97 protein-coding genes and 1 pseudogene (1 of these 98 only partly in view) are annotated in these 115,343 nt (G+C 42.7%); 48 read left to right on the forward strand and 50 right to left on the reverse strand.

Features of this window, described 5'->3' with window-relative positions:
- Positions 1–128 precede the first annotated feature (128 nt).
- Positions 129–1,067 (reverse strand): lysylphosphatidylglycerol synthase domain-containing protein, encoded by a 939-nt coding sequence (locus tag V7K31_RS05355; protein WP_335093025.1) that lies wholly within the window; start codon positions 1,065–1,067, stop codon positions 129–131.
- 170 nt (positions 1,068–1,237) lie between these two features.
- On the opposite strand from V7K31_RS05355, the gene V7K31_RS05360 reads away from it, so the two are divergent.
- The 4 genes from V7K31_RS05360 (at position 1,238) to V7K31_RS05375 (ending at position 5,493) form a co-directional block, all read left to right on the forward strand.
- Positions 1,238–2,215: an alpha/beta hydrolase gene (locus V7K31_RS05360; protein ID WP_335093026.1), complete on the forward strand. Its 978-nt coding sequence runs from the start codon at positions 1,238–1,240 to the stop codon at positions 2,213–2,215.
- A 239-nt stretch (positions 2,216–2,454) separates the two neighbouring features.
- Positions 2,455–3,357 carry an alpha/beta hydrolase gene (locus V7K31_RS05365; protein ID WP_335093027.1) on the forward strand — a complete coding sequence of 301 codons (903 nt, stop codon included), beginning with the start codon at positions 2,455–2,457 and terminating at the stop codon, positions 3,355–3,357.
- Positions 3,358–3,573: 216 nt separating this feature from the next.
- Positions 3,574–5,244 carry a phosphatidylglycerol lysyltransferase domain-containing protein gene (locus V7K31_RS05370; protein WP_335093028.1) on the forward strand — a complete coding sequence of 557 codons (1,671 nt, stop codon included), beginning with the start codon at positions 3,574–3,576 and terminating at the stop codon, positions 5,242–5,244.
- A complete protein-coding gene (locus tag V7K31_RS05375) occupies positions 5,245–5,493 on the forward strand; it encodes a class I SAM-dependent methyltransferase (protein WP_335093030.1) in 249 nt (82 codons plus the stop codon).
- A gap of 164 nt (positions 5,494–5,657) precedes the next feature.
- Here the strand turns inward: V7K31_RS05375 and V7K31_RS05380 are convergent, their stop codons facing one another.
- Together V7K31_RS05380 and V7K31_RS05385 are read right to left on the reverse strand one after the other, a co-directional pair.
- A complete protein-coding gene (locus tag V7K31_RS05380) occupies positions 5,658–5,891 on the reverse strand; it encodes a hypothetical protein (protein WP_335093032.1) in 234 nt (77 codons plus the stop codon).
- A gap of 157 nt (positions 5,892–6,048) precedes the next feature.
- Positions 6,049–6,657, reverse strand: a complete 609-nt coding sequence (locus V7K31_RS05385; protein ID WP_335093033.1) for a site-2 protease family protein — start codon at positions 6,655–6,657, stop codon at positions 6,049–6,051.
- 489 nt (positions 6,658–7,146) lie between these two features.
- Here V7K31_RS05385 and V7K31_RS05390 point away from each other — a divergent pair, with 489 nt between their 5' ends.
- Entirely contained in the window at positions 7,147–7,422 is a 276-nt protein-coding gene (locus V7K31_RS05390) for a DUF485 domain-containing protein (protein ID WP_335093035.1), read from the forward strand.
- 195 nt (positions 7,423–7,617) lie between these two features.
- Positions 7,618–9,186: a sodium:solute symporter family transporter gene (locus tag V7K31_RS05395; protein ID WP_335093038.1), complete on the forward strand. Its 1,569-nt coding sequence runs from the start codon at positions 7,618–7,620 to the stop codon at positions 9,184–9,186.
- Positions 9,187–9,384: 198 nt separating this feature from the next.
- Here V7K31_RS05395 and V7K31_RS05400 read toward each other — a convergent pair whose 3' ends face one another.
- The 6 genes from V7K31_RS05400 to V7K31_RS05425 all read right to left on the reverse strand — a co-directional run bounded on the left by V7K31_RS05400 (position 9,385) and on the right by V7K31_RS05425 (position 13,824).
- The gene (locus tag V7K31_RS05400) at positions 9,385–10,170 is read right to left on the reverse strand and encodes a hypothetical protein (RefSeq protein ID WP_335093039.1); all 786 of its coding nucleotides are present in this window, start codon (positions 10,168–10,170) and stop codon (positions 9,385–9,387) included.
- Positions 10,171–10,714: 544 nt separating this feature from the next.
- On the reverse strand, positions 10,715–10,948 hold the full coding sequence (locus tag V7K31_RS05405) for a hypothetical protein (protein WP_335093041.1): 234 nt from the start codon (positions 10,946–10,948) through the stop codon (positions 10,715–10,717).
- 297 nt (positions 10,949–11,245) lie between these two features.
- A complete protein-coding gene (locus V7K31_RS05410) occupies positions 11,246–11,581 on the reverse strand; it encodes a hypothetical protein (protein WP_335093043.1) in 336 nt (111 codons plus the stop codon).
- Positions 11,582–11,651: 70 nt separating this feature from the next.
- Positions 11,652–12,494, reverse strand: a complete 843-nt coding sequence (locus V7K31_RS05415; protein ID WP_335093044.1) for a tetratricopeptide repeat protein — start codon at positions 12,492–12,494, stop codon at positions 11,652–11,654.
- Positions 12,495–12,721: 227 nt separating this feature from the next.
- Positions 12,722–13,642 (reverse strand): ribonuclease D, encoded by a 921-nt coding sequence (locus V7K31_RS05420; RefSeq protein WP_335093045.1) that lies wholly within the window; start codon positions 13,640–13,642, stop codon positions 12,722–12,724.
- Positions 13,643–13,662: 20 nt separating this feature from the next.
- Positions 13,663–13,824, reverse strand: a complete 162-nt coding sequence (locus V7K31_RS05425) for a hypothetical protein (protein WP_335093046.1) — start codon at positions 13,822–13,824, stop codon at positions 13,663–13,665.
- Between the two features lie 289 nt (positions 13,825–14,113).
- Here V7K31_RS05425 and V7K31_RS05430 point away from each other — a divergent pair, with 289 nt between their 5' ends.
- Positions 14,114–14,533, forward strand: a complete 420-nt coding sequence (locus V7K31_RS05430) for a BON domain-containing protein (RefSeq protein ID WP_335093047.1) — start codon at positions 14,114–14,116, stop codon at positions 14,531–14,533.
- Between the two features lie 412 nt (positions 14,534–14,945).
- On the opposite strand, the gene V7K31_RS05435 is transcribed toward V7K31_RS05430, so the two are convergent.
- Positions 14,946–16,319: a cytochrome P450 gene (locus V7K31_RS05435; protein ID WP_335093048.1), complete on the reverse strand. Its 1,374-nt coding sequence runs from the start codon at positions 16,317–16,319 to the stop codon at positions 14,946–14,948.
- A 232-nt stretch (positions 16,320–16,551) separates the two neighbouring features.
- Between V7K31_RS05435 and V7K31_RS05440 the strand changes: the two genes are divergently transcribed.
- Together V7K31_RS05440 and V7K31_RS05445 are read left to right on the forward strand one after the other, a co-directional pair.
- Positions 16,552–17,184: a ParA family protein gene (locus V7K31_RS05440; RefSeq protein ID WP_335093049.1), complete on the forward strand. Its 633-nt coding sequence runs from the start codon at positions 16,552–16,554 to the stop codon at positions 17,182–17,184.
- Positions 17,184–17,924: a hypothetical protein gene (locus tag V7K31_RS05445; protein WP_335093050.1), complete on the forward strand. Its 741-nt coding sequence runs from the start codon at positions 17,184–17,186 to the stop codon at positions 17,922–17,924. The genes V7K31_RS05440 and V7K31_RS05445 overlap by 1 nt, the downstream gene beginning before the upstream one ends.
- A gap of 582 nt (positions 17,925–18,506) precedes the next feature.
- Here V7K31_RS05445 and V7K31_RS05450 read toward each other — a convergent pair.
- Positions 18,507–19,403, reverse strand: a complete 897-nt coding sequence (locus tag V7K31_RS05450) for an alpha/beta fold hydrolase (RefSeq protein ID WP_335093051.1) — start codon at positions 19,401–19,403, stop codon at positions 18,507–18,509.
- Between the two features lie 184 nt (positions 19,404–19,587).
- Between V7K31_RS05450 and V7K31_RS05455 the strand changes: the two genes are divergently transcribed.
- From V7K31_RS05455 to V7K31_RS05480, 6 genes are all read left to right on the forward strand, one after another.
- Positions 19,588–19,899, forward strand: a complete 312-nt coding sequence (locus V7K31_RS05455) for a BMC domain-containing protein (protein ID WP_334947384.1) — start codon at positions 19,588–19,590, stop codon at positions 19,897–19,899.
- An 85-nt stretch (positions 19,900–19,984) separates the two neighbouring features.
- Complete coding sequence (locus tag V7K31_RS05460; protein WP_334947382.1) at positions 19,985–20,335, forward strand: carbon dioxide-concentrating mechanism protein CcmK; 351 nt, start codon at positions 19,985–19,987, stop codon at positions 20,333–20,335.
- Positions 20,336–20,475: 140 nt separating this feature from the next.
- On the forward strand, positions 20,476–20,742 hold the full coding sequence (locus V7K31_RS05465; RefSeq protein WP_335093443.1) for a type II toxin-antitoxin system ParD family antitoxin: 267 nt from the start codon (positions 20,476–20,478) through the stop codon (positions 20,740–20,742).
- A gap of 851 nt (positions 20,743–21,593) precedes the next feature.
- Positions 21,594–22,781, forward strand: coding sequence for a HetZ-related protein 2 (locus V7K31_RS05470; RefSeq protein WP_335093053.1), 1,188 nt, complete (start codon positions 21,594–21,596; stop codon positions 22,779–22,781).
- A 277-nt stretch (positions 22,782–23,058) separates the two neighbouring features.
- Entirely contained in the window at positions 23,059–24,312 is a 1,254-nt protein-coding gene (locus V7K31_RS05475; RefSeq protein WP_335093054.1) for a pilus assembly protein PilB, read from the forward strand.
- A gap of 204 nt (positions 24,313–24,516) precedes the next feature.
- On the forward strand, positions 24,517–25,200 hold the full coding sequence (locus tag V7K31_RS05480; RefSeq protein ID WP_335093055.1) for a Crp/Fnr family transcriptional regulator: 684 nt from the start codon (positions 24,517–24,519) through the stop codon (positions 25,198–25,200).
- A gap of 377 nt (positions 25,201–25,577) precedes the next feature.
- On the opposite strand, the gene bcsA is transcribed toward V7K31_RS05480, so the two are convergent.
- The 5 genes from bcsA to V7K31_RS05505 form a co-directional block, all read right to left on the reverse strand.
- Positions 25,578–28,190: a UDP-forming cellulose synthase catalytic subunit gene (bcsA, locus tag V7K31_RS05485; RefSeq protein ID WP_442941218.1), complete on the reverse strand. Its 2,613-nt coding sequence runs from the start codon at positions 28,188–28,190 to the stop codon at positions 25,578–25,580.
- A 57-nt stretch (positions 28,191–28,247) separates the two neighbouring features.
- A complete protein-coding gene (locus V7K31_RS05490) occupies positions 28,248–30,587 on the reverse strand; it encodes a cellulose biosynthesis cyclic di-GMP-binding regulatory protein BcsB (protein WP_335093056.1) in 2,340 nt (779 codons plus the stop codon).
- A gap of 126 nt (positions 30,588–30,713) precedes the next feature.
- Positions 30,714–31,979: a glycosyl hydrolase family 8 gene (locus V7K31_RS05495; RefSeq protein ID WP_335093057.1), complete on the reverse strand. Its 1,266-nt coding sequence runs from the start codon at positions 31,977–31,979 to the stop codon at positions 30,714–30,716.
- A gap of 79 nt (positions 31,980–32,058) precedes the next feature.
- Entirely contained in the window at positions 32,059–34,416 is a 2,358-nt protein-coding gene (locus tag V7K31_RS05500; protein WP_335093058.1) for a tetratricopeptide repeat protein, read from the reverse strand.
- Positions 34,413–36,356, reverse strand: a complete 1,944-nt coding sequence (locus tag V7K31_RS05505; protein WP_442941219.1) for a carbohydrate porin — start codon at positions 36,354–36,356, stop codon at positions 34,413–34,415. The genes V7K31_RS05500 and V7K31_RS05505 overlap by 4 nt, the downstream gene beginning before the upstream one ends.
- Positions 36,357–36,566: 210 nt before the next feature.
- Between V7K31_RS05505 and V7K31_RS05510 the strand changes: the two genes are divergently transcribed.
- Positions 36,567–37,364, forward strand: coding sequence for a hypothetical protein (locus V7K31_RS05510; RefSeq protein ID WP_335093060.1), 798 nt, complete (start codon positions 36,567–36,569; stop codon positions 37,362–37,364).
- Here V7K31_RS05510 and V7K31_RS05515 read toward each other — a convergent pair.
- Positions 37,357–37,710, reverse strand: a complete 354-nt coding sequence (locus V7K31_RS05515; protein ID WP_335093062.1) for a hypothetical protein — start codon at positions 37,708–37,710, stop codon at positions 37,357–37,359. The genes V7K31_RS05510 and V7K31_RS05515 overlap by 8 nt on opposite strands.
- Positions 37,711–38,372: 662 nt before the next feature.
- Here V7K31_RS05515 and infC point away from each other — a divergent pair.
- The 4 genes from infC to V7K31_RS05535 all read left to right on the forward strand — a co-directional run bounded on the left by infC (position 38,373) and on the right by V7K31_RS05535 (position 44,964).
- The gene (infC, locus tag V7K31_RS05520; protein ID WP_335093063.1) at positions 38,373–38,906 is read left to right on the forward strand and encodes a translation initiation factor IF-3; all 534 of its coding nucleotides are present in this window, start codon (positions 38,373–38,375) and stop codon (positions 38,904–38,906) included.
- A gap of 329 nt (positions 38,907–39,235) precedes the next feature.
- Complete coding sequence (locus V7K31_RS05525) at positions 39,236–42,256, forward strand: MFS transporter (RefSeq protein ID WP_335093064.1); 3,021 nt, start codon at positions 39,236–39,238, stop codon at positions 42,254–42,256.
- A 28-nt stretch (positions 42,257–42,284) separates the two neighbouring features.
- Positions 42,285–44,162 (forward strand): excinuclease ABC subunit UvrC, encoded by a 1,878-nt coding sequence (gene uvrC / locus V7K31_RS05530; RefSeq protein WP_335093065.1) that lies wholly within the window; start codon positions 42,285–42,287, stop codon positions 44,160–44,162.
- Between the two features lie 622 nt (positions 44,163–44,784).
- Positions 44,785–44,964 carry a replication restart DNA helicase PriA gene (locus V7K31_RS05535; protein WP_335093066.1) on the forward strand — a complete coding sequence of 60 codons (180 nt, stop codon included), beginning with the start codon at positions 44,785–44,787 and terminating at the stop codon, positions 44,962–44,964.
- A 104-nt stretch (positions 44,965–45,068) separates the two neighbouring features.
- On the opposite strand, the gene V7K31_RS05540 is transcribed toward V7K31_RS05535, so the two are convergent.
- The 3 genes from V7K31_RS05540 to rlmN all read right to left on the reverse strand — a co-directional run bounded on the left by V7K31_RS05540 (position 45,069) and on the right by rlmN (position 47,884).
- The gene (locus V7K31_RS05540) at positions 45,069–45,590 is read right to left on the reverse strand and encodes a hypothetical protein (protein WP_335093067.1); all 522 of its coding nucleotides are present in this window, start codon (positions 45,588–45,590) and stop codon (positions 45,069–45,071) included.
- 182 nt (positions 45,591–45,772) lie between these two features.
- Entirely contained in the window at positions 45,773–46,660 is an 888-nt protein-coding gene (locus tag V7K31_RS05545) for a class I SAM-dependent methyltransferase (RefSeq protein WP_335093068.1), read from the reverse strand.
- Between the two features lie 126 nt (positions 46,661–46,786).
- Positions 46,787–47,884, reverse strand: a complete 1,098-nt coding sequence (rlmN, locus tag V7K31_RS05550; protein WP_335093069.1) for a 23S rRNA (adenine(2503)-C(2))-methyltransferase RlmN — start codon at positions 47,882–47,884, stop codon at positions 46,787–46,789.
- Between the two features lie 290 nt (positions 47,885–48,174).
- Between rlmN and V7K31_RS31800 the strand changes: the two are divergent.
- The 3 genes and pseudogenes from V7K31_RS31800 to V7K31_RS05560 all read left to right on the forward strand — a co-directional run.
- Positions 48,175–48,243: pseudogene (locus tag V7K31_RS31800) on the forward strand (hypothetical protein); the annotation flags it as partial.
- Between the two features lie 62 nt (positions 48,244–48,305).
- Positions 48,306–48,581, forward strand: a complete 276-nt coding sequence (locus tag V7K31_RS05555) for a ribbon-helix-helix domain-containing protein (RefSeq protein WP_335093071.1) — start codon at positions 48,306–48,308, stop codon at positions 48,579–48,581.
- The gene (locus V7K31_RS05560; protein WP_335093072.1) at positions 48,578–48,952 is read left to right on the forward strand and encodes a type II toxin-antitoxin system PemK/MazF family toxin; all 375 of its coding nucleotides are present in this window, start codon (positions 48,578–48,580) and stop codon (positions 48,950–48,952) included. Before V7K31_RS05555 ends, V7K31_RS05560 begins: the two co-directional genes overlap by 4 nt.
- Before the next feature lie 5 nt (positions 48,953–48,957).
- On the opposite strand, the gene V7K31_RS05565 is transcribed toward V7K31_RS05560, so the two are convergent.
- Positions 48,958–49,734, reverse strand: coding sequence for an ABC transporter permease (locus V7K31_RS05565; protein WP_335093074.1), 777 nt, complete (start codon positions 49,732–49,734; stop codon positions 48,958–48,960).
- A gap of 410 nt (positions 49,735–50,144) precedes the next feature.
- Here V7K31_RS05565 and V7K31_RS05570 point away from each other — a divergent pair, with 410 nt between their 5' ends.
- Entirely contained in the window at positions 50,145–51,299 is a 1,155-nt protein-coding gene (locus tag V7K31_RS05570) for a DegT/DnrJ/EryC1/StrS family aminotransferase (RefSeq protein ID WP_335093075.1), read from the forward strand.
- A gap of 82 nt (positions 51,300–51,381) precedes the next feature.
- On the opposite strand, the gene V7K31_RS05575 is transcribed toward V7K31_RS05570, so the two are convergent.
- A complete protein-coding gene (locus V7K31_RS05575) occupies positions 51,382–52,125 on the reverse strand; it encodes a DUF561 domain-containing protein (protein WP_335093077.1) in 744 nt (247 codons plus the stop codon).
- A 293-nt stretch (positions 52,126–52,418) separates the two neighbouring features.
- Here V7K31_RS05575 and V7K31_RS05580 point away from each other — a divergent pair, with 293 nt between their 5' ends.
- Positions 52,419–52,676, forward strand: a complete 258-nt coding sequence (locus tag V7K31_RS05580; RefSeq protein ID WP_335093467.1) for a hypothetical protein — start codon at positions 52,419–52,421, stop codon at positions 52,674–52,676.
- Here V7K31_RS05580 and cheB read toward each other — a convergent pair whose 3' ends face one another.
- The 7 genes from cheB to V7K31_RS05615 all read right to left on the reverse strand — a co-directional run bounded on the left by cheB (position 52,677) and on the right by V7K31_RS05615 (position 63,670).
- Positions 52,677–53,780: a chemotaxis-specific protein-glutamate methyltransferase CheB gene (gene cheB, locus V7K31_RS05585; RefSeq protein WP_335093079.1), complete on the reverse strand. Its 1,104-nt coding sequence runs from the start codon at positions 53,778–53,780 to the stop codon at positions 52,677–52,679. It lies immediately after the preceding gene.
- 58 nt (positions 53,781–53,838) lie between these two features.
- Positions 53,839–56,127, reverse strand: coding sequence for a hybrid sensor histidine kinase/response regulator (locus V7K31_RS05590; protein ID WP_335093080.1), 2,289 nt, complete (start codon positions 56,125–56,127; stop codon positions 53,839–53,841).
- A gap of 50 nt (positions 56,128–56,177) precedes the next feature.
- Positions 56,178–57,758: a HAMP domain-containing methyl-accepting chemotaxis protein gene (locus V7K31_RS05595; protein WP_335093082.1), complete on the reverse strand. Its 1,581-nt coding sequence runs from the start codon at positions 57,756–57,758 to the stop codon at positions 56,178–56,180.
- A gap of 21 nt (positions 57,759–57,779) precedes the next feature.
- Positions 57,780–59,186 carry a HAMP domain-containing methyl-accepting chemotaxis protein gene (locus V7K31_RS05600; RefSeq protein WP_335093083.1) on the reverse strand — a complete coding sequence of 469 codons (1,407 nt, stop codon included), beginning with the start codon at positions 59,184–59,186 and terminating at the stop codon, positions 57,780–57,782.
- Between the two features lie 239 nt (positions 59,187–59,425).
- A complete protein-coding gene (locus V7K31_RS05605; RefSeq protein ID WP_335093084.1) occupies positions 59,426–60,883 on the reverse strand; it encodes a methyl-accepting chemotaxis protein in 1,458 nt (485 codons plus the stop codon).
- 167 nt (positions 60,884–61,050) lie between these two features.
- Positions 61,051–62,112: a chemotaxis protein CheW gene (locus V7K31_RS05610; protein ID WP_335093085.1), complete on the reverse strand. Its 1,062-nt coding sequence runs from the start codon at positions 62,110–62,112 to the stop codon at positions 61,051–61,053.
- Positions 62,084–63,670 (reverse strand): CheR family methyltransferase, encoded by a 1,587-nt coding sequence (locus tag V7K31_RS05615; RefSeq protein ID WP_335093087.1) that lies wholly within the window; start codon positions 63,668–63,670, stop codon positions 62,084–62,086. The genes V7K31_RS05610 and V7K31_RS05615 overlap by 29 nt, the downstream gene beginning before the upstream one ends.
- A gap of 279 nt (positions 63,671–63,949) precedes the next feature.
- Here V7K31_RS05615 and V7K31_RS05620 point away from each other — a divergent pair, with 279 nt between their 5' ends.
- The gene (locus V7K31_RS05620; protein WP_335093089.1) at positions 63,950–64,303 is read left to right on the forward strand and encodes a phage holin family protein; all 354 of its coding nucleotides are present in this window, start codon (positions 63,950–63,952) and stop codon (positions 64,301–64,303) included.
- 5 nt (positions 64,304–64,308) lie between these two features.
- Here the strand turns inward: V7K31_RS05620 and V7K31_RS05625 are convergent, their stop codons facing one another.
- The 3 genes from V7K31_RS05625 to argS all read right to left on the reverse strand — a co-directional run bounded on the left by V7K31_RS05625 (position 64,309) and on the right by argS (position 67,249).
- A complete protein-coding gene (locus V7K31_RS05625) occupies positions 64,309–64,773 on the reverse strand; it encodes a cobalamin biosynthesis protein (protein WP_335093090.1) in 465 nt (154 codons plus the stop codon).
- Between the two features lie 37 nt (positions 64,774–64,810).
- Entirely contained in the window at positions 64,811–65,374 is a 564-nt protein-coding gene (locus tag V7K31_RS05630; protein WP_335093091.1) for a Uma2 family endonuclease, read from the reverse strand.
- A 63-nt stretch (positions 65,375–65,437) separates the two neighbouring features.
- Complete coding sequence (gene argS, locus V7K31_RS05635) at positions 65,438–67,249, reverse strand: arginine--tRNA ligase (protein WP_335093092.1); 1,812 nt, start codon at positions 67,247–67,249, stop codon at positions 65,438–65,440.
- Positions 67,250–67,871: 622 nt separating this feature from the next.
- On the opposite strand from argS, the gene V7K31_RS05640 reads away from it, so the two are divergent.
- The 4 genes from V7K31_RS05640 (at position 67,872) to V7K31_RS05655 (ending at position 75,061) form a co-directional block, all read left to right on the forward strand.
- Positions 67,872–68,150, forward strand: coding sequence for a GlsB/YeaQ/YmgE family stress response membrane protein (locus V7K31_RS05640; RefSeq protein ID WP_334692088.1), 279 nt, complete (start codon positions 67,872–67,874; stop codon positions 68,148–68,150).
- A gap of 58 nt (positions 68,151–68,208) precedes the next feature.
- On the forward strand, positions 68,209–69,120 hold the full coding sequence (locus V7K31_RS05645; RefSeq protein ID WP_335093094.1) for a hypothetical protein: 912 nt from the start codon (positions 68,209–68,211) through the stop codon (positions 69,118–69,120).
- 541 nt (positions 69,121–69,661) lie between these two features.
- Positions 69,662–73,306 (forward strand): response regulator, encoded by a 3,645-nt coding sequence (locus V7K31_RS05650; RefSeq protein WP_335093096.1) that lies wholly within the window; start codon positions 69,662–69,664, stop codon positions 73,304–73,306.
- Positions 73,307–73,408: 102 nt separating this feature from the next.
- On the forward strand, positions 73,409–75,061 hold the full coding sequence (locus tag V7K31_RS05655) for an S-layer family protein (RefSeq protein ID WP_335093097.1): 1,653 nt from the start codon (positions 73,409–73,411) through the stop codon (positions 75,059–75,061).
- 271 nt (positions 75,062–75,332) lie between these two features.
- On the opposite strand, the gene V7K31_RS05660 is transcribed toward V7K31_RS05655, so the two are convergent.
- Complete coding sequence (locus V7K31_RS05660; protein WP_335093099.1) at positions 75,333–76,349, reverse strand: ribose-phosphate pyrophosphokinase; 1,017 nt, start codon at positions 76,347–76,349, stop codon at positions 75,333–75,335.
- Positions 76,350–76,979: 630 nt separating this feature from the next.
- Between V7K31_RS05660 and V7K31_RS05665 the strand changes: the two genes are divergently transcribed.
- From V7K31_RS05665 to V7K31_RS05705, 9 genes are all read left to right on the forward strand, one after another.
- The gene (locus tag V7K31_RS05665; protein WP_335093100.1) at positions 76,980–77,966 is read left to right on the forward strand and encodes a decaprenyl-phosphate phosphoribosyltransferase; all 987 of its coding nucleotides are present in this window, start codon (positions 76,980–76,982) and stop codon (positions 77,964–77,966) included.
- A 67-nt stretch (positions 77,967–78,033) separates the two neighbouring features.
- A complete protein-coding gene (locus tag V7K31_RS05670) occupies positions 78,034–78,594 on the forward strand; it encodes a YqeG family HAD IIIA-type phosphatase (RefSeq protein ID WP_335093102.1) in 561 nt (186 codons plus the stop codon).
- 52 nt (positions 78,595–78,646) lie between these two features.
- Positions 78,647–78,982, forward strand: coding sequence for an SMR family transporter (locus V7K31_RS05675; RefSeq protein ID WP_335093103.1), 336 nt, complete (start codon positions 78,647–78,649; stop codon positions 78,980–78,982).
- 284 nt (positions 78,983–79,266) lie between these two features.
- Positions 79,267–80,763: a glycosyltransferase family 39 protein gene (locus V7K31_RS05680; protein ID WP_335093105.1), complete on the forward strand. Its 1,497-nt coding sequence runs from the start codon at positions 79,267–79,269 to the stop codon at positions 80,761–80,763.
- A gap of 542 nt (positions 80,764–81,305) precedes the next feature.
- Positions 81,306–83,000, forward strand: coding sequence for a serine/threonine-protein kinase (locus V7K31_RS05685; RefSeq protein WP_335093106.1), 1,695 nt, complete (start codon positions 81,306–81,308; stop codon positions 82,998–83,000).
- Complete coding sequence (bioD, locus tag V7K31_RS05690) at positions 83,000–83,680, forward strand: dethiobiotin synthase (protein ID WP_335093107.1); 681 nt, start codon at positions 83,000–83,002, stop codon at positions 83,678–83,680. Before V7K31_RS05685 ends, bioD begins: the two co-directional genes overlap by 1 nt.
- 625 nt (positions 83,681–84,305) lie before the next feature.
- Complete coding sequence (locus V7K31_RS05695; protein ID WP_335093108.1) at positions 84,306–85,211, forward strand: undecaprenyl-diphosphate phosphatase; 906 nt, start codon at positions 84,306–84,308, stop codon at positions 85,209–85,211.
- 27 nt (positions 85,212–85,238) lie between these two features.
- Positions 85,239–85,931, forward strand: coding sequence for a DUF4337 domain-containing protein (locus tag V7K31_RS05700; protein WP_335093110.1), 693 nt, complete (start codon positions 85,239–85,241; stop codon positions 85,929–85,931).
- Between the two features lie 290 nt (positions 85,932–86,221).
- Positions 86,222–87,454 carry a M20 metallopeptidase family protein gene (locus tag V7K31_RS05705; protein WP_335093111.1) on the forward strand — a complete coding sequence of 411 codons (1,233 nt, stop codon included), beginning with the start codon at positions 86,222–86,224 and terminating at the stop codon, positions 87,452–87,454.
- A gap of 308 nt (positions 87,455–87,762) precedes the next feature.
- Here the strand turns inward: V7K31_RS05705 and V7K31_RS05710 are convergent, their stop codons facing one another.
- Positions 87,763–87,885 carry a hypothetical protein gene (locus V7K31_RS05710; RefSeq protein WP_335093112.1) on the reverse strand — a complete coding sequence of 41 codons (123 nt, stop codon included), beginning with the start codon at positions 87,883–87,885 and terminating at the stop codon, positions 87,763–87,765.
- A 627-nt stretch (positions 87,886–88,512) separates the two neighbouring features.
- Here V7K31_RS05710 and V7K31_RS05715 point away from each other — a divergent pair.
- Positions 88,513–89,832 (forward strand): acetyl ornithine aminotransferase family protein, encoded by a 1,320-nt coding sequence (locus V7K31_RS05715; RefSeq protein WP_335093113.1) that lies wholly within the window; start codon positions 88,513–88,515, stop codon positions 89,830–89,832.
- Positions 89,833–89,936: 104 nt separating this feature from the next.
- Complete coding sequence (locus V7K31_RS05720; protein WP_335093445.1) at positions 89,937–90,851, forward strand: DUF1338 domain-containing protein; 915 nt, start codon at positions 89,937–89,939, stop codon at positions 90,849–90,851.
- Positions 90,852–91,250: 399 nt separating this feature from the next.
- Here V7K31_RS05720 and ureG read toward each other — a convergent pair whose 3' ends face one another.
- The 3 genes from ureG to ureE all read right to left on the reverse strand — a co-directional run bounded on the left by ureG (position 91,251) and on the right by ureE (position 93,131).
- Positions 91,251–91,847, reverse strand: coding sequence for an urease accessory protein UreG (gene ureG, locus V7K31_RS05725; protein ID WP_100901384.1), 597 nt, complete (start codon positions 91,845–91,847; stop codon positions 91,251–91,253).
- Between the two features lie 170 nt (positions 91,848–92,017).
- On the reverse strand, positions 92,018–92,695 hold the full coding sequence (locus V7K31_RS05730; RefSeq protein WP_442941221.1) for an urease accessory protein UreF: 678 nt from the start codon (positions 92,693–92,695) through the stop codon (positions 92,018–92,020).
- Entirely contained in the window at positions 92,685–93,131 is a 447-nt protein-coding gene (gene ureE, locus V7K31_RS05735) for an urease accessory protein UreE (RefSeq protein ID WP_335093115.1), read from the reverse strand. The genes V7K31_RS05730 and ureE overlap by 11 nt, the downstream gene beginning before the upstream one ends.
- A gap of 157 nt (positions 93,132–93,288) precedes the next feature.
- Here ureE and V7K31_RS05740 point away from each other — a divergent pair, with 157 nt between their 5' ends.
- Together V7K31_RS05740 and V7K31_RS05745 are read left to right on the forward strand one after the other, a co-directional pair.
- Positions 93,289–93,858 carry a Uma2 family endonuclease gene (locus V7K31_RS05740; protein WP_335093116.1) on the forward strand — a complete coding sequence of 190 codons (570 nt, stop codon included), beginning with the start codon at positions 93,289–93,291 and terminating at the stop codon, positions 93,856–93,858.
- 339 nt (positions 93,859–94,197) lie between these two features.
- Positions 94,198–95,793 (forward strand): alkaline phosphatase family protein, encoded by a 1,596-nt coding sequence (locus tag V7K31_RS05745; RefSeq protein ID WP_335093117.1) that lies wholly within the window; start codon positions 94,198–94,200, stop codon positions 95,791–95,793.
- Between the two features lie 359 nt (positions 95,794–96,152).
- On the opposite strand, the gene V7K31_RS05750 is transcribed toward V7K31_RS05745, so the two are convergent.
- The 4 genes from V7K31_RS05750 to V7K31_RS05765 all read right to left on the reverse strand — a co-directional run bounded on the left by V7K31_RS05750 (position 96,153) and on the right by V7K31_RS05765 (position 101,197).
- Positions 96,153–96,449: a hypothetical protein gene (locus tag V7K31_RS05750; RefSeq protein ID WP_335093118.1), complete on the reverse strand. Its 297-nt coding sequence runs from the start codon at positions 96,447–96,449 to the stop codon at positions 96,153–96,155.
- 166 nt (positions 96,450–96,615) lie between these two features.
- Positions 96,616–98,355, reverse strand: a complete 1,740-nt coding sequence (locus V7K31_RS05755; RefSeq protein ID WP_335093119.1) for a PAS domain-containing sensor histidine kinase — start codon at positions 98,353–98,355, stop codon at positions 96,616–96,618.
- A gap of 77 nt (positions 98,356–98,432) precedes the next feature.
- Positions 98,433–101,015, reverse strand: coding sequence for a sensor histidine kinase (locus V7K31_RS05760; protein ID WP_335093121.1), 2,583 nt, complete (start codon positions 101,013–101,015; stop codon positions 98,433–98,435).
- 23 nt (positions 101,016–101,038) lie between these two features.
- Entirely contained in the window at positions 101,039–101,197 is a 159-nt protein-coding gene (locus V7K31_RS05765; protein WP_335093123.1) for a hypothetical protein, read from the reverse strand.
- Between the two features lie 109 nt (positions 101,198–101,306).
- On the opposite strand from V7K31_RS05765, the gene V7K31_RS05770 reads away from it, so the two are divergent.
- The 3 genes from V7K31_RS05770 to V7K31_RS05780 all read left to right on the forward strand — a co-directional run bounded on the left by V7K31_RS05770 (position 101,307) and on the right by V7K31_RS05780 (position 103,887).
- Entirely contained in the window at positions 101,307–101,894 is a 588-nt protein-coding gene (locus V7K31_RS05770) for a Uma2 family endonuclease (protein WP_335093447.1), read from the forward strand.
- A gap of 261 nt (positions 101,895–102,155) precedes the next feature.
- Positions 102,156–103,241 (forward strand): bifunctional DNA-binding transcriptional regulator/O6-methylguanine-DNA methyltransferase Ada, encoded by a 1,086-nt coding sequence (ada, locus tag V7K31_RS05775; protein WP_335093125.1) that lies wholly within the window; start codon positions 102,156–102,158, stop codon positions 103,239–103,241.
- The gene (locus V7K31_RS05780; RefSeq protein ID WP_335093126.1) at positions 103,225–103,887 is read left to right on the forward strand and encodes a DNA-3-methyladenine glycosylase family protein; all 663 of its coding nucleotides are present in this window, start codon (positions 103,225–103,227) and stop codon (positions 103,885–103,887) included. The genes ada and V7K31_RS05780 overlap by 17 nt, the downstream gene beginning before the upstream one ends.
- Here V7K31_RS05780 and dapF read toward each other — a convergent pair.
- Positions 103,871–104,710, reverse strand: coding sequence for a diaminopimelate epimerase (gene dapF / locus V7K31_RS05785; RefSeq protein ID WP_335093127.1), 840 nt, complete (start codon positions 104,708–104,710; stop codon positions 103,871–103,873). The two genes, V7K31_RS05780 and dapF, sit on opposite strands and share 17 nt — an antisense overlap.
- A 69-nt stretch (positions 104,711–104,779) precedes the next feature.
- Here dapF and V7K31_RS05790 point away from each other — a divergent pair, with 69 nt between their 5' ends.
- A complete protein-coding gene (locus V7K31_RS05790) occupies positions 104,780–104,995 on the forward strand; it encodes an Hfq-related RNA-binding protein (RefSeq protein ID WP_335093128.1) in 216 nt (71 codons plus the stop codon).
- A 78-nt stretch (positions 104,996–105,073) separates the two neighbouring features.
- Here the strand turns inward: V7K31_RS05790 and V7K31_RS05795 are convergent, their stop codons facing one another.
- From V7K31_RS05795 to V7K31_RS05825, 7 genes are all read right to left on the reverse strand, one after another.
- Positions 105,074–105,475 carry a DUF423 domain-containing protein gene (locus tag V7K31_RS05795; RefSeq protein WP_335093129.1) on the reverse strand — a complete coding sequence of 134 codons (402 nt, stop codon included), beginning with the start codon at positions 105,473–105,475 and terminating at the stop codon, positions 105,074–105,076.
- Between the two features lie 86 nt (positions 105,476–105,561).
- Positions 105,562–106,041 (reverse strand): hypothetical protein, encoded by a 480-nt coding sequence (locus V7K31_RS05800; RefSeq protein ID WP_335093130.1) that lies wholly within the window; start codon positions 106,039–106,041, stop codon positions 105,562–105,564.
- A 161-nt stretch (positions 106,042–106,202) separates the two neighbouring features.
- Entirely contained in the window at positions 106,203–106,889 is a 687-nt protein-coding gene (gene bchM, locus V7K31_RS05805; RefSeq protein ID WP_335093131.1) for a magnesium protoporphyrin IX methyltransferase, read from the reverse strand.
- A gap of 397 nt (positions 106,890–107,286) precedes the next feature.
- A complete protein-coding gene (locus tag V7K31_RS05810; protein ID WP_335093132.1) occupies positions 107,287–107,706 on the reverse strand; it encodes a PIN domain-containing protein in 420 nt (139 codons plus the stop codon).
- Between the two features lie 14 nt (positions 107,707–107,720).
- Entirely contained in the window at positions 107,721–107,939 is a 219-nt protein-coding gene (locus tag V7K31_RS05815) for a hypothetical protein (RefSeq protein ID WP_335093133.1), read from the reverse strand.
- Positions 107,940–108,008: 69 nt separating this feature from the next.
- Complete coding sequence (locus tag V7K31_RS05820) at positions 108,009–110,156, reverse strand: tetratricopeptide repeat protein (RefSeq protein WP_335093134.1); 2,148 nt, start codon at positions 110,154–110,156, stop codon at positions 108,009–108,011.
- A gap of 41 nt (positions 110,157–110,197) precedes the next feature.
- Positions 110,198–110,629, reverse strand: coding sequence for a hypothetical protein (locus V7K31_RS05825; RefSeq protein WP_335093135.1), 432 nt, complete (start codon positions 110,627–110,629; stop codon positions 110,198–110,200).
- A 370-nt stretch (positions 110,630–110,999) separates the two neighbouring features.
- On the opposite strand from V7K31_RS05825, the gene V7K31_RS05830 reads away from it, so the two are divergent.
- A complete protein-coding gene (locus V7K31_RS05830; protein WP_335093136.1) occupies positions 111,000–114,026 on the forward strand; it encodes an SMC family ATPase in 3,027 nt (1,008 codons plus the stop codon).
- On the opposite strand, the gene V7K31_RS05835 is transcribed toward V7K31_RS05830, so the two are convergent.
- Positions 114,023–115,343 carry the 3' portion of a peptidoglycan-binding domain-containing protein gene (locus V7K31_RS05835; RefSeq protein ID WP_335093137.1) on the reverse strand. It continues 128 nt past the right edge of the window, so only the last 1,321 of its 1,449 coding nucleotides appear in the window; the start codon falls outside the window, past its right edge; it ends in the stop codon at positions 114,023–114,025. The two genes, V7K31_RS05830 and V7K31_RS05835, sit on opposite strands and share 4 nt — an antisense overlap.

Raw genomic sequence — 115,343 nt, forward strand, 5'->3', positions numbered from 1 at the left:
AGAGAGAGGTTTTCCAGATACCGTGAAAAGTCAGAGAATACAGCCAGGGCGAATGGAATTTGCGGGAAGTTTTGTGGCAGAGTCTAAATCCACCTTACAAAACTTAATTAGGAATTACGAATTACGAATTATTTTAAACTCCCTGTTCTAAATCTAATTTCATAAAGTCCTAGCAAACCTGCTGCTACTAGCAAAGGTAAGAAATAATAGACTCCCCGATAAGCTAACATTGACCCCAAAATTGCCGCCGCCGAAACTTTTGAGGACAGAATCAGCAAAATTACAGTTTCAAATACTCCCAAACCACCGGGGACATTACTAACAACACCTGCAAACATCGCTAGTAAGTAGATTCCCAAAAAATCCAGATAGGACAAAGATATATTAGTAGGAAGCACAGCATAAAGAACTGCTGCTGCTAAAATCCAATCAAGACCAGAAATTGCTATTTGAACCAGGGATATTTTAAAAGAAGGAAATCGAAATTCTTGTTCACGAATTATTAACGGTTGTTTAATAAAAATACTTCCTAGCAAATAAATAGCTACCAATACCAGAAAAATTACGCCAATGGGACGCACAGTGGCAAAAGGTAAATGTAGTTGAGTGGGAATTTTCAGGGGGTTGACAAGGAACAAGTAACCTGCGACAGCAAACATCCCCAACCAAAAGGTAAAATTGGCGAAAGCAATTACTTGAGCGATCGCTCCTGCTGACACTCCCCAACTAGAGTAAAATCGATAACGGATAGCACTGCCAGTCAGCAAGGCAAAACCTATGGTATTACTAAACGCGGAGCTAATAAAGCTGGTTAGAGCAATCTTGTTCCAACTTAGGGAACGATTAATGTAGCTAAAACCTAAGATATCGTACCCAATCATCACTAGATAGCCCAATGCTGTCAGCCAAATTGCCCAGCTTAAGCGACTTTTGGGAATAGCAGCTAGAGAGTTGAGGATATCACGATAATTATACTCATGTAATTCGTTAGCGATCGCCCATAGGGAAAGCACCAGGAGCGATAAGCCGAACAGCGTACTAAATTTTAGTCGAAACTTTTTAAGCATTTTAAAAGTCCTGAGTACTAAGTGAAGAAACCTATTCTAAGTCTTGACTTTTAACTTCCTAGCAGTCGCCAAATTTCCATCGGTTTGACACAGCATTGACATATCATTTGCATAAGCTTTTGAAGATAAACACCAGATACAATAGTTGTTTTTATAGTGATAACTGATTAATGAACTACAAAAAATCTCAAATTATCTTGCTAGTTTCAGTATTAACTCTAGTTGGCTGTAATTACCGTCAAAGTGTAGCAGCAAAATTATCTCAACAGCAGGATTTACAAACAACGCCTTCTCTTTTTTCAAGCCAGCCCAATACTAGCGATTTAGCTACTCCTCTAACTTACAAGATTGAAACCTATGATAGTCAGGTAATGGGTGCAAGTCGTACCTACGGCGTTTCTTTACCACCGGGCTATAAACAAAACCTAAAACAAAGTTATCCTGTAATCTTTCTCCTGCACGGTGGACATGGTTATCCTACTGATTGGTTTATTCAGAACAAGGGACAAGCTCTCAAAACTGTGGAACAACTTTATACTACAGGTAAGTTGCCACCCAGCATCATCATCACACCAGATGGCAACGACAAACGTGGCTCTAGTCCCTACCGAGATCCCGCATATATCGATGGCCCTTACGGTAAAGTCTCTACAGCCGTAGGGGATGAGTTAGTAAAAGTTGTGCAAAGCCGTTATCGGACACTAACTAATCCAGATTTTTGGGCGATAGGTGGTTTATCTTCAGGTGGTTGGGGAGCAATGAATGTGGGATTACACAACCTAGATCATTTCTCAATTTTATTTAGTCATAGTGGTTATTTTCATGATAAAAGTGGCCCGATAAATAGTCCAATATCTTATATCAAAACCATTCCTTTACAAGCTAAAAAAAGATTACGTATCTACCTAGATTCAGGTAAATCAGATATTGAAGAAATCGACGAAGCCAAAGGATTTACTAAAGTACTAAACGAACTCAAAATTTATAATTCGTTTCGTCAGTTTCCAGGGAGTCACACTTGGCAATACTGGCGTGAACATTTAGCGGATTCTTTGACATTTGTGGGAAAAGAATTTAGAGCTTCTGAGATAGCTCATAGAGATGAGAATTTAGGTTTTAATCGGGGTAAAACTACTCGAAGTTATTAAAACCAGGACTTACGCAAAAAATTTCTGAAGTAGCGGTAATTCATGAATTACCGCTACGACAAATCAGGTTTTTGAGACAATTTTGCGTAAGTCATAAGAACTTTTAGTGAAAATAATGCGATTTTGTCAAAACGTTGACTTCCATTATTGGTGAACGTGGAAAAATTTGGTGCAATTTTTCAGCAGATTAACTATAGTAAGTTCTAATTGAGGTGATTTTTTTTAACCGCCAAAAGAATATGAAGATTTATAAATTTTTAATCAGCTTGGTAGGAGCGATCGCACTCCTGACTACCGCCGGTTATTATTATGTATTCATCTTGGGTGCGCCACAACTAGACCCGCCCCCAGAAGAGGCAGATACTGGGCTAAAGTTTCAATTAGCAACCTTCAACTCCCAAGCAATGGGTGCAGTCCGTAACTACGGTGTGATTTTGCCCCCTAGCTATAACAAAAATCAGCAAAAGCGCTACCCTGTGATATTGTTATTGCACGGTGGTCATGATGATGCTCGTGCTTACGCTGATAAATACGGACTCTTAGAAGTACTGCATGAACTTTATCAAAGTGGAAAATTACCGCCATCGATTGTGATTACACCTGATGGTAATGATAATCGCGGTTCTAGTCCTTTGTATGATCCTGATTATTTTGATGGGCCGAATGGCAAAGTGGGGACTTTGATTGGTTCAGAATTAGTACAAATTGTCAAGTCGCGCTACCGCACTTTAGAAAAACCCCAGTTTTGGGCGCTGGGAGGTCTGTCTTCTGGGGGATGGGGGGCTTTTAATATTGGGTTACGCTATCTCAACAACTTCCAGATTTTGTTTAGCCATAGTGGTTATTTTACCGATAATAGCGGTTCACAAAATAGTCCCCAAGAAATCGTGCAACAGCTACCAGTTCAAGATAGGAAGCAATTGCGTGTTTACCTAGATGCAGGTCTGAATGATACTAGTTTACTGGCTTCTACCAAAACCTTCAACGAAACCTTAAATAAATTAGGCATTGCTCACGTATTTTATGCATTTCCTGGAGGTCATGGTTTGTCTGGTGCGGATATAGGCTGGAACTACTTTCATAAACATCTCAAAGATTCACTATCCTATGTAGGAGAACAGTTTAAAAAAGTTAATAATTAGGAGTTAAAATTTGAAACCTCAGATTCCACCGCTTCCCTTGTGCTACGGCATTAAAATTAAGGTGTTATGGAGAAAATTCAAAACATTAAAGCTTAATCCGTATAATTAACACAGCCGATAAAACTAGTTTGTTTATTATTTTAGTCCAGAAATAGAGTGCTAGAGCCAAAACTTCTAACTCCTAATTTGTAACTCCTAATTAATACTTTTAGACTAATGACCAATAATTTAAAAACTCAGATTGGACTTTGGAGTGTAGCTTTCCTTACAGGTTTAGTCGGAGTAGTAAATTTGTTGTCCGCAGTGACACCTACACTGTACGGGCGAAATCAGTGGTTAAAGGAATTTTTACCATTTGAAATTCGGGCCGGTGGTCATATATTTGCAGCGTTGACTGGGTTTGTTTTACTAGCACTTGCTACTAACTTATTACGCCGAAAAAGAATCGCCTGGTTACTGACGATTACTTTACTAGTGATTTCCATTTTCAGCCACTTGCTGAAGGGATTGGACTATGAAGAAAGTCTACTCTCTGGAGTTTTACTGGTGCAATTAATTTTGATGCGCCATTTTTTCACGGCGCAATCAGACCGTCCTTCCATTGCACGGGGAGTTCGAGCGCTGATAGGTGCTTTACTATTTACCCTGGCATACGGAACTATTGGATTTTACTTGTTAGACGGCAAGTTTTCAGAGAATTTTAATTGGCGTGAAGCAATAGTTCAAACTTTGGCGATGTTCTTCACTGAGGATAATTGGGGACTACAACCAAAGAGCCGATTTGGAGATTTCTTTGCTAATTCTATCTATATTATTGCCGCAGTTACTATTACATATGCAATAGTAATGTTATTGCAACCTGTGTTTTGGCGGAATCTGGCAACTACACATGAGCGGCAAAAAGCTAAAGAAATTGTTGAGCAATATGGATGTTCTTCTTTAGCAGCGATCGCACTCTTAAATGATAAAAGTTATTATTTCAGTCCTTCGGGTAATAGTGTAATTGCTTATGTTCCTAAAGGACGGGGCGCGATCGCCTTAGGAGATCCCATCGGCCCCATTGAAGACCGGAAAGAGACAATTGTTGCTTTCCAGCAGTTTTGCCAGCGCAATGACTGGTATCCTGGATTTTACCAAACTATGCCCAATGATGTTGAGCTTTACAAGTCATTGGGGTTTAAGGTACTCAAGATTGGAGAAGAAGCGATCGTTGACCTAAAAAGTTTTACATTACAAGGTAAAGCCGGTAAAAACTTTAGACCATCAATTAATCGTTTAACTAAGCTAGGATACCAAATCGACTTTTACCAACCACCCATCGCCGATGCTTTGTTGCACCGACTCAAACCTGTGAGTGATGAATGGCTGAAAATGGTACAAGGTTCGGAAAAACACTTTTCTTTGGGTTGGTTTGAGGAAGCTTACCTGCGAGAGTGCGAGATTGCTGTGGTGCATAATCCCGAAGGTGAAATCAGCGCCTTTGCCAACATTCTTCGGGAGTACCAACTCAACGAAGCCACTATTGACATGATGCGACACCGCTCGTCGATTGAAAATGGTACAATGGACTTTCTATTTATTTCTCTGCTCCAACATTTTAAAGAGTCTGGCTACGACAGCTTTAATTTCGGTCTTTCTGCCCTTGCGGGAGTTGGAGAAAACCCAGAATCACGCCGCTTGGAGAAAATATTGCATTATCTTTATGGACATTTGAATCGCTTCTACAATTTCAAGGGACTGCACGCCTACAGAGAGAAGTTCCGCCCCAGTTGGGAACCACGTTATTTGGTTTACCCCAGTTTAACCGCCTTACCCGATGTAGTTGTGGCATTGATTCGCGCCGATTCAGGCGATCGCCTCTTCGATTATTTCAAACCGGGAGCCTAAATGTGGGAAAATAATAATGCGCTGACTCAAAAAATTCGCAATGATTTTGACCAAATTGCTTTGCATGAGCAAGAAGGTTGGAATCACAACAGCCACTATCACAATTTTTTACTCAAACAGTTACCATTCCACTGTGAAAACGTTCTTGATATTGGGTGTGGAACTGCTTTATTCTCGCGTCTTCTAACTAAAGGTGCTGATGTAGTTGTTGCAATAGATTTATCAACCCCAATATCCCCGATTTCTTAGAGAAGTCGGGGATATTGTTTCTGCGCCTTTGATTCAGGATTGCTATAAGCTGTTGCGTATTTAATTTGTATATGCGACGCGGGCAAGATGCCCGCACTACAATAATTTTACGTTTTCGGATTATACAATTTAGCTGCACATCAGTTTAGCAATTCTAATTATTATTATGGTTTTCCTAAAATACAGCTAGAGTTTGGATGTATTGCAGAAGAAATTGGACTAGCAGTTGAAGACATCATTACAATAACACTGCCTATAATTTGTAACGACAGTAACAAAAAAATACTGTAGTAAATTATTTTTAAATCTTTATTAATTATTTGGAAATAGCGTTCTACAAAGGAAGAATAACCTGCAATTCCCACAGAACCAAAGCTGCCAACAATCAATAATCTCATCAATAATTCAATGGAAGACGTAAACGGCGATCGCTCTTGACTCTCCAGATGGCAGAAGTACATCAGCAATGCCCAAGGCAATGCTAGTAACAGCAACCACAAGTTTTTGTTTGATTTTCATTCAAATTGTCCTTTGCCTTTGCCTAAAAGTTGCTCTTTACATCCCCAATCCTGACCGAATAAATAAATCAGCAATCCTACTAAGTCCTGTCCCCAAACCCGGAATTATAAATAGAAGCATCATGGCAAAGAGTCCGAACTGGGTATATTGCAGTGGCTTTAGCTGAGGAAAAATCTCACTGAAAACATGAAAGCCATCGAGTGGTGGAATTGGTAGCAGATTAAACAGAAATAACGTCAAATTAATCCGAGCCGCTAGGTAAAGAAATTCGACACTGAAGAGTCCTGAAAGACTAGGTTTAAAGAAAAGTTTGAGCAGCACAATAAACAGAATGCCTAAAGCCAGATTTGATAATGGCCCAGCTGCTGATACCAAAATATTGCCTAGCTTCCCAGAGCGAAACTTAGATGGGTTGACGGGCATTTGTCCCCAAGCTATACCCATGAGACAGAGAAAAATGAGGGATTCTTTGCCCATGTGAACTACAGGATTAAGCGTGAGATGACCAGTTTGTTGTGGAGTGTTATCTCCCTGACTCATAGCAGCCCAGCCGTGAGCAAGTTCATGCAAAGTGATGGAGAATATCACAATTACAACGATTCTGAAAAAATAAATCGGCTCTGTGATCAGTGTTTGGATAAACATAATTTACTAAATTTTGGTGATGCCCTATCTATGTATTAGCAAGTTATTGATATAAATATTACTAAAGTATTCACTGATGTCGCTACAGCAATTTTCGGTATGTTTTATAACTTAATATGTACTTTTTTTATTAATCTCAGTTGATTTGATAGCTTAAAAAAACATTTCATAAGACTTGAAGGATTTTAAAACCTAGTAGTATTTACGTAATTAATTTTACTTTTAGTATAAAAAATAGTAGTTTATGTAAAAATTCGCAAATCCCAGTATAGACGAGCTTTATTTGGTATAACTGCATCTACAGATAGTTTTATGTTTTTCTGACTCAAAACAGAGCCGCTATTGTCTTGTTATTTTGGTATATTACTTTGCAAAGTTAATTTTATTACCTGAAATAGCAATAAATTTACTAATAATCTTTAAGAAAATTACGCACAAATCAACTTCAATGAGACAATCTGACCTAATCTTCTCAACCTAAAGTAAGACATGAGCGATCGCACAAAGGCTCTCCAGGCTCTCGCGGCTGAACGTTGGCGGGTATCCCTGATTCTCAGTGGAGCCATGATCTTTATTTACTTTGGCTTTATCCTATTAATCGCGTTCAATAAGCCCCTACTGGGGTCATTAGTAGTTCCTGGCCTCAGCTTGGGAATTTTACTAGGGGCGCTGGTAATTGTCGCAGCATGGATATTAATTTTTATCTACGTGCGTTGGGCAAATAGTAGTTATGACGACCAAATCGCCAAGCTGACACGCAAGTGAATTAGCTATTAGCAATTTCTAAAACACCAATTCAGTAATCCTGGAAGAAGCTCTCCCCCAACCCATCTCCGTTGGCGTCAGCCTGCCGTTAGGCAAGCGGAGAGGGGAGTTTGGCTCCCCCTTCCCTTGTAGGGAAGGGGGCTGGGGGGTTAGGTTTTTTCTAGTCCCAAATCCAAAATACTAAACCAAAAAAGCATGAATAGTGTGTGGTTCGATCTGCCACTAGCGGCGGATATTACCAGTCTTGGTCACTTTAACCCGTTAGCGATCGCTTTCTTCTTTCTGTTTGTTACCAGCTCTTTAGGCATTACCTTTTGGGCGGCAAAACTCACCAAAAATACAGCACAGTTCTATACAGCTGGCGGTAAAATTAGCGGTTTCCAAAATGGACTAGCCTTGGCGGGAGACTTCATGAGTGCAGCTAGCTTTTTAGGTATCACTGGGCTGGTAGCACTCAACGGCTTTGACGGCTTAATTTATTCTATCGGCTTCCTGGTGGGCTGGCCGATTGTCATGTTCCTAATTGCCGAACCACTACGCAACTTAGGTAAATACACCTTTGCCGATGTAGTAGCTTATCGTTTGCAGCAAAAACCTGTACGTATCGCATCGGCGATTGGAACGCTGGTAGTGATTAGCTTTTACTTAATTGCCCAGATGGTAGGCGCTGGTGAGCTAATCAAACTATTGTTTGGCTTTGATTATGAATTAGCTGTAGTCATCGTCGGTTGCGTGATGATGGCTTATGTGATTTTTGGCGGGATGATTGCCACCACTTGGGTACAAATTATCAAAGCAGTTCTGTTGCTTGGTGGAACTATTTTGCTAGCTATCTTGGTAGTGGCACGATTTGGCTTTAACCCGATCGCTCTTTTCGCCGCCGCATCACAGAAGTATACAGGTGTATTAGCTCCGGGCAAACTGGTTTCTGACCCCTTAGACGCTATCTCCTTGGGGATGTCGTTGATGTTCGGCACTGCTGGACTACCCCACATCCTGATGCGTTTCTACACAGTACCAGACGCCAAAGCCGCGCGGCTCTCTGTTACTTATGCTACAGCTATTATTGGCGTTTTTTATCTCCTTACCTTCATTCTGGGCTTTGGAGCGATGGTACTAGTAGGTCAAGATGCCATCAAGCAAATTGGGACTGGTGGTAACATGGCTGCACCGATGTTAGCAGAATTTCTCGGTGGTGATGCTTTCTTAGGTTTTATTTCGGCTGTTTCCTTTGCGACGATTTTGGCGGTTGTAGCGGGGTTGACACTCTCAGGTGCAGCTGCATTGTCTCACGATTTGTGGGTGAACGTAGTGCGATCGGGTCATGCTGACGAGTCAGAACAGCTGAAAGTGGCTCGTGGTGCGACAATGGTTTTGGGATTAGTAGCGATCATTCTGGGTATTTTGTTTAAAGGGCAAAACGTGGCTTATATGGTAGGTTTAGCATTTGCGATCGCAGCTAGTGCAAACTTCCCAGCCTTGCTCTTATCAATGCTTTGGCGACGCTTCACTACTAACGGTGCGGTTGCGAGTATGTTAGTCGGTACCGTCTCCTCTTTAGTGCTGATTTATTTATCACCAACTATTCAAGTAACGATTCTCAAGCACGCTTCTGCACCCTTTCCTTTGAAAAATCCTGGATTAATCAGTATCCCACTGGCGTTTATTGTGGCGATCGTCGTTTCACTATTGAGTACTGAACAGGAGGCACTAGAAAAATTTGCGGAAGTTGAGGATCGCATCCACATTGGTTCTGGAATGTGATTTTGTCAACGCACAAACAAGTCTAAGCGGCGAAAGCCGCTCAGAACTATGTGGAAATGCGTAGCATAACAACTGATGAGCATTGGGGGGTTGAAGTTTGAGGACGTTTAACCGGAGAAATTTGGTCAACTAATGGCATCTGCGCCCGATTGGGTGGAATGGATGGTTTGATTTGCTGGGCTAGGTAAACCTAAACAGTTATGAGCGATCTTGTGTCCGTAAAATAGTAGTACCAACAGAACCCGCTAATTCCACATCTTCTAAAAACATTTCATTAACAGTCTTTTGACGATAAATCATCATTTCCCGCACCCAAGAGTCATGACCTTGCTCCATGTACTTACCAATACAGTAACCAGAGTATTCAATATGCTTGGTTTCGTCGAAAATCAACAAATCAGACATTCGAGTTACTTTTGCTAAGTTCTTAGCTGTAGCATATGCTTGCAGTACTGGACGCAACAATAATTGTAGGATCAATGCCCGAATTTCTAAGAGATTGATTTGGATAATCTCATCCATCACCAACTTTTCATCGATTATTTGAGCCGAAGAAATGGGTATTAGGGGCGGATGCTTGTGGTGATAGTATTGCGGAGAAAAGGCTTTCAACTGTGTGCGGAAATCTGCTTCTATTTTCGTCGGAAAAATAATATTCAACAGTGCCACAAACATTAGTGAGTGGCGCGACTCATCAATAGAGTGATTTCTCACCAACTGGGCAAACTCCTGATTTTCGATCTGCTCTGAGAATTGCCAAACTTGTTTAGAACCAGTTCCTTCTTCAACGACGTTACTAATCAGGGAATTAGAGAACCACTCAGCATTACGAGCAAACTGACGATAGGAATTACCGTACCATGCCATACCGTGTGGTGGTGGATGAATTTCGCAAGCCTGTCTCAAAACACTTTGATAATCTTCAAGAATCTGGCAGTTATAACGTTGTAGATAATTGAGCGCCAACTCACTAACATTGTTCATATATTTTATCTTAAAAAAACTAGATTTAGTATAATTCCTACCCTTGATTGGATAATTATTAGTAGCACATAGCTCTTAAAGCATAGGTGTAGATATAAACCTTTAGAGTATATTTGAAAAGTATTGGGCGAATATAATGAGACTGTTGGCCAATTGATAGGGGGTCTAACCCCTCAGCCTGAATCCATCTTAATTTCTTTAATCTTCAGTGCGTTTCAACGCACTTTAGCTATGAGCAATCAATTTATTGCAGGGCGAGAAAGCAATGCCAAACTAAGGTTTTAGGGGTGGGGGGTTTAACAAGAGAGTGAATTCGCCAACAGTCTCATATAATTCGCTATTACACAAACGAAGTCCGCTTTGAAGTTCTGAACGCCGGAAGTCGGCGCTCAGACTTCTCTCTACGCGGACTAATAAAAAATCAAGGGTTTTAAACCCACCTCTGTGGGTAAATTCTCGTGTAGCCGGGATTTCTAGTCGTCAGGGCTAGTAATAAATTAAACTTTTCAAACATCCTCTTAAACTTAATCTTTCAATTTAATGATTAGTCGTTCTTGCATTTGGGTGGTACTGCAACGATTAGAATTGTAAAAGGGCGCTTCGGTGGTACTGCAACGATTAGAATTGTAAAAGGGCGCTTCGGAAGAGATGGACAGTTACTACCATTCGAGATATCTTTTGGCACGCTTGTACCACCTTTTATTGCCTCCATGTCTTCTGGACTTAAATCAAAACTAATTAGTTCGTTATCTAGATTCTCTAGTTTTACATTTTCCATCTGTTTAACCTCCATTTAATTAGTATCAACCGGAAAGAATTTCTAAATACACAAGCTTCTTTCTGAGTTCAAGAACTTAAACAACGCTTTTCAAATAATTCGTTGCTTAATTTATCTTGAAGATTCACTATTATTTTACAAACTAGCATTATTCCTGCACAGTTTGGCAATTCTTACATTATGTAAAAGGGACATAAGTAATTTATTTTTACTCGAATATTAATAGTAGTTAGGTCAAAGGCGAATGGTACGCTTGAAAAACTAAAAGCGATGAAAGAAAAAAAGGATTGCAGCCTTTTAATGCCATTGAGCAGTGGTTGGATGGGTCAGGCGATCGCATTCTTGGTGGACGTGGAAACGCCATCGCTCTCCATTGCAGGTGCTGCGTAAAATAAAAAAGGAGTCGGAATTCAGAATATTCCACCCATGAAGGGATGGAGTATTAAGTATTGAAAAATATTTTAATTTTGTTTCGCCCACAACTCGGCTTGGTTTTAAACCAATATTCAGACGTTCGCGGACTCGCACTCCGCAAGCTATCACCCAGTAGTAGATAAAACATTGCTGAATTCTGACGCCTCGGCGGAGCGTCTTTGGCTTCGCTGCTGACTCCTGAATTCTGTTTGATAACACGAGAAATAAATTGTTCTCCGACAACATAACTCAGTGGTCTGTTCACTTTTAACTAAAACCCTGCTTTTGCCTACTGTCCAAGTTCTTTGATGTTATTCATCACTTGTTGGTATAAATCGTTGTTACCTTGACTTTGAAAAATGCTTGCTGCTTGTTGCAAGTCCTTAAGCGCTCCCTGTTTGTCTCCATTGGTGGCGCGGGCATTTCCCCGGTTATTGTAGGCAGGGGCAAAGTTAGGATTGAGGCGAATGGCTTCATTGTAATCCGCGATCGCTCCCTGTGGATCTCCATTGGCAGCACGAGCATTTCCTCGGTTATTATAAGCTTGAGCATATTTGGGGTTGAGGAGAATCGCTTGATCGAGATCATCCATTGCCCCTTTTTTGTCTCCATTGGTGGCGCGGGCATTCCCCCGGTTATTGTAGGCTTCAGCATAGTTGGGATTAAGGCGAATCGCTTCACTGTAATCTTTGACTGCTTCTCTGTTATTTCCTAGTGAGGCGCGGGCATTCCCCAAGTTATTGTAGGCTTCGGCGTCGTCAGGGTTGATGCGAAGTGCTTGATTGTAATCTGCGATCGCTTTGTCCTTGTCTCCCAAATCAAAGTAGGCTAATCCCCGGCCGTTGTAGGCAGCGCCATATTGAGAATTTTGAGCAATTGCCTTACTATAGGAAGCGATCGCCGCTTGCAAGTCGCCATTTAAATGCTGATTCTTTCCCTGAATATAGAATTTCCCACCAATGGAAGTTGTCGCTGAACGGCGGCTAGGTGGACTGACTCCGATTTCTGTCACCAATAAATTGTCATTCTTACTGCAAGAAACACTACTAATTGCGGTCAATGTAGTAAAAATAGCTATGGTAAATAAAGTATTTACCCTTGTTCGCTTTTGCCTAAATAAACGCCGTCTCATAAGTTAATATAAACTGCCATAACACCTGAACACAATTAGTACCAAAATCTAGATTTTCATTCTTAAACTCAATAATTATTCTAACTTTTTATATAAGTTTAAAGTTAATTTACAAATTAACCTAATATTCAATAGCTTTATTTAATGGTTATTTATCAAAGCAATTATGAACTATCAAGTATAAAATTTGCTAGATAAATTCTGGCATTTGTAGCCTGATGAACAATTTACTCATCCTCCGTTTCATTCTCTTCAGTTTTGGTATTTAGCCGCCAAGACGTGGTTTTTTCAATATCTACAGATAGATGTTCCAGATTTTGCCCTAAATCTTTTTGGAGTTTCTGAGTTAGTGTGATCGGAAAATCTAAATTAATACCTTGAGTTTGTGCTAGCCTTGCCAATTCTGTAAATGCAGCTTTGACTGTAGTACGCTCATAACTAGTCAGCTTATAATCAGAAGTTTCCGATATATTCTGAGCTTGCATAGCTTTTTTCATGCGTTCTTGTAAATGCTCAAATTCAGAATTCAACAACTTCCATTGTTGCTCAAGTTGCGAGTATCTAGTACTTAGTGATATTAAGTCTTCCGTTGCCGAGTTGGGGCTGGCTTTGGCTTGTAATCCTAACAAATTTAAGTGGATTTGAGCAAGATAAATACAATCTAAGTAAGCATACTCTATCTGTTCTTCAGTTAGGGGACGTTTTCCCCAATCGCTTTTTTGTTCTTGTTTGTCGATATTATTAAAGCTACAAAGTGCCGTAGCTATGGTTTTGAGTTGGTAGTTAGGTAATGGTAAAAGATAGTAGGGAATTTTTTTTGCCATTTCCCAAGTGCAAGTAACATTTTTGGCTTTCTTGTTACCGAGAAGCTTTAGATCATAACTGGCCTTGTGAAAAACTTTTTCAATTGTAGAATTTACCATAATTTCATCAATAAATTCAGCTATGATGTTAGGCTGATCTAGGACATCTAAAAGGTAGACGCGATCGCCACTCATATCTTGAGGATTATCTAATACCTGAATCAGCGAGAGTCGGGGATTACGACTTTTATAGTCAGCCACTTCTGTATCTATCCACAGCGTTTTAGCGTTGGTATATTCAGTAACAATGGCACGAATTTCGCCGACGGAAGTAAGGTACGGCATTGGCTAATATTTCCTGATATTTAGGGCATTGTAAGCAAGCCATAGTTTTCTAAAGTAACATTTTGTGGGCACAGTATTGCCAAAATGCTGAAGTTTTGAGTTGCGACGCCGAATAGCCCGTCGTAGACATCGCCAAACTGACTTAAATCTGATAACATCGATTCACTACTGTGGGATGGCATTGTCTACCATTGAGAAAGCTCCTGTGCATCTACATTAAATTCATCGAGAGCTACAGGCTGTATGCAGAGGTATCCTGGTTAGCAGCCGTCAGGAAAATTGAATTGGCATTTCTCAAAACTGGCAGCAAAATCTTAGCTTTAGGAAATCGTCCAAGTTTGAATTTTCAGTAATCTGAGCGCTTGCTTAGGCACTTTTGCTACTTCAAATTTAATCGTTTTTTAACATCTGCTCCTCACCATGACACACACCTCAATTAATCGCTTCAAGTACTCAATTCGGAGATAGATAATGAAAAAGCTGATTCCATTGCTAGTTAGCAGCATTTTGGTAGTTGGTACTTTTGGCTGTCAAGAGGCTCCTAAAACTGGTTCGGAAACTCCTAATACTACTAATGAAGCTGCTCAAGCACCAGCTTCGCCAGCTTCGCAGGTAAATCAAACTACTACCAACGTTCCAGTAAAAGAAACTGCTGAAAAAACGGCAGCAACCAAAGCTAAGGGCGACTTAAAAACCGAAGTTAGTAAAAATTTGAATAAAGGCTTACCAGGTAATAAGTTACAAGTTGAAAACAAAGAGGGTGAAATTATCCTCAAAGGTACAGCAGCTTCTAAACAAGAACTCCAGAAAGCTGAAACCTTAGCTAAAGAAGTTCAAGGTGTGAAAACGGTGAAAGTGGAAGCAAAAGTTGAAGCTACGAAAAAGCCATAAAAGAATAACTGAAGCTCTCAGTTAATATCGGTATGAAAGCCAAAGCAGGGACTTACGCAGATGTAAGTCCTGTTTTTGATTTTCTCAAATCGAGGTAAGCAAATTCGTAGATATAAAACTAGTATTTGATTTTTGAAATACACGTATGGTAGCGATCGCGTACATTCGTGTCAACTTAAGCCCAAACCCCTTTAAAACCTTCTGGCTGGAAATGCTGCTCAATTGCGGCTCTGCCGCCAGCAAAGGAGGCGGAGCCTCCAGAACGGCATTCCCAGTCGGAGACTGGGAACGAGACAATCTAAAAGCTAGTTATAGACTGGCTTTCACGTTAAGTTGACACGTATGGATAGCGTAACGCTCCACAAGCTTGGAATGAATGGTGCGTTACGCTCCGCTAACACACCCTATAAGACTACTGATGTTTTTTCAAAAACAATACTTGAGGTGTCGCAACCATCCGCATTCCTGCGGGTGCAGCAATAGTTAACCCACGGCGCACAGGACGCACAGGACGCTTGTTGGCTAGCGATACTTGGAATTCCGACAAAACAGTTGCCAAGACGATTTTCATTTCATACTGGGCAAATGCCATCCCAATACAGCGACGATTACCACCACCAAAGGGTAAATATTCATAAGGTGAATATTGTCTTTCTAAAAAGCGTTCTGGTTTGAACTGCTTGGATTGTGGGTAGACTTCTTCCCGATGATGTGCTAAATAAATACTGGGGACTATTCTTGTTCCCTCTCGCAGTTCGTAGCCCATAATTTTAATTGGGGTCTTCACAATCCGCACGAAAGCAGTCATTAGGATTGGGTAAATTCGCAATGTTTCTTGACAAACTGCTGTCAAATAGGGCAATTTAGCTACATTACTCAAATCGGGGTTAACTCCAATGGTGTTAAGTTCCTCTAGCAACTTCTCTCGCACCTCTGGTAAATGGTCAATCCAGTAAAAAGCCCATGTCAATGCAGAAGCGGTAGTTTCATGTCCCGCAACTAGCAGCGTCATTAGCTCGTCGTGTAATTCTTCATCTGACATCCCTTGACCATTGTCATAACGAGCAGCCATCATCAAACTCAGGATATCTTGGCGATTTTGATCAGATTCAGCCCGACGTTCTCGAAGCAAAGCATAAATAAGTTGATCAATTTTTTGCCGTTGTTGCAGAATCCAACCCCAGGGACTCCACGCACCGAAATCTTTTTGCATGAACCGGAAAAAGAAGGCGCTAGACATTACGGGCGAACTGATAAAGTCTAGTAAGTCACTTAGCGATCGCCTCAGTGACTCAAAAAGCTCTCCTTCATTCAAACCAAATACAACCCGTAGGATAACACGCAAGGTAATTTCTTGCATCGACTCACGGATATTGAAAGGCTTGCCAATTTGCCATTCATGACTCACCTGTTGGGTTATTTTACAGATATCCTCACCATAAGCCCGCATCCTTTCGCCATGAAAAGGAGGAGCTAATAGTTGCCGTTGGCGCTGGTGGCGATCGCCATCTGATAACATAAAGGAGCGATCGCCAAGCAAAAATCTTAGTCCTATCGCCCTGCCAACCTCAAAATGGCTAGAATCAGCAGTAAAAATCTCTTCCAGCGCTTGGGGTTGACTAAAGTACACACGATGGTTATCAGAGCGACTACTCCTGATCGTAAAGGTGTCACCATAGATTTTCGCAAAATCATCCACATATTTCACTGGCTGACCAATAAACTTGATCATCCGCAACCAGCGCGGCATTTGAGGTCCATCAGGCAGATTGTCAGTTGCTGTCATAGAATTTTCTGGAATTGATGGCTGATGAATTTTATTGTTACGAGTTTTCATGTTCTTGAGAGTCACATAAAGCGGTATATTCTTGTAAGGGAGTCCCAATGAAAAAGTTTCATCACCAGAAACTAAGAACTAGGAACTAGGGACTAGAGATCAGGGGGACAAAAAGGAGAATAATAACTCCTAACTCCTAACTCAGCACTCAGCACTCAAGAGGCAGAATCGGAAGCAAGCAGTGCCAAAAATCATCGCTATTCTCAACGGTAAAGGAGGAGTCGGTAAAACGACTACCGCAGTCAATCTGGCTGCAAACTTTGCGAAGAAAAAAAAGGTGCTTTTGATTGACGCAGATATTCAAGGTTCTGCCAGTTGGTGGTTTGGGCGCAGTCAGCAAGGAATGGGATTTGATTTATCTCAAGAAACCGATCCGACACTTTTAGGTGATTTAGGAAAGATAACAGGTTACGATTTAGTAGTGGTGGATACGCCTCCCGCGCTGCGCTCTGAAGCATTAGTGGCGGTAGTTGCGATCGCAGATTATCTAGTTTTGCCTACACCCCCAGCCGCAATGGATTTAGCTATCCTCGTGGAAACAGTCAAGGAAGCCGTCATCCCCTTGGGAACCCCCCATCGGGTATTGCTTACCAAAGTTGATACGCGCAGTATGGGGGAAGCACTAGAAGCAAAAAACACTCTGACTCGATTAGGTATTCCTACTTGTAATACCTTCATCCGTGCCTATAAAGCTCATGAACGAGCGGCACTTGAGGGTGTAGCGATTAGTCAATGGCGAGGAAGTAATGCACGGGAGGCGGAGTTAGACTACCGCCGTGCAGCTGATGAATTACAGCGTGATTGGAGAAAATAATGGTTAAGAAACAAAGCCTATCTGACTTACTACAAGAAGAGGCGCAAAAATTTACACCCTCAGAAGGTGAACCTGCGATCGAAGTTGCAGCAGAAAAAGTTGTCGAAGAACAGGCTTCATCTGATGAGGAATCCTCAGCACAGCCATCTGAGGCGGCTTCTAATAAACGCACAAGTCCTACTAAAGCTGATTTAGAAGCAACTGTCAAAGAATTAACAAGTAATCTGGAAACAAGCCACAAAAAAGAAGTATCTCTTGGACAGGAAATTGCTGATTTGCAATCAAAATTATCTAAACAAAAAACATTTACATCAGAACAACAATCAGTGATACAACAGCTAACAAAAGAACTTGACGAAACCAAAAAAGCAGCACTGCAACTTGCAGAAGCAAACTCCCATCTGATAGAAGAATTTAATGCTTTAAAACAAACAGCAGAAGATAATTCTAAACTTATTGTAAAAGAAACTACTGCGATAAAACCAGTAAAAGAACACTACAGTCCATATAACTACAAAAAATCACATCGGCCATCGGAAACACTAGCTCAAAATCAACCAAATGAGTATGCTGATAGTGTTGTCAAAGAAACTAGTGCTATAAAACCCGTAAAAGACCATTACAATCCACTTAACTACAAAAAATCACATCGGTCATCGGAAACACTAGCTCAAAATCAACCTCAAAATCAACCAAATGAGTATCCTGATAGTTCTAATGAGATGTGGTTGCTTGACTAGAGTCAGTTAAGGGATTGACAAATAAAAAAATACTCAACTATTTCTTGTGGGGTGGGCAGCCCTCACTCGAACGCTGCCCACCCCACGAGATTGGATAATTTATTTATTGTCAGTCCCTAATCAGTTAGATAGAGATTAATGGCACAAATCAAAATCTCTGATTTGTCACAAAAAACTTCATCAAATGGCCATTTAACTATTAAAGATCATCAGTAAATTCCTAGTGAGCGATTCATCGCTCAAAACAAGGATTATCAGGATTAAAGTCCTTACTACAAACTTTAGTTTATTTACGCCTAGTAGTCTGTCAAGAAATAATTGACGAATAAATTTTCTGTAGAGACGGCGATTTATCGCGTCTCTTCAACCGTCAAAATGGGTTTGACAGACCACTAGTTACAAAGAAAGGTAGGAGGCAGTTCTTGCTGAAGGCAGGAGGTTAGAAATATCAATTAAAACAAAAGTTGCTGGGTTATTGCCCAGTTTAAAGAAAGAATTATACCGAGACGGGCTGCGCGAGGTATAAAGCGTCCTTACTACAATCCCACTATGAGTAAGGGTGGGTTCCTCCTGCCTCCTGAATTAATGTAATTCACCACAAAAGTCTAAAATATGCTCTGCGGTAATTTGTGGTTGTTCCAGGTGTGGGAGATGACCACAATCTTGAATCCAAACGAGAGTACTGTGTGGAATTGCCCTTTTAAACTTTGTGGCATCCCCAATACCCAAAATTTTATCGGAATCGCCCCACAAAATTAGCGTTGGTTGCACAATTTGTGATAGCGTTTCAAATCTAAAAGCATTGTAACCACCGCTTTTGGTAAAAGCAATCACAGCTTGATGCCAACTCGGCATTTGTAAATGTAATGCGCCACAACATAGCGCATCGATAGAGGCAAGACTTTGATTTTTATATCCAATGCGGGAAACGCGATCGCGCACTTTCAGATTACTCAAAAATTGAGTTGCTAAATAATCCAACGGGGGAAACATTAATTTACTTAATGGTGAACCACCCGCTAACCCTGCACTGTCAATTAACACCAGTTTTTTTACCACTTCTGGGAAAGTCAGCGTAAAATCAATCGCCGTCGCACCCCCCATCGAAGCGCCCACTAAAATTACAGGTTGCTTAATCAGGCTTTTCCAAAAATAATAAAGATGGGTTTTAATTGTAGTTGGGCTATAAGCAATTCCTGAGAGTCTATCTGTAAACCCAAAACCCAACAAATCTACTGCCCAAGTTTCATTATCTCCAGAAAGCAGTGGCAAAAGCCGCCGAAATTCTAATACAGAACTGTCAAAGCCGTGAATTAATAAAATAGGAGTTCCACCACTACCTTGCTTGACATAGGTTGTGGTAACTGGTTGATTAGTTAAAGGAGTAGCGATCGCAGAAGTTTGAATATTCCGAGCTAGTGCGATCGAAGTAGGTTCTGTCAGTTGCCCAACAGATGTAGGAAGAAAAGTCGGAAACATACATCAATATCTTAGTCCATAAACTATAGACTACCCTTAGAACAGGGAGTAATGAGTGGTGAATCGGCAAATCCCCACGCCCTCAGAATTCCTGGCATCAAAGAAAGTTTTCTAAAATGTCAAAATTTGCACTAAAGCCACGTACAATTAAAGTCGCCTATCCCTTAATCCAGGAGCTAATGCCATGCCAATGGCCGTTGGCGTAATTGAAACTTTAGGTTTTCCTAGTGTCTTAGCAGCAGCAGATGCAATGGTCAAAGCTGCCACAGTCACAATTGTGTACTATGGTCAAGCGGAAAGCGCTCGCTTGTTAGTCGCCGTCCGGGGACACGTTGCTGAGGTAAAAAGAGCTGTTGAAGCCGGAATCGCAGCTGGAGAGGAAGTTAAGGTTGGTACAGTAATTACCTACTACATCGTTCCCAATCCGCCGGAAAATGTGGAAACCATATTACCAATCCATTTCACTGAAGAATCAGAACCTTTCCGCATATTCTAAGCAATTTTGCTATCAAAATCTGTAGCGAAGCTTCGTACAATTAATTCGTAGCCCCCATATCCTTTATTCATACAGGAGATTAATAATGTCATTACAGGCAGTTGGAGCACTTGAAACGAAAGGTTTTCCGGCGGTGCTAGCAGCAGCAGATGCTATGCTAAAAGCTGGTCGAGTCACCCTCGTTGGTTATATCAGAGTAGGTAGCGCTCGCTTTACAGTTAATATTCGTGGTGATGTTTCTGAAGTAAAAGCTGCTATGGCTGCTGGTATTGAAGCCGCAGAAAATGTTTATGGCGGTACCCTAGAATCTTGGGTGATTATTGCTCGTCCCCATGAAAACGTTGAAGCTGTTCTGCCAATTGGTTACACAGAACAAGTCCAACAGTATCGAGAATCTGTAGAAAATCCCATTGTTAGATCATCTAACAGTAGATAAAGTCAACCCCCCTGCGGGGAAATTTAAAATTCAAACAAGAATCCCTATAAATGAATACTCATTAGAGGAGAGAATAGCAGTTCCGGCGGCGCTCTTGTTAGAACAAAGGTAATGTTGTTTTCTTAACTAGAGTTAAAATCATCAACATCCAACTTAAACCCGAACACGAGCAATTTATTCAAAGCCGAATTGCTAACGGTAGATATGAGAATGCTGATGATGTTATTGCATTAGCATTAAAACTGCTGGAGGAATACGAAAAGGGTTATCAGGAGTGGGAAGAAGAAACCCATAAAAAAATAGCTGTTGGACTTGCTGAAATCGAACGTGGAGAGGTGCTTGATGGTGAAGTGGTAATAGCGCGACTTGAAAAAAAATTGCGTCAAGCGCGTGGTAGTCAAGAGTGATGTAATACGTGATCACTTTCCAAGCTAGCCAAGATTTAGACGAGATTTTGGATTATTTTTTAAGTCGCAATATTAATGCTGAGGAAAGATTTATCCGAGAGTTTAATAATCGAGAGCGATTCCACTAACATTAACCCCCTTGAGATCGATCCTAGTAAAATCCCTTTCCCAAGCAGCGTAACGTTTTCTCAATTTTTCGCCGTCCATAATTTACTTTTATTATTATTCAACACATATAAAATCCTAACCGCTATTTTACGTATATACACTTAATAAAATCAAAATATATTACGATATTTAACTTAATTACGATTCAGTTAGGGCTTGCTTCTCCCTAATCCTCTTTAAAAAAGAGGCAATTAAGCCCATTTATTTTAAGAGGGGTTGGGGGGATCTTCCAGGGCAAAATCTCATTAACACCAAGCAAGCATCTTAAGATTTAACTAAGTATTCTACTACGTAAGGGATTGTAAAGGGTTGAAGTTGAAACTTATACGGCTGAAATAACGTCTAGAGCATTGAGTTAAATTAGATTCGTTCCTCCTATGTGTTACAAAATGTCAGATTTCCCCGATTCCATCTCGTGCAAAGGTGTATCGTCACCACTCTAGGTAAATTTCTGTTCTCAGTTAAATAACATAACTTTACAAAAAGCTAAAATTTACATAATTGGCTGAAACGCTTTATAGGCATGAATTTTGGGGTTTTTAAAATTGAAAACAAAACATCAATGTAGAAATTTATGCATAATTTTAGTGAATTAAGACGTAATAAAAGTGGAATCACTGAGCTATTTTCATGAGACTCATGAAATCCGGGAAAGTTACCAGTTAAAAAATTAGGTGGGACGAATGGGGGTTGTGATGCAAACTTCAAAATTAAGTTTCGAGGAACGCAATCTCACTATGACAAAGGATGTAGAACAACTGGCTCTAGATTGGCGAAAGCGCTTGGCTGCGGAATGTCCAGACCAAAATGAAGCTGCTAGGCAAAGCATTATTCTCTGGCTATTTGGATCTGACTCAGAACGCTTTGATCTGTTTAACCCTAAGGAATTCAATATTGCCAAGCAAGCGATGGAATATCGCTGGAGAATTTTATGTCAACGCTACCTGGGGCTAGGGCGAGAACGTGCTTATCGCAACTTGATAACGCGATTGGGGAGTTTAGTAACATTACGGAATAAGATTCAGACTTGGGTTTCCCTCAGCCGCGATCGCCAGCGCAGTGTGATGGATGTGTTACAAGAAGTACTCCAAGAATTACTGCAAAGCGATAGCCATATGCAACAACAAATGGCTGATATTGCTAAATATACAACTGATAGACGATTAAGGGATGCTCTGCTATTTGCCAGTGTAGAAGAATATTCTCTGCGGCCAGTACGCAATCAACCACTATTAGCTTATCGATTTGTGAATTACTTGCGTCGCACTCAGCGCGGTGGCTTAACCCAAGTGCCGGGCCGTGACTTGATTAGACTGGTGTCGGAAGAAGTTCTCACAGACGACAATGATAATCGAGTTAACTTAGTGGATAATCAGGCGATCGCCGAATATCAAGAAGCACAACAACTAGAAGAACAACAAGCACTGCGCCAGTCAGTACAAAAAGAATTTGAAAATTATTTACAAGAAAATCTGGGAGCAGAGGCTGTAGAATGGCTACAACTGTATCTGCAAGGTAAGTCTCAGGAAGATATTGCCAAGAGACTGAATAAGCCGACTAAGGAAGTATACCGTCTGCGAGAAAAAATTAGTTACCATGCTGTACGTGTTTTTGCCCTGAAAGGTAAACCAGAACTCGTAGACGCTTGGCTCTCAATTTCCTTGCAAGAACATAACTTGGGGTTAACGCCAAACCAATGGCAGCAACTTGAGCAAAAATTGACTACTCTGGGACGGCAGATCCTAGATTTACGGAGAGAGGGTAACTCAATAGAAGCAATAGCCCAACACTTAAAACTCAAAACCCATCAAGTGCTAGGCGAATGGACAAAAGTCTATCTTGCAGCCCAAGCTTTAAGAACTCAGGAGTAAGCTATGAAGCATCTGAGGTCGTGGGGAAGAGTAGGAGATGGAGAAAACAGGGGAGCAGGGGCATATGCATATAGCAAGTTCTTCCCATCTACCTCTTTATCCCCCTCATCCCTAACTCAGTATTATCACTAAACTATAATCCAAAATTGATTATTTACTTACGTCTACTTATGTATAGATAATTAAATTTTTAAGAATTTAACAAAGGATCTTGATTAAATGTTTACTAAATTAGAGGAAAGATAGTATACAAGTAAACACCAAGCAAATCAAACCTATGTTGTCTTCAAAAGGCAAACTAACAGATACCACAGGAAATAGAAAGCAAGTGCTAACTGCTACACAACCCCACTGGGAGCGAGTAGACATTCGTAAGCAAATATTCCAGCTGATGGATAGTCTTTTGTCTTTTGAAGCTTGCCTCTACCACCAGATTCTGCCTTTTGAATTAGAAGACAATAACCTATTGCTAGGTATGGTTCATCTCCAAGACAGGGAGGCACTAGATTACGCTAGTCGCATCTTGTCTTATATCAATTGCACAACGACAACTGAGGCGATCGCAGCTGACGCTCACCGCCGAATACTCTCAGCCTACCTCAACCATAAGAATACATCTCAGCTAGATGCAAAACTTGGGCATCAGCCAACAACGGACTTTCCCCCAAGAAATAGCGCAGTTACAACTACTGACAAACCTATCCCCTCCCTAGATGCCGACTCGGAATTAAATCAGCAACCAATATTGATGGTGTTTCAGACACAAAAGCGTCAACATTCTTGGCAGCGCGTAGACTTGCCTCCGATCCCAGAGCTAGATAAATTATCTCAAACTCCGACGTTCTTGACTCCTATTTCTAGAGGTCAAGAGAGAGAGACATTTGTTACAGCAGCACCAAACAATTTACCTATTTTGTCTACACAAGTTCCCGAACTATTTAGTCCGATTGAAGTGCTACCAACACTACCACCCAAGAAATTACTAGAAGAATTGCTAGGGCGAATTCTGGCTGGGGGAATTGGTCGGCTGTACTTAGAAAGACAAGCTTATGAAGGCAGGATACTGTGGAGTGATAATGGAGTCTTGCAGTCTGCATTAGACAAACTACCGCTCTCTGTTTTCCAAGGAGTACTGAATGAATTAAAGCGGTTTGCTTCTTTGCCTATCACCACGGTTACAGAACCAAAACAGGTAGAAAAGGAATACGTATATCAAAAGAGCCGCTTATTGTTACGCTTGCGAGTCATGCCGGGAAACTACGGCGAAGAAGCAACGCTCCAAGTCTTGCGGGGAGCAGCATTAAAGTTCTATCAACAACAACAGTTGGCCCGTTTGAGCCGCGATGCCTTAGGGATTTCTCAGCAACTAAGCATCAAGTTGCATGAACTACAAGAACGGCTTTTACTGAATCCCAGCCTTGACTCTCAGCAATCAGAGGCTTTGATTACCCTGCATCAACTAGTGAAAAATTTAGAACAACAGATCAAAATACTGGCACTGGAAAGTAATCCACCAACAAACAGCAAATGATCGGTCTGTCAGTGAAACCCCTGATTTCGATCACATACATAATTGTTATGTTTTAATGGAACCCCAGACCGATCAACCTGATTAGGTTCATCTCCAAATAAATACAAATTTTGCGATCGTATTCTGAGTAAGATTACGGTTTAGACAAACTTATAGTAGCAAAGTTAGTTTCCCACTCTTAAATCCATCTCTTGCAAATATTTCATGTTAACTGAGGTTTTTAGTGAACTTTTCCCCTTAATGAGTACAGCCACTCCACAGACTTTGGAATGGCTGCTCAACGTTGCAATTGAACATGAATACCCATCTGGGCGAGCTGTTGTGATGGAAGATGCCTGGGGTAACGCCGTTTACTTCGTGGTTTCTGGTTGGGTTAAAGTCCGGCGAACCGTCGCGGAAGATTCAGTAGCTCTGGCAATTTTTGGCCGGGGCGATTTTTTTGGAGAAATGGCAATTTTGGATGAATCTCCACGTTCAACCGATGTCATTGCCCTTTCACCCGTGAAGTTGCTTAGTATCTCCAGAGAGCGTTTTATTCAAATCTTGTTTAAAGATCCGCAGTTACATCACCGAATGTTGCAACTGATGGTGCGGCGATTGCGGCAAATTAACGTGCGCTTACAAATGCGGTCTTCACCACCAGCAGTCAAACTTGCTCATACCCTAGTGACTTTAGGCGAAAGTTATGGTCAGGAATCAAATTTGGGGAAGGAAATTTTTAACATTCCCTTCAAAGATTTAGCCGAGGTGACAGAAATCGGCGTTGAAGAAACCACCAAAATTATGGAAAAGCTGCATGAGAAAGGGTGGATCAAAATTGACAGCGCCAACAACATCATTTATCTTGTGAACTTCAAACAGTTGATGAACTTAGCTGGCAAACTGTGATTGCTTAAACGTACAAAGGAGTGTTAAATCGATTAACTCAAAGCCGATACTCCCAGTCTTGCAGTTCTATCCCAGAATTTATGGTTAAACATTGGGTACAGGACTCAAGCTACAAAGACTTTTTCTGTAGGGCGATCGCTGATTCCCCGGCTACCTTTCCCAGTGTACTCCAGCACCTAGTTTACCATCGGATAAGGTTGTCTAAATATGCTTTTAAATTAGAAGGTGTCATGGATTTTCGATAAAGGCTCAGGAGATAGAACCCCGACTTCTGGTGAGAAGTCGGGGTTCTGGGTATTATATTTTTTGAGCATTTCCAGATAGAATCTGGAAACTAGATTTTCAAAGTGTTTTGGCTTAAATTGACACCAATGTTGCTACAGAACCTGCAACAGTTGTTTAATTTTAGTATCTTGGCGTTCCTTGAATTTTTCTGGAAAAATTAACTCGATCGCAATCTTGCCATTTGTCTGTTCTTCTATTGCATAAATTTCGGCAACAAATCGGTTAGATGAGAGATTATCGGCATCCTGATTTAACAGTAAACCAACTAGTGGTTTAGCAGTTCGCATCGTATGCAAATCCTGTTGTCCTAGCATTTTGTGAGAAGACACGGCTTTTTTATCTTCTATTTCCAAGCGTAAACCCGTTGTTCCTAGTTCTGTGGCTACTGCAAAGAAGAAGTTACCATCCCAGTAGAGTTGACTATTGGTGTTTACCTGCTTGCGTACATTTTTACGGCTAGTTTGGTTGAGGTCACGCAAAGCCCGAGTCAGACTCGTGGCTAGAAATCCCAGGGAAGCTAGGGGCTGGTCTACGTACTGGGCTTTCTGAGAATACCACTCCCGAACATCAGAATATAAAACTATAGTTAAAGCATCGCGTTGGGTACTGTTGAGTTTCACAAAATCAACACCCAAAAGCGTTTGTGTGTCATTGATAGGAGAGACTCGAACAATCTGCGCCGTTAAACAGGCGCTAGCAGTATAATCTCCCATAACCTCAACTTCCACTTCATCCAGTAAATTAGGCCAGGTTTCCAAAGAAATTAAGGCGCCAGTTTCGGAAATATTCACCGTTTTGCCCATGATTGTTTGACCGTTACTGGTAATTAAGATGGGGAGACGACGCTGTAAACGGTGAGCAGTACGTACTTGCGGTTGTTCAAAGCCAACCAGCAAAGCAGCTGAGAGCAAAACAAGATTAAAAATAGACCACATGGTGTTAACTAAAACCGCTTGCCAATCTTCAGGACGTAGCAGCAGCCAATAGGGAACAGCCAGTAAGGAAGAGACTACAAATCCTGTCACCACCAAAAGACCACGCATTGATTCCCAATCAAAGGTGCGTTTGGCAATAGATGTCCCCTTGTCGGTAACGTTAAATGAACCCAGCTTGGGGTTAAACAGCGCCAACATCGTCACCCACCCAGCCTGGAAAGCCATCGCAAATTCAAAAATTTCGTTCCAGAAGGAGAACCGGACGTTTTTGTAAATGATGTAGTTAGTAAAAAGGGAGAGGAGAATATGGGGTAGGGCATAAGCTAGAGTTTCTAAACCCAAACCTTGAACAGAGTTAACGCCAAATAATAAAAATAGCGGCGGTGCGATCGCATATGTTAGTCGAGGATAGCCATACAAAAAGTGCGAAGTCGCGCTAAAATAACAAATCCTCTGGGCAAATGTCAGGTTCAGTTTCCGATTAAAAACGGGGTTTTCCAATCGCAGAATCTGCGCCATCCCCCTTGCCCAGCGCACTTGTTGCCCCACATAAGAAGAAAACGTTTCTGGTGCTAAACCCGCCACCATAATTTTGTCGTAGTAGATAGACTTGTAACCAAGCGAATGCAATCGCAAGGCGGTGTGACAATCTTCTGTCACTGTTTCCACCGCAATTCCCCCAACTTCTAAAGCGTGGGATTTGCGGATTAATGCTGCCGAACCGCAGAAAAAGGCGGCATTCCAAAAATCGTTACCTTTTTGTAGTACCTTATAAAACAGTTCATTACCTGCGGGTATTCTACCTTTTGTTACCAAATTACGCTCGAAGGGGTCGGGGTTATAGAACCAGTGGGGAGTTTGGACAAAGGATACTTTGGGATCGAAGAAAAAACCCATTGTATGCAGGAGAATTTGCCGCGATGGGATGTGGTCACAGTCCAAAATCAATACTAAATCGCCGTCGGTTTTCTCAAACGCGGTATTGATATTACCAGCTTTAGCGTGGTCATTACTGTCCCGCGTCATGTGTATACAGCCGAGTTCTTGGCACATTTGCCGTAGCTGTTCCCGTCTGGCGCTAAACTGTTCTCGGCGGGGGTCGTTTTCTTTATACTTCTCTGGACGACCATCATCAAGAACATAAACTGTTTTTTTATCGGGAGCATAATCACAGGCTAAGGCTGCCACGGCAGTCTTACGAACAATCTCCACATCTTCGTTGTAAGTGGGGATGTAGATATCGACTTTGAACCATTCCTGTTGAGGAATGTTTGTGAGATTAACTGGTTGGCGTTCTTGAATTTTCAGAGTTTGAAAGTATGCCAATACCAAGGTGAGGATGGCATAGAGTTCGGCGAGGAACAACAATACACAAGCGATGCTGTTGAGCCAACCATCAAAGTTGAGGGTATAACTGGTGCGGTAGAATAAATAACGCAGCGTTGTGATTATACTCAGCCACACCATAAACAAGTGGTAATACTGGCTGATTTCTGGAGAGTCCTCTTGAAACTCTGCATGGATCACCAGTTGACCGAGTAGCAACAGAAATACTGCAACCAATCCTTGCTGCCAAACTTCTATCGGGGTAACAATCAGTGGCACTGATAGCACCAATAGCAGCAAGATCAACCACTTAAAGTGTTTCACACCCACCCTTTTGAGAGTGCGGTCAAAAAATCGGGGGGTAATATCAATCAGCCAATTGCTCAATTTTAAGCGCTGGCGATCGCGTGATTTCCGGGGCAATGTGTCGGGGGAAGAAGACATTTTGGATCTCAATTTGGAAATTTAAATTTAAGGTTGGCGATACCTGACCGAAAGTGTCTACTTTTTATCAGCAGTTAGCCGCTTGAGATACAACTGAACAATTCCGTAAAGAATTAGAGAAACACTCAAAATCCCTACAGGTAGCAATAGCCAATTTTCTTGTAAAAAGCGTGATGCTTTACTCAGGGGAGTGGTATTTTCCCAGCGACGACTATTGGGGGCGCTTTCAAAAAACTGTAGTTGATAGGCATCAGCATTGTCGGCAGCTGAGTCTTTTTGATCGCTACTAATTAGCACCGTATCTTTTTTAAGCTGGAAGAACCACGGATCTTGATTAAGGACTTGTCGCACTCGCTCTAAACCAGTTTCGGTTTGAGATGTTAAAGCTAGAACGACGCGATCGCTATTCCAAGGAGAGATAATTTGCTTAATCATCCCTTGTGTATCCTGCGGAGTCTGAACCGCAGCATCGGCAGAGGATCGGGAAAATGCTTGGTTCAAGTTAAAGCCACTGGAATTAAACACTTCCGGAAAAGGAAACTCTTCCCGCGTACCAATTCCTACCAAATGGTCATTTTTACGGACTTTTGTTGGCAAAGCATCCGGTGTATAAACTTCTAGTTTGACGCTATCTGCTTGACTGAGCCTGCCTAAGCGTTCGCTAAAAGCTAACAAGGTCAAAATATCTGTCTTCGAGGGGATTTGGGGCACGACAATCGCCGTCTGAGACAAATCCTGTGGTGCAGCAAAGGGAAAACCGAATTTCAGCAGGTTCAAGTCTGGTAGTTGTGTAGATATTTCCCGCTTCAGGTCGAAGCTAGTATCAGAATGCACCGTACCTGTGAGTTGTTGATCTGGTGGCTGAAGACAGTTCTGTTTATCAAACGGTTCTCTGGGACTCATCCGAAAGAAAACTTGCAGTTTCGAGTTAGGTTTGATCAAATTTTCCGGTAAATTAACTTTGAGGTTTTTGCGACTTTCTCCCGACTCAGAATCAAGACGTGCCCCACCGATGAAAACTCCATCCAGTAAAACTTCCAGCGCAGAAGTTCGGGGATTAAGCTGCGGTCCATAGCTGTACATCAGATTCATCGAACTACCCCGGAGAAATCTATCATCCGGTAAAGCGCGAAAATCAACTTCAATTGGCGGCGCCCCCATCCCGCGTACAGTCACATCACTAAACGGCTCACCATTTACCTGGGTTTTGATGTCGCCCAGTTTAAAAGAATTTTGCTCTGGCAAATAATGAGGCCACTGGCGGAGTCCTGGTGTCGAGCCTTCTTTGAGGGTATTGACAAAAACTACCTGACCAGTTCCCATTTTCCGTAAGTCTGGCTGTGATAAAAATTGAGTGGCCTTTTCCACAGCTTTTGTGCTGTTGCCAGTGGCAATTAAAACCGGAACCCCGCTCTTTTCAGTTTTAGTGATTATCAACACCCCGGTTTCATCTGGTACGGGGTTGTTATCACGATCCAGAATTTGATTGCTGACGACTTTCAGAGGCAAATTCTTCCAAGTATTTAGGGCTGGTTGCTCGGTGGGAGTACCAATGATCACCAAGCGATCGCTTGCCTTCACATTTGCCACATTAGACACCAAGCTCGTCTGAATCGGGCGAAAATCTGCGATTCTTCCGAATGCCGCTTGTAAGCGAGCTGCTGCTGTCAGCCAGGATTGATCAATTTGACTCGGTTGTAAGTAAGCAATTTGGTTAGTTTCTAAGCCGAGTTCGTCAAAGAAAGGATAAGGATAGCGGCTGAAATTCAGGGGAATCGACTGCTGTTCATAGTTCAAGATTAATTGGGAATCTGGCAGAATCTCTGTCCACAAGTCGGGACTACTGGGGTCGCTACATTCGAGAGTGTTATTCTGCTGTGCCACCAATACGAGTTCGTTGTAGTCTTGAAGCAGCTTTGGTGGGATATTGAACAGTACTTGACCGACTTGGGAATCTTTGCGATTGAGTGGTACGCTACCAACACTGGTGCCATTGACTAGCACGGTCAGGTTGGAGCGATTGGCATAGAGTGCTGGTGAGTGTTGAAAGCGGATTAAGGCTTGTACCTTACCCCGTTCTAGTTTCCAGCCACGGGGACGGGTAAAAGCAAGACGACCTTCTGAGTAAACCCCGCGCAAGCGCATCCGGTTGCCCACAATCGGACTACGATTAAATTCTAGGATGTAACTTGTCAGTTTTTTGGCGCTAGCAGTTTTTAAGTCTGCTTTACTACTATTTTCTGATGTGGTTGCTTGAGCTAATAAAGTTACTTGTTGTTGCAGTTCACCTTTAGTTTGAGCTTGAGCGCTCAATAATGAACTAGGGAACAAAAAAAAGCAAGAAGTAACAATAATTGCTTTTTTACTAATTTGGGAAAGGTGAAATAACTGCTTCATGGTAGAGCGTGATTTTAGTTTGTATTTTCTAAAGGAAATCAATCGGAGTCAGCCTGCCAGGAATAAAAAGCAAATACTCAATCATGAGTTTGGCAAGCCCGGACTCTAATTCAGCGTCGGATAATCTTATTTGCCTGTAAGCAGTCGCTGAGGTATTGTCTTTGGAGGTAGCAATCCTAACCAAGCCAAATTCTGGGTATAATAACCCGACTGATCTCCCCAAACTCCCTGCTTGTATTGAGGTAGTATTTTTTTCACAAGCAGTTCTTTAGCTGTTGCTGGTTCCACCAATTGCATAGCGGCATACAACATAGCGTATTGGGATGTAGCTTCATAATTCACTAATGCTTTTCCTTGGAGATCAATGCGGGCTGGTAGACTCGATTGTTTACTCCATAGTTTTCGCAGGTGCTGAGTGGATGCCACCAGATAGCGCTGCGCTTGGGGTGAATTAAACCAGGCAGCATCTAACGACAAACGCCACCAAACTCGATAGGCATCAAAGCTATACAAACTCTTGAGAGTGCTAGATGCTGGTAGGGTTTGGTATTGTCCTGTTTTGGTATTTAGAGCTACCCAGTCACTGGGTAAACCCACGCTAGAAAGCTTTGCCGAATTTTCTAGCACTTGATAGCCACTGTCTACCAGACTCAACCAATCATGTTGGGGGTCAACTTGTGCAAAGATCCGAAAAGCATAGGGAGCAAAATAAGAGGGATTGAGGTAGAGAGTAGATGCATTCGGGACAAATGCAGCTGCTGGACCTGGTAACAGGTAGCGCTTACCTTGGGATTCTGAGATGGTGGACAGGTTCCATAAATCTTGCAATTTAAGTTTTGCCAATTCCAGGTATTCGGGGCGATTCCAGCGCCGTGATGCCAAAATCAAGGCGGTAATCGCATCTATATCTCCATCACTAGCAAAGTTGGTGTCGATGATACCCCAGTTACCATCTTCCTTTCGCCCCCATTTCCAAGCCCACAGACTATCTGTGCGTTTACCGCTCGCTTGACGATGGAGGTTATTTTCCGACCAGTGTAAAGTTAGAGCAAAAGTTGCCGGATCATTAATCAGTACTGCTCGTAGTAAAGCATAAGCTTGACCTTCGCTAGTTGAGCGATCGCTTGCTTGGTAATCAATCACCCGCCCATCTGACTGAATAAATCTTTGGCGGTAGCTGTCCCAGCTTTTGGCTAGTAATTCCCGGTTAGGGGTGGATTCAGGGAGATCGGCTAAAAATCTAGTGAGATTTTGACTACTAGCTTCAGTGGGGAGGTTTTCCACCGGAATTAGATTATCCGGTGTTTTGGGTTTTGCTGCCGAGTAACTAGAGATACAGGCAGATAAACCAATTAGGCTGGCAATAGCTGCCACTCTTGGGAAATACCACATCCTAAGAACAGTTTGATTTGTAAAACATTAGCCGAGTAGTTGTTGAAAATTAACTTTCATAAAGAAATTTAAGCGATCGCTAATTGCTGTTTCGACGTTGATAGTCTTCCCAAGGGGGTTGAAATCCTCGGCGTTGCAGAAAGTCTGTTTGGATTTCCTGTATTTGCTGAGATGCATCACTATCAATTCCTCCTTCGGCGGCGGCTTCTACTTGCAATTTTTCTAGCTGCGCCAGCGCCGTCAAAGGCTGATCTAAAATCGCATTCAATCCAGCGAGGGCGTGGCGTGCGCCTTTGTCTTCTGGTTTTTGTGCCACCACTTGAGCATAAATCTCCTGTGCCGATTCAAAGCGGCGCTGTTCAAAGCGAATTCCGCCCAAAGCCGCTAGGGCATCGATGTTATCTGGTTGCTGCGCCAAAATATTCTGATATGTACTGCTAGCCAAATTAAAATCACCTACAGATCGAGCCAACTCTGCCTGCAATTGGTATGAGTCAGAAGTCTTGGGAATGCGAGCAATCAACTGCTTCATCCGCGCTTGTGCTTGGGCTGGATTACGTTTTGCGATCACTTGTAATAGTCGCAGTTGTAATGGATAAGAATTCGGGTCAGCTTCTAGCAGGTAACTATATAAAGCTTCTCTTTGCGGATCTGTAGGCAGCGTTCCTAGCAAACTGTATAGTTCTGGAGGAGTATTGGTTGCAGGTTGTGTAGCTAACCAATTGTTTAGAACTGCCTCTGCTTCTGGTTGGGAGATCCGCTTGGCTTGATAGGCGATACTAGCACGCCCTAGTTGAATCGATAAATTTTGAGGATTGCGAGCAATTAGCTGGTCATAAACTGTCACAGCCTCATCAAAACGCTTTTGTTGCAGTCGCACTCCAGCCAGTCCACCCAAGGCAGCATCAATAATATCGCTACTATTTGGCTTACTAGCAAGGACAGCTTGGTAACGCTGGGCACTAGGTTCGAGACTACCCTCACGACGCTCAATTTCTGCTGCTAGTAACTGGGGTGCGAGGTCTTTAGCACCTGCGGGGGTAGCTGTGTAAGCTGCCAACGCTTGCCTTGCGCCATTCAAGTCTTGCCGCTGCACATACATTTGCGCCACCCGGAAATTCAAAAATGGTACGTTGACCCCTGTTTGCAAAATATTTTGGTATACAGGTAAAAATTCTGGGTCGGGAGCATCAATGTTGACTAAGGCATTAGCTAGCTGTTGTAACTGCACGCGATCGCTCGGTAGTGATTGTATTGCAGTCGCCAAGCGCTGTTTCAAGTCATTTTTACCGAGTAAACCTAGCTGATTTTCCAAAGCTAATTGCTGCACCAGCAAACTTTGATCGTTGGGAAATTCTAACGCCACCCGTCGATATAGTTGCAGTGCTGTTTCCCGTCCTTCGGGGAACCCACTAAAGACATCAGCGACTTCGCGCAGCAATTTCGGGGAAGGGTTGGGATCAGTTTGCAGGGCTTGACGATAGAGATTGAAAACTTGCTGGGTGAGGGTGGGGTTATTAGTGTACTTGCGAATTTCATTGAGCGATCGCGCTAAGGGCAAAATCGCATCTGGTCTTCCCTGTAATACATCTAAGACCGCCAATGCTTGGGCTTGTTGTTGATTGACAAGGTATGCCACAGCCAGTTCTTTACGGGTTTCAATTCCGATCTGATTAAGTTTATTGGAGCGCTGCAACTGCGCTTCTAACACCTGTACTGCCCCTGCCGGATTGCCTGTTTCGCGTAAGGTGCGACCGTAGGCTACTGCTGCATACTCTGTAATCGCTTTGCCATTAGAGCGGTAGCGGCTAAACAACTCCAGCGCTTTCGGGAAATCCCCACTGTAACTATAAGTTTGAGCTGCACCAAGGATTGCATCCGGCGTGGGGTTGTTGTTCAGCGCGATTTGGTAGTCTGCCAGGGACTCGCTTAATTGGCCTTGATAGGAGTAGAGTTGAGCGCGGTAAACGCGAGCTTCTGAGTCGTTGGCATTCAAATCTAATAAAGTTGTCAGAGCCTCAATTCCTTTTAAATTCCACTCAGGACGATAAGTTGCCAATAGACCAACCGTTTTTAAAGCTAGTTGGTTGTTGGAGTCTACCGCCAGTACTTGTTGATAAGCACTCCAAGCTTCAGGAATACGTCCGGCTTTGCGATAAGCGATCGCTAATCCTAACCTAACTGGCGAAGATTGCGGTTGACTTTTGAGGGCTTGCTTGAAGGCTGCGATCGCATCATTAACTAAGCCCTTTTTTAACAATGCAAAACCCTTTTGTGCCGACGCAGGTATATTCTGCGCTTGAGCAGGGGCAATGCTACCCAAAGGTGGCACAGTTACCAAGTAAGTAAAAAGCAAAAATGAACAGGTAAAAACAGAACGATATTTAATTCTTTTAGCTTTTACCTTTTGGCTTTTATCTATATTGTTTTGACTCATTGAGCAATTCTCCGTCTTGGAGTCACATCAAAATCTGATTTAATCCTGATACCGAAGACTGTATCGGAGAAATTATCACGTTCCTGAATCGAGAAGCCTAGCCGCAGATTAGGAAGAAATTTAAAATCATAAAACGCTTCTAATACATCGGGACGGTCTCCACGCCGCAGACTATCGTTGGAGAGAGGGGTTCCATAAGCTAGTCCAAGTCGGTCATCTGGGGTAAAGGTGTCTAATAAACTAGCTCCCAAAAGGTAAGTATTTGCACCCACTCCTAAAGTGCTATTTTCGTAATGACCATAGCGCCCAAACAAACCTAATTTCAGATTGGGAATAAAGACTTCGGCGTTGAGGCCATATGATTCTTCGCGATCATTTTTCTGAGTGCCAAATTGATTGTTACCTCTGGGAATGCTGTAGCTTTCAAGGAAGCTATCACCAACACCAGCGTCGCGATCGCTGGCATAAGTACCACGAATAATCGCATTACCGTAACGGATGCCGATTTCTCCAGCAAATCCATCTAAGGAAAAGTCACCGATTTTGTTGGCTGATGAAAACACAGCTGCTTTCGCTTCAATATTGTCGGTAACACTCCAATTGACTAATAAACTAGTGCGTGAACTAATCCCCGTCGCCGCCAGTGCTGGGTTCGTTTGAAACACCGGATTAAAGAATTGACTTGCGCCATCTTTAGCAAAGCTGTTGCGATCGAAGTAAGACGTTAAATCTATTTGACCGATCACAAACCGCAGATTAGGCACTCCTGGCAGAGAAGTCGCCAAATAAAGCTCGTTGACGTTTAAACCGTCGTTTCGAGAGTCATCCAACTTGCTGCCTTGGCTGGTTAAATCCAGGGTTGCCCCAACCAAAGTTTGGGGAGAAAGTGGGTAGACTCCTGTGACTCTCGCCCGTGCTGTAGTGTCACCGCCTTGGTTGATATAAACTCCTTGGAATTGTAAAGAGGGTTCCCTTAAACTATTGCTATTAAGAAGCTGAGGGCGTTGTTGAGTAGTTACTGATTGCGTAACTGGTATTGCTGTGATTGGAGTGGGAATGGTACTAGGGACTGATGGTTTTGTCTGTGGATTGAGTAATTGTTGATTAAAAGTTGCTGCTGCTGGTGCAGTGAATTCTGGTGTTACAGGTAAGTTGGGAAGTGGCGGCAGGGGAGCTACTTGAGAACTGAGTACTTGATTAAAAGTTGCTGCTGCTGTTGATTTTGGCGTTGCAGACGAGTTGTCCGGTGGTGGCGAGGGATCTGCTTGAGAACTGAGTACTTGATTAAAAGTTGCTGCTCCTGGTGCAGTGAATTCTTGCGTTGCAGATGAGTTGGCCGGTGGTGGCGAGGGAACTGCTTGAGAACTGAGTACTTGATTAAAAGTTGCTGCTCCTGGTGCAGTTGATTTTGGCGTTGCAGATGAGTTGTCCAGTGGTGGCAGTGGGGCTACTACTGAGCTAATTGGTGGCTCGGAGCCGTTCATCTGTCCCTGCAATCCTAAATTCAGTCCAGAAGTGTCCCCACCTGCTGCCACTGGTGGTGCAACAGAACGCGGGGCTTTTCCAGTCACCTGCTGCTGGATGAAGACACTCTCCAGTTGTTGGAGATCGTTGGCTGGTTTCTGCCGTACAAGTTTAGGCACTGGATTAGCGATCGGTGCAACTGCTACACCACTCGTCGCGGGTAAAGGAGGCAATGTTTGCCACCCTGACTGCGATTGACTCTTATTGACGAGCAATTGAGGCACTGGTAGCGGTTCTGCTAAACCCAATTGGTAGTCGCTAGTCTTTAGCTGAGATGGATTGACTTGAGCTGAAGACTTTTCGCTCACTGCCAGTACCCAGCAAATCGAAACGGCGACAGTGCAAAGCAGTGGATAAGCCTTGTGGTACTGGTTTGGAAAAGTAAATTTGTAACAATTGAGTACTGTTTGCCTCATCAGCCTAGTTAGGTAACAACTACATATTTTAGGTTAATCAATGTCGCAATTTTAGCAACTGCAATGAGTATTAGCCACTAGATTACATAAACTTTGCAAATTTAAATTAATTAGATTAAGAGTTATACAACTTGTTATTTATAAGAATAAATTGGGCATAATAGGTAAAAACCTGAGTTATTTGGAAATCAGCCAAAAATATTGCCTTTTATGATGAAAAAGCTTGATTTAAAGACTATTATTGCCAAATTTAAAGCTTTAACTACTGCTAATTTCCAGGTAGGCATTTGCCTAATACTTTTAGCTGCCAATTATGGTTGTGTTCAAAAAGCACAAGATAAGGTGGAGATGCAAATTGAAAATGTACAACCTATATCAAGTAAAGGCGTATACAACGTAGTCGGTAGTAGCAATCTGCCTGAGTCTAGTAAGATTACAGTGGCTGCTGTGCGTTATTTGCGTCCAGTATCAGGACAAGCAGAAGCTTTGCTGAACTCAGACACGAATACTAACCGTTCAATTCTGGCTCGTCAAATTGTGGAAGTGAAACAAGGACAATGGCAGGCCGCGCTGAATCTGTGGCAAGTTTCACCCAATGGTAGCTTTCAGGAAGCTTGGCAAGGAAATCCAGCACAAATACAACTGTTTCCAGAAGATGGCGTTACATTTGTAGCTATTTTCGATCCTGCTAGTCAGTGGGAACAATCAGATAATCAAAACCCTCAAAAGTTAAAGTCAGAAAATCAACAGCTTGAAAAGCTTGAAAGCAAGTTGATTCGCTTTACTAACGAAGGTGAAAAGTATTTACAAGTTAGCCAAAGCTTAACAATAGCCCTACCTACGGGGAAAACAATACCACTTCGTCCGCAACCGGAAGACTTAAATGGTGGCTGGGGAAACCGATATCAAATCCCACCGCAATCCATAGCTTCTAAAAGTACCTTACTTCCACCGACTAAAAATAGGCAGACGAATGCCTATATGACTCCTTCAGAGTTTCTTAGGTGAGAATTAAGATAGGCATCAAACCCTTAATAATTCCAAATTCGTCTTGGAAAGTTCTGATTGCTGCGGTGGTCACTGAGCGCGGTTGTTGTGCGGGCTGTGCCAAGAGATAGCGTAGCGTAAAGCCTGCGGCATGGCTTCGCTTAGAGTGAGTCCGCGAGCGTTGGAAACCGAACCTCAGACTTTCCGCAAAATTGAAGACAGTTTCAGAGGGAAAGAAGACGGGGTTCTGTAGCCCTCCATCCCTCTCTGTTTGATAGATAAAAACTGGAATACCAGCCTCAATATGAGCGCTGGCATCCAGATATTGATTACCCAATAACCTTAATTCTCTGATTGGCAAACTCAAAAACCAATGCTGATAATCATAAATAAATTTTATGAATGAGGAGATTACAGAAAAACTTAAACAAGCAATCGCGCTCTAGAAGTTTTGGCATAATACCAGTGTACTTCCTGTTCCAAGCAAAGGCGTGGGTTGCTGTCGGGGGGATTCATACAAAGCTTTGAGCAATAGCACTTAGATTAATCATCTTTTGCGATCGCTGGTATTCTTTTAAAGAGAAGTGTTAACTGCAAACTAATTTTCCACAACCCGTCTAGCTGACACCACCAGTAGCAAGAAACGGCAAGCTTGAAATGGTGCAGTACTTTCAGCTAACACACCCCATAAGACTACTGAGGTTTTTTCAAAAACAATTTACGATTCTTATAAGTCCTAAATTCTGACGCCTCGGCGGAGCGTCTCCGGCTCCGCTCCAGAATTCTGTTTCAATAACTGTAATAATATTTAACATGAGTCTAGGTTCTGTAATTTAGATTAACTCTTGCAGAAAAATTCTTTCAGAGTGAGTAAAATAACAAAAACAACGACGCAACTATTTTATGGATTAGCTACCCTAGAAGTGTAGACTATTTTTCCATATCTTGACTTATTTCAGTATTTTGCCATCTGAGGCATACCAATTTAGACAACACCAAATCCTTCATTAAGAGCTCCCATAAATCATAATGGCTGTGATTGAGAAGAAAAGAACTCGCGATCTGCCCCAAATTAACGAACGAATTCGCTTCCCAAAAATTCGGGTCATCGACACTGACGGCGGCCAGCTGGGAATTATGACCCCACAAGAAGCACTACAACTAGCAGAAGAAAAAGAGCTAGATTTGGTGCTAATCAGTGACAAAGCTGATCCGCCGGTTTGTCGGATTATGAACTACGGGAAATACAAGTTTGAGCAGGAAAAAAAGGCGCGGGAAGCCCGGAAAAAGCAGCACACGGCTGATGTCAAAGAAGTTAAGATGCGCTACAAAATAGAAGAACACGACTATAACGTGCGTGTTAAGCAAGCAGAGCGCTTTTTGAAAGATGGCGATAAAGTCAAAGCTACTGTCATGTTCCGGGGTCGAGAAATTCAACACAGCGACCTAGCAGAAGATTTGCTCAAGCGGATGGCAACAGATTTGGAGCCTTATGGTGAGCTTCAACAAGTGCCAAAAAAAGAAGGGCGAAACATAATGATGCTGATCTCGCCTAAAAAATAATCCTCTAACTCTTTAATAAACTAAGTTTGAAACTCCCCTGACTTCTAGCTAGGGGATTTTTTCGTTTTTCCTTTGGATGCAACATGGGCTTTAGGCGCATATCTGTGCGCCCCTACCTCTGATGTCGTTTAAATTTATCTAAAATCGATAGTCCTGAAGCCTGAATGGGAAACATAGTATTCAGTTGCTCAGGACTTTTGCTATTTCCAGGGATGAGGAAGAAATCAATTCAAAATTCAAACAAAAGACTGGGGAAGATGAGGAAGTAATTTTTCCCTCTGCTCCCCTGCTCCCCTTACACCGTGATACTACCAGAAAATTAAAACTGCATGGAACTGAAAAATCACTGGTTGGCTGCAAATAAAGTTGCTTTACCACGACTACTACAGTGGGTGAATCTCCGACCAGAGGAGAGCGAACGAACTCAGTTGATGTTTCTTTTTTACACAACTGTATCTGTAGGATTGCGGTGGGCAGAGGACAGTACGGTGGCGCTGTTTTTGGATGAATATGGGACTAACCTACTGCCGTGGATGTATATTGCCAGTGCTGCGATGAGTGCAGGACTGGTTTTTTTATACTCTTGGCTGCAAAAGATTTTTCCCTTACGCCGGGTGATTGTAGCGATCGCACCTTGCATGTTAATGCCATTAGTTTTATTAATTTTAGTGCGTTGGGGCTCGCATTTTTCCTACCTGGCAGTGATTTCGGTATTTCTGCTGCGGCTATGGGTAGATGCACTTTATGTAGTCAATGACCTCAACACCTCTATCGTCGCCAACCAACTATTTAACATTCGGGAGATTAAGCGGACTTACCCACTGGTGAGTAGTGGTCTTTTGGTAGCAGATGTAATCAGTGGCTTTAGTTTGCCTTGGCTAGTGCAATACACCTCACTGAATAAGATCATCCTCATCGCCTGTGTAATGATTTTATTAGGATCGGGGATTTTATTCTATTTAACTTATCACTATCGAGCAGCTTTTCCTGAAACCCCACAAAAACTAATTCCTGAAGAACAAGCCTCACGGCAGCGTTTCATCAAAAGTCCACTGAAAAGCTATGTCTTTTCTTTGTTTGCCTTTGTGGGTTTGTTGCAAGTCATTGGGTTGTTAGTAGATTTTCAATATCTGCGCGAACTCCAAGCCAATTTAAGCGACCGAGAACTCGCTAGCTTCTTGGGTCTTTTTGGTGGGATGTTGGGACTGTGTGAGTTGTCGTTGCAGTGGTTTGTTTCCAGCCGACTCATTGAACGGATGGGAGTATTTTTCACAGCCACGCTTTTACCAATCACCATCGGCTTTTCTCTACCAGGAGTGCTGATATTGCTGAATTTAATTCCAGCCATCCAATCGCAAAGCTTTTTCTGGGGTCTGATAATTGTCAAATTCTGCGATGAACTTCTGCGCTACACCTTTGTCATGAGTAGTGGTCCGATGCTGTACCAACCAATTCCAGAGGGAATTCGCAGCCGGATGCAGACTTTATCTGGCGGAACTGCCGAAGCGATCGCTACAGGTTTGACAGGAGCGCTAATTTTTGTCACTCTATTGTTTTGTGGGCGGTTTGTACCAGTACCAATGCAAAAATGGGTGTTGGTATCAGAAACAATGCTGATAGCTGGCACCTGTTTAACAGTAGTTTGGGAATTGCGATCGCGCTATGTCGAACTGTTAGTCTTAAGTGTGGCACGGGGTCAATTAAGTGCAACCAATGTCGGCTTACGATTTTTCAAGCAGGGGGTAGTCAAAGCCTTGGGAGAAAAAGGCAGCGAGGCTGATAAACGCTCTTGCATTGAACTTTTAGCCCAAATTGACTCCCAAGGATCTGCGGAAGTTTTAGCACCTCTACTAATCAAGTTAACCCCAGACTTGCAGCGCCAAAGTTTGGAAGTGATGTTGATGGCAGGTGCAAATCCCACTTATCTATCCGCCATCCGTCCTTTGTTAGAACAATCCCAAGAAACTAACCCCGAGGTTTTTGCCCTAGCACTGCGCTATGTTTGGCTGGCTGAACCAAATCCGAATTTAAGCCTGCTAGAAGAATACCTGAACCCCCGCCAAAACTCACTCATCCGCGCCACCGCCGCCGCTTTAGTCTTGCGCCAGGGAACGCCCATGCAAAAGGTAATAGCTACCCAAACCATGCGCCGGATGTTGACTCATAAGCTAGAACGAGAACGGGTGAATGGAGTCAGAGCGCTCAGAGAAGCAGTTTATTTGCAGGCGTTACGGATTCACATCCCGAATTTATTACAAGATGAGTCTTTACGGGTGCGCTGTGCCGTATTGGAAATGATCGCAGCAACCCATTTAGAAGAGTACTATTCGTCCCTGATTGCAGCACTTTATTACAAATCAACCCGCAGTACAGCAATGTCAGCCCTAGTGCGACTGGAAAATGAAGCTTTAGAAATGCTGTTGCGGTTGGCTACTAATATTTACAAACCCGAAGTAGTGCGGATGTACGCTTGGCGAACCATTGCTCAAATTGGCACTCAGGAAGCATTGGAGGCTTTATGGGAAAACTTGGAAACATCTTGGGGTACTACCAGGGATCATATTCTTCGCAGTTTACTAAAAATACATAAACAACCAGGAATTACAGGTTTAGTAGATCGGCTTTATGAAAGTCGGGTAGAAAATTTAATCAAGCAGGAATTAAAGTTTTTAGGCGAGATTTATGCCGCATACATAGACTTTCAAAGATTATACCAAGAAGAAAATCATCAATTCAGTCAGAGGATTGTGATTGTCTCTGAGTTATTGCAACGCGCCCTTTTAGAATTGGAATTGGATGTCAAAGAGCGGCTGCTACTGCTACTGAAACTGCTTTATTCGCCAGAAAAGATGCAGGCAGCAACATTCAATCTGCGATCGCCTTCAGTGGTAAACTTAGCGCGGGGGTTAGAAATCTTAGAGCATACCATAACTTTATCTTCAAAGTCCTTATTGCTGAATATTTTAGATAACCGACCGCAGTCAGAAAAATTGCAATATCTTGTCGAAGCCAAGATCGGAGAATATGAGAATATGCTAGTTAGCGATCGCCTCCACAGATTGCTGACATTGGGTAACTTACTTTCTGATTGGTGCCTAGCTTGCTGTTTTCATTATGCTCAAGTGACTCGCATCCGGCTGACAAGTTCTGAGATTTTAGTGAGTTTGCGTCATCCAACTGGCTTTGTTAGAGAAGCTGCGATCGCATACTTAAATATGGTTTCACATCGCGTTCTCCTGCAAATTCTACCCCAGTTACAAAAAGATCCACATCCTTTGGTGGCCACTCAAGTTAAAGAGTTGCTCGAAAAATACCAGGTTAAATCGGCACAAAAAAATAATTTTTCTTAAAATAGAAAAAGATTACCTAATTTGGGTTGTGACAATATCTACTGAAATATTACCACTGGTTAAAGAACCAGAACGATTAGAAAACCGTCTAGCTGAAATTCCACCGGAACCGGGGGTGTATTTCATGCGGGATAGGAGCGATCGCATTATATATATAGGTAAATCACGTAAGTTGCGATCGCGTGTCCGTTCCTATTTCCGCGATGGCTACAACAAGAGTGAACGCATCGCTACAATGGTCAAGTTGGTGACAGAAATTGAATTCATTGTCACTGATACTGAAGCCGAAGCTTTAGCGCTAGAAGCCAATTTGATCAAGCAGCATCAGCCATACTTTAACGTGCTGCTCAAAGATGATAAAAAATATCCCTATCTCTGCATCACTTGGTCAGAAGATTATCCGCGAATTTTTATTACCCGTAAACGCCAATTCGGGAAAGAGAAGGATAAATTTTACGGGCCTTATACGGATGCTGGTTTATTACGAGAAATTGTCCGCATCTGCAAGCGCATCTTTCCCCAGCGACAACGACCTCAACCACTTTTTAAAGACCGTCCTTGCTTAAATTATGATTTAGGGCGTTGTCCGGGTGTGTGTCAACAGCTGACTTCACCTGAAGAATATCGCAAAATTGTGCAAAAGGTGGCGATGGTCTTCCAAGGGCGAACTCAGGAACTGATTGATATTTTGACCCAACAGATGAACGCAGCAGCTGAGAACTTGAATTTTGAGTCAGCAGCACGAATTCGCGATCAAATTTCTGGGTTAAAGTCGCTGACAGCCGACCAAAAGGTTTCCTTACCAGATGATACAGTTTCGCGGGATGCGATCGCCCTGGCAGCCGACGAACAGCACGCCTGCATTCAACTATTCCAGATTCGTGCTGGGCAATTGGTAGGACGTTTAGCTTTTGTGGCGGATGCTCACGCGGAACCAGGAGCTATTTTACAACGAGCTTTAGAGGAACATTACCAAACTGCTGACTCAGTGGAAATACCTGTAGAGATTTTGGTACAGCATGATTTACCAGATGGGGAAATATTGGCGGATGTCTTAACTCAACGTAAAGGTAAAAAAGTCACAATTTTGACTCCTTTGCGGCAAACTAAGGCAGAATTAATTGAGATGGTAGAGCGAAATGCTCAGTATGAATTGCAAAGAATGCAGAAATTTGGCGATCGCAATCACCAAGCAATGCAAGATTTAGCCGCCATTCTCGATTTACCAGATGTACCCCACCGCATCGAAGGTTATGACATTTCCCATATTCAAGGGTCAAATGCTGTGGCTTCGCAAGTTGTGTTTATCGATGGATTACCCGCTAAACAGCACTATCGCCACTACAAAATCAAAAATCCCACAGTGACAGCAGGACACTCAGATGATTTTGCCAGTCTTGCTGAAGTTATCCAGCGTCGGTTTCGCAAGTATGGGGAAGATCAGCAATTAGTACGTTTGGGTAATCCCGACTGGCCTGATTTAATCATGATCGATGGTGGTAAAGGTCAATTATCATCGGTTATCGCCATCTTGCAAGAGATGAATTTATTAGAAGACTTGCGAGTTGTGAGTTTAGCAAAGCAGCGAGAAGAGATTTTTTTACCGGGAGAATCTAAACCCTTGACAACTGATGCAGAACAACCGGGAGTACAGTTATTGCGACGGCTGCGGGATGAAGCGCATCGGTTTGCAGTCACTTTCCATCGTCAGCAGCGTAGTGATAAATTGAAGCGATCGCGTTTAGATGAAATTCCTGGTTTGGGACATCATCGACAAAAGCAGCTACTAGGACATTTTCGCTCAGTTGATTATATTCGGCAAGCAACAACCACACAACTAGCTGAAGTCACAGGAATTGGGCCGCGTTTGGCTCAAGAAATTTACGATTATTTTCATCCTGCTTAAAGTCACAACTCTCACTCTCACCTTGAAGACTTGTCGTTACCCACATTTTCGTAACAGTCAAAGTGTCGCATAGACAGGCAATCCAGCCCAGAACTTAAGTTCTGGGCTGATAGCTAAAGTCTACTCAAGTGGACTAAAATTTTTCCTTTTACACACGATAGCCATCTACATGGCTTAAAATCTTGTATTTTTAGCTATTAGCCTCGGAATTTAATCTCATAAATTTTCCCAGCAAATATTAACTAAATATTAAAATAGATATTTTGTTACTAAAGATACAGTATTTAACCGGGTTTAATTTTTAAATACAAGAACGACTTTTTTTGTAGTCATCTGAAATAACTATAAACAAGGCTCTCTCAAGGCATTAATCATAGGGATCAGTAAATTTCTAAGCAGCATTTAATTACAAAAGAATTTATGTATCTAAAGTAGGAGGGTAGAATCACCTAAATTATAGAATAATAGATAGAGATATGGAAAAGTTTTCAAACTTGAAATTTTGTTTAAAATAATCAACCAAATATTACAGCAGTTTGTTAAGTTGGGTCGAATCAGAAATTTTTCTGGTTTAACTTGTAGTCTTACTAAGTAAAAAATAATTAGAACCAGGGGTTTTAAAATGCAGACAGTACAAAAGATTTACTGCCCAAATTGTGGTAGTCACGCCGAGCGTTATTATATTTCTGATAGTCAAATAACTCGGACACAATGCCCAAGTTGTGACTACTTGATGATTACTTGCACTCGTACAGGCAAAGTCATTGAGGCTTATGCCCCTGGCATTTACGCACACCGTTAGATAAGAAATAAAACAGAATAAAGGTGCGAGTCGTCAGAATTCAGAATTCAGCATTATGTATTCTTCTTCAAGAATAAAGTTATTTCTCAAAAATTTTGAGTACTTCACAGGTTGTCGTGCTGTTGTCTGAGTTGTTGCTGTCGCCTCTGTTCTTCTAATCTCAATTCTTGCTGTTGTCTAAGTTCTTGATCTTGTCTGAGTTGTTGCTGTTGTAGGCTAAATTGTTGCTGTTGTGTAAATTGTTGCTGTTGTAGTCTCGTTTCTTCCTGTTGTAATCTTAGTTGTTGCTGGCGTCTGAGTTCTTGCCGTTGTCGTGAAAATTGTTGCTGTTGTATTCTCAGCTGTTGCTGTTGTTGTTGTGGTTGTTGAAAGTGTAGCCGTAGCGATGTTTCCTCAAATTGCTCTTGTGTTTGCTGAGTTTGATCCTCTTGTTGTTGTCTGATTCTTTCTTGAAAGGACTCAGGTTGCTGAGGATTCGTCTGAATTACTTGGTGAGGAATGCTCGGAATTACTTGCTGAGGAATCCTCAGAATTACTTCTCCATAGGCAGGAGAATTCATCGGCCAAGTTTTTGCAATAACAATCACTAGTAGCCAGAATTTAAGCATCAATGATCGATTCAACATACAATTATTTTATCAATCGTTATAGTTTTATAGCCTTAAATACTTCATCTACTTCGATGACTGGAGATATGAACCAGAATTCTTCTTCGTTGCAGCAATTTGGCGTTAACATAGCTAGGCGTCCAGAATTGCGTCACTGAGAGCTTTTGTTGCGAAACCCATAACAACTATGCTTGTTTGTGTCAAACATGGCGTGTGGCAACACACATCAGCGATAATGCTGCTTGTGGAGAATTAGGATTGATACCAGACCATAATTGAGCCAAGCGATACTTCTTGTCAGATTCACCGTAATTGCCTTGTAATACCTCTGCACCAACTGTATGGTTGTGGGGATAAACCTTGACACTAAAGCCAAGTGGCTCCAGAATTTTGTAGTAGAGCTTCGGCGTTACTCCATCCCCAGGTCGGTGATGAACCTCAGTTGCTAATCCCCAAGTTTGCTCTGCTGCTGAGGTATGACCTCCTCGTTTGATTAGCCGATATAGCCCTAAGCGTAAGTTCCATAACCACAAACCTAATCCTTGGAAGTTCCAGGCAGTCAACTGAGGGTCGTGGTCTGTGATTAGGATGCCGCCTGGACGGACTAAACGCGCTGCTTCCGCCAATACGATGTCCATGTAATCACAGTGATGCAGTGTAGCATTAAGTAGTACAAGGTCAGCAAAATTAGAAATGAAAGGAAGTTGGTGGGCATCTGCCTTGACTGGTATATAGCCAATACGTTGAGCCATAGACAATGCCCCATCGCTAACATCTACACCAATTAACAATTGTGGTTTTCCCCCAAGGGTTGCATACAAATTGCCCGGGCCACAACCAATATCTACAACAATTTTATGATCCCAAGTTCCCGTGGCTGCTTCCCAGCAGGACTTGAACACTTGATCACGATGACAGTGCAAAAAATAGTTTTTTGCCCATTCTGGATGCCCAAAGTAATAACTATTCGCCTTGATGGCTGGACTGGGAGTAGGAATAGGAAAATTTAGGATATCTTGTTTATCTAAATCGACTTTAAAATCAGCAGCAATATAAGGTTTGAGAACTGAATATGAAGAAGTTGCCATAGCTATCACCTCTATTAATATCCTGCTTCAGTTCGCTACATCAGCGAACCCTTAAATTTATTAACCGAGCAATATTGCCAGGTATCTGTGAGATCAAAGTAATTAAATCTACTGAGTACAATAAATTTAATTCTTACTTGCTCTTAGTTGCCCACAAGCAGCATCGGCTTCTAAACCACGGGAATAACGGACACTAACAGCAGTATTTTGCTGCTTGAGGACGTTGACAAAGGCTTGAATGCGATCGCGGTTGGGACGTTTATAGTCTACTTCTTGGATGGGATTATAAGGAATCAAATTTACATGACTTTGGAATCCTCGCAGGCATTTTGAAAGTTGCAATGCGTGTTCTGGTAAATCGTTAACACCAGCAAGGAGAACATATTCAAAGGTAAGGCGGCGGCCAGTGATTTCCACATATTCCCGACATTCAGCCAGCAAATCTTCTAGAGGATAGGCGCGGGCGCTGGGAATAAGTTTTTCCCGTAGTGCTTGATTGGGTGCGTGCAGACTAACTGCCAGAGTGATTTGCAAATGGTTTTGCGCGAACTCACGGATGCGATCGCGAATCCCAACTGTAGAAACTGTCAGCGATCGCTGTCCGATACCGATGTCTTGGTTCAGGGTTTTCAGGGCTGCTAGGACATTCTCAGTATTTAACAACGGTTCACCCAGTCCCATAAACACCACATTGCTAACCCGTTGCTGAAAATCTTCTTGTACAGTTAACACCTGATCGATAATTTCATGGTGTGCTAGGTTGCGTTTGTAGCCGCCTTTACCAGTAGCGCAGAAATCACACGCCATTGGACAACCTACTTGAGTAGAAACACAAACTGTTAGACGGGCTTTTGGACCTTCTCCCGCTTCTGCAAAGGTAGGGATACCAACAGTTTCAATAATTTGCCCGTCTGTTAATTGTAAAAGATATTTGACTGTGCCATCGGGTGCCACAGAGCGGTAATGTAAAATTGAGCGCCCAATCGGAATTTCTGCTACTTCTTTCCGCCATTGCTTCGGGAAGACAGAAATATCAGATAGCGATCGCACCCCCTTCTCATAGATCCATTCATGCAGTTGTTTTCCTCTGTAAGCAGGTTGTCCCTGCTGCTGCACCCAAGTGCTTAACTCCGCAAGGGTCGCACCTAGAAGGGGAGGGATTAATTCTGATTTTTCTGGGTTGTTGTGTAAGTCAACCTGAGATATAAGTGGCGTAGCAGACATAAAAAATCACGAATTGATGCTGGATCTCTATCCTACACCGCCAGATTAACTTAACGTGAAATCGACGAGCAAAAAAGCTCAAAACGCTTGCTTAAAAAGGGTTTTGAGAGATTTTTACAAATAGTATTTCCACATTTATTGAGATTGCCTTCAATGTGGACTAGAAGTTATAGCAGTGATCAGACAGCTTAGGACATTGGCAAATCGTAAGAGAGGGGCTGTCAAAGCTATCCATAGCAGACTTGTCCTAACCATTATGGCAGCCGCTATACTTCTGTGGCACTGCTGGAGAGGCATCAAGCGAGACGATTAAAAAATATATTGCCAATCAAAAGACTCATAAAATTAAACTGTTTTGATAAAATATGACTAAAATGATGTTATAAAAGTCATCAAACCAAACATCATTTGCGAGAACGGTATGGAGCAACAGACGGTTCGGACAACGCTGACCCTCCCAAAGGATTTGTTAGAGGCAACGGATAAAGCCGTTCATGCAGGAAAAGCCAGAAGTCGTAACGATTTTGTAACACGGGCATTACGGCGTGAACTAGCTGCTCAAAAACGGGCAGAAATTGATGCAGCCTTAGCAGAAATGGCAAATGATCTAGAGTATCAAAGGGAAGTTTTGCAGATGGAAACAGAATTTGCCCCGGCTCAATGGGAAGCTTTGAAGTTGGAGGAAACTTCCCTTTGAGACGGGGTGAAGTCTACGACGCCCGTCTAGAGCCAACTGAAGGATCAGAACAGGGTGGAACCCGTCCAGTCATTATTGTCAGTCGGGATGCGATTAATGCTGGTAGTCCTGTGGTTCTGGCAGTTCCCTGCACAACCTATCGATCAAGTAAGCGGATCTATCCCACACAAGTGTTGATCCAGCCACCCAATGGTGGGTTGATCCATGATTCGTTGGCAATGACAGATCAAATTCGGGTACTCTCAAAATCGCGTTTATTGCGTTTGCGGGGAACGCTTTCTGAGGAAGCGATCGCCCAACTCAACCGATCGCTATTGATTGCTCTTGATCTACCAGGGCAAGATGATGAAATACTCTTCAATTTAGATTAACCCCTTCACGTCACCAACTGCGCGGCGGAATTGAAAAATTGACGACATAATCCCTTAGTAACTAAAACTGTTGTCAGCAAGTTAGCGAAAGCCACCATGAACATAATCAAAATTTCGTAGGATACAGCATCCAGGGGTTTGACACCAGCTAATAACTGTCCGGTAGTAATTCCTGGTATTGCCACCATCCCGATGAGGATCATTTGATTGAGAGTGGGAATCAATCCGGCTCTGATGGCATCTTTGCGGTACTGACTAACTGCTTGCTCTGGAGTTGCGCCTAAGCTTAAATGGGTTTCTATTTCGAGATGGCTGGAATTAATGGTGCTGACAAGACGATCGCCAGCGATCGCAGCTGCATTAGTAGCATTACCTAAGACTATCCCTGCTAGGGGAATTATATACTGTGGTTCATACCATCTTTGTGGTTGAATGATCAAGAAATTGGTATAAAGCACTGTCAGGGCGGTACTAATTAAAATTGCACCCCACACCAAAGGCAACACATGAGGAATTTTTTGGCTGATGCGATTTCGTGCGACAATCGCCGTAATTGTCAGCATTATTGCTAATAGCGCCAAAACTGCCCAAGCAGTGTCCAAAGCCAAGATGAAATCTAAAATGTATCCCAATACGAGAAGTTGTAAGATGGTTCTCCCAGTAGCAAGGGCTAAGTTCAACTCTAATCCTAATTTTTCCCAGGCAGATAAACCAATGGCGATCGCCATCAATCCTACAGCAATAGCTAAATCCACGAAATCCAGTTTGATCAGATCCTGCATAGGTTTTCTATCTCCTGGTATTTTTTTCTCAAAGCAGCGCACACAAGAGGAACTTTGATCCGATGTGTTGGATCTTGAATGATATATATCACTTTCATCAATTCAAAATGGTACGAACTTAACACGGCAAACACCTAGTACCGCAAGGCGGAATTCAAAATTCAAAATTCAAAATGAATACAGCGTAAGCGTTTTATTGATTTGGAATGAGTGGTTTATTTACGCCGTGCCGTACTAGTATGCCTACTATCTGTAAATTAAATGTACGGTAGTTAACCCCCCCCACAATTTCAGTAAAAACCCTAATAGATGCGTATCCTGGGCGATAGTCTTTTAGTAGCTCCTATTTGATTAAGCAAAAATTGACTGTCGAAGTGCATCCTTTGTATCTCCCGATAAAATGAGAACTCATGATCCAAAGTGTAAATCCCATCCCTGCATTTGATATCAAGCAGCAATACACCACCATCGAAGCAGAAGTAAGTGCAGCCGTCTTAGAGGTTCTGGCTTCTGGCCGCTATATTGGCGGCCCCCTAGTGGAAGGTTTTGAGCAACAGTTTGCTGCTTATAATACTGTTACTGAATGTGTGGCTTGTAATTCTGGTACTGATGCGCTCTACTTGGCGTTACGAGTCTTGGAAATTGGTGCAGGCGATGAAGTGATTACAACGCCTTTTACCTTTATTGCGACATCTGAAGTAATTAGTGCCGTAGGTGCAAAGCCTGTTTTCGTTGATATTGATGCTACTACGTTTAATTTGGATGTGGAGCAAGTCGCGGCGGCGATTACACCCAAAACTAAAGCGATTATCCCGGTTCACCTATTTGGACAACCTGTGGATATGACATCATTGATGGCTCTGGCTCAGTCTCACAATTTGTCAATAGTTGAAGATTGCGCTCAGTCTACAGGCGCAATTTGGGCTGATGAAAAAGTAGGAAGTATTGGACATATTGGTTGCTTTAGTTTCTACCCTACCAAAAATCTTGGTGGTTGCGGCGATGGTGGAGCAATAACGACTAATGATCCAGCGATCGCTACTAAAGTACGAATACTACGGGATCATGGTAGTAAAATTAGATATTTACATGAAGAAATCGGTGTAAATAGCCGTTTGGATGCTCTCCAAGCGGCTATTTTACAGATTAAGCTGCGTTATTTAGATATTTGGAATCATCGCCGACGAGATATCGCCAATTATTACTACCAGTTCCTTAGCCAAATTCCGGGAATCGTCCCACCCCAAGAATTACGTGGGGGTATTGGGGTATGGAATCAATACACTATTCGCATATCAGGCGAAGGGCGAAATGGTTCTAGCGCCAAATATCGAGATTGGATGCGTAGTCAATTGCAAGAACACGGCGTGAGTTCAATGATTTACTATCCCCACCCTTTACATTTGCAGCCAGTTTATCAAAGTCTGGGCTATCAAATTGGAGACTTACCAATAGCAGAGCAAGCTTGCCATGAAGTCATATCCTTGCCCATGTTCCCAGAACTAACACAACAGCAGCAAGAGCAGGTAATTTATGCGTTGAAAGAAGTAATGAGACACGATTAATCGCGTCTGTTCTGTACAGAAGTTAGGAGTTTTGAATGAATAAGTTTCTTCAACTCATCACTCCTAACTCATAACTCAAAACTTATTTCATTACTACATTTGCAGTCGCTAACGCTTCCAACAAGCCACGCACGGCGGCAATCATTGCAACTTCGCTATTGAGTTGGTTGATAGCGGAACCAACACCAACACCAGCAGCACCAGCAGCGATCGCTAATGGTGCGGTAACGCTAGAAATGCCTGAAGCACACAATACTGGCACTGATACCACACGGGAAATCTCAAAAGCTGCTGCCAAAGTGGGAGCAGCTTTTTCAATTAATCCTAGAGTTCCAGGGTGAACTGGGTTACTGCTAGTACCGCCTTCGGTTTGGATAATGTCCGCTCCAGCTTTCACCAGTTCTTCTGCTAACTGTACCTGTTGATCTAGTTCCAGGATGTGAGGAACGGTGACAGATAGGGTGATTTCTGGGAAAAGAGCGCGGGTTTGCTTAGTCAGCGCTAGCACTTCTGGAGCCTCAAAGCGGCGTCCTTGAGCATAGAAGGAATCGAAATTCCCAATTTCAATTAAATCAGCACCAGCTACCACAGCTTGCACAAATTTCTCTGGTTCTACTGCCGATACACAAATTGGTAATTTTGTCAAACTTTTAGCTAACTGTACCAAAGCTGGATCGGCGGCAATATCGACAAAAGTAGCACCGCCAAATTCAGCAGCTTTGACAGTCGCAGCGACGCTAGCGGCGTCGAAGTTATTCAAGCCGCTAATCACTTTCAGAACGCGGCGGTTAGTAAATGCACGTTGGAGTCTGGAATACATCGTCATGGTTGGGCTTTTGAAGCTATGAAAATTAGGTATATTCTACCGTTCCTTAGTTGATGAGGGACTAAATCATTACGGCAGTTGCCAAATTTTGATAGTTTTATTCTTTTTTGGGATTTGCGATCGCTATCTTGTAAAATTTTGCTCTTGGAGTTTACTCTCCCGATTCAGCTAGGTATTAAATACAGCACAACACTACCATAAACCATAAAGTTCAGCAGATATCATATCTATGTGAGAATAATTAAGTTCTGTTAAGTTATTCTTTTCAGGAGAAAGATATTACTGAAGAAATAATGGCAAACTTTGACGAGAAAGAAATACTTGAACTCTGGGATAATAGAGCTAGAGACTGGGATATTCAACCCACATTCCGCACTTCAAAAGTAGCATTAAGCACTACAGAACTATTCTCGCTCAAAATCGGAATAAAAAATCAACTAGGAAAGCTAACGAGTCGTCCCACATTAAGATGGATATTTCAATGTTTTCAAGGAATTCATGTTTTGACTTTAAATGGGGTTAATGAGCATGGGAGGCTTACGGCGAAATAGCTAAATTACCCGAAAACTGGAGATTCGATTCAAGAGCATGGGAGCAATTTCGCTAATTGGCAAAATGTGTTGGACGGCTCCCAGAGCGATCGCTTCTTTGGGCATCCCGAAGACAACGCAGGTTTGTTCATTCTGAGCAATGGTGGTGCCTCCGGCTTGGGCGATCGCTTGTAATCCATCTGCGCCATCCCGTCCCATACCAGTCAGCAAAATGCCAATTGCCGATCGCGGGTAGCAGGTAGCAACGGTTTGAAACAATGCTGTGACAGAGGGACGATGCCCGGAGACGGGAGGGGTGCTGACGGTGATTAATCGCCCTTGAGTGTTGAGTTGCAGGTGGTGTCGTTCGGGAGCAAAGTAGACGGTACCCTGCTTGGGAAATTCTCCCGGTTGGGCGATCGTCACCCGCAGGAAACATTCTCCTTGCAGCCAATCTACCAGTCCTTGCAGAAATCCTTCGCTGATATGCTGAACACACAGAATGGGTACGGGAAAGTTTGCAGGCAGTTGTTTCAGGATCGTGTGCAATGCCTGGGGACCGCCTGTGGAGGCGCCGATCGCCACGACTTTGGCCAGGGAGAACGGCGAATTACCAATGGAGAATTGCGAGTTACTGACAGGTTTGGGGCTAACAGGCTGCGTTCTGGGTTCTACCGTCGCAGTTCTAGAAGCGTGACGAGTAAAGACTGTAACCCCTGCCAAAACTTTGATCCGGTTGATTAATTCGTTCTTGACCTGTTCATAGTCTGAAAGGGAGTCGATACTAGGTTTGGGGAAGACATCTAAAGCACCTGCTTGCAGCAGTTTAAAAACATTGCGGGAATCTTCTTGGGTGTTGACGGAGGTGCTGATCACCAGAATAGGACGGGGATAGTCTGCCATAATCCGCCGGGTTAGTTCCAGTCCATCCATTCTGGGCATGTGTAAATCGGTGCAGATTACTTGGGGCTGTGCGGCTGGAATTCGCTCCAATGCTTCCACGCCATTGGGAGCAGTTCCCACCACATTCATTTCTGAGGAACTCGCCAGAATCCGCTTAAGGATGGTTAAGGCGACGAGGGAATCCTCCACCAGAAAGACGCGAATTGGGGCAGAGTTTTTCATTGATTGAGAGTAAGTTCACATCCTCCGAAAAAATTGTTCTTCATTCATCTGAAAACCACTACACTAACCTTTGGAGAGTTGACAGCAAAGCTTCTTGATTAAAGCTGCCTTTGATAATGTAGGCATTGGCTCCGGCTTCCGCACCGCGACGTTTATCTTCATCGCTGGCAAGGGAAGTAACCAGGATAATTGGTAAATCGCTATATTCCTGATATTGGCGGATTTTGGCAGTTAACCCCAAGCCATCGAGATTTGGCATTTGCACATCGGTGACAACGGCATCAACGGTGTGCGATCGCAGTTTGTTCAACCCATCCAGACCATCCACGGCAGTAATAACTTGATAACCTGCTGTTTCTAAAATTCGCTTTTCTTGAGTGCGTGTGGCAATAGAATCTTCGACTAATAAGATGGTTTGTTTTGTGGGTGCAACTTGACGAACTTGGGTAGAAGAGATGGACTGCGATCGCGATCGGGCTGACTTCACCAAATCCTGGGGATTCAACACCATACACACATCTCCAGTGCCTAAAATTGTTGCCCCAGAAACATTGCGGACTCGTTTAAGCAACTGACTTTGAGGTTTAATTACGACATCTTGCTCATCCACTAAGGCATCTACCACCACACCCAGTTGTTCTTGCCCAACCTGAAGAATAATGCAGGAAAGCGCCGTTTCTTGAGTTAACCCAGATGGCATTGGTGGCAGTTCTAATAGATCAGCCAATTGCACTATCGAAATGGGTTTGCTATCCCGAATTACTGTATCATGCCCCTCCAAGGGAAAAATCTCTTCTGACTTGATCAAGCAGGCGGTTTGCACAAACTCGACTGGGATGCCATAGGGCATTTCGTTCACTTGCACAATCAAGACATGGGCGGTTGCCAAGGTGATACCGAGATTGACGCGCAGGGTACATCCTCGTCCAGGAAAGGATTCCACCTCAATGGTGCCTTTCAATTTCTCGACATTGGTTTGCACCACATCCAGCCCCACACCCCGTCCTGATAATTCTGTCACTAGGGGGGCTGTTGAAAAGCCCGGTGCGAAGATCAACGCCTGGATCTGGCTGGGAGTCATTGTCGCTGATTCTTCCTCCCCGCAAATGCCCCGTTTTACCGCTATTTGTTTGATTTTATCCAGGTCAAGCCCCCGGCCATCATCACTGATTTCCAGCACAATGTTAGTGGGAGTTTGGTAAGCTCTGAGCCGAATTGTTGCCGTTCTTGGTTTTCTTAGCCGTTCCCGTTCCTGTGGTGGCTCAATCCCGTGATCGATCGCATTTCGCAGGATATGCATTAGCGGATCTTTCATTTCTTCCAACAGGCGTTTGTCGGCAAGGGTGTCTTTGCCTTCCAGGATCAACTCCACCAATTTTCCCTGGTGCTGCGCCAGATCGCGCACCATTCGGGGGAAGAGGTTGAAGATGGTTGCAAAGGGCAGCAATCGCAGGGTACGAATCCCCTCTTCTAGATCGCCACTCAGTTGTTCCAGTCGGGTTGTGTCTTCTGAAAGGGAACTTTGCAGGGTTTTCACCAAATGACCCAATTGCTCTAATCGTTCTTCAGAGTGATGATGAAAAGTTTCTAGACGCTTGAGGACGACGTTACCCTCTTGCTCTCGGCTGAACGCAAACCGATTAGTGAACAAATCTCGGTTCCATTCTTCCCACAGATTGGCGATCGCCTCAATTTCTCCCAACCGATGAGCAATCCGAATTTTGGTTACAGTTAACTCCCCTGCTTGTGTCATCAACGTATCCAGTTGGCGAGTGCCAACGCGGATGGTTTCGATGCGGTAGGAGGGATTTTGGATTGATCCGTTTTCCTCTTGATTTCTGTCAAGGGTATTGTTCTTGACTGTATTTGTGAATTCAATACCGTTGGCTTCTGGCTCCTGGCTGTTGAATTCTGTCTCCTGATTTCCACTCTCTTCCCCTTTCACCTGCTTTGCTCCCATCAATTCCGCTAGAGCATAAAAGGTATCAACTCTGGCAGGTTCTCCGGTGACGGCTTCGTGAACTAGTTTGCGGATGGCGGCGATCGCATGAGCGAGGCGTTCATAGGGTGCGTCTGTCGTAACATTATCCAACGAGGATGCAGGGTTTTCTTGCCGCTTGAGTTGAGTCAAAACATGCTCAATCTGATGTGCCAGAGTGCCGACATCTTTAACTCCCAACATATTGGCATCGCCTTTCAGAGAATGCGCCTCCCGCATCAAGGCTTCTAGGACAGCCAGATCATCGGGGTGGTTTTCCAGATGCAGCAATCCATCATCCAGGTTTTGCAGGTGTTCTTCGCTGGCTACTTTAAAAACGTCTCTCAGTTCTTCATCATCGATGATCATAATGTTATGGCAGAGGTTAGGGGAGTGAATTTGGGATTTTACACACGTCGCTAAATGGTTGCCTTGAGTGCTTGCGCTGACTCGTTTAGTTGTTCAGTACCAGAGCGGATCTGGCTAATGCCACTGGCAGTTTCACGCGCCGCAATATTCAGGTCATTCATGGCAGAGACAATTTGCTGAATGGCGATCGCTTGCTGGTTGATATTGAGTGAAATCTGTTGACTGTTGAGGACAATCTTATTCACTGCACCTTCTACACCTGCAAAGGATTCTGACGTTTCCTGGGCAATTCGCGTCCCTTCTTCCACAGTTTTAGTGCCTTCATGGGTGACAATGACAGTGGTGCTGATGGCAGATTCAATGTCCCCTACCAAGGTGTTGATCTTTTCAGTTGATTTTTTGCTCTGGTCTGCTAGTTTGCGAATTTCAGCAGCGACAACGGCAAAGCCTTTACCATGTTCCCCTGCCCGAACTGCTTCCACAGCTGCATTTAACGCCAGCATATTGGTCTGAATTGCCAACTCGCCCACCAGACTAGAGATATTGGCAATCTGTTTAGTTTGCTGATTTAAGCGGGTAATGTGATCGGCAATGGCTCCTACTTTTTGCCGTAGGGTTTCCATACCCTTGAGGGTACGTTTTACAGCTTCAGTACCGTTACTTGCAAGGGTCAACGCTTGTCGTGCCCCTGCTGCCGCAGATTCTGCTTGTTCGGCTGACTGCTGCGATGAGGCTCCTAATTCATCGATGGTGATGGTGGTTTGATTGACGGAAGCTGCCTGTCGGGTAGCAGTCCGTTCTTGCTGCTCAACCGTCGCGGCGATTTCATTAGTGGAGGCAGCCATTGTTTGAACAATTTCAGCAATTTTGCCGGTCAACGGTTTAGCTATTTTGTTGCTCAGAAATATTCCTAGTAAGATTGCCCCCAGAGGACCGACAATGATACCAGTAATCACCCAATTTGTGGTCAAGCGGGCATCATTACTGGCGGCTTTATCTGCATCTTCAGCACTATCCTGATTAATTTTGATCAGTTGCAACAATGAGTCAGTCACAACCGCAAAGGAAACATCATTTTTGGCAACAGCGTTTTCTCTGAGTTTTGTCAGTTGATCGGCAGCAGCGATCGCCGCCTTCATTTCTGGAGAATTCTCTCGCTTCTGAATGGTCAATTCCAGCTGTCTGCGAGTGGGGTTTGCAATACCTAACTGAGCAAAGTTCTGGTAAGCCTGAAGATAGGCGGCATGACCCTGCTTCCACGTCTGCCACTGTTGTTTAAATGTCTGGTAGAGTTTTTCCTCGTCGGGATCGCGGAGCGGGGCATCATATTCTTCAAAGCCTGCGTCAATCTGCTTCCAGGCTGTCTGCATTCGATTTAACTCAGACTGTTTGGTTCCCAAAGGTATTTCGGGGTTGATAATCGTTCGCTCTACCGACTGGATCTGGGTATGCCCTTCACTAATTTTCCACAATCCATCGAGGCTGGGGAGGCTATTATGGCTGAGGGTGTCGATATGGCTGCTTAATTGATGAGTACCCCGCCAGCCGACAGATCCGATCACCAAAACGACACCGCCCATAAGCAAAAATGAACCCATCAATCTTGCGTGCAGAGACATATTTTTCAACATACCTGTAACTCCAATACATTTTTAGACAACGGCTTTTAGTTCCTGAGCGGCATCATTCAGCCGTTGTGTACCAACTTTAATTTGACTGATGCCAGAAGCGGTTTCTCTGGCAGTAATGTTGAGCGAGTTCATGGCTTCTACCACCTGTTGAACGGCGATCGCCTGTTGATTGGAAGTCAGGGAAATTTGCTGACCATTCACCGCGATCGTTTTGATGGCATCTACAATTTTTTCTACGGTTTTAGTACCTTCACCAGTGACTATGACGGTGGAATTGGTCGATTTTTGAATGTCTACGACTAGTACATTAATTTTTTCAGCCGATCGCTTACTTTGGTCTGCCAGTTTGCGAATTTCGGCAGCAACAACCGCAAAACCTTTGCCATGTTCCCCGGCTCGCACCGCTTCCACTGCCGCGTTGAGCGCCAGCATATTGGTTTGACTTGCCAGGTCGCTCACAAGGGCGGAGATCATGCCAATTTGATTGGTTTGTTCGCTCAGGTGGAGAATTTGCGTGGCAATGTCGCCTACTTTTTCTCGTAGGCTCGATTGGCTGGTCTGCCCCTCTTGAGTCCGACCGTCTACCAGCAACAACACCTGCTGCGCCCCTGCGGCTGAGGCTTCTGCTTGTTCGGCAGACTGGCGGGAGGAAGCCCGCAACTGATCCATTGTGGTGGTGGTTTGGTTGACAGAATTGGCTTGTTGGATGGTGGCGCGTTCTTGTTGCTCGATGGTCGTGGCAATTTCAGTGGTGGAAATGGCGATCGCGCTGGCAGAGGCGTTCATCTGGCGGGAAGTGCGGCTAATCACCCAGATGCCAATTAAAATAGATAGCACGAGGGAGAGTCCACTTGCTAACATCACCGTGAGCTTAAGGGCATTGAGCGCCTCTTGCTGCTGTTTTGCGGCAATTGCAAAAGTCTGATCTTCTCGAGTCTGCATTTCTTCAATCATGTCTACGACATCCTGCCCTTGATTGCGGGAATTTCCCTTACTCCAGCTTTCAACGGCTTCTTTGACTTTGCCCTGATCCACCTTTGCCATCAAATTATCGTCAAAAGCAATCTGTTTATTCCGCAGTTCTTCCAGTTTGGTTAAAGACAGTCGTTCCTGTTGCGATCGGGCAAGTGTGATCAGTTTTGCTAGAAATTCCTTGGAATCCTTTTGAGTCTTTTGGTAGCTCTCAAGCGATTGCTGATTTTTTTCTAATAAATAGCCTCGATTTGCCTTAGAATTACTTTGCACACTAACAGAAAGATCATCAAGTATTGAGTTAATGTCATAAGAAGACAATAAATTTTCTGACCGTTGGTTCACCGTGTTGATATTGATGATCGTCATTCCGGCAGAAACTAACAATGCCAGCACGGGAACGGCATACCCGCCAATAATCCAGTATCTTAGTTTCCAATTTTGCTTACTTTCCATCTTGTTATCTCCTATAAGTGGATAAGTTCGAGAATTTGCAGATATTGCTGTCACACAATGAGAGGATTTGAGATTTTAGATTCACCCCATTGACTGAAAAGGGAGGAGGGGGAACTGAGCAAGGGAGAAAGATACTGGAATTCCCCTGTAAAAAGGGTTTCAGAGCAACTAAATTTATTTATGGGGTTTTCCCCCTGCTCCCTATTCCCTGCCCCTTTTCCTCTTCGATGACTCCCTTCTCATACAACACTCTGTAGCTTATAAGCTGCGTTATTGAGTTCGTGAGTGCTAACGCGAGTCTGACTGATGCCGATGGCTGTCTCTCTAGCAGAGTTCTTGAGTGCATTCATTGCCTGTAAAATTTGCTGAACCGCTATTGCTTGCTGATTGGCGTTGAGCGAGATTTGCTGAATATTCAATACCATCCGATTCACGGCATCGGTGACACTGCTGAACACTTCCACTGTCTGCTTAGTCATTACCGCACCCTGTTCGGCAGTTTTTGTGCTTTCATCCGTCATCACAACGGTTGAGTTGATCGCGGATTGAATGTCATTGACTAGCACATTAATTTTTTCAGCCGATTTCTTGCTTTGATCTGCCAGTTTGCGAATTTCGGCGGCGACGACTGCAAAGCCCTTACCCTGTTCCCCTGCCCGCACTGCCTCCACTGCTGCATTTAGCGCCAGCATATTAGTCTGATTTGCTAAGTCACTCACCAACCCGCAAATAGTGCCAATTTGCTTGGTTTGTTCGGTCAGGCGCAGCATTTGGTCTGCTACCGCACTGACTCTGTGGCTCAAGGCTGCCATCCCTTCTAGGGTACGGGTGAGTGATTGATTGCCTTGATCTGCCAAATTTAAGACCTGTTGAGCGCTAGTGGAGGCAGTGGATGCTTGCTTGGCAGACTGTTGGGCAGAGGCGCTGAGTTCGTCCATTGTAGTAGTGGTTTCGCTGACCGAAGCTGCCTGTTGGTTGGCAGTGCGCTCTTGTTGCTCGATGGTGATGGCAATTTCAGCCGTTGAGGTGGCGATCGCACTAGCTGATTCATTTATCCGTCGAGCAGTGCGGCTAATTAGCCAGATACCAATCAAAACTGACAACAGCAAGGAAAGTCCAGTCGCGGACAGGATGGTTAGCTTGAGCGTATCGAGCGCTCCTTGCTGTTGTTTAGCAGCCGTGATCACATTCTGGTCTTCTCGCCGCTGAATTTCATTGATCACACTTGTCAGGTCATCAACCATACTGCGGGCATTTTCCTGACTCCAGGTTTCAATAGCTTCCTGAACTTTGCCCTGATTCACTTTGGCAATCAAATCATCCTCGACAACCATCAAATTATTCAGCAGCCCCTCTAGCCTGGTTAACGACTGTCGCTCTTGCTCCGTTCTGGCAAGCGACATTAACTTTGACAAAAGTTCGTTGAAGCTTTTTTGAGATTTTTGGTATTCGTCAAAGGATGTCTGATTTTTTTCTAACAAATAGCCCCGAACTGACTTAGAACCGCTTTGCACATTTGTGGCAAGGGCATTAATCGCTGAATTAACGTTATATGAAGAAACTAAATTCTGCGCTCGCTGAATCACTAGGTTGATATTGATGAATATCAGCCCCGCAGAAACTAACAATGCCAGCATGGGAACCGCATACCCGCCAAAAATCCAATATCTCAATTTGCAATTTTGCTTACTTTCCATTTTGTTATCTTCTATCAGTGAATGAGTTTGATAATTTCCAGATATTGCCGTTATTACCATTTAGATATAGCTATTTTTTAATTGGACTAAAATTGCTATATCCCTTCTCTGTTAAGAGTTCCCTATTCCCTTTCTGAACTAGATAATTTATTTTTCATTACCACTTATTAAACCTCTTCATTGACAACCAACACCTCTGAAGTCAGCAGTCTAGACAAATTGATGATGCTCATCATCCGGTCTCGATAGGGTGCGACACCCTGGAGATAGTCGTCCTTGACAGAATGCAGAGCAATTGGAGTCGTGGTCATTTGGGAGGGATGAATATACGTCACATCAAAAATGTCATCGACGGCAATGCCTGCCACCCGTTGATCCAGACGAACCACAACGGCATGCTGATGCGATCGCACTGCATTCATGGGCAGATCAACGACATCATTGATATTGATTAATGTGACAATTTCACCCCGCAAATTGATGTTGCCAACAATGTGTGGTGGACAGCAGGGAATCGGGGTAATCTTGTGAATCTCGGTAAACTCATGCACCGTTTCCAAGCTAAATCCGAAGTACTCCCCCGCCAACCCCACAACAGCCAAAGCCAAAAGCCCAGCCGAATTTTCGTCAGCGATCAAACATCGGAGAGTTTCAGTTCGCTGTTGAAAAATCTGTCGCTCCTGGGAATCGAAATGATCATATAAGTTTTGATTTAGGACTGAATCAGATGGGTGTTTTAGTGCATCATCGACTGAGCTATTGTTAAAATCAGAATTGGCATTGAAAGTAGTCTCTATAAGGGCGTATTGCACCAATATTTCTGGATTGAGCAATGTCACAATTCCTTCTTCAACGTTGGCAATGCCCATCACCAATGCATCCGGCAAGCTCTCTTTTGACTGATTGCAGACATTGGCAGTGATTTGATCAGCCGCGATCGCTTGCACACTATCCACTTGACTGACGATGATTCCGATTCTTTGAGTTTCCCACTCTAGGACAATCATGCTGTCAGTTAATTGAAAGGGGGGACGTGCTTGTTTTAAGCGGTGATATAAATCCATCACCGGCAGAAACTTCCCTCGCAGATTAATCACGCCCAAAATTGTGCTAGGACTTTCGGCGATCGCAGTCACTTCTGGCAGAAAAAAGAGTTCTTGCACGGCTGTAGCCGGAATGCCATAGCGTGAGTGATTAAGCTTAAACATTAAGTAGGATTGATCGTTCATAATTGGTTAAATTTAAATGCTTAAGAACATGTGCTTTTAACTCGGCAGTGGTTTGCTGGTTATTGAAATCGATCACTTGCTCTGGGGGTAGACTTTGCAAAATTTCTAAAAGCGATCGCCAGATTTTTTGAGCCTGTTTTGTATTTCCTTCTCGTTCATATATAAAACCCAATTCTATGTGAGCATTAACAGAACTGGGAGCAAGATAAATAATACGTTTTAAGAAGGATTTTGCACTGTCATGATCTCCTTGTTCTTCGGCAATTTGAGCCAATAAATGATAGGGTTCGATCGCCAATGGGCTGATCTGGAGTGCCTGCTGACACGCCTGATTTGCCTGAGAGTAATCGCCAAAATTTGCGTAAGCTTCTGCCATCAAACAATATGCCTGAAAGTGTTGAGGGGCAAGAGCAATCAGTTGTTTCGCTATTTGAGTGACATCGGCATCAGCTTCTGGAATTAGCGATTGCTTGGCTGTATCTAAAAGGGTTTGTTGAGTGTTTGTACTCACGTCGCCGCCCGTTCCCAACCTTGGAACAAAGGGGTTAAAAATTTCGGTTTCCCTGCTCTCAAATTTGGCAGCAGGAGTTAGGGGATGTAGGTCTTTGCTCTTCTCGTTGAGTGCGCTATGCCTCTGATAAGCCGCAGATTGCGGAAAATTTTTGACTTGAAACGGTTCAGTTTTGTGTGTGTGTAATTCTGTGTGACCTGTGAGCAGAAACCCTCCCGGTGCTAGAGAGCAGTAAAACTTATCTATAACTTGTGCGATCGCGTTAAAGTCAAAATAAATAAACACATTGCGACAAAGAATCAAATCAAAATCGTGAATCATGGACGCGTAAGTAGGGTAGTTATCCTGTATCAGGTTTCCAGGTTGAAATGTGACCATTGCTCCAATAGCAGGATCGATTTTCCAACCTTTTTTCTGTGATTGAAAGTAGCGACTTTTGATCTCTGGAGTGATTGTCCGAAAAGACCAATCGCTGTAAATTCCTTGTTGAGCTAGGGCGATCGCGGATTGATTAATGTCTGTGCCTAAAATCAGAATGTCCCATGCCTGATTGTCGGGGATCAGTTCCTTCACCAGAATCGCAAGTGAGTAAGCTTCTTCACCTGTCGAACAGCCTGCACTCCAAAGCCGTAATGTCGGTCGATAAAATTGTCCATTGGCAGGGTTGTAGTGAGTTAAACTCAGATCCCGTTTGCGCTCGATCAACTCTGGGAGCAACTGATTTTTGAGCAGCGACATCTGCCCCTGATCCCGAAAAAAATAAGTTTCAGTGACAGTAAGTAAAGAGATTAGTTCTTGCCACTCTACCGTACTGGGAATTAATTGATTTGTTGCCACCAAGAGCTGATAATAATCATTGAGTGAGGATAATCCCAGCGCCCGAATGCGAGTGAAAAGATTTTTCTTTAATGTATCTTGATACTGTGGTTGGATCTGAATGCCGAATGTATCAGCAATCAGATTAACCATCTCTGACAAACTAAAGTCATCATTGCGTTGAGGATTGGGTTCAAATAAAATGGGGCGATCGCTGATCATCTGATTCATTACTACATGATTTTCTTTTCCGATACCTTTAGGTTTCCCATTTCAATCTCTTGATTCTCATTTGCATGATATATCGCTAACTACTGTTACATCTATTTGATGACATGGGCGTGGAAACAGCTTTTTTTTGTATATTCCCTCAAAAAGTACGGCTGCTTCATTCCCTAAAACAGGTAAAATAGCAAGTATTGGGGGTATATAAAATTATGAGTAGCAATCTGATTGAACACCTCAAGCAGAAATTAATTAAACTTACGGCTAATTCATCTAAAAAAACTTATGCAACACTTTTTATTAACTTGGCTCGGTAGTGCAGTGGCATTATTTATTACTGCTAATATCGTTCCGGGATTCTTTATCAAGAATTTTTTGACTGCCTTGGTTGCTGCTCTTGTTATTGGTCTGGTTAATGCATTTATTAGACCAATTTTGCAGATTTTGACCTTTCCGATTACCTTACTCACCTTTGGTTTATTTACATTAGTGATCAACGCCTTAACCCTTTGGCTGGCAAGTGCCCTAACTCCTGGTTATGGTTTTGAGATTCAGGGCTTTCTACCGGCTTTGTTAGGTTCAATTGTGCTAGCAGTTGTTTCTAGCATAATTAACTATTTGTTAAGAGTTGTTGACTAGAAAAATTAGTAAATTGTAATACTCATATTTGAGGCTTGGGCAACAGCTAGCGTTACCGCTCCTGGTTGCCCTTGTAACTGGAAAATTTGTTTAGGAACTAAGAAGCTCACCCGCAATTCCTCTATGCTTGTAAACGGGAAAACAGTCAACGCTGTGAGTTGAGATGCTGCAAGAATAGCAGCTGCCTCTGCTACGCTAGGTGTACCTACTTTGTGGTCGGTAATTGTGGCAGGGTTGGGGACACAGACAGAGCGAAGGATTTGGGCAGAAAAGGTTTTTAGGGGCAAATTGCGGAGGTTGCAAAGTTCTACTAAACCAACTTCCGAGGCTTTAGTGTCAATGCTAGCAATCCCTGCGATCGCACTTTGAAAAAGTTGATTTTCTCGAAATATTTGCTCAATCGCCCGATCAATCAACTGCCATGAGGTTCCCCGTTTACAACCGATTCCTACCCATAAAACCTGTTGCATTTGCTCTATTTCCTGATTCAATTCGTCAGGGTTTGGTTTACTCCAACAGCCAACCAAATAAATTTCCTACTGTCAACCTCAACTCAGTTGCAAAATCTGGCACAGGAAGTAAAGCTTCTAATTCATCGAACATGACGGGCTGTTGATTGCGGATGTACACAAATACAGTTTGTTCTTCTGGATCAATCAGCCAACCCATTTGTGTTTCATAATTCAGGCAATGTAAAATATTTTTTGTAACTTTCGTTTGTCTTTGATCGGGTGATAGAATCTCGATAGTCCAATCGGGAGATGCTGAAAATAAATTTGCTACCCTGCCATCTTCTTTGCGAGGTATTCTCTCCCAAGTAAATACCGCTACATCCGGGACAATTGATCTGCCACCAAATGTACACCGCAGTTCTGGATATGATCGTGCAACTTTTTGGGGTTTCAAGACAGCATTAATAAAAATAATCAGTTCACCTTGAATTGTACTGTGCTTTCCCTGTGCCATAGGTTTTTGAATAATTTCACCATTGATATACTCACTAGCGGGCTTGGTTTCTGGTAGCATCAGAAACTCCGCCAAAGTTATGTTTTTAGATGATGTCCGTACCATTTGCGATCGCCTCCAATAAAACGCCCTCTTCGAACTCCACCAATTACGAATTACGAATTAGTATTACATCCTCTCCAATACCTGAATTCCCAACAAAGATAATCCTAACTTCAGGGTTCTAGCGGTCAAATCACATAAAATCAAGCGAGATGTTCGCTGTGGTTCCTGGGCTTCCAACACCTGAACTCCCTGATTGCGATCGTAAAACTGATTAAACTTTTTACTCAGTTCATACAAATATTCACATAAACGATTGGGTAGCAAGTCTTGCTCTACACTACTAATAACTTCATCCAGCTGAAGTAAATATTTTGCCAGCGCTAATTCTGTTTCATGCTGCAACAAAATGGCATTATTTCCCAACTCTTTAAAGTTAATATCACCCTTGCGGCTAATCCCCTGAATCCGCGCATAAACATACAACATATAAGGTGCAGTATTACCTTTGAGATCCAGCATTTTGTCGTAGCTGAAAATGTAGTTACTGGTGCGGTTTTGGCTTAAGTCTGCATACTTAACTGCACTGATCCCAACTACCCTAGCAACTTCATTAATAAATTCTTCAGTTTCTTGCCGTTCTTCTTCTTGTAATCTAGTTTTTAGGTCAGCATAGGAACGAGAAACAGCTTCATCTAATAAATCCCGCAACCGCACAGTATCCCCAGAACGAGTTTTGAATTTTTTACCATCTTCTCCTAACACCAACCCGAAGGGAATATGCACTAATTCCACATCATCGGGAATCCATCCGGCTTTGCGTGCAACCTGAAAAAATTGAGCAAAGTGGTTTCCTTGTCCAGCATCTGTTACATAAATTATCCGCTTTGCTTGATCCTGCTGAATCCGGTAGCGGAGTGATGCTAAATCAGTTGTGGCATAGTTATAACCGCCATCTGATTTCTGCACAATTAACGGCAAAGGTTCACCTTCTCTATTTGTAAACCCTTCCAAGAAAACGCATTTTGCACCCTGATTTTCTACCAGTAACCCAGATTTATTTAAATCTTCCACAACTTTTGATAGTAAGGGATTGTAGAAAGATTCACCCCGTTCAGTTAACTTGATATCCAGCAACTCATAAATTACTTTAAATTCTTTTCGAGAAGCTTCACAAAGAAAAAACCAAGCGTGTTTTGCTGGTAACTCATTAGATTGTAGTTCTACTACTGCTTTACGTGATCTTTCTCGAAAATCAGCATCTTCATCAAATTCTTTCTTAGCTTCTCTGTAAAACTGAACCAAGTCTCCTATATTTATAGAGGGAGAGTTAATGAAACCCGGTTGATTGTCCGCCTCATAATATAGACTATTCCAAAAGGAATTATTTTCAGAATCAAATTCACGAAGATGAGTAATTAACATCCCAAACTGCGTACCCCAATCACCCACATGATTTAACCGCAGCACATCGTGTCCTTGAAATTCTAAAATCCGGGCGATGGAATCACCAATAATTGTCGAACGCAAGTGTCCGACGTGCATTTCTTTGGCAATATTCGGACTAGAAAAATCCACAATTTCCCGCTTGGGCGTTTTCGTGGCTGGAACTCCCAGTCTGGGATCAGCTTGAATCCCGTTCAGTTGTGCTTCTAAGTATGCCGTTTTTAGTTTCAGATTGATAAATCCTGGCCCGGCGATTTCTGGTGGTTCGCAGATTTCGGATACATCTAATTTATCAACGATCGCAGCTGCGATCGCTCTTGGTTGCTTTCCTAATTTTTTACTCAGGGATAAAGCCACATTCGCCTGATAATCACCAAATTTAGGATTGCTAGCAGGAACCAAAATTGGATCTAATCCAGCGAAGTCAGCCCCAAAAGCCGCGACTAAAGCCTGCTCAAGCTGAAGTTTTAGTTTTTCTTGTGTAGCGTTCATATATAAATTTTATCTGTGATCAGGGTAATGTAGCTCTGAAAAAGCTTGATTATTCACTTTAGCATTTCATTTTGAGCCGCTCAATTGATCAGGCGATCGCAACCTAAATCTGCATTTGCTTGTAATCATCGGAGCATGGAAGCAGATGTTACTAGTGATACATCATGGGTGGAAAACATCTGGCATACAAAGGGAATCCAGGCTTGCAGCAGCAAAAGCACATAGCACGGACGCCAATCAAAGAAATCGGAAAAGAACTATTCTCACTACTTTCTCCGAAAAGCTTTAAGCCGTTAAAGTTATGCAAAGGGATTTACCCACCATCCGATTACAACTTGATACACACAACAGCAAATTCAATCAGCTAGTTTGGTGCGACAAATTATTATAATGCTTCCCAGGTGGTGGTTTATTAATTTTTTATTTAAGGTTTTTAAGTTTCTCTAATTTGATCAATTCACTAATTCATATATTCATCCTCAAAGACGACCTGGCGAATATTAAAATGATATCTAAAGATTTTTGCTATTAGTTCTCTAGATAGATCAGAAATTTTATCGGCAAACTTTAAGATGAAAAAGTCAAAAGCAAACAAAGCAGATTTTCACGAAGGAAAAATTCAATGGGTAACATTATTGCTTGGCTGGTTTTGGGTTTAATTGCAGGTGCGTTAGCTAAGTTATTCTATCCAGGAACCCAAGGTGGCGGTATTCTCTCCACCATTGTTTTAGGAATCCTTGGAGCCGTTGTCGGGGGTTATTTGGGTCAAACTTTGCTAGGAAGTAGTTCAGCAGCCGCCGCATCTGTAGGAGCTTTTTCCCTGGGAAGTATTTTATTTGCTGTTCTTGGGGCTATGCTACTGATTTTCCTTTGGGGTCTATTGACTCGTCGGGCTGTGTAATAACCTCAAATTAGCTAACACTCTTGGGAATCACTTCTAGCTGCAATAAACCGATAAAATGACATTAGAAAAAGAGCGAAGAACTATAGGAGTTTTCGCTAGGTGTTCGGATGCACAATTGGCACTTGAGGAACTAAAAGCAGCTAATTTTCCAATGCACAAAGTTTCCGTAATTGCACAGGATGCAGAAGAACAAAATGATATTGCTAGTGTTGAAGTCAAAGATAGCACTAGCAATACATCCTCAGAAGATACTGCTGGAGCCGTTACTAGCTTATTAGTCGGTTTAGTCTTCTGGATAATTCCTGGTATAGGCCGAGTCATCATAGCTGGAGCAGAAGCAATAGCGATCGCTACCACTTTAGCAGCTGGTGCGATCAATGCAACCGCAGGTGATTTGCGTGATGTGTTGCTAGGTTTAGGAATTCCTAAAGATCAAGCACAAGGTTATAGTAATCTAGTTTGCAAAGGTTATTATTTAGTAATAGTAACCGGGATAGATATAGAAATTCGTCTAGCTAAGAGGGTTTTTGATTGCTGTAATATTCAACAGTGGGTTATTTATCAGCCATACTCGACTCCAAATAGTCGCTATAAGAATGCACTTGGTGTTTTCTCCACGCGCCAAGACACACAAAGAGCGCTTATTGAACTGAAAATTGCTGGCTTTCCGATGAGTCAAGTATCGGTGATTGCTAAGGATACAAACACCCTGAATGGTCTGAGTGAGGTAGATATTAACAGTTCCAAAGATAACTACACTACTTTAGGAATTCCTGACGAGCTAGCCAGATATTATGAGCATCAAGTGACTATTGGCAATTACCTATTAGTCCTAAATAGTACTGATATCTATATGGCAGGTGCAAGAGCGATTTTAGAGAGCCACAACATTGAATATTTTCGGATTTATAGCAAATCTGAACTTGATGCGGCTAGAAGCGATCGCCAGATTATTACTAACTTCTAATTAAACGTCAAGTTAATCTTAAGAGGGTTGATCTATATAGTGATGTCCAATGGCATTGATATCATATCAAACCGGAAAAACTACTATATTTAGTAATATTAAATGAGTGTTGAATTCTTGATGACAGAGTTTTGGTATTGCTAGGGAAATTACTGCACTCATAAAAACCACCATTTTTTAGTAAAGCCTAGAAAAAAAATTACTTATACTTATTATTGAAAATAAGATGAGATTTATAAATATATATATATATTACGATAGAAATGATAATATTTCTTTGGCGTGCGAAAAACTAAATATATCCTATGTAAACGAAATATCCTACATTTGTTTTGGATAGTTATAGCGGTTCCCAGGTGCATGAAGTACATATACATATTAAAACCTCACCCCCAACCCCTCTCCTTAGTAAGGAGAGGGGAGATAAAGTATAGCTTTATCGGGGTGAGGTTAAGCTGTACCTCAGTAGAATAGGAAACGTTATAAAACATAATCAGAATAGTCTCAAAAACAGAAATAATTTGAATACCTGCCTAGAATAATGTTGAACCGTTTGAAGATTGGAACCAAAATTGGAGTAAGTTTTGCCCTGAGTTTGGCAACTCTGACCACGATTGGTCTAATCTCCTACCAAAGCACCAATGATCTAATTGAAACTTCGCGCCAAGAAAACCATACCTATCAAGTGTTAAGTCAGCTTGAAGACCTCAACTTGCAAGTGACAAATGCTGAGACTGGGCAACGTGGTTACATTATTACTGGAAAACAGAGCTATTTAGAACCTTATAAGGCTGCTACTCAAGTACTGAATGAAAAAGTTAAGGAACTTCAGAGGTTAACAGCAGATAACCCTAAGCAACAACAGCAGTTGGATATTTTACAGCCACTAATCGCTCAAAAGCTGGCTGAACTTCAAGAAACTATCGATTTGCGCCAGAACCAAGGTTTTGAAGCTTCTCAGAAAGTCGTTCTGACAGACCAAGGCAAGCAGCTAATGGGTGAAATCCGCCAAGTTATCCAGACGATGAAAACTGAGGAAAATACACTGCTGAAACAGCGCTCTGAGAGGGCACGAGTAGCTGCTGGGGAAACCATCGCTAGCATTGTTTATAGTATTCCTCTATTTTCTTTGATCTTGGCTTTGATCGGATTCATCCTGACCCGAAATATCTCAGTACCTCTGAAGCGAGTTTCTGATTTAGCACAAAAGCTGGCGGATGGGGATTTATTGGTGAGTTTACCAGATAGCGATCGCCTGGATGAAATTGGCGTGTTGACGCGCACCTTCAACCAGATGATCGTTAATTTGCGAAACACAACTCAAAAAAATGACGAGCAAAACTGGCTAAAATCCAACTTAGCTGAATTTACTCAGATGCTCCAAGGGCAGCGAAATCTGGAAAGTGTGTCTCGGATGATCTTATCAAATTTAGCACCACTGGTTGGAGCATCCCAAGGCGTTTTTTATACGATGGACTCAATAGACGACCAGCCTGTACTAAAGTTGTTGAGTAGTTATGCTTATAAAGAGCGGAAAAATCTGGCAAATCAGTTTCGCTTGGGCGAGGGACTGGTGGGACAATCTGCCTTAGAAAAACAAAGAATCCTGCTTACAGAAGTTCCTAATGACTATATCCGCATCAGTTCCGGCTTAGGAGAAGCTCCCCCACTAAATATTATTGTCTTGCCCATACAATTTGAGACGCAGGTGAATGCCGTAATTGAACTTGCCTCTTTTGGGTCTTTTAACGAATTGCACCTGAGATTTCTAGAGCAATTGAGTGAAAATCTGGGTGTATTTTTAAATAACATCGCCTCACAAGTGCAAACTCAGCAACTACTTGAAGAGTCTGTTACTTTAACAGAGGAACTGCAAACCCAGCAAGAAGAACTACAGCAGAGCAATCAACGCCTGGAAGAACAGGCGCACGAGTTGGAAGAATCACAATTTCTTGTGAAGCAGTCTAACGAAGAATTACAACAATTAAATGAGGAGCTAGAAGAAAAGGCAGAATTGTTAGAAGTTCAAAATCGAGAAGTTGCTCGCAAGAACCAAGAAGTTGAGGGCGCGAGGCAGTCTTTGGAAGAAAAAGCTGAACAACTAGCGTTGTCTTCCAAATATAAGTCAGAATTTCTCGCAAATATGTCCCACGAGTTACGCACACCGCTAAATAGCCTGTTAATTTTAGCAAGGCTGCTAGCAGATAACTCTCTTAGCAACTTGACCGACAAACAGGTTGAGTATAGCCTGACTATTTACTCGGCTGGAACTGATTTGCTGGAGTTAATCAATGACATTCTAGATTTAGCAAAAATTGAGTCGGGTACTATGTCGCTCGATATTGAGCAAATTCCTTTTGCAGATTTGCAGACATCTCTAGAGCAGACTTTCCGGGAAGTTGCCCAGAATAAAAAAATCAATTTTACTATTCAACTGGATGAGAAGTTACCCTCGACAATTTCTAACGACTCCAAACGCCTGCAACAAGTTCTGAAAAATCTCTTAGCTAACGCCTTTAAGTTTACCGAAGAGGGAGGCGTGAACTTACAAATTAGCATGTCTTCCGAGGCAGGTGAAGTTGATAATTCCATGATTGCTTTTGCAGTTAGCGACACGGGTATAGGCATTCCAGCCGAGAAGCAGAAGATTATTTTCGAGGCATTTCAACAGGCAGATGGCACCACCAGCCGCAAATACGGAGGGACTGGTTTGGGCTTGTCCATCAGCCGCGAATTGGCTCAACTGTTGGGAGGGAGAATTGAACTAGTCAGCGAACCAGGACAGGGAAGCACCTTCACCCTTTACTTGCCCAGCCGACAGGAAAAGAATGGTCAAAATACTCTCACCACACTAGCCCCAGAGCCAATCACCTCTAGCCGCACAGCATCGATTATTAAAGAAGTACCAATGGTCGAAAATAGACTCACAACTGTGGATACCTCTGCATCCGCGAAAATACTTAGCAGCTTCCCCAGCGAAATCCCAGACGATCGCGAAATAATTGAACCGGGCGATCGCATTTTGCTAATTATCGAGGATGATGATAAATTCGCCCGCATCTTACTAGATATGGCACGTGAGCAGGGCTTTAAAACCATTGTTTCTTTACAGAGCAAACAAGGTCTAGCACTCGCGCAACAGTTTAAACCCAATGCGATTATGCTAGATATCCATATGCCAGAGATGGATGGTTGGACGGTGCTGGATCGTTTGAAGCATAACGCAAACACTAGACATATACCAGTACACATACTTTCTGTTGATGAAAGACAGCAACGGGGATTACACTTAGGAGCGATTACCTATCTCCAAAAACCCGTTTCTCCAGAAGCGCTAACTCAGGTATTAACTGAGATTAAAGGCTTTATTGAGCGTCAGGTAAAAAATCTCCTGATCGTCGAAGATGATCCCGTACAAGCCCAAAGTATTATTGAACTGATTGGTAATAGTGATGTCCAGAGTACAGCAGTGGGTACGGGAGCAGAAGCGCTCTCGATTTTGCGATCGCATCACTTTGATTGTATGGTGCTGGATCTCGGTCTGCCCGATATGAGCGGGTTTGCACTAATTGAGCAGATTAAGCTTGAACCCAGACTTTTAAAACTGCCGATCATCGTTTACACCGGCAAAGAACTTAGCCGACAAGAAGAAACCCAATTGCGGGGACTAGCAGAGACAATTATCATTAAAAATGTGCGATCGCCAGAGCGGTTGTTAGACGAAACTGCCCTATTTTTGCATCGGGTGCAAGCAAATTTGCCCCCACCAAAGCGTCAAATCCTAGAGCAACTACATCAAACTGACCCGGTGCTGGCTAATCGGAAAATTTTGATTGTAGATGATGACCTGCGAAATATTTTTGCCCTGACCAGCTTTTTAGAAAGCTATCAAATGCAAGTACTGTTTGCCGAAAATGGCAGAGATGGCATCGAGATGCTGCAAGCTAATCCTGACATTAATATAGTATTGATGGATATCATGATGCCGGAAATGGACGGTTACGAAACCACCCGCGCCATCCGCCAGCAACAACAGTTTCGCTCACTACCAATAATTGCTTTAACTGCTAAAGCCATGCCAGGCGATCGCGAAAAGTGCATCGAAGCTGGAGCCTCTGACTACATCACCAAACCTGTAGATACTGAGCAACTGCTTTCACTACTCCGGGTTTGGCTGTATCGTTAAGAGGATGTTTGAAAAGTATTCGGCGACTAGAAGTCGCTACTACACAAACTTTCGTCTTCCTCCGTGGACTAACGAAAAAGTAGGGCTTTTAACCCAATACGCTTGGGTTCTATTCACTTATTTGGTCGAGATATTAGCCTCAATGATGGTTCTGTGGGTCTGTTAATCAGTAAGGGAGGTCAAGCTTCCGGCGACATCGGGGTTAATGCCAGTGAGTCATTGGAGGTACAGGGAGTTGGCACCTATGGATTTCCCAACAGCGTTTTGCAAGCCAATAACATAGACAACGGTGTTGGAGGCAAGATGGTGGTTTTTGCTCCCCAGGTATTGGTGCAAGATGGAGGCAGAATTGGTTCTCAAGCCTTTGGTACTGGAGTCGGGGGAAATGTCTCTATAAACGCCGATTCGATTCAGCTTCGCGGAAATTCATCGATCGATCCAGGTTTTAACAGTGCGATCGCCTCAATTAGCGGTGGTTCTGGAAGTGGAGGTGATATCCAAGTCACAACGAAACGATTGACGGTTGAAGATGGTGCGACGCTACTCACGGCCAGTATCGGAGTTGGCACTTCCGGCAATAGCACGATCAATGCCTCTGAACTGATCGAGGTGATTGGAGAAAGCTCCTTTGTTCCAAGTTCATTGCTGGCGACAACCTTAAACCGGGGAAACGCAAGTCTATTGACCATCAATACTCCCAGGCTGAACGTGGAGGATGGAGGCTCTGTCTCGACCACGACGTTAGGGGTGGGTAATGCAGGTTCTTTGTATATTAATGTACCCAATGAGATTGATGTGAGTGGCAGGGGCGCAATATCTGGAACATCTAGCCGCATTGCTGCCAGAGCTGAAATACTTTCCCCAGCTTTTCAGAAGTTATTTAAATTACCGGCTTTTCCGACTGGCAACTCAGGCAACTTGATCCTCAATACCTCCCGTTTGCAAATCACGGATGGCGCTATTGTTGGAGTTGATCATCAAGGCGTGGGTAAGGCTGGAGACCTCAGCCTGTATGCGGATACTATTTTTCTCGATCGCTCTGGTAGCATTACAGCGACTACTAAATCCGGCGAGGGTGGCAGTATTAATCTGCAAGCTCATACCTTACTTATGCGTGATGGTAGCAAAATTACTGCAACCGCAGGTGGTACGGGTAACGGTGGCAACATTCTCATCAATTCACCGATCATTCTGGGCTTAGAAAATAGTGACATTGTTGCTAACGCAGTACAAGGACGGGGTGGTAATATTAACATTACAACTCAGGGTATTTTCGGTCTAGAATATCGTTCCGAACTGACTCCCGAAAACGACATCACGGCTAGTTCCCAATTTGGTATTAACGGTACAGTTGAAGTCAATACCATCGGCGTTGATCCAAATTCTGGCTTAGTAGAACTACCAGAAAATGTTACCGACTCATCACACCAAATTGCTACAGGCTGCGCGGGTAGTCAAGGCAGTAGTTTTGTAGCAACGGGAAGGGGTGGAATACTGCAAAATCCAACTCAGCAAGTGAGGAGCCATGTCTACGACGGGCTACGCCTACGCACTTGGTCTGATGTGCGCGATATCTCGGCATACCGCAAAACTGGGGAAGTGACGGTACAAATACCAGCACCTCCAGAAACTCTCGTCCAAGCTACAGGTTGGCATCGTAACGCCCAAGGAAAAATTGAGTTATTTGCAGATCCATCTTCTGCTCACCTGCAACAAGCATTAACCTGTGCTGGTGTTCCTAGAAGTGGGGTATGAGTAGCATTCGCGCTACGCGACTGGGTGAAGGGGAGTGAGTTAACCACTTTAAACTTTAAAACCGTTGACCAGCCTATGTCTGGGAAATAGTTGTTCCTAAAAATCCTTGAACTTATTGAGAATAAAATCAGTAACTTCTGAATCGGTCAATTATTGACACCCTTGTACAAGTACATTAGCTTTCGTTATAACTAAAATTCCACACTGTGCCCGATCAAGAGGACAGTGTGGGTAATTTACGCCTGTAACACGAATGACAATCTTTTATTGGCTAGCGGAACATACTACTGACTGAAGTATCTTCATGAATCCGCCAGATAGTTTCTCCTAAAAGATTAGCTACTGACAGCACCACTAGCTGGGGAAAACGATTGTTTTCTGGTATGGGAATCGTATTTGTGACAATCACTTCCTCAAACAAGCCACTGGATAACCGCTCCATCGCCGGTGGAGAGAACACCGCATGAGTTGCACAGGCGTATACCTGACGCGCTCCTTCTTCACGCAGTAATCGCGCCCCTTCCGCGATCGTGCCCCCAGTGTCGATCATGTCATCCACCAACACTGCCGTTTTGCCTTTAACATCGCCGATGATATTTAACACTTCGGCAACATTATGTGCCTGACGACGTTTGTCAATAATCGCCAGTGGAGCATCACCCAGTTTTTTTGCAAAGGCCCTAGCTCGCGCTACACCACCAACATCGGGGGAAACAACCACCAGGTCGGGCAATTGTTTGCTTGCTAGATAATCCAGCAATACTGGCGAACCGTAAACATGATCAAAGGGTATATCGAAATAGCCTTGAATCTGAGCCGAGTGTAAATCCATTGCTAGAACGCGGTTGGCACCTGCTTCGGTGATCAAGTTAGCAACCAGCTTGGCGGTTATTGACTCTCGTCCTGCCGTTTTGCGATCGGCGCGGGCGTAGCCGTAGTAGGGAATTACTGCCGTTACCTGTCGCGCCGAAGCTCGACGACAGGCGTCAACCATAATTAATAATTCCATCAAATGATCATTCACGGGTTGACAACATGGCTGGATTAAATAGACATCACAACCCCGAATCGATTCTTGGATTTGAACGTAAAGTTCACCATCCGCAAATCTTTTGCGAATCATTGGCCCCAAATCCATGCCCACATAACCAGCGACTTCTTGAGACAGTTTTATATTGGCAGAGCCAGAAAACAGCCGCAGGCGATGATTATTGGTTAGTCCTGTTGCAGATGGTTGCACTTTGAAAGTCGCAGAACTGAGCACAGCAGATCCTCTATGTGCATTCATAGCAATATTATCATTAGAGATTTAATAGATTTAACCGAGAAATCGCTTAAAAAAACATCTGTGAGTTTTGTTGAAGCTTTCATACAAAATTAAAACATTTTTCTTTCCATAAAATTATCATTCGCTAATTGTCTAATTTTCTAAGGTTTACAAGCTATTGATAGCTTAACGGACATCAAGACCGTCCACTAGGTCTATAGTTAAAATTTTTTGAGATGAGATAAATAAGCCAATTTCTTAAAAATTGGTGTGCTAGATAGCTTCTGCTAACTACCTCATTTGTAACTTAAGTGATATTGAAGTTTTTTCTTATAACAGTATAACACCTCTGCCTAAGTATTGAAAATGTAGCCTATTATTCTACTAATTACGCGGTTACAAAAAACGATATGTCTATGATTATCTATCACTGGACATAATTTACTCAGTATAAGTTTTTAGATAAAGATTGAATAAAGTTTAAATAAAGATTGTATAAAAATGTATTTTTTTATATCAAAATATTAATCAACAACGGTACTATCAGCTAGGTAAAAAGTTGTAAGTAATTTTACTAAGAGAAATTTTAATAAAACCTGGGAAAGTTCTTCAATCTAATTCTCCTGACATAGGGAGGCGACAGGCATACTTATGGACTCTCGGCGTACTTCAGTAGTAGAAAAATCTTTAACTGCTATAGCAACTAGTTCCAAGAAGTCGGCGTACTGTTTAGCTGCCATGCGACCGCGACAATGGACAAAAAACCTGGTGGTATTTGCAGCGCCATTGTTTGCATTTAGCATCAATCTGCAATCTCTGCTAGGTAGCCTATTAGCGTTCATATTATTTTGCTGTGCATCAAGTGGCTTCTACTTAATCAATGACATTGCAGATGTTGAATCTGACCGTCAGCACCCTGTGAAGTGTAAGCGGCCAATTGCCGCCGGATTAGTCAGCATCCGTGTTGCTAGTGGTATGGCATTGGTGCTATTAGGTGGCGCTCTGATTTTTGCGTGGTTGCGATCGCCCCAGTTGGGTGGAGCGATAACTGGATACGCCCTGTTGCAGATCGCCTATAATCTGCGACTCAAACGGATGGTGATTTTAGATGTTGGGGCGATCGCTACCGGATTTGTTCTAAGAGCCTATGCCGGTGCTGCTGCTACCGGCATTGTTTTATCAGCTTGGTTTTTACTTTGCACTGCGATGCTAGCCCTATTTTTGGGTATTGAAAAGCGCAAAGCAGAACTGCGATTAGCAAAAATTAAAGGCAACAAGCCTCGCTCTGTCCTCAAATACTATTCCTTGCCTCTGCTAGATCGCATGGAAAATGTTGTCACCACTAGCACGGTTGTTACTTATGCTCTTTGGAGTGCGGGTCCTTATCTACATGGGGCACCCACATCTTTGATGCTACTGACTTTGCCGTTTGTTTTGTATGGAATTTTTCGCTATCAACTACTGAGTGATCCCCAAGGAATTGCCAGTTACAATGACGACACTATTGAGCAAGGTGGACGTAGTGAGCGACCAGAAGAAGTTTTGTTGAAAGATTTGCCCATTCTGTTAACTGTCATCGGTTGGGTGTTCACTTGCTTTCTGATTCTCTTACTCAAACATCAAGGGCTGATCAAATAAATCTGGTAAATGCGCTAATGGCAGAATTTTCGGTACTTTGCGGATGAAAAATTTCAAATCTTTTTTGATGAAGTGGCCTAAATTGGGTATCAAGGAGAAACCCCATCGGCTTCCACGACGTATCCATACACTAGCTGAAATAAAAATTGAGAAAATCAAGATTTGTGGTGTTAAAGGAATCGTTCTTGATTTAGATAACACGATTATTTCTGAAGACGATCGCTACCTATCTCCTCGTGCAGAAGATTGGATTACACAAGCAAAGTTAGCCGGATTGCAATTTTTTATCCTCTCAAATGGGAAACGTCGCTATCGCGTCAAATATTGGTCTCATCGTCTTGATATTCCAGCGCTCAGTCCCGCTAAAAAACCTTTTCCTCCAGCATTTCGACAGGCAATAGCTCATATGCGGTTACCAGCAAAACACATACTCGTTATTGGTGATAGTTTACATACTGATTTTGTGGGAGCATTACTTTGTGGATGTGCCTACATCCAAGTTGCTACTCTACCGCACCCGCCCCGATGGTGGGAAAAATTTGCTGGCAAATGGGTGCAAATACCTTATCCATCTGGAGGAGAACTTTGGAATTTTGACGATGCTGCTGGGTATGAGAGTTTTTTGTAAATTGCTCTTTTGAGCAAAAAATATCACCTTATAAATTGAGTAAATTTTCACCATGAACAACCAGATAGTTTTTAGCTTGCTGATTTTAATCACAGTGGGGTTAAATACACTGGCTCAAAATCTATTAAAACTAGGAGCAGGACAAAGCCCGTTAAATATCTATTTACTGGGAGGAATTTGTACTTATGGTCTGAGTACGGTTTTTTACGTGGTAGTTTTAGGGAAACTGAATTTATCAGTTGCCTATCCAGTAGTGATCGGATTAACAATTATATTCACAATGATCACTGGTGCTGTAGTTTTGCGAGAAAAAGTTTTGATTTCCCAATGGTTAGGAGCAGGGTTGATGTTGAGCGGTATCTGTGCGATCGCTTTAAGTAAACATTGATTAGTATTTCTAAAATAGTTAAATTATCTAATTAAAAGTACCAGGACAGAAAACGCTTTATCCTAGTATCACTAACAGACTACTCTTGACTTATTACATTGTTTTGAAGCATTTGCCTGATTCATTGTCCCGGAAGTTGGGATGAAAGAAGGTACGCCGCAGTAGTTACTATAGTGTTATGCAGAAGAAATAAAATTATGATAAAAATGCAAAATCAGAGATGGTCAAGATATTATCTCTCTGTTTTCATAGTGATTTTTTTGAGTGTTGTTCTCCGCTTCTTTATGCTCTCAAACCAGAGTCTTTGGTATGATGAGGGTTTAAGTTTAACTAATTCCGATGTTTCGACCCTTCAAGAGAGCATTGCGAGAGTAAGATATATCGGAAATAGTGATAGATTTCAACCCCTGTATTTCATAGTTTTGTTTTTGTGGCGTCAGGTATTTGGTGAAAGTGAATTTGCCCTTCGCTCACTCTCTGCTGTTTTAGGAATTGGCTCAACTATCGTTATATTTTTTACTGCTTTGCGGATATATGGAAAAAAGCACGCTTTCTGGTCTTTGCTAATTCTGACATTTAGTTCTTTCTGTATTTACTACAGCCAAGAGGCAAGAATTTATGCCTTAGCAATGTTTATAGCTTCACTTCAACTATATTTCTTCAGCACGGTATTAGTTAAAAATGAAGCTAATCAAGGTATTTCAATATGGCTATTTAGTCTTTTTACTGCCATAGGAATTTTTACTAATATTAACTTCTGCTTTTCCACTATAGCTCTATGTCTATCTCATATTGCCATCTATAGAAATTTCCGGCAATGGCTGCGATGGTGGCTTCCGGCTGGGTTTTTATCTTTACCGCCAGTTTTATATTACCTAACTTTACCTGGAGCAACTGATCCAGAAAGCATTTCGGTTTCTCGCTTGGGATTCCCCATAATTCAAAATGTTATTTTCGTGTTACACGGGATTTTAGTGGGGACAACTTACGGGCCTTCAATGGAGCAGTTGCGCGGCGATGATAGAGTACAGGTTATATTTCGTTACTGGCCTCAGATACTTTTATTGGTGATTGTCGGTACTATAATTTTTCTGGCTTTAATAAAAGTTTTATTAAGACACAAAAAAAATAACAGAGAACAGCATCCTGATTACTTCTTTGCTTCTGTTCTTGTCATGGCATTTTTGCTAGGATTGCTCTTAGCTATAGTTACCAAATTTAATTGGGTACCGCGTCACTCTTATTATCTTTGGCTACCACTTGCCATGCTTATCCCATCAGCTTTGAGTAAAAGACCTGGTATTAGTTCAAAGCGCTATGGAGTGTCGCAGTTTGCTCAAATCGCTGTCATATCTTTGATAGTTCTGAATATTTATTCTCTTTTTAACTACTACTTCAATGATGACTATCAGAAAGATGACTACCGCTCTGCGATCCACTACATTATAAAAAATCGTTCTTCTTCTACGCAATCTGTATTTTTATTTGGCAATCCTAGATTATTTAGATACTACGGTGACACTCTAACTCTGGATGGAAGGGATTTGGGAGATCGGTTAAGAAAGGGAATTAAGAATGAAAATTTTGCCGAAAAAATTGAAAAATTAACAAATCGTGCGGATCTAGTTTTGATCGTAGTTAATCGTGATTATCTATTTCCCAAAGGATTGATTGAAAAAGAGATGAGTGATTTGTATAACTTGGATTCTCAAGTTAACTTTGAATATTTCAAAATCTATCGTTTTCCCAGGAAGAAGAATTCCAGAACCATCGAACGCTGAATAAGCGTCTTGATTCTGATGCCTCGGCGGAGCTTCTTCGGCTTTAGTCCTGATATCATGTTCGCCAAATTACCCATAATAAAAGAACCCCACCCCGCAAGCAGGCTACCGTGTATACACAAGTCTTTCTGAACGCAATTTCCGGTTAAGTCTCATAGTCCCTGAAATACCTCACCCTGGTTTTACTACGTAAAACCTGTCCCTCTCCTTAGTAAGGAGAGGGATTAAAGATAGGACTCTTTGAGGTTTTAGAGGACTTTTGAGTAATCGGATAACTTGTGTATACACGGTAGCCGCTCTTCAGGAGGGGAGACAAAGCATAGCTTTGGCTCTTTGGGGTTCTTCGGGTTTAATAAGCAATCAAGCGGACATGATATGACTTCTGAATTCTTCTTCAAGCAGTACGAAACAACCTTGCTCTGGTGTGGATCTACCCATTAGGTATAGTAGAATATTGCCGCAGGTAACTGTATGTCGCCTCTTGGACTTAATCTTTGTGGGTGACTTCCTCCTCAGTTGCTATTACACTCAATCATTCGATCATGCAACCACCCATTACAGTTGGCACTGTCTTGCAAAACCGTTACCGCATAATTCAAATTCTCGGACAAGGAGGATTTGGTAGAACCTATCTGGCAGAAGACCAGAGGCGCTTTAACGAACTTTGCGCGATCAAAGAATTGATTCCAACAGCAACAGAGGCTTTGGCTTGGGAGAACGCACAAGAGCTTTTTCACCGAGAAGCTGCCATTTTGTATCAAATACAACACCCACAAATCCCTAAATTCCGGGAAAGATTTGAGCAAGATCAACGCTTATTTTTGGTGGAGGACTACGTTGCAGGTCAAACCTACCGAACTCTGCTGGCTGAACGGATAGCTGTGGGTCAAACCTTCACAGAAGCTGAAGTATTGCGGCTGATAGTGTTGTTGCTGCCTGTTTTAGAGCATATTCACAGTCGAGGGATTATTCACCGGGATATCTCGCCAGAAAATATTATTTTGCGAGATAGTGACGCTAAACCTGTGTTAATTGACTTTGGGGTGGTAAAGGAACTGGCAACGCGTTTACGATCGCCAGAGAGTGCAATGCCAGAAACCACCGTGGGAAAATTAGGCTACTCTCCGAGTGAACAAATGCAAACAGGGGGAGCTTATCCTAGTAGTGATTTGTATGGATTAGCGGTGAGTGCAATTGTTTTGCTGACTGGTAAAGAACCAAAGGAGCTATTTGACGAAAACCAACTAACTTGGAATTGGCAACGGTGGGTAAGAGTTAATCCGCGATTTGCTCTGGTTTTAAATCGAATGTTGAATCATATACCGAGCGATCGCTACCAAAGTGCTGCTAATGTATCGCAAGCACTGCAATCTCTGGTTAAACCCAGTGTTTCTACCCCCGATGTATCGAACTTGCAGACAATGGCTGTTGGTCGCCGTCCTCACCTAGTATCACCAGCAGCTTCGCCCAAGAAACAACCCGATCCTGTAATTCCAGCACGTCCCACTAGCTCAGTTTTGGACAATCCTTTAGCGATCGGGGCAATTGGCAGCGCTGTAGTGATCATAGCGGGATTTGGTTCTTGGGCGCTGGTCAGTTCCATCCGCAGCCAGCCGAAAACACCAGCAACTGAGACGCTTCCACAAAATTTCCCTTCACCAGTGATTTCTAGTGGTACTACATTCACACCCACACCCACACCCACTAACGATCAACCTGTTGTATCTACTAAGCGCCTCAATCTGGCAGCATCTAATAACACAGCCACGGTTCAAGATACTCTCAAAACAAATCAAATAATCCGGTACACTTTTTTTGGGCAGGAAGGCGACAAGTTAACTGCGTTTATTGACCCAAGAAGCAGCGTTTTGCTAGCAGTCTTAAGTCCCAATCAACAACCAATTGATAATGCCCAGCAAGTAACATCCTTTGAAGGCACATTGCTGGTTACTGGTAAATATACTATTGAGTTAACACTGGTTTCAGGAGTTGCCGAAAGCAATTACAATCTCAATGTTGTATTGGAAAAACCAGTCAAACCAACACCGACAGAAACACCTCTGGTAATTCCGACAGAAACACCTCTGGTAATTCCGACAGAAACACCCCTGGCAATTCCGACAGAAACACCCCTGGCAATTCCGACAGAAACACCCACCCCACTTCCTCCGAGTGGTGAAACGCCAACTTTCCCGCCGGTTGATGGAACACAACCGTTTTCTGGCCAAAGAAATTAATGTTAAACACACTACTGATTACTGGAACTGATACCGAAGCTGGCAAAACTGTTTTAACAACAGCGTTAGCAGCCTATTGGCAAAAATATTACCCGTTGCGTAGCTGGGGAATCATGAAACCGATTCAATCGGGAATTGGCGATCGCGAGTGGTATCAAAAGTTATTTACACTAGAACAATCCCCAGAAGAAATTACACCTTTGTACTTTCAAGCACCTTTAGCCCCTCCCATAGCAGCAGCACGGGAAAATCGCCGAGTAGATTTAGCTCTTGTGTGGCAAGCTTTGTCGAAATTGCGATCGCATCGTGATTTTGTGCTTATAGAAGCCTTGGGAGGTTTAGGTTCGCCAGTAACTGAGGAATTGACGGTAGCCGATTTAGCGGGAGAATGGCGTTTACCAACAGTATTGGTAGTGCCAGTCAGATTAGGTGCGATCGCTCAAGCAGTGGCGAATGTAGCATTAGCTAGACAATCGCGCGTCAATCTCAAAGGCATTGTTTTGAACTGCGTACAACCTCGAACGGATGCAGAAATAGCCGACTGGACACCACACCAATTGATCCAATCACTCACTAACACACCAGTTTTAGGCTGTTTACCCTATTTAGATAACCTGACTGATTTAGATAAACTTGCTCAAATAGCATCAGATTTAGATTGGGAAACACTGACACTTTAAATTGGGGATGGGGCATTGGGTATTGGGCAAAACAGTTCCTCTTTTGCGAGTAAAAAAGTGAGATTTCCCACTCAACACTCAGCACTCAAAACTCAGCACTGATCAGGGGCATTGGGCATTGGGCATTGGAGAAAAAGTAGCGAACGTCCAATCACTTTTTACAACTGGTGCAGTCACAGTTCTGACATAACTTGGTAATAGCTTTGTCAATAAGACGTGCAATGGTGAGGAAGAATGAAATTAACCTAACTCTAGTGACACACCAGGCAGGATTTACCTGCCTTATTTCATCTTTGGTGAGTAAAACACCACTTCATTAGCAGCTTTCGTCTGTGCCAAATACAGCAGATTGCAACAAGCGCCTCTGTACAGATTATTGTAAGGGCACAACAATGTTGTGCCCTTACCTGTGTACCTCATTTACCTGAAAAACGCTGTATGAATGTTTTATGAATGTTTAAAGACGTTTTTAGAATTAGCAAATGGTATTTTCTTGTCTGACGACACCCGGCGCGAACACGCGATATATAAATGTCATTCAAGTGGCATATCTTAGTCACGGAAACGTCACTAGCATAAGCTAATTTATCGGTATTTGATTAAAAGTAAATTATTTACGCCTGACATGATGATGCTTTCTTTTGTGGTGGCGAGTGCAGTCTGTGGCAACGGTAGTGAAGTAAATCTAGACTTTGCTAACTTTAGCTGGATTGACGTGATTATTTTAGGCATCGTTCAGGGAATTACAGAACTACTACCAATTAGCAGTACTGCTCATTTGCGGATAGTGCCAACTCTACTGCGACTGAAAGATCCGGGGTCTGCTTTTTCCGCAGCAATGCAGTTAGCTAGCTTGACTGCTGTTTTAGTCTATTTTTGGCAAGACTTAAAAAAATTAACCGGAGAGACAGTTAGAGCAATTAGCAGGCAAGACTATCAATCTAGTTCTTTGCAACTGATGTTAGGCTTATTGTTAGGAACTTTGCCGATTGCTGTGGCTGGTGTGCTACTCAAACCAATTCTTAACGCCTGTAACTCACCAATACGAGGGTTAGTAGTTATCGGAGCGGCTTCAATTATTATGTCAGGATTGCTGGCGATCGCCGAAAAACGCGGAGGACGCGATCGCACTTTCGACAACCTCACCCTCTGGGATGGCATTTGGGTAGGGGTTGCTCAAGCTTTTGCCCTGATTCCTGGCGTTTCTCGCTCTGGTTCCACCCTCACTGCTGGGTTATTTTTGGGCATGAAACGGGAGACATCTGCCCGATTTTCTTTTTTGTTGGGCTTACCAGCCGTGATTTTGGCAGGTGCTGTAGAACTCCACACACTTACGAAAGCCGGACTGAGTGCAGCTGGTTGGTTGACTTTGTTAGTGGGCTTAATCTCCGCCAGCATTTCCGCTTTTCTAGCAATTTGGGGACTCCTACGCTACCTAGAAAAACACAGTACCTTGATTTTTATTTTCTACCGCTTGGCGATGGGTGTATTTTTGATAGTTGCTGTGATGGCTGGTTGGTTGCAAAATTGATTTTAACTGATAATGGGGTATGACGATATGGACATAAACCCGATTGACATGGTTGAGCCGGAAAACGATGAACCCGAAACGTCAGCTAACCGCGAAAAACGCAAAAGTCGTCTAAATAGTGGTGTTGCAATTGCAGTTGCATTGATCGCAACTTTTATGGGGATCTGCAAAGTCAAAGACGATAATCTGGTTCAGGCAATGCAGCAAGCTCAAGCAAATAAAATTGACGATTGGGCGTTATACCAGGCGCGTAATATTCGTGAAGAAATAGCCAAATTAAATGTGACGCAACTCAAATTGCAGTCTCTTTCTCAACCTTCTGTGGTGAGGGCTGACTATGAAAAACAGATTGCGGCTTATCAAGTCATTGCTGATAAAGAAGACCAGAAAAAGCAGGAACAGAGGGTAGCCGCCGAAAAAGATCAAACAACCTATGACCAGCTGAATTACCATGACGACCAGTTTGACCTAGCTGATGCCTCCTTATCGCTCTCTGTCTCGCTATTTGCTATTACATCTCTATCTCAGAAAAGATGGTTGTTCTACCTCGCCTTGGTTCCAACTATATTTGGCTTGGTAATGGGGTTATCTGGATTATTAAACTGGCAACTACATCCCGATGCTTTGACCAAATTACTATCCGAAAACTTCTTAGAAAAGCCAGCCGAAAAAAAAATAGTGCTTTCCACTCGCACTTCCCCAAATCCCAAAGTGTTCTGAAGTCCTATTGGCAAGCTGGCGGGATGATCAACTACTTGTTCTCTACTAAGGAATAAGAATTAAATAACATACAATTTATGTCCCTGGCTTACCTCACCCTCAATCCCTCTCCGATATATTGGAGAGGGATCGTGAGAGAGGATGAAGGAAGTTTTGCATTTTATTTAATCTACGTTCCTAACTGAATTATTAGCAATGTTGCCACCATAAAAGGTAACAAACTCCCCACTCCCTACGATAAACTGGGAAAATAAACTAAGTAGCTGTACTTAAACTAGTTTGTCTTCATAATGGTTTCTACCTTTCCCAATCCCTCTTCTGTTGACCTGTCTCGCATCCGACTGGCAATCCGTTCATTGCAACCGCAATTAGTAGAGTGGCGGCGGCGATTGCATCAACAACCAGAGTTGGGTTTTAAAGAAAAACTGACGGCTGAATTTGTATCACAAAAGCTGCAAGAATGGGGAATTGAGCATCAAACTGGTATTGCTCACACTGGCATTGTTGCCACCATAAAAGGTAAGGAGCAAGATTCAGAAACAATCCAAAATCCAAAAGTTTTGGCGATTCGGGCAGATATGGATGCTTTACCAATCCAAGAACTCAACGAAGTGCCCTACAAATCGCAGCATGATGGAGTGATGCACGCTTGTGGACATGATGGACATACTGCGATCGCTTTAGGTACAGCTTACCATCTCCAGCAGCATCGCCAAGACTTCTCTGGTATCGTGAAAATTCTCTTCCAGCCAGCAGAAGAATCACCAGGAGGGGCAAAGCCGATGATTGAAGCTGGAGTTCTGAAAAATCCTGATGTTGACGCGATTATCGGTTTGCACTTGTGGAATAATTTGCCCTTGGGAACAGTGGGTGTGCGGGCTGGGGCGTTGATGGCAGCTGTGGAGTGCTTTAACTGCACAATTTTGGGCAAAGGTGGACACGGCGCACTACCCCATCAAACTGTTGACTCCGTGGTAGTTGCTGCTCAAATTGTGAATGCTTTGCAAACCATTGTCGCTCGGAATGTTAATCCCATTGATTCGGCTGTCGTGACAGTAGGCGAACTTCATGCTGGAACGAAGCGGAATGTGATTGCTGATACAGCGAGAATGAGTGCCAGTGTCAGGTATTTTAATCCTAGTTTGAAGGGCTTTTTCCACCAGCGCGTCGAGCAGATTATTGCTGGAATTTGTCAAAGTCATGGTGCGAGTTATGACTTAGAATACTGGTCACTTTATCCACCAGTAATTAATGATATTAAGATAGCGGAATTGGTGCGAACTGTAGCAGAAGAAGTGGTAGAAACCCCAATGGGTATTGTGCCAGAATGCCAAACTATGGCTGCTGAAGATATGTCATTTTTCTTGCAACAGGTTCCTGGGTGCTATTTCTTCTTAGGTTCTGCTAACCCTGAGAAAGATTTGGCTTATCCGCATCATCATCCTCGGTTTGATTTTGATGAGACGGTGTTGGGAATGGGTGTGGAGATATTTGTCAGATGCGTGGAGAAGTTTTTTAGTTGAGTCGGTGGAAATTAGATGTTTTTGATAAAAACGGGCGAAAGTCTTAAAAAATACGAAAGTCTTTAGGGACTTCCAAATAAAAAAATACTCACCTACTTCTTGTGGGGTGAGCGTCTCGCCATTGGTGTCAAGTTAAGCTAGAAAGAGTTTAACTGTTAGCTTCGTTACCCGGCTTGAACTAAAGTTCTCTGGCTTTTAGCTAAAGTCTACTGAAGTAGACTAAAGATTTTTGGGGATATTTAGTAATCTTTAGATTACTTTTGCTATGAACAAGAAACTTCAGTTCTTTGCGGGACATAACTTTTACCTTAAGTTGACACGTCTGATTCATGAATTGCCCCGACATTTCGTAAGCCCAAGACAAGGGTGTGTTTGGCTGTTAGGCAAGTTGTCATAATTTCAGCAACCATCACTACGGATGGAGAAGCCATCGTTAGGAAAATGACGATTTCGTTCTTAAAATCCAAATTTTTCCCTTAAAATCCAAATTTCTGCATTAAAGCCACGATTTTTTCCTTAAAATCACGACTTTTTTCTTAAAATCACGATTTATTCCTTAAAATCACGATTTATTCCTTAAAATCATGATTTTTTCCTTAAAGTCATGATTTTTTTCTTAAAGTCACGATTTTTTTCTTAAAGTCACGATTTTTTTCTTAAACAGGACTTACACATTGTCTCGTCAAGAGTCTCCGACTGGGAACGCCATTCTAGAGGCTCCGCCTCCCTTGCTGGCGGCAGAGCCGCCAAGAGCAGCATTTCCAGCCTCTGGCTGGAAATGAGGTTTTAAAGGGGTTTAAGCTGAAGTTGACACCAATGGCAGGATGCCCACCCCACAAGAAGGACAATTTATTTCTTGGAAATCCCTTACTATGAAGCTTTTTCCTGAAATACCTCTGAGGATTATGACAAATTATCCGTATTTTTCCCCAATCGCTGACGTATACTCTAATTTTTGGTTAAATGCGTAATTCCTACACCAATGGAATCAAATGCTACTGTAAGCAATCAACTTTTAGCGTTTAATCATCAGTAATCTTTAAAAAATCTAAAAAATTATGTTAGCTATCCCTATTAATCTAAATTTACCTCGTACACCCAGCCTAATAACTTCTTTACCCGGGCCTCGTGCTCAAGCAATTGTAAAACGCGATCGCGCCGTAACTTCCCCTTCTTACACCCGCGATTATCCCTTAGTTGCATTTCGCGGCCAGGGCTGTATGGTGGAAGATGTAGATGGCAATGTATTTCTGGATATGACCGCAGGTATTGCCGTTACCGCCACCGGACACGCCCACCCGGAAGTCGTCAAAGCAATTCAAGAACAGTCGGCGCGTCTACTGCACATGTCAGGGACGGATTTTTATTATGAGCCGATGGTGGAACTAGCGGAACAACTAGCGATTCGCGCCCCTTTTCCCCAGCCACAGAATAACGCTGAGTTTCCTGCAAAAGTATTTTTCACCAATTCCGGGGCAGAATCTAACGAAGGAGCCATCAAACTAGCTCGATATTACACCAAGCGATCGCTAATCGTAGCCTTCTTAGGTGCATTTCACGGACGCACCTATGGAGCAATGTCTCTCACGGGTTCCAAAACAGTGCAGCGAGCTAATTTTGGCCCTTTACTTCCTGGGGTGACTCATATTCCCTACGGCACTCACGCTAGCTTAGATTACTTGGAACAACAGCTATTTAGCACAATTTTACCACCGCCAGAAGTAGCGGCGATCGTAGTCGAACCAATTCAAGGAGAAGGTGGGTATATTGTTCCCGAAGATGGTTTCTTGCAACGGATTCGGGAGATTTGCGATCGCCACGGTATTCTGATGGTAGTGGATGAAGTCCAAGCGGGAATGGGGCGGACTGGTCGCTTATTTGCGATCGAGCATTGGGGTGTCATGCCTGATATCATTACTACAGCCAAAGGCATCGCTAGTGGTCTGCCATTAGGAGCGATACTTGCCAGACCTGAGTTAATGACTTGGCCTCCTGGTTCTCACGCCACCACATTTGGCGGTAATCCCGTAGCTTGTGCTGCTGGTATTGCCACTCTCCGACTGCTGGAAAGTGGTTTAATGGCCAACGCTACCCAGATGGGAGAATTATTACAAGCTAGTCTTACCGAGTTGCATCAAAGATTTCCTAGAGTATCGCCGCCACGAGGTAAGGGTTTGATGGTTGCGGTGGACTTATTGGATAAACAGGGTAATCTTGATCATAAATTGCGCGATCGCATTATCCAAGAAGCTTTTTTACGCGGTTTATTGTTACTAGGTTGCGGTAAAGCAGCAATTCGTTTCTGTCCACCTCTAGTTATCGACAGCGACCAAATTCAGATAGCCCTTCAGATTATCAGCGAGATTTTAAGTTCTTAAAAGATGAGGGAGATGAGGAGGAAAATAATAATTCCTAGCTCTTGACTCAGAACTCTCAATGCCCAATGCCCAATGCCCAATGCCCAATGCCCACCCAATACTTTATGAAACCCGAAATAGCCTTTCATTTATGGAAATTACTTTGGCAAGAATACAGCACTAGGGTAAATCATGCCCGTACTTACCAGAAAATGATAACTGCTGCGGGTGGGACTGTTGCCAACGACCACATCGCCTTTCGGTCTTTGCGTTTATTAGTAGATAGTCCACAAGGTCAAGTTAACTTGGGAATTGACTATTTGGGGCAACTTGCAGAAGCTTTAGGTTACGTGGCGGCTGGAGAGTATAATTTTGCTCAAACCCATTTATACGCCCGTCATTATCGTCATCCCCAGCAAGAGGAATTTAACTTACCCAAACTGTTTATTAGCGAGTTGATTGTCGATGAATTACCTGCTAATATTGCCCAACTCATCTCTAAAACAGTATCTTCAATCTCAGACGAACTGACTTTACCCCTGACTTTTCTACACAAAGACGGGAATATTGAAACTATTGCCAAACAACTCCAGCAAGTCTTCACCCGCCCTTGGCTACCTCCCCGGCGTTCTGTTGTCGAAGAGGTGAATCAGGCTACTCAATATGGGGCTTGGGTGTTGCTACACGGATATGCTGTCAACCATTTTACAGGCTATGTCAACAGCCAGAACACCCCAGAATATCCAGACATTGAGACTACCGCCAGTGGTTTGGCTAACGTGGGTGTAGCGATGAAAGCAGAGATAGAGGGAAATGTTGCTTGTGGTTTGCGGCAAACGGCAACTCAAGCAGTAACAGAAATGGTGACAGTGTTAGATGATAACAGTGGCGCAGAGATTCAGATCCCTTGGACTTACGCCTATTATGAAATTGCCCAGCGCTATCTAGTGGAAGTGGAATCTGGAGAGCAAATACTTTTCGATGCTTTTTTAGGAAGTAATGCCCAGCAATTGTTTGAAATGACTCGTTTGTTTAAGTAGCCCATGAAAACCTAACCCCCTTACCCCCTTCCCGACACCTACGGTGTACACACAAGTCGAAAAAAGCTCGATTTCTCATTGTTCTCTCGTTCTCTCGTTCCCATGCAGAGCATGGGAATGGCTGATTAGAGGCTCTGCCTCCAGTTAAATATTGAGTCAGAGACTCAATGAATGCATTCCCATACTCCGTATGGGAACGAGGAACAAGTCAAGCCTGATAAAGCTAGGTTTTTAGGACTTGTGTGTACACCGTAGCTTCCCGACACGGGAAGGGGGAAAATTCAAAGTCTCTCTCCTACAAGGAGAGAGAAATAGAAGTGAGGTTTTCCAGATGTCGTGAAAAGTTAGAGAGTTGAGCGAAACATTTTTGCTCAATTCTGACTCATAATCATTTTATTTTTAACAGATATTTGTGCAAACAAAGTTAATTACATCTGCAAGTCCTGACTGAGTTTTTAAATTAGTAAAAATAAAAGGTTTATCACCGCGCATTTTCTTAGCATCCCGTTCCATCACACTTAAATCTGCACCGACATAGGGTGCAAGGTCAGTTTTGTTAATCACCAACAAATCAGACTTAGTAATGCCGGGGCCACCTTTGCGGGGAATTTTATCGCCAGCCGCAACATCGATGACGTAAATCGTTAAATCCACCAATTCTGGACTAAAAGTAGCAGCCAAATTATCACCACCACTTTCCAAAAAGACCAAATCCAAATCGATAAAACGTTCCTCTAACTGTTCAATTGCTGCCAAATTCATCGAAGCATCTTCGCGGATGGCAGTGTGAGGACAACCACCAGTTTCTACACCCAAAATGCGATCGCTTGCCAACGCCTGAGAACGCACTAAAAACTGAGCATCCTCTTGAGTATAAATATCATTCGTCACCACCGCAATCTGATACTGCTCACGCAATCCCTTGCACAAAGCATCCACCAAAGCCGTCTTCCCCGAACCCACTGGCCCAGCAACTCCGACTCGAAATGCATTTATTGTCATTTGTTATTTATCCTTTGTCTTTGGTTATTAGTCTTTAGCTTATAGCGGTTCTCGGTTGAGTAAGGTACAAGAACCCCACCCCCAACCCCCTCCCCGCAAGCGAGGAGGGGGCTATGATGTACTTCATATAATTAGGAAACGCTATATGCCCAATGCCCAATGCCCTAACTTCTAAACAACCTTGTATACTGCGTTTCATGCTGCATACTCGCCAGCGACAAACCCCAACTACAACAGGCGAGTTCATCATCCTCCAACGCGATAATTTCCAACGCCGCAGCGCTAAATAATGGTTGCAAATCTAGCAATAACTGCTGTCCTGCTGTTTGTCCAAGGGGAATAAGTTTCACGCCAGTAGTAATCAAATTACTTGCCCAACTATGCAGATATCCGAGTAATGCGGCTTTGATGCTGATTTGCCAATGGGCAACGGCAATGCCAAAAGCGATCGCATAATTGCAAGGATTACCTACAGCATTGGCAATAGGCATAATCTGCGGTTCTAGTTTACCAAGTAATTGGATGAGCGATCGCCCCATCTGCCAACTAGAGGCGCGTAACTCTTCTGTTTCCCTAGCAGCCGATAACCAGAAATTCCAACTGCATAGCGACTCAACATCAGCCATTTTTGCAGCTTGCTCAGATCGTACCATCACCGCCGCCTCTAACCGAATTGCCCCGTAGAGCAACTCTGCTTTTAGCCAATCTTTGAGATGTATCTGGTTAGCGATCGTACCATTTTCTACCAACATTTCCAAGCCTTCAGAATAACTATATGCTCCCACAGGCAAAGTGGGGCTAGCCAGCTGTAAAATGCTCAAGAGATGGCTATCAGTGAGCATGATAGTGTTGTCCATAAGCTCCCAATTCTGGCTGAAACGGTAAAATTTCTTCTTTAACTTCTAACCCCAATTGTTCCAACATTGTGCGTAAAACAGAATCTGAGGACAAGCGTAAATAAGTTGGGGTAATTTCTACAGGTACATGACGATTTCCCAGATGGTATGCCGCCCGTAATAATAAAAGTGGTGTTTGGGCAAAGGCAGTCAGTACTAGTTCTGATTTGACAGTAATTCTGATTAAACTGCTATGGGTTTCTTCTTGCAGAATATCACCATCGTGTAACACAGTTCCTCTGGGTAAATGTAAAAACACAACCTTACCATCTTCTATTTCAAAGCGATGACGACTGCGGGTACGTTCTTCTGCTGTCAACGCCAGAGTAAAGGTGACTGCGGTATCGGGATTAGGTGGTTTAAGTTGAGTAAATGTCAGCATACAGAGTTTCGCCTGATCTTCCGCTTTTCATTATGGTTCTAATTTAACTAATTACGAATTACGAATTACGAACTACGAATTATTTTAAACACCATAGTTGCCTTGCCCGAAGAAAAGATAAAATTAAACAAAGGCAACGAGCCAAACGGGGACAATCATGAACCAAGCCATTGAGGGAGTACGCTGGACAATTTACGATTTAGAGGTTCTACCCGAAAATGAGTGGACGCGCTATGAAATTATTAATGGAGAACTCTTTGTCGCTCGCACTCCTCACCTTCGTCATCAACAGGTTTGTGGTAAAATATTCCGACAACTCGATGTTTGGTCAGATTCGAGTGGTTTAGGGGAAACAATTGTGGCTCCAGGAGTGATTTTTTCGCAAGCAAATAGCGTTATACCGGATGTAGTTTGGGTAAGTCGAGAACGACTGGCGCAAATTGAAGATGAAGCGGGACATTTGACAGGCGCACCAGATTTAGTCCTAGAGGTTTTATCCCCTGGTAAACAAAATGAATTTCGAGACAAAGAAGCAAAACTGAAACTTTATTCAGTTCAAGGCGTGCGTGAGTATTGGATTGTTGATCGCTTCACTCAAAAAGTCGAAGTTTATCGGCGAGAAAAAGCACAGTTGGTTTTAGTTGCTACTTTGTTAGGCGATGATGAAATAACATCGCCACTTTTACCTGGATTTTCTTGTTCTATCCGTTTATTTTTTCCTGAATAATAGCAAATACGAGTATATTTATGGAAACCTAACCGCTAGATTATAGATGCAAATATTGATTTAAAAATTGATGAGATTGAACCTGAATTTTTACGGGCAAGGTTGATAGCCGCAACATTAAATCATGCCCTCCTGCCAGTCAGATGGTTTCACCTCATAACCTTTTGTCACTATTTAACATAACCTCTTCTTAATATTTGAATCGTATCTTGAGGTTGAAAATACCAGAGTTGCTATTGAAGATTTAGTAGTCTTTTGTGAAGCTTTATTAACATAAGCCCAAGCGTGACTATCAAAAATAACTTCTAGAACTCTGTTTACACAGCACATCCAAACATCATGATACCAATTCAATACTTACAGCCTCCAGTAATTAGATATGACTACTCCTCGCCCATAGTCAAAATAGCTGATGCCTGGAAAAAGGATGATAAACCCTTCTATAAGCGTCCTGGGAAGTTTAAGAGCGTGCTTCTACTATCAATTGATGGTTTCCGTCAAGCAGATTTGGAAGATCCCAAACTACAACTGTATTTACCAAACATTAATAGTTTAAGACAAACAGGTATCAGTTACACTAACGCGTTTACTAGCACTCCCTCCGATTCCTTCCCTGGTACATTAAACTACTTAACAGGAGCAAGTCCCAAAACCACTGGGGTTTATTATGATGATACATATAGTCGGATATTATCAGATAAACCCGGCTCTCCTGCTGGTATAGAAGTTGAATTTGCGGAAAACATTGATAAAAACTCGAATCTCCTCAGTGGTGGGGGTGACTTCGGGATAAATAGTATTGACCCAAGCAAATTACCAGTAGATAGTAATGGAAATCGTGTTTATCCTCACAACTATTTGAAAGTAAACACCATTTTTGAGGTCGCAAAAGCTTCAGGTTTGCACACTGCATTTAGTGATAAACATCCTGCTTATGACATTGCCAACGGTCTTTCTGGCAAGGGAGTTGACGACTTCTACGCTCCAGAAATAAATGCTAAAGTTGCTTTAGAAAATGGTAAACTTGTAGACCAATCAACAGCGCAGAATCCTGCTAATCTCACATTTAAAACGACAACTAAAGACACTAACCTCACGGAAGCTTACGATGATCTGAAGGTCAATGCGATACTCAACGAAATTGCTGGGAAAAATTCACGAGGCACAACTAAACCCGGAACTCCCGCCATTTTTGGCATGAATTTCCAAGCTCTCAGCGTAGCCCAGAAGGATGCCAGCAGTAATGGTGGTATTACCACTAATGGCACACCTTCGTCAGGATTAATTAATGCTCTAGAACATACGGATGCTAGTATCGGCAAGATAATAAATACCTTAAAGCAACAGGGGAAATTTGACTCGACACTGATAGTCTTGACAGCGAAACATGGTCAAAATCCTCGTTTGGGAACAGCTACCCTGATTCCCGAAAATACTTTTACAGATGCCCTAACGAAAGCTGGTATCACAGTTAATCAAGCTACTCAGGATGATGTTGCTTTACTCTGGCTTAAGAATCAAAGCCAAGCTAGCACTGCAACAACTGTTTTAAAGAAACTGGCAAATCCAGCAATTGATACAGTTTATTCGGGTGGCGCACTATTGGCAGCAGGCTTTGGCAATCCGTTGCAGGAAGATCGTACTCCTGATGTGATTATCAAACTTAAACCAGGATATGTGATTTCAAACAGCACCAAAAGGGCAGAACACGGCGGTTTTTCTGATGATGATACCCATATTTCTCTGATCCTCAGTAGTCATGGACTAGAAACTCGTGTCAAGGGGACTTCTCAGATTAAGAAAGTTTCTAGCAAACAAATTGCGGTTACAGTATTGGAGGCATTGGGACTTGATCCGAGGAAACTTCAAGGAGCTAGGTCTGAAAATACACTTCCATTACCAGGGACGGAGATTGAAGATGCTAGGAAGTTTTGAGAATTTTTCAATAGAGATTTCCGCTAGCTAAACACGTTACAACAAAAAGGGGATCTTACTAAGTACAGCTTTGCGTAAAATCGTGGCGAATTGAGGGTTGAAGTTTAAACGCAAAGGGGCGCAGAGGAAAGCGCAGAGGTACGCTGAGAATTCGCTATGATTAATGAAATGTTGTACTAATTAATGCTCTTAATTTTAGTTCATGCGATCGCATCTATTTGAGCGATCGCATTTATTTATGTACTTTTACTCAGAATCCTTGATTACTGGAGTTTAGACATTAATTTGAGCAGATTTATACAAATAAAAAAGGAGAATATTGCTACTCTCCTAACATAATATGAGGGAAAATTTTCAGATTAGTGATTAAAACGGGCTTGACGTTGACGCAATTCACGAGCGTGTTGTTCACGAGCTTGACGTTGACGCAATTCACGAGCGCGTTGTTCACGAGCTTGACGTTCGCGCAATTCACGAGCGCGTTGTTCACGGACTTGACGTTCGCGTTGAATTTTACTGTTATTAAAAGCTACAGTATCACGATTAAAACGATCATGCTCAGATTTAAATTCAGCAGCATTAGCATTTTGAGAAAGAGCAGCAATTGAAGCAGCTGCTAATAAGCCTCCAAGAAGAATAGATTTTAAGCGGTTCATATATCGTTTACCCTTGCATTGCTTGATTTGTATATTCTCAATATAATCGGAATAATCAGGGACACACCTGTGTCAAAAGTCACCTTTAAAGGGTTACTTTAGTCACTAATACACGGATGCAAGAATCTTCAATTCCATTTTCCCAAATTTAAAATCTAAAATTCGGTCAGCTAATAGGTAATGTAAACCAGAAGGTTGCGCCTGCATCCAATGCACTATTCACACCAATTTCGCCGCCGTGAGCATTGATGATTTGCTTACAGAGATACAAGCCCAATCCCAAGCCTACAGAATTGCCGATACTTGCACCCCGAAAATAAAGGTCAAAAAGCCGATCGCTTTGTTGTTGATTAATTCCCACGCCGTTATCACTAACAGTACAATAAATCATGTCATCCTTACGGGTAGCGTTGATTGTCAAAACGAATTCCGGGGGATTGTGTTTGAGAGCGTTGACGATTAAGTTAGAAAAAACTCGCCATAGTTGCGTGGGATCAGCATTTACCAATGGTAAATCTGCGGATACCAGATTTGTGAGCTTGACTTGATTTTGTGCTAACAATGGCTCTAAATCTGCGATCGCAGCTTCGATAACTGACAGTAATTGTACGGATTGAGGTTGTAAAACAACACCTTGCACTTCGCTGACATGAGCTTCCATCAACGAATTAATTAAGTTCAGTTGGCGATCGCTACTTTGAATCATCCGCTCTAAAATTGAGCGTGAAATCCAAATATTTTCCTCTGGACGTGAAAGCAAATTTTTCAGCACCATTAAAGTACCCAGCACTGGGTTGCGTAAGTCGTGGGAAACTGCATGGAAAAATATTCGTAGTTCTTCTTCAGTTTGTTTGCGTTGGGTAATATCTTCAATCAAACCTTCGTAGTAAAGCAGTTTAAGATGTTCGTCATAGACTGCATAGGCTTTTTCCGAAATCCAGACAATACTCCCGTCTCGGCGATAAATTTGGGACTCGAACTCGGAAACGCTGCCATACTTTTCCATCAGGCGCACAAATTCTATGCGGCGGTTTGGATCAACGTACAATTGTTCAATATCAGTGAAATTTGCTGTCACCTCCTCTGCTAAGGAGTAGCCATAAATGCGTGCTAAAGCCGGATTTGCCGTAATGTAACGTCCATCGGGACTGCTTTGAAAGATCCCTTCAACAGCGTTTTCAAAAATGCTGCGATATTTAGTTTCTGCAACCTTAAGCTTTTGGTAGGCAGATTCTAGTTCTTGACGGGCGTAAAACTCAGAGCGTTGCAGGCGATCGTACAGATAAACACCGATATCACATATAATACAAAACCAAGATATGTATAAAATGAAGGTTACATTATATATTTCTGGGTGATCGGGGATTGGTGTTTTTAGCCCAAGTGCCGTATTTACACCAAAATAGTAAGCCAGCACACCCACTTGAGTCAGCAAGTGAAGAATCCAGCAGACTGGCATTAATATAGCTTGGCTTAAAAACAGCAGCGACCAACCGATGGTGTCGGGTAGTGCGAAACCCCTGATGGTTGCAAACAACTGCGATGCTAGACTAATTGACCAAGAAGACCCCAAAAATAATAAATCTGGACGATGACGACCTAACTTAGTTTTATGTAAGGCAAAGCAAATAATTATACTTATAACCATTGCAACATTGATTACAAGGCTTTTAGCTCTAAGTACTTCTGGCAGCCTTTCCAACTCCTTTAAAGGGAAAAACAAGCCGTAAATGTCTCGCAAAGTAAAAGACAACAGACAAATCAGCACCAGCGATAACCATAAATGTAATCTCTGCCACAAAAAACGGTTACGCCAAGCTTTGTAAAGAGTAGTCATTTCATCTGCTGTTGGTGCAGAAAAGGTTTTTCTCCACCACCTTTGCACTGTTGTAAATTGAGTAGACATTTGCATCCGAGCAACTTTGCCCATACTGTCGAGAGTGTTTCCCTTACTGGTTATTTACTCTCGCACTTTTTGGTGATTTATGGGCGATTTGTTGCGGATGAAGTTGCTAGAGGTAATGTAAACCAGAAAGTTAACCCGCGCTTGCGGTTACTAATAACACCAATTTTGCCACCATGTGCCTTGATAATTTTTCGACAAAGATACATTTTTAAGCCAATGCTTGTAGAACAAGAATCTTGGGGATCGCGAACATGCAGATCAAATAGGCGATCGCACTCTAGTTTACTCATAGCCACACCGTTATCTTGAATCTGAGTGCGAATCATTCCAGCTTCAACGGTGGCACTCAGAGTCAAATTTAATCCTGGTGGATTATTTTGCAAGCTATGTGTTATTAAATGTGCCAAAGCTTTCTGCAACCGAGTCTCATCTGCCATTATTAACGGTAAATCTACGGGAACCAAGTTCTTCAGAGTCGCTTGATTTTGTGTCAGTATGGGTTCCAACTGGGCAAATATTCCTCCCAGTAGGGTGCTAATTTGCACAGGTTCGGGCTTGATTTCAATACCCTGTTTTTCACAGGAATTAATTTCTAACAATGAATTAATCATCGTCAGTTGGCGATCATTGCCTTGAATCATCCGCTCGATGATTGAGCGAGATACTTGAATTGGGGAAGGTGGGGACCCCTCTGGGGATAAGGGGTAATGGGCATGGGGCATTGGGCATTGGGCATTGGTTATTAATTCTGCTCCCCTGCTCCCCTGCTCCCCTGCTTCCCCACTGCCCACTCCCTGATTTAACAAATTCTTTAACACCATCAAGTTACCCATCACCGAAGTTCGTAAATCGTGAGCAACCGTATGTAAAACAACATCTTTGACGCGATGCAATTTTTCAACTTCTTGCATTTTCTGCTGCAACTGTGCTGTCCGCTCTTGTACTTGGTATTCTAAATTAGTGTTGAGTTCTGCTAGTTTTTGGCATATCTGGCTTTGCTGAATGGCGATCGCTACCTGTTCTGACATCTGCTGTAACAAATCGATTTCTATTGGCTGCCAATGACGCGAACCTGAGCATTGATTGGCAATTAACGCACCAAATAATTCGTTGTTTAGCATAATTGGTACAGCCAAAGTAGCCTTCGTTTGGAATTTTCGACAGTGTGCTTTAACTTTGGGAGATACTGCTATTTGTGTTATGTCTTCAATGACACGCACAAGATTATCTTTTAATAAGTTTCTTATTTCTTGTAAATAAGCTTCATCATTAGTAGACCAACCTGAGACTGATGGATACTTGGGATCTACCGATTCGGCAAGAGTTCTGACTCCTAAATTGGCATTATTTAAACCAATGAAAACTCGATCTGCTTGCAGAAATTGCCTGACTTCCGTCACGGTGGTTTGAAGAATTTGCTCTAAGTTAAGCGAAGACCGAATTCGTACTAGGGTTTCTGCCAACAAGCGATCGCGTTGTGCTGAAAGTCGTAATTGCGCTTCTACCTGTTTGCGTTCTGTGATGTCGTGATGGACTGCTAGGATGCACTGGATACCATCTAAATCAATAACTTCGGCTGAAAGCAGCGTTGTAATTATCTTGCCAGACTTTTGCCGAAATTCAACTTCCAAGTTGCTAACAACTCCTGTGGCTTGCAACTCCTGTAACAAATTCAGGCGATCGCGATCGTGTAACCAAAGATTTAACTCAAAAGCAGTTTTACCAATCACCTGATCTCGCTCATAACCTGAGAGTTTCACAAAACTGTCGTTAACTTCGATAAAGCGTCCTTCTTGCAGCGTACTAATAGTAATTGAATCGGGGCTGCAACTAAAAGCTTTAGAAAATTTTTTAGCAAGATTTTGTAAAGTGACTTCAGCTTGTTTGCGTTCTGTAATATCTCGTACAATTGCTAGTATCTCATCTTCACCACTCACTACCAACCGCGCCTCATAATCTCTCACTCCCAAAGGCGTTGGTAGTTGATATTCGTAAGTTTGCAAAGTTCCAGAATCTAAAGTTTTAGCGATCGCTACTTGGCTAATCGCCGCAACATCACTAGGCAATAAATCTTGCAAATTTTTTCCAACTATTTCTTCTCTCGAAAGAGTGATATTTTCTCCATCACTTTTCAAATCTAGATACTCACCATCACGGCTGATGCGAAACATCAAATCGGGGATAGCATCCAAAATTGCTTTATACCGCGCCTCACTCTGTTGCAATTTTTCTTGGGCTTGTTTTTGGTCTGTAATATCCATAACTAAGCCATTCCAAAGAACATCGCCTGCTTCTTGTAATTCGGCTTGCGAAGTCCCTTGAATCCACTTAAGTTTGCCACTAGGGGTAATGATGCGACCTTCCCAATGCCAAGGTGTTAGAGTGGTTCTACAAACACTAATAGATTCTGTAAAAGCTTTTATATCCTGTGTATGAATTAGTTTATATAGCACCTGGAAGTCTGTCTGGACAGCTTCTGGTTCTAATTCATACAAGTATTGACAACCAGAACTAACATAAGGAACAAACACAGAACCATCCTGCCGTTGCAGAATTTGGAAAATTATTCCTGGTAAATTGACACCAATTTTTGAGATCAGGTTAATAACTTCTTGCTGGCAATTTGGTGCATACAGCCATTTTACAACGGTTTCATCCACTCTTTGACCCTTTGATAGACAAGCTATTGATGTACAATAAAAAGCCAGAATAACCAATTTAACAGTTTTGATTCTGTAGGCATAATCGCTAACACAATCAAAACAGTACCTTCTTTCAGAGTAGTTGGTGATGAGGCGATCGCATTCACCCAATCGGGTGAACCAGTTGTCAAAGATGTCAAACAGCGAATCAGTTAAGGACTAAAGTCCTGACTACAAACTTATTTACCCAGCATAGTTGACTTGACAAACTACTAGAATAGATATATGGCTTCTCCCCAAACTGATAACATGAATACTACCACTGTCAGTTTACCTCCTACCCTCGAATTAAACATCGACCTGACTGACGAGCAATTTTTTCAGCTTTGTCAAAATAATCGAGACTTAAAGTTTGAGCGGACGGCTTCAGGGGAATTAATTATTATGCCACCTACGGGGAGTAGTACTAGTGACCGAAATGCTGATTTAACTTATCAATTAAGAGATTGGAGTCGTCAAAATCAGCTAGGGAAATCCTTTGACTCTTCTGGTGGTTTCAAACTTCCCAATGGTGCAGAGCGTTCTCCAGATGCGTCTTGGGTGAAAATGGAACGGTGGAATGCTTTAAGCGAAGCAGAAAAAGAAAGATTTGCTCCTTTGTGTCCCGATTTTGTGGTTGAGTTAATGTCTCCAAGTGATTCCTTAGAAAAAACGCGAGCCAAAATGAGGGAATACATGGAGAATGGCGCAAGATTAGGCTGGTTAATTAATAGAAGGCAGCAGCAGGTAGAAATTTATCGTCCCAATCGAGAAGTTGAGATTTCCCAAAGTCCTAAAACTCTATCGGGAGAAGATGTTTTGCCAGGATTTATTTTAGATTTGGCGGAAATTTGGTGAGTAATTGCTTACTCTATAACGCTGGCATAATTATCATAAATTATTCTCCCAATTTAAATGCGATGTCTACGACGGGCTACGCCTACGCAACGAGAACATCGCAGATAATATCCTTTAGCCGTGGTTGCAGTAAACGGAGCCGACTTTGATCGCAAGAATCAGATAGAAAGTAGTTTTTCTATACACTTAATCTAGTGTTATATCAAACTTAGTACGTAGCGATCGCCCTGTGATTTACCAAAAAGGGCAGAGGAGGCATGAATGCAATTACAACAGACACAACTTTTGGAAGAAACTCTCTGGGAAGCAGTTCTTAATCGAGATCCGACAATTGACGGCAAGCTTTTCTATGGTGTTCGCTCTACAGGCGTTTATTGCCGACCGATTTGCCCTAGTCGCAGACCAAATCGCCATCAAGTTTGTTTCTTCGAGTCGGCACAAGAGGCTGAAATTGCAGGTTTTCGGCCTTGTAAACGCTGTCAGCCACAATCTGAAACAGTTCCAAATCCAGGCAAAGCGAAAATTTTAGCAGTATGTCGATACATTGAAGCACAAGGCGATCGCATCCCAACCCTCGCGGAATTATGCTCTAAGGTGGGAATGAGTCCCAGTTATCTGCAAAGGATATTTAAGCAAATAATTGGCGTATCGCCCTTTCAATATGCAGATGCGCTGCGTAGCCAGCGATTAAAACAGCGTCTCCAGTCAGGGGAAGAAATTGCTCATGCAGTTTACGACACAGGTTATGGTTCAAGTAGCCAACTGTATGAGAAAGCACCTAAGCAACTGGGCATGACACCAAAGACTTACCAACAAGCTGGAAAGACAATCAGCATTGTTTATGCGATCGCTCTATGTCCACTAGGATATTTGCTGGTGGCAACAACAGAAAAGGGTATCTGTGCCGTTAAACTAGGTGATGAAGCAGACAAGCTTGAACAGATTTTGAACCAAGAATTTTACCAAGCGCAGATCATGCGTGATGACCACACACATAAGGAATGGATACAGGCAATCCTCGACTTGATTGCAGGAGATGAAAGACATCTCGATTTACCACTTGATGTCCGTGGCACAGCATTTAAAAAACAAGTCTGGCAAGCATTACAGAAAATTCCCTATGGCGAAACCCGCACCTATGCCGATATCGCTCGTAATATTGCCAAGCCCCAGGCAGTCCGCGCGGTGGGAAATGCTTGTGGAGCTAATCCGATAGCGCTGATTGTACCATGTCATCGTGTGCTACGGAGTGATGGCAGTCTTGGTGGTTATCACTGGGGGATTGAGCGCAAACAAAAACTGCTTGTACAAGAATCGAAATTGAGCAAAGATGACTCAAACACCTGAACTAGAATCGCTGACTGAAGAAAGTCTAACCCGTGGTTTGCTGGTGCTTGCCAATCTTGATAGCGATTTGGCTCGAATTTTAGAAACACTGGGATCTCCACCTATGTGGTCAAGAGAACCGGGTTTTGCAACGCTGTTGTGCATAATTCTGGAACAGCAAGTTTCGGTAGCGGCTGCAAGGGCTGTATTTAATCGGCTATGTGGGGTTGTTGTATCCTTAACACCAGAAAATTTTCTGACATTGGATGATGTTCAATTGAGAGGGATTGGATTCAGTCGGCAAAAGATTCTATACTGTCGTGGGTTGGCGAATGCGATGGCAAGTGGTCAGCTTGACCTCAGCAAGCTAGAAAGCATGGACGAAATTACTATCAGAACTGAGTTAAAGCGTCTCAAAGGTATAGGAGACTGGACAGTTGATATTTACTTGCTAATGGCGCTGCAACGTCCTGATGTCTTTCCTAAAGGTGATTTAGCGATCGCGATCGCTTTCCAAAAACTCAAAAACTTGGCGACGCGTCCAACACCAGTCCAACTAGAAGCAATGACACAGCACTGGCGACCCTGGCGGGCAGTTGCTGCAAGACTTCTATGGCACTACTACTTGAGTAATGCCAATGCTAAGTCGGTTACAGTTTCCCAGTAAATACCCGCTCGGCTGGGCCTGTCATATAAACTCGTTGGTCTACTTCTGACCATTCAATTTGCAAACAGCCACCTGGTAATTCGATAATGGCGGTGCGATCGCATTTTCCAGTTAGCACGCCAGCTACTAAGGCAGCACAAGCACCTGTCCCGCAAGCCAATGTAATCCCAGCACCCCGTTCCCATACCCGCATTTTCAAATAGTCACGCCGTACCACTTGCATAAATTCGGTATTTATGCGTTGCGGAAAAGCTGGGTGATGCTCGAATTTGGGGCCAATGGTTTCTAGCTCAATTACTGCTACATCTTCTACAAAAGTGACGCAGTGGGGATTTCCCATACTGACACAGGTGACTTCCCAAGTTTGCCCCGCCACCGCCAACGGCTGAGAAATTACTTTTTCTTGGGCGGGTGCAAGGGTGGTAGGAATTTCGCCAGCGAGTAACCTGGGTAAACCCATGTCTACTTTAACTTGACCATCAGACAAGAGTCGGGGAGTCATTACACCACCCAAAGTATGAATGCGATATGAGTCTTTATTTCGGGATTCACCTTCTAAATCTGCTAAAAAGCCAGCTAAACAGCGAATGCCATTGCCACACATTTCTGGTTCTGAACCATCGGAATTAAAAATCCGCATGGTGTAGTCAGTTTCATTTTCTCCCGGTAGGGCAAAAATTACACCATCAGCACCGATGCCAAAGTGCCGATCGCACAACTTAATGGCTTGCTCTGGTGTGACTACAGGCACAGATGACGAGCGATTGTCAATCAGAATAAAGTCGTTGCCTAGACCATGATACTTAGTAAATTCGATTGCCATTTGCTCAAGGATGAATTATCAAGGATTAGTTACTCTTTATTTTGCCTTGTAGGTTTATCTTTACTAAAAATGCTTACCGAATTTGACACCACTTTACCTAGCATTAGACTTGTCCAAAACCTGATTAAACAAACAATACCAGTAGAGTTGAAGCTGCTGACTGGTGATATACTCACAGGAAAGGTCTTATGGCAAGATCCACACTGTATCTGTATTGCTGATGAAAAGAGTCAGCAAACCACTGTTTGGAAACATGCGATCGCTTATATTAAACCAAAGAGTTAGTCATTTGTCACCTGTGAATAACTGTGTAATTTTAACCAAATGGAGTTAGGAGTTAAGAATTTTTAACTCCTAACTTTTTTACAACTTCAAAGTCGAAGTGGCAAAAGCTAAAGCACCCCAACCAGCAATCAAAACTGTGCCGCCTAGTGGTGTGATCGCTCCCAAAAATTTAATCCCGGTTAAACTAAGGGCGTACAAGCTTCCTGAGAAAATAGCAATGCCAATGATAAACAGCCATCCACTGGCTACGAGAGTGGGTTGAGGAAATTCGGTGCGACTAATTAGTAATGCTACGAGAAAAAGTGCTAGAGCATGATACATTTGGTAACGAGCGCCAGTTTCAAAAATTTCTAGCGTAGGCGTAGCCCGCCGTAGGCATCGCTCACTAATTTTTTCCCGCAAGGCATGGGTAGCAAAAGCACCAGCAGCAACTGACAAACCGCCTAAAATGGCAGCTACGCTCAAAAAAATCTGCGTCATTAGACCTAGCTATAAGTTGGTCATTAGTCATTGGTCATTTGTCATTTGTCATTAGTGAATAACAAATAACAAAGGACAAATGAGAATTAGACATCAAAATGATATGATATGGCCCCTTCTTCGTTCACCTTAAAGTTTGCATTGAATTCTTTAGCTTTTTGATCTAAATATTGTCTGGCGTTGGCTGCGGGTAATTCTGACTGCATTGCAAAGGCTAAAACAGTTACGCGCCCCTGATTCTCTTGTAGCATCTCATAAAAAACTGATTGCAGGCGATCGCTAACTTGTTGATTAAGCGCCTTTTTGTCCTGTCGGCTTTGACGGTACAATCCCAATGCTAACCATGTACCCAGTGTTAGGGTAGGAACGCCAAAAATTAGACCACCAACAGCACTATTATCATCTTCATAAGTAGCATTTGGTGCAGTAAAAGTATCCGCATCTTGCACTGGTATGTATATCTGACGTGCAGCAAATTTTTCCCATGTCGCTGTTGCTGATAGGGTTAAAAACATGAATCCGAGTGTCAGTAGCCAACCGGCAGCCAATTTTTCAGCAGTTTTCATAGTTCCACTTTAGATTTACACTTTGCTAGCGATTTTAACCTGACTTTCGCAAAGGTTCTAGTATATCAATCCACTCCTGATCATAGTTTTGTCAGCGCTTGTGCCTTGAGATTGTCAAATCGCAGCAAAGCTATAGTATTCATATTGCTGCGATTTTAACCTCACTTACGTGTAGCTTCCAGTAGGCGGGAAAAATAGAAACGAGTTTTCGTCATCGCTTTTCGTTGCAATGAAAAGCCATTACTTTCTAAAATTTTCACTACATCAGCCTCACGATGCAAATATGCACGAGTGGCTTTACTTGGGCCAGGAAAGAAACTGCCAATTTTCTTGAGTATACTCAGGGCGCAGGTCTTCGGCGCAAAACTGAGAATTATCCGCGACTGTGCCAAAGAACAGAGGTGAGAAATCATCTCATCGGCTTTTTCTTGGGGGTAGTGGATGAGAACATCCAAGCAAATAACAGTATGGTAGCTACCACTCAACGATTCCAAATCCTGCACGGCAAAAGTGGGATTTTCGGCATTTGGCAAGGCAAGCTTTGCTCTATCCTTGCCTTCTTCCACCATTTTTTCAGAAATATCGGTGGCATAGACTTTGGCACCATCTACCGCCAGGGGGATGCTGAGACTACCGACACCACAGCCAGCATCGCAGATTGATAGCTCTGGTAAATTGTTATCAGCCTTCAGCCAGCCGAGAACTGTATCCACGGTTTGCTGGTGTCCATTGCGGATGTCTAGTTGGATTTTGTTAACTTCGCCATCGCCGTAGATTCGCTTCCAACGGTCAAACCCTGTGGAATTGAAATACTCACGAACAATTGTTTTATCGTCAGCTACGTTCATAAACTTTGATTTTTAGCGGTTCCCAATGCTTAAAATTATCATTGATAGGAACCCATAAGAGCGCTCTTTCAGATTTTTATAGATATAGTTTGCGGCTATGGGCTTGGAGCAAGTTTTTTCTTTAGCATCAGACACCGTATTTTCAGTTTCCCGCCGCATTGGTCAATTGCGATCGCTGTTGGGTCAGTGATGAGTGTATCATTAGATGGGAATCCACAAGAGCGATCGCGTGGTTTTATAAATATTTGTTTAATTCTTTCAATTCCTTGCCAATCAAAAAGCTAATCCAAAGATTAGTATCAATGATTATCTTGATACCTGTGCCATTTCTGCAAAATCCATTGCTTGTTTGTGTAAGTCTTGAATCTCGTTCATTATGAACATCAAACAAAAATTTTCATTCTCGCCAATTATCGATTACTAAAGGATATCCTAATGCTTGGATATTTTGATAATGTTTAGTATTACCCGTTACTAAAACTAAATTATTTTCGATCGCTATAGAAGCTATTAAGACATCTGCTAATCCAATTGATTGTCCTGTTTTTTCTAAATCTGCCTGAATCCGTCCTGAAATTTCTGCACAGCTTTGGTCTAAATGCAAAATTTCTAATTGAGATAAATCTGCCAAAAATTCTTGAATGCGGTCATTACGATTTATTTTCCTCCATCCCTTGATGATTTCAGAAACAGTAATTACCGAAATTGTGTATTGTTGCCATATAGCTCTATAACCAATAGCTTTAGAATTTATTTTAGTATTTTTACCTTTGCGAATCTCTGATACAATGTCTGTATCAATTAAAGATTTTCTCACAGCTAACTTAGTTTTTATAAATTCCGATGTTTTAAAATATCTGCAACTATTGTATCAACTAATTCTGCCTCATTAGACCATTTACCGATAAAGGAATCATTAATAACTTCTGGTTGTGTTAGTTGCTCAATCATTGCTTTGATTATGTCAGAAATTTCGCAATGATAAGTTTGTGTTAATTTTTCTATTTTTGCAAATGTTTCTTGATCCAGTTCAATTTCTATTTTTTTCATAATTCAGTTATTTTAGTGATAAATTAAGTAATATTATAACGCTATGAGTAATTATGGCGTATCTCTCTTTCACCGCCGAAACCAAGCGCGTACCCAACGCCACAACCGACGCAACCACGCCCAAAACCCACGGCGAGAAACTACAGGCGTTTTTGGTTGAGAAAGACGCTCAATTGTATTGTTGCAAAGTAGTAATTCGGCATTGAGTCCCATTTCCTGAAACCGTTCACGGGCATTGCGATAAGCACCCAGAGCATCTGATTCACGATAGACTTTTTCTAATGTCAGCCCCAAATTAAACCAGGCGTTTGCTTGTCCTCTAAGATTACCTATCTTCCTTTGTATTTGCAAAGACTGCTGGTAGTAATCAAAGGCTCGCTCATAATTATCCAAAGAGCGGTAAACATTGCCCAAATTTCCTAAAGAATTGCCTTCACCAGAGCGATCACCTATTTTCTTAAATATCTCCACTGACTGCTGGTAATACTCTATTGCTTGCTGATATTGTCCCAACACGTAGTAAATATTGCCCAAACCTGTTAAAGAATTACCTTCACCTCTGCATTCACCTATTTCCTCAAATATCTTCAAAGACTTTTGGAAAAAGTCAATCGCTTGGGGGTACTGCCTTAAACCTCGGTAAGCAATGCCCAAATTGTTTAAGGAAGTCCCTTCTGCACTGCGATCACCTGTTTTTTGAAATATTTCTAAAGACTTTTGGTAGTAATCAATCGCTTTTGGATACTGCCCTAAAGAATCGTAAGCATTGCCCAAATTGCCTAGTGAAGTAGCCTGCCCTTTATGATCGCCTATTTCTATTTTAATGTGTAAAGACTTCTCGTGCCATTTAATTGTCTGTTGGTACTGCCCTAGTGAGTGGAAAGCATTACCTAAAGAAGTAAAGGCAGCAGCATGATTCAAGTTATTTCTCTCCGCTTTCTTTTTCCACGCTGCTATTAACTGTCCATATAAATCAACTTGAATAGTATAATATCCACGCAATATCAAGAAATCATTGCAAGCCCATAATATATCAAACGCCGAGTCATAATTTTCTAGTTGATACCAATGATGAAAAACTTCTAAATATTTCTTGATATCTTCTTTTGTCTGCCAAGGTTTTTGTTTAAGATTCAAAAGATAGTAATTGATCGCTCGTTGATGCACCTCTGTCTGATCACCAGCCTGATACCGCACATACTCCAAAACCACGGGCTGAAATTCAAATCGCCGCTTACCATTGAGTTTTTCTACCAACAAAGAACGCTTAACCAGATTCCTCAATTCTCCCTCAATCTCGGCTGCTGAACTTCCCGGCAACATAGCCACTGCTGCTGCACTGTCAACCGCACCACGATAAACACTAATATTCAGCAATAACGCCTTTTGTAATTCATTCAACCGATTAAAACTGGCATCCAACACCAACACCATCCCCACATTTTCCCGGCGATGGATACCTACCACCTGAGAATCTGTCAATAACTGCTGTAAATTCCCTAAACCTAAATCTGCTAACCTTCTTAAATCCGGGTCTTGTGAATATTCTTCTTTTAATAAGTCTGCTACCAATCTCAACAGTAGGGGATGCCCATCTACTAATTCCACAAACTGCGTTAAATCTCCGCGAATGCCTAATACAGTTAACAGTGCTACCCCTTCATCTACTTGCAAACCTTTCAGGGGTAGCCACTCAAAGCCTTTTAATTCTGGTCTTTCCCTGGTGGTGACTAACACCTTACTATTACCGCCATATTCCACCCATGCTTGGAAAAAATCGCCGTAAAATAGACTTCCCCACAGTCTATCAGGTTGTAATAAACTCTCCAGGTTGTCAATAATCAGTAAAAATTGCCCAGAACGTAAACACCTAACTAGCGCCTCTACTAACTGCGCTTCTTGTTCTGGAACGGGAAAGCCAAACTCAGTGAGGACTTGGCGGGCTAAATCGCTAAAACTTGCCCCATTACTGACATCAGCCCAAAATTGCTTGGGGAAACCGGCAATTTCATCATAAATTTTCGTAGCGAGCATCGATTTACCTGTGCCACCGATGCCTTCTATACCAATTAAAAAGGTATTTTCATCAGTTAACCATTGCTGTATTTGGGCGATTTCTGCTGTTCTTCCTTGCCAGTAACGCAAACTTTTACCAGGACCCCCAGCTCTGAGAACCCCTGGCGATTGTATTTTGGCGCTGCGTTCTAGCCACTCCAATTTTTCTTGCTGTTCAGCACCAAAAACAGCAAAAATGTTAGTTACTTTGGGCTGTTGATATTTTTACTCAAGTCATAATTTGGATTATTAACGTTACCTGCTGTATTTATCTGTATACTTTCATCGTAAGATTGAGCATCGAGACTAACAGAACTATCAGCAGATTTTGTTTCTTGCAAAATCTTGGCTATGTCTTGTGCCAGTGCTGTATCAGAGTTTAGAATATCTTTTAATTGCGCCCGGAACGCTGCTTGGTAATCTTCATCCCCTGGATTTTTCGTTGCTGCTTCAGCTGCTTTTTTCGCGTCTGCGTTAGCCTCTACTTTGGGATGTAACTTAGCCCAAATAGCTTTGGCTTTATTCCAAACATCCTCACCTACTTTGTGTGATGCCCCTTCTACGGCTTTATTACCCATATTCAACAGATATGGCAGACAAGGAGCGAGAAATTTAACGATTAGAGCTATATCCATTGGTTTATGATGTCTATCTCAGAAATGTACATTTTTACTGAGTATCTTAACGCTTTTTCCCCTATCACCTTGATTCTTTTACTTTGACGCGAAATTTAGCACACTAATCTCAATTGTTGTAACCACTCTTCTATGAATGTTTTTCTCTCAGATAACAGGCAGAAATAACAATAAACCTCCACGGAAGTTTCATTTTTCTGCCAAGACAGCAAAAATTATTCATGCAACAAGAAAAATTTACTCATGATATTGTTAAATTTTGTAAAGTTGATGTCTTCAAAAGTATAAACCTGATAGGTAGATAGCTAAACTAAGAAATAGTGCATCTGTACTCTTAATTATTAAAAGTAGATGTGGCGCTATAGTCTTAATGATCCCAGTACAACTTGTTCTCAAAAACTTTCTTAGTTACCGTGATGCAACTTTAGATTTTCGCGGTTTGCATACGGCTTGTATTTGCGGTTCCAATGGTGCGGGTAAATCTTCACTTCTGGAAGCAATCACTTGGGCAATTTGGGGTGAAAGTCGCGCCACTGCTGAAGATGATGTCATCTATTCTGGCGCCAAAGAAGTTCGGGTTGATTTTACTTTCCAAAGTAACCAGCAAAAATATCGGGTGATTCGTACCCGAATTCGGGCAGGTACTAGCGTGCTGGAATTTCAAATAGAAATACCATCTGGGTTTCGCTCACTCACTGGCAAAGGGGTAAGAGCGACACAGGATTTGATTCTAGAACACATCAAGCTCGATTATGATACATTTATTAATTCTGCCTACTTACGTCAAGGCCGTGCAGATGAGTTCATGCTCAAACGCCCCGCAGAACGCAAAGAAATTTTAGCGGAGTTGTTGAAACTCAATCAGTATGATGATTTGGAAGAACGGGCAAAGGAATCTTCTCGTCAGTTAAAAGCACAGGCAATAGAGCTAGAGCGTTCTTTGGAGTCGATAAAAACTCAGCTGCAACAACGCCAGACAACCGAAGCGCAAAGAGTGGAGTTAGAAGCCGAACTCAATCAACTGCAACAGGTGCAAGCTTTTGATAATATTCAATTACAAAGTTTGCAAGTTGTCCAGCACCAGCGCCAAAATTGGGAACAACAACTCAGCTTTGTGAAGCAGCAATACCAAAATCTTACCCAAGATTGCGATCGCCTTCAACAAGAACAATCAGCTGTTGGCTCTCAGCTATCAGATTTAGAAAAAATATTACACCAAAAAGCTGAGATTAAAGCTGGATACGCCCAATATCAAAGTCTACAATTTCAAGAAGAAGCCTTTGCTGTCAAATTTGAAGAATACACCCGCGCTGGGCAGACTCGCCAACAAAAGCAACAACAGCTTACCAAACAAATTCACGAAATCGAACGGCAACTGCAACAAGCCCAAGCCCAAATTGAAGCTTTACAGCAACAAGAGCGAGACATTCAGCAAACTCTGACTAAATCAGGTGAAGTCGAAGCGGCTTTGGCACAACTCGGCGCAGCCCGTCACCATGTTGCTCGCCTAGATCAATTGCAAATGCAAGTTACTCCCTTGTTGCAACAACGAGCAACTTTACAAAGCCAACTCGATCGCACTCATGCTGGTTTAGTAGCGCGACTCGAACAACTCCAAAGTACTGAGAACCAATTGCAACGCCAGCAGCGCCGCCAACCGCAACTGCAACAAGCGGTGATGGATGTGGGAATCCAGATTGAGGAACTGGAGAAAAAGCGGGTTTATCTGCAACGAGTGCAGGAAAAAGGCCAAGAAAGGCGGCACTTTATTGAACGTCTACAAGCTCACCAACGGGACTATGAAAAACAGCTGGGAGAATTAGAGCAGAAATTGCAAATGCTCCAAAATCCAGAAGCACTTTGTCCATTATGTGAGCGTCCCTTGGATGAACATCACTGGAGTCGGGTGGTGGAAAAAACCCAGGCTGAGTTAGAAGATACTCAAGGGCAGTTTTGGGTAGTCAGAGAACAAATGGCTGTGTCAGACAGAGAAATTCAGGTACTTAGGCAGGAATATCGGGAAATTTCCCAACAGTTGGCGGGCTACGATGGTTTACGCGAACAACGAGGACAGTTGGCAGCACAGTTAGAAGCTACAACTGATGTCCAACAACAGTTACAACAAATTGCTGCCGAAAAACAACATTTAGAGCGATCGCTCCAAGGTGGTGATTACGCTCCCGATAAACAAGCCGAACTGCGGCAGCTAGACCAATATCTGCAACAAGCTAATTATAATGAACAAGATCACGCCCTCGCGCGGAGCGAAGTTGAGCGTTGGCGATGGGCAGAAATTAAACAAGGGCAGATTAAAGATGCGACTAAGCGACAAGCGCAACTATTAGCCCGAAAACCAGAATTACAATCCCAAATCGCCCAATTACAAGCCAGAATCCAGCAGGATCAGACTGATTCGGAATGTGCTAAACAAATCGCGGCTCTTGAACGTCACATTGCCGAAATTGGCTATAGTTCCGAGCAGCACAACAACCTCCGTATGGCTGTAAAGAAAGCTCAATCTTGGCATTTGCGGTATCAACAACTACTGTCAGCCCAGCAGCAGTATCCGCAACTCCAGACGAGATTGCAAGAGTTAGAGGACTCTAGAAGCGCTAGATTAACCGAGCGGCAAAAACTCGGCGGACAAATCGAAAGCATTATCCAGCAACTACAAGCTACATCTAACCCATCTGCCCAAATTCAAGCTTTAGAGCAGCAGTTAGTAATACGTAGACGGCAACTTGATGAGCAGATAGCTAAATTGGGACGTTTAGAACAGCTGGCACATCAACTAAAAACGCTGCAAATTCAGTATGAACAACAGCAGCAGCAACTACAATCTTGCAAGCAGGAATATCGTGTTTATCAGGAATTAACGCAAGCTTTTGGTAAAAATGGTATCCAAGCACTGATGATTGAAAATGTGTTACCGCAACTGGAAGCCGAGACAAATCAACTACTTTCGCGGCTGAGTGGTAATCAGTTTCATGTACAATTTATTACTCAGAAAGCTGGGCGCAGTGCGAAATCAACCAAGAAAAATGCCAAGCTGATAGACACTTTGGATATTTTAATCGCCGATTCTAGAGGAACACGATCTTATGAAACTTACTCCGGTGGAGAAGCCTTTAGAATTAACTTTGCCATTCGTTTGGCTTTGGCGAAATTATTAGCACAACGGGCGGGGGCGGCGTTGCAATTACTGATTGTGGATGAAGGTTTTGGTACACAAGATGCCGAAGGATGCGATCGCTTGATTGCCGCAATTAATGCGATTTCTTCTGATTTTGCCTGCATCTTGACTGTAACCCACATGCCTCACCTCAAAGAAGCTTTTCAAGCCAGAATTGAAGTTAATAAAACTCAGGAAGGTTCGCAGTTGAGTTTGTCAATTTAATTGTATTTTACCCGTGCATCAAGACCTAATGAGCGGAGCTTTTTTGATAGCGTTTCGGCTTGGGTGCGATCGCTAAATGCCCCAGCATTCACATAATCTCCTAAACCGGATTGCTCCGTGACAGCATTCGGTAGATACTGTTGCACTTTACTCAGAGTATCATTATTGGAAATTGGAATTATTACTCTGTAGGGATTATTAGCAACTAATGTGTTGCCATTAGTAACAGGTATTACATAGTCATTAGTAGGAGGTAATACATCCCGACTAGTCTGAGGTAATAGATAACCATTAGTGTCAGCAGAATTACTTACAGTAGAGCTATTCAACCCTAATGCTTGCCAAGTTTGCCAATCTACATTTCCAGTAGAATTAAGTCGAGAAGATTGCTGGAATCCAATCACAGATTCTCTAGTGTAATTGTTGTAAAGGCCATCAGGATTGGTGTTAGAGAAGCCCAACTGCGACAAACGCTCTTGAACTAATCTGACATTTTCTCCCTGATCGCCTACAGTCAGATAATTTCTGCCTGGTTGTTGAGTAGTATATCCAACCGTGGACGTACTACGTACTGACTCCAAGAGTTGGGCATTGGCGATGCCATCAACAGGTAAGCGATAATTTCGCTGGAATGCAATTACAGCTTCCCTAGTCACTGCGCCAATCTTCCCAGTGGGATTAGTCTTAAAATAACCTAGCTGCCGCAAACGCACTTGTAGTTCTCTCACTTGTTGAGTCGAGAGACTTGTTATACTTGGAGTCTGAGAGGAACCCAGTAGTTTGTTCCAAGTTTGTCGATTCACAATCCCGTTAGCAGGTAGGCGATAATTTCGCTGGAATGCAATTACAGCATCTTTTGTAACTTGTCCAAAATTTCCCGTGGCATTAGCATTCAAGTAGCCCAACTGCCGGAGACGCTGTTGCAACCTGGTCACGGCTGCACCAGTTTTACCTTGAGAGAGAAGAGGATATTGACCAACTGGTGATGCCTGGGTTAGGCTGCGCCTACGTAATGTACCAGTGGTATTTCTACTAGAAGTTCTACCTTGACAGGCTCGTTGCAAGGCTCGTTGAGTACTAATACCCACAACTCCATCAGCAGGTATTCTATTGGCTTGCTGGAATTTGATCACAGCATTTTGAGTCAAGGTAGCAAACTTGCCACTCACCGGGCCGTTAAAGTAGCCTAATTTTTTTAAGCACCTCTGGCTACTGCTAACTTCAGCCCCACTACTTCCGATTTTCTGAAGTGCTAAAGCCTTGCCAGTTATACTTAGAAGTCCCATAGTCAATGCCACAGACAAAAGACGCATCGCC

The sequence above is a fragment of the Nostoc sp. genome, assembly GCF_036917675.1.
In the GTDB taxonomy this organism is placed as follows: Bacteria; Cyanobacteriota; Cyanobacteriia; order Cyanobacteriales; family Nostocaceae; genus Nostoc.

What these genes read in the sequence shown, in the direction of transcription:
- V7K31_RS05355 (WP_335093025.1), bottom strand. Translation starts at nt 1,067, where the DNA reads ATGCTTAAAAAGTTTCGACTAAAATTTAGTACGCTGTTCGGCTTATCG.
- V7K31_RS05360 (WP_335093026.1), top strand. Translation starts at nt 1,238, where the DNA reads ATGAACTACAAAAAATCTCAAATTATCTTGCTAGTTTCAGTATTAACT.
- V7K31_RS05365 (WP_335093027.1), top strand. Translation starts at nt 2,455, where the DNA reads ATGAAGATTTATAAATTTTTAATCAGCTTGGTAGGAGCGATCGCACTC.
- V7K31_RS05370 (WP_335093028.1), top strand. Translation starts at nt 3,574, where the DNA reads ATGACCAATAATTTAAAAACTCAGATTGGACTTTGGAGTGTAGCTTTC.
- V7K31_RS05375 (WP_335093030.1), top strand. Translation starts at nt 5,245, where the DNA reads ATGTGGGAAAATAATAATGCGCTGACTCAAAAAATTCGCAATGATTTT.
- V7K31_RS05380 (WP_335093032.1), bottom strand. Translation starts at nt 5,891, where the DNA reads ATGAGATTATTGATTGTTGGCAGCTTTGGTTCTGTGGGAATTGCAGGT.
- V7K31_RS05385 (WP_335093033.1), bottom strand. Translation starts at nt 6,657, where the DNA reads ATGTTTATCCAAACACTGATCACAGAGCCGATTTATTTTTTCAGAATC.
- V7K31_RS05390 (WP_335093035.1), top strand. Translation starts at nt 7,147, where the DNA reads ATGAGCGATCGCACAAAGGCTCTCCAGGCTCTCGCGGCTGAACGTTGG.
- V7K31_RS05395 (WP_335093038.1), top strand. Translation starts at nt 7,618, where the DNA reads ATGAATAGTGTGTGGTTCGATCTGCCACTAGCGGCGGATATTACCAGT.
- V7K31_RS05400 (WP_335093039.1), bottom strand. Translation starts at nt 10,170, where the DNA reads ATGAACAATGTTAGTGAGTTGGCGCTCAATTATCTACAACGTTATAAC.
- V7K31_RS05405 (WP_335093041.1), bottom strand. Translation starts at nt 10,948, where the DNA reads ATGGAAAATGTAAAACTAGAGAATCTAGATAACGAACTAATTAGTTTT.
- V7K31_RS05415 (WP_335093044.1), bottom strand. Translation starts at nt 12,494, where the DNA reads ATGAGACGGCGTTTATTTAGGCAAAAGCGAACAAGGGTAAATACTTTA.
- V7K31_RS05420 (WP_335093045.1), bottom strand. Translation starts at nt 13,642, where the DNA reads ATGCCGTACCTTACTTCCGTCGGCGAAATTCGTGCCATTGTTACTGAA.
- V7K31_RS05425 (WP_335093046.1), bottom strand. Translation starts at nt 13,824, where the DNA reads ATGCCATCCCACAGTAGTGAATCGATGTTATCAGATTTAAGTCAGTTT.
- V7K31_RS05430 (WP_335093047.1), top strand. Translation starts at nt 14,114, where the DNA reads ATGAAAAAGCTGATTCCATTGCTAGTTAGCAGCATTTTGGTAGTTGGT.
- V7K31_RS05435 (WP_335093048.1), bottom strand. Translation starts at nt 16,319, where the DNA reads ATGACAGCAACTGACAATCTGCCTGATGGACCTCAAATGCCGCGCTGG.
- V7K31_RS05445 (WP_335093050.1), top strand. Translation starts at nt 17,184, where the DNA reads ATGGTTAAGAAACAAAGCCTATCTGACTTACTACAAGAAGAGGCGCAA.
- V7K31_RS05450 (WP_335093051.1), bottom strand. Translation starts at nt 19,403, where the DNA reads ATGTTTCCGACTTTTCTTCCTACATCTGTTGGGCAACTGACAGAACCT.
- V7K31_RS05455 (WP_334947384.1), top strand. Translation starts at nt 19,588, where the DNA reads ATGCCAATGGCCGTTGGCGTAATTGAAACTTTAGGTTTTCCTAGTGTC.
- V7K31_RS05460 (WP_334947382.1), top strand. Translation starts at nt 19,985, where the DNA reads ATGTCATTACAGGCAGTTGGAGCACTTGAAACGAAAGGTTTTCCGGCG.
- V7K31_RS05470 (WP_335093053.1), top strand. Translation starts at nt 21,594, where the DNA reads ATGGGGGTTGTGATGCAAACTTCAAAATTAAGTTTCGAGGAACGCAAT.
- V7K31_RS05475 (WP_335093054.1), top strand. Translation starts at nt 23,059, where the DNA reads ATGTTGTCTTCAAAAGGCAAACTAACAGATACCACAGGAAATAGAAAG.
- V7K31_RS05480 (WP_335093055.1), top strand. Translation starts at nt 24,517, where the DNA reads ATGTTAACTGAGGTTTTTAGTGAACTTTTCCCCTTAATGAGTACAGCC.
- bcsA (WP_442941218.1), bottom strand. Translation starts at nt 28,190, where the DNA reads ATGTCTTCTTCCCCCGACACATTGCCCCGGAAATCACGCGATCGCCAG.
- V7K31_RS05490 (WP_335093056.1), bottom strand. Translation starts at nt 30,587, where the DNA reads ATGAAGCAGTTATTTCACCTTTCCCAAATTAGTAAAAAAGCAATTATT.
- V7K31_RS05495 (WP_335093057.1), bottom strand. Translation starts at nt 31,979, where the DNA reads ATGTGGTATTTCCCAAGAGTGGCAGCTATTGCCAGCCTAATTGGTTTA.
- V7K31_RS05500 (WP_335093058.1), bottom strand. Translation starts at nt 34,416, where the DNA reads ATGAGTCAAAACAATATAGATAAAAGCCAAAAGGTAAAAGCTAAAAGA.
- V7K31_RS05505 (WP_442941219.1), bottom strand. Translation starts at nt 36,356, where the DNA reads ATGAGGCAAACAGTACTCAATTGTTACAAATTTACTTTTCCAAACCAG.
- V7K31_RS05510 (WP_335093060.1), top strand. Translation starts at nt 36,567, where the DNA reads ATGATGAAAAAGCTTGATTTAAAGACTATTATTGCCAAATTTAAAGCT.
- infC (WP_335093063.1), top strand. Translation starts at nt 38,373, where the DNA reads ATGGCTGTGATTGAGAAGAAAAGAACTCGCGATCTGCCCCAAATTAAC.
- V7K31_RS05525 (WP_335093064.1), top strand. Translation starts at nt 39,236, where the DNA reads ATGGAACTGAAAAATCACTGGTTGGCTGCAAATAAAGTTGCTTTACCA.
- V7K31_RS05535 (WP_335093066.1), top strand. Translation starts at nt 44,785, where the DNA reads ATGCAGACAGTACAAAAGATTTACTGCCCAAATTGTGGTAGTCACGCC.
- V7K31_RS05540 (WP_335093067.1), bottom strand. Translation starts at nt 45,590, where the DNA reads ATGTTGAATCGATCATTGATGCTTAAATTCTGGCTACTAGTGATTGTT.
- V7K31_RS05545 (WP_335093068.1), bottom strand. Translation starts at nt 46,660, where the DNA reads ATGGCAACTTCTTCATATTCAGTTCTCAAACCTTATATTGCTGCTGAT.
- rlmN (WP_335093069.1), bottom strand. Translation starts at nt 47,884, where the DNA reads ATGTCTGCTACGCCACTTATATCTCAGGTTGACTTACACAACAACCCA.
- V7K31_RS05555 (WP_335093071.1), top strand. Translation starts at nt 48,306, where the DNA reads ATGGAGCAACAGACGGTTCGGACAACGCTGACCCTCCCAAAGGATTTG.
- V7K31_RS05565 (WP_335093074.1), bottom strand. Translation starts at nt 49,734, where the DNA reads ATGCAGGATCTGATCAAACTGGATTTCGTGGATTTAGCTATTGCTGTA.
- V7K31_RS05570 (WP_335093075.1), top strand. Translation starts at nt 50,145, where the DNA reads ATGATCCAAAGTGTAAATCCCATCCCTGCATTTGATATCAAGCAGCAA.
- V7K31_RS05575 (WP_335093077.1), bottom strand. Translation starts at nt 52,125, where the DNA reads ATGACGATGTATTCCAGACTCCAACGTGCATTTACTAACCGCCGCGTT.
- V7K31_RS05580 (WP_335093467.1), top strand. Translation starts at nt 52,419, where the DNA reads ATGGCAAACTTTGACGAGAAAGAAATACTTGAACTCTGGGATAATAGA.
- cheB (WP_335093079.1), bottom strand. Translation starts at nt 53,780, where the DNA reads ATGAAAAACTCTGCCCCAATTCGCGTCTTTCTGGTGGAGGATTCCCTC.
- V7K31_RS05590 (WP_335093080.1), bottom strand. Translation starts at nt 56,127, where the DNA reads ATGATCATCGATGATGAAGAACTGAGAGACGTTTTTAAAGTAGCCAGC.
- V7K31_RS05595 (WP_335093082.1), bottom strand. Translation starts at nt 57,758, where the DNA reads ATGTTGAAAAATATGTCTCTGCACGCAAGATTGATGGGTTCATTTTTG.
- V7K31_RS05600 (WP_335093083.1), bottom strand. Translation starts at nt 59,186, where the DNA reads ATGGAAAGTAAGCAAAATTGGAAACTAAGATACTGGATTATTGGCGGG.
- V7K31_RS05605 (WP_335093084.1), bottom strand. Translation starts at nt 60,883, where the DNA reads ATGGAAAGTAAGCAAAATTGCAAATTGAGATATTGGATTTTTGGCGGG.
- V7K31_RS05610 (WP_335093085.1), bottom strand. Translation starts at nt 62,112, where the DNA reads ATGAACGATCAATCCTACTTAATGTTTAAGCTTAATCACTCACGCTAT.
- V7K31_RS05615 (WP_335093087.1), bottom strand. Translation starts at nt 63,670, where the DNA reads ATGAATCAGATGATCAGCGATCGCCCCATTTTATTTGAACCCAATCCT.
- V7K31_RS05620 (WP_335093089.1), top strand. Translation starts at nt 63,950, where the DNA reads ATGCAACACTTTTTATTAACTTGGCTCGGTAGTGCAGTGGCATTATTT.
- V7K31_RS05625 (WP_335093090.1), bottom strand. Translation starts at nt 64,773, where the DNA reads ATGCAACAGGTTTTATGGGTAGGAATCGGTTGTAAACGGGGAACCTCA.
- V7K31_RS05630 (WP_335093091.1), bottom strand. Translation starts at nt 65,374, where the DNA reads ATGGTACGGACATCATCTAAAAACATAACTTTGGCGGAGTTTCTGATG.
- argS (WP_335093092.1), bottom strand. Translation starts at nt 67,249, where the DNA reads ATGAACGCTACACAAGAAAAACTAAAACTTCAGCTTGAGCAGGCTTTA.
- V7K31_RS05640 (WP_334692088.1), top strand. Translation starts at nt 67,872, where the DNA reads ATGGGTAACATTATTGCTTGGCTGGTTTTGGGTTTAATTGCAGGTGCG.
- V7K31_RS05645 (WP_335093094.1), top strand. Translation starts at nt 68,209, where the DNA reads ATGACATTAGAAAAAGAGCGAAGAACTATAGGAGTTTTCGCTAGGTGT.
- V7K31_RS05650 (WP_335093096.1), top strand. Translation starts at nt 69,662, where the DNA reads ATGTTGAACCGTTTGAAGATTGGAACCAAAATTGGAGTAAGTTTTGCC.
- V7K31_RS05660 (WP_335093099.1), bottom strand. Translation starts at nt 76,349, where the DNA reads ATGAATGCACATAGAGGATCTGCTGTGCTCAGTTCTGCGACTTTCAAA.
- V7K31_RS05665 (WP_335093100.1), top strand. Translation starts at nt 76,980, where the DNA reads ATGGACTCTCGGCGTACTTCAGTAGTAGAAAAATCTTTAACTGCTATA.
- V7K31_RS05670 (WP_335093102.1), top strand. Translation starts at nt 78,034, where the DNA reads ATGAAGTGGCCTAAATTGGGTATCAAGGAGAAACCCCATCGGCTTCCA.
- V7K31_RS05675 (WP_335093103.1), top strand. Translation starts at nt 78,647, where the DNA reads ATGAACAACCAGATAGTTTTTAGCTTGCTGATTTTAATCACAGTGGGG.
- V7K31_RS05680 (WP_335093105.1), top strand. Translation starts at nt 79,267, where the DNA reads ATGCTCTCAAACCAGAGTCTTTGGTATGATGAGGGTTTAAGTTTAACT.
- V7K31_RS05685 (WP_335093106.1), top strand. Translation starts at nt 81,306, where the DNA reads ATGCAACCACCCATTACAGTTGGCACTGTCTTGCAAAACCGTTACCGC.
- bioD (WP_335093107.1), top strand. Translation starts at nt 83,000, where the DNA reads ATGTTAAACACACTACTGATTACTGGAACTGATACCGAAGCTGGCAAA.
- V7K31_RS05695 (WP_335093108.1), top strand. Translation starts at nt 84,306, where the DNA reads ATGATGATGCTTTCTTTTGTGGTGGCGAGTGCAGTCTGTGGCAACGGT.
- V7K31_RS05700 (WP_335093110.1), top strand. Translation starts at nt 85,239, where the DNA reads ATGGACATAAACCCGATTGACATGGTTGAGCCGGAAAACGATGAACCC.
- V7K31_RS05705 (WP_335093111.1), top strand. Translation starts at nt 86,222, where the DNA reads ATGGTTTCTACCTTTCCCAATCCCTCTTCTGTTGACCTGTCTCGCATC.
- V7K31_RS05710 (WP_335093112.1), bottom strand. Translation starts at nt 87,885, where the DNA reads ATGGCTTCTCCATCCGTAGTGATGGTTGCTGAAATTATGACAACTTGC.
- V7K31_RS05715 (WP_335093113.1), top strand. Translation starts at nt 88,513, where the DNA reads ATGTTAGCTATCCCTATTAATCTAAATTTACCTCGTACACCCAGCCTA.
- V7K31_RS05720 (WP_335093445.1), top strand. Translation starts at nt 89,937, where the DNA reads ATGAAACCCGAAATAGCCTTTCATTTATGGAAATTACTTTGGCAAGAA.
- V7K31_RS05730 (WP_442941221.1), bottom strand. Translation starts at nt 92,695, where the DNA reads ATGCTCACTGATAGCCATCTCTTGAGCATTTTACAGCTGGCTAGCCCC.
- ureE (WP_335093115.1), bottom strand. Translation starts at nt 93,131, where the DNA reads ATGCTGACATTTACTCAACTTAAACCACCTAATCCCGATACCGCAGTC.
- V7K31_RS05740 (WP_335093116.1), top strand. Translation starts at nt 93,289, where the DNA reads ATGAACCAAGCCATTGAGGGAGTACGCTGGACAATTTACGATTTAGAG.
- V7K31_RS05745 (WP_335093117.1), top strand. Translation starts at nt 94,198, where the DNA reads ATGATACCAATTCAATACTTACAGCCTCCAGTAATTAGATATGACTAC.
- V7K31_RS05750 (WP_335093118.1), bottom strand. Translation starts at nt 96,449, where the DNA reads ATGAACCGCTTAAAATCTATTCTTCTTGGAGGCTTATTAGCAGCTGCT.
- V7K31_RS05755 (WP_335093119.1), bottom strand. Translation starts at nt 98,355, where the DNA reads ATGTCTACTCAATTTACAACAGTGCAAAGGTGGTGGAGAAAAACCTTT.
- V7K31_RS05770 (WP_335093447.1), top strand. Translation starts at nt 101,307, where the DNA reads ATGAATACTACCACTGTCAGTTTACCTCCTACCCTCGAATTAAACATC.
- ada (WP_335093125.1), top strand. Translation starts at nt 102,156, where the DNA reads ATGCAATTACAACAGACACAACTTTTGGAAGAAACTCTCTGGGAAGCA.
- V7K31_RS05780 (WP_335093126.1), top strand. Translation starts at nt 103,225, where the DNA reads ATGACTCAAACACCTGAACTAGAATCGCTGACTGAAGAAAGTCTAACC.
- dapF (WP_335093127.1), bottom strand. Translation starts at nt 104,710, where the DNA reads ATGGCAATCGAATTTACTAAGTATCATGGTCTAGGCAACGACTTTATT.
- V7K31_RS05790 (WP_335093128.1), top strand. Translation starts at nt 104,780, where the DNA reads ATGCTTACCGAATTTGACACCACTTTACCTAGCATTAGACTTGTCCAA.
- V7K31_RS05795 (WP_335093129.1), bottom strand. Translation starts at nt 105,475, where the DNA reads ATGACGCAGATTTTTTTGAGCGTAGCTGCCATTTTAGGCGGTTTGTCA.
- V7K31_RS05800 (WP_335093130.1), bottom strand. Translation starts at nt 106,041, where the DNA reads ATGAAAACTGCTGAAAAATTGGCTGCCGGTTGGCTACTGACACTCGGA.
- bchM (WP_335093131.1), bottom strand. Translation starts at nt 106,889, where the DNA reads ATGAACGTAGCTGACGATAAAACAATTGTTCGTGAGTATTTCAATTCC.
- V7K31_RS05815 (WP_335093133.1), bottom strand. Translation starts at nt 107,939, where the DNA reads ATGAAAAAAATAGAAATTGAACTGGATCAAGAAACATTTGCAAAAATA.
- V7K31_RS05825 (WP_335093135.1), bottom strand. Translation starts at nt 110,629, where the DNA reads ATGGATATAGCTCTAATCGTTAAATTTCTCGCTCCTTGTCTGCCATAT.
- V7K31_RS05830 (WP_335093136.1), top strand. Translation starts at nt 111,000, where the DNA reads ATGATCCCAGTACAACTTGTTCTCAAAAACTTTCTTAGTTACCGTGAT.